This window comes from Rudaea sp. (genome assembly GCF_057139185.1).
This window is the reverse complement of sequence record NZ_DBNHDN010000006.1, coordinates 113,465-226,865: the sequence shown is the minus strand read 5'-3', so window position 1 is coordinate 226,865 and position 113,401 is coordinate 113,465. Positions and strand designations below refer to the sequence as shown.

The 113,401-nt window shown below is 65.2% G+C and carries 106 protein-coding genes, 2 tRNA genes and 2 pseudogenes (2 of these 110 cut by a window edge); 66 read left to right on the top strand and 44 right to left on the bottom strand.

All coding sequences use genetic code 11. From position 1 onward, the window contains the following. The 5 genes from AC16HO_RS02395 to AC16HO_RS02375 form a co-directional block, all read right to left on the bottom strand. Positions 1–1,110, bottom strand: the 5' portion of a protein-coding gene (locus AC16HO_RS02395) for a DUF3142 domain-containing protein (RefSeq protein WP_395642486.1). Its footprint begins 108 nt before the window's first position; only the first 1,110 of its 1,218 coding nucleotides appear in the window; the start codon lies at positions 1,108–1,110; its stop codon lies beyond the left edge, outside the window. A gap of 7 nt (positions 1,111–1,117) precedes the next feature. Continuing rightward, complete coding sequence (locus AC16HO_RS02390) at positions 1,118–1,720, bottom strand: response regulator transcription factor (protein WP_395642487.1); 603 nt, start codon at positions 1,718–1,720, stop codon at positions 1,118–1,120. A gap of 203 nt (positions 1,721–1,923) precedes the next feature. Next, positions 1,924–3,129 (bottom strand): sensor histidine kinase, encoded by a 1,206-nt coding sequence (locus tag AC16HO_RS02385; RefSeq protein ID WP_395642488.1) that lies wholly within the window; start codon positions 3,127–3,129, stop codon positions 1,924–1,926. Positions 3,130–3,218: 89 nt separating this feature from the next. Next, complete coding sequence (locus tag AC16HO_RS02380; protein WP_395642489.1) at positions 3,219–4,001, bottom strand: ABC transporter permease; 783 nt, start codon at positions 3,999–4,001, stop codon at positions 3,219–3,221. After that, positions 4,001–4,897 carry an ABC transporter ATP-binding protein gene (locus tag AC16HO_RS02375; RefSeq protein WP_395642490.1) on the bottom strand — a complete coding sequence of 299 codons (897 nt, stop codon included), beginning with the start codon at positions 4,895–4,897 and terminating at the stop codon, positions 4,001–4,003. The genes AC16HO_RS02380 and AC16HO_RS02375 overlap by 1 nt, the downstream gene beginning before the upstream one ends. A gap of 259 nt (positions 4,898–5,156) precedes the next feature. Between AC16HO_RS02375 and AC16HO_RS02370 the strand changes: the two genes are divergently transcribed. From AC16HO_RS02370 to AC16HO_RS02320, 11 genes are all read left to right on the top strand, one after another. Further along, positions 5,157–6,656 (top strand): aminotransferase class III-fold pyridoxal phosphate-dependent enzyme, encoded by a 1,500-nt coding sequence (locus AC16HO_RS02370; RefSeq protein WP_395642491.1) that lies wholly within the window; start codon positions 5,157–5,159, stop codon positions 6,654–6,656. Between the two features lie 174 nt (positions 6,657–6,830). Beyond that, positions 6,831–7,166 (top strand): PsiF family protein, encoded by a 336-nt coding sequence (locus AC16HO_RS02365; protein WP_395642639.1) that lies wholly within the window; start codon positions 6,831–6,833, stop codon positions 7,164–7,166. 422 nt (positions 7,167–7,588) lie between these two features. Then, on the top strand, positions 7,589–7,945 hold the full coding sequence (locus tag AC16HO_RS02360) for a high-potential iron-sulfur protein (RefSeq protein WP_395642492.1): 357 nt from the start codon (positions 7,589–7,591) through the stop codon (positions 7,943–7,945). Between the two features lie 126 nt (positions 7,946–8,071). Further along, entirely contained in the window at positions 8,072–10,078 is a 2,007-nt protein-coding gene (locus AC16HO_RS02355; RefSeq protein WP_395642493.1) for a heme lyase CcmF/NrfE family subunit, read from the top strand. After that, complete coding sequence (locus AC16HO_RS02350) at positions 10,075–10,617, top strand: DsbE family thiol:disulfide interchange protein (protein WP_395642494.1); 543 nt, start codon at positions 10,075–10,077, stop codon at positions 10,615–10,617. Before AC16HO_RS02355 ends, AC16HO_RS02350 begins: the two co-directional genes overlap by 4 nt. Beyond that, entirely contained in the window at positions 10,614–11,081 is a 468-nt protein-coding gene (locus tag AC16HO_RS02345) for a cytochrome c-type biogenesis protein (protein WP_395642495.1), read from the top strand. Before AC16HO_RS02350 ends, AC16HO_RS02345 begins: the two co-directional genes overlap by 4 nt. Further along, the gene (ccmI, locus tag AC16HO_RS02340; protein WP_395642496.1) at positions 11,078–12,316 is read left to right on the top strand and encodes a c-type cytochrome biogenesis protein CcmI; all 1,239 of its coding nucleotides are present in this window, start codon (positions 11,078–11,080) and stop codon (positions 12,314–12,316) included. The genes AC16HO_RS02345 and ccmI overlap by 4 nt, the downstream gene beginning before the upstream one ends. Positions 12,317–12,394: 78 nt before the next feature. Continuing rightward, positions 12,395–13,510, top strand: coding sequence for a homoserine O-acetyltransferase MetX (gene metX / locus AC16HO_RS02335; RefSeq protein ID WP_395642497.1), 1,116 nt, complete (start codon positions 12,395–12,397; stop codon positions 13,508–13,510). A gap of 134 nt (positions 13,511–13,644) precedes the next feature. Further along, a complete protein-coding gene (locus AC16HO_RS02330; protein ID WP_395642498.1) occupies positions 13,645–14,223 on the top strand; it encodes a cysteine dioxygenase family protein in 579 nt (192 codons plus the stop codon). A gap of 65 nt (positions 14,224–14,288) precedes the next feature. Beyond that, positions 14,289–14,375: transfer RNA gene (locus AC16HO_RS02325), tRNA-Leu, on the top strand. 63 nt (positions 14,376–14,438) lie between these two features. Then, positions 14,439–15,185, top strand: coding sequence for an N-acetylmuramoyl-L-alanine amidase (locus AC16HO_RS02320; protein WP_395642499.1), 747 nt, complete (start codon positions 14,439–14,441; stop codon positions 15,183–15,185). A gap of 36 nt (positions 15,186–15,221) precedes the next feature. On the opposite strand, the gene purT is transcribed toward AC16HO_RS02320, so the two are convergent. Further along, the gene (gene purT / locus AC16HO_RS02315) at positions 15,222–16,439 is read right to left on the bottom strand and encodes a formate-dependent phosphoribosylglycinamide formyltransferase (protein ID WP_395642500.1); all 1,218 of its coding nucleotides are present in this window, start codon (positions 16,437–16,439) and stop codon (positions 15,222–15,224) included. A 329-nt stretch (positions 16,440–16,768) separates the two neighbouring features. Here purT and AC16HO_RS02310 point away from each other — a divergent pair, with 329 nt between their 5' ends. The 14 genes from AC16HO_RS02310 to AC16HO_RS02245 all read left to right on the top strand — a co-directional run bounded on the left by AC16HO_RS02310 (position 16,769) and on the right by AC16HO_RS02245 (position 32,456). Further along, on the top strand, positions 16,769–17,212 hold the full coding sequence (locus AC16HO_RS02310; RefSeq protein WP_395642501.1) for a hypothetical protein: 444 nt from the start codon (positions 16,769–16,771) through the stop codon (positions 17,210–17,212). Positions 17,213–17,300: 88 nt separating this feature from the next. Next, a complete protein-coding gene (gene ypfJ / locus AC16HO_RS02305) occupies positions 17,301–18,215 on the top strand; it encodes a KPN_02809 family neutral zinc metallopeptidase (RefSeq protein WP_395642502.1) in 915 nt (304 codons plus the stop codon). Positions 18,216–18,331: 116 nt separating this feature from the next. After that, entirely contained in the window at positions 18,332–19,144 is an 813-nt protein-coding gene (locus tag AC16HO_RS02300; protein WP_395642503.1) for a mechanosensitive ion channel family protein, read from the top strand. Between the two features lie 63 nt (positions 19,145–19,207). After that, complete coding sequence (locus AC16HO_RS02295; RefSeq protein WP_395642504.1) at positions 19,208–20,437, top strand: alkaline phosphatase family protein; 1,230 nt, start codon at positions 19,208–19,210, stop codon at positions 20,435–20,437. Positions 20,438–20,742: 305 nt separating this feature from the next. Then, on the top strand, positions 20,743–21,801 hold the full coding sequence (locus tag AC16HO_RS02290; protein WP_395642505.1) for an N-acetylornithine carbamoyltransferase: 1,059 nt from the start codon (positions 20,743–20,745) through the stop codon (positions 21,799–21,801). A 60-nt stretch (positions 21,802–21,861) separates the two neighbouring features. After that, entirely contained in the window at positions 21,862–23,109 is a 1,248-nt protein-coding gene (locus tag AC16HO_RS02285; protein WP_395642506.1) for an argininosuccinate synthase, read from the top strand. Positions 23,110–23,113: 4 nt separating this feature from the next. Beyond that, positions 23,114–24,214 (top strand): acetylornithine deacetylase, encoded by a 1,101-nt coding sequence (locus AC16HO_RS02280; protein ID WP_395642507.1) that lies wholly within the window; start codon positions 23,114–23,116, stop codon positions 24,212–24,214. Between the two features lies 1 nt (position 24,215). After that, positions 24,216–25,568, top strand: coding sequence for an acetylglutamate kinase (locus AC16HO_RS02275; protein WP_395642508.1), 1,353 nt, complete (start codon positions 24,216–24,218; stop codon positions 25,566–25,568). After that, entirely contained in the window at positions 25,565–26,575 is a 1,011-nt protein-coding gene (gene argC / locus AC16HO_RS02270) for an N-acetyl-gamma-glutamyl-phosphate reductase (RefSeq protein WP_395642509.1), read from the top strand. Before AC16HO_RS02275 ends, argC begins: the two co-directional genes overlap by 4 nt. Before the next feature lie 63 nt (positions 26,576–26,638). After that, positions 26,639–27,976 (top strand): argininosuccinate lyase, encoded by a 1,338-nt coding sequence (gene argH, locus AC16HO_RS02265; RefSeq protein ID WP_395642510.1) that lies wholly within the window; start codon positions 26,639–26,641, stop codon positions 27,974–27,976. A 59-nt stretch (positions 27,977–28,035) separates the two neighbouring features. Then, the gene (gene proB, locus AC16HO_RS02260; protein ID WP_395642511.1) at positions 28,036–29,169 is read left to right on the top strand and encodes a glutamate 5-kinase; all 1,134 of its coding nucleotides are present in this window, start codon (positions 28,036–28,038) and stop codon (positions 29,167–29,169) included. Continuing rightward, the gene (locus tag AC16HO_RS02255) at positions 29,166–30,467 is read left to right on the top strand and encodes a glutamate-5-semialdehyde dehydrogenase (protein WP_395642512.1); all 1,302 of its coding nucleotides are present in this window, start codon (positions 29,166–29,168) and stop codon (positions 30,465–30,467) included. The genes proB and AC16HO_RS02255 overlap by 4 nt, the downstream gene beginning before the upstream one ends. A gap of 117 nt (positions 30,468–30,584) precedes the next feature. Next, positions 30,585–31,619 carry a PIG-L deacetylase family protein gene (locus AC16HO_RS02250; protein WP_395642513.1) on the top strand — a complete coding sequence of 345 codons (1,035 nt, stop codon included), beginning with the start codon at positions 30,585–30,587 and terminating at the stop codon, positions 31,617–31,619. A gap of 264 nt (positions 31,620–31,883) precedes the next feature. Continuing rightward, positions 31,884–32,456, top strand: a complete 573-nt coding sequence (locus AC16HO_RS02245) for a hypothetical protein (protein WP_395642514.1) — start codon at positions 31,884–31,886, stop codon at positions 32,454–32,456. Positions 32,457–32,583: 127 nt separating this feature from the next. On the opposite strand, the gene rnk is transcribed toward AC16HO_RS02245, so the two are convergent. The 3 genes from rnk to AC16HO_RS02230 all read right to left on the bottom strand — a co-directional run bounded on the left by rnk (position 32,584) and on the right by AC16HO_RS02230 (position 33,908). Next, positions 32,584–32,994, bottom strand: coding sequence for a nucleoside diphosphate kinase regulator (gene rnk, locus AC16HO_RS02240; protein ID WP_395642515.1), 411 nt, complete (start codon positions 32,992–32,994; stop codon positions 32,584–32,586). 93 nt (positions 32,995–33,087) lie between these two features. After that, positions 33,088–33,164: transfer RNA gene (locus AC16HO_RS02235), tRNA-Pro, on the bottom strand. Positions 33,165–33,278: 114 nt separating this feature from the next. After that, positions 33,279–33,908: a glycine zipper 2TM domain-containing protein gene (locus tag AC16HO_RS02230; protein ID WP_395642516.1), complete on the bottom strand. Its 630-nt coding sequence runs from the start codon at positions 33,906–33,908 to the stop codon at positions 33,279–33,281. 256 nt (positions 33,909–34,164) lie between these two features. Between AC16HO_RS02230 and cysS the strand changes: the two genes are divergently transcribed. Next, the gene (gene cysS / locus AC16HO_RS02225) at positions 34,165–35,619 is read left to right on the top strand and encodes a cysteine--tRNA ligase (protein WP_395642517.1); all 1,455 of its coding nucleotides are present in this window, start codon (positions 34,165–34,167) and stop codon (positions 35,617–35,619) included. A 10-nt stretch (positions 35,620–35,629) separates the two neighbouring features. After that, positions 35,630–36,085: a SufE family protein gene (locus AC16HO_RS02220; protein ID WP_395642518.1), complete on the top strand. Its 456-nt coding sequence runs from the start codon at positions 35,630–35,632 to the stop codon at positions 36,083–36,085. A 28-nt stretch (positions 36,086–36,113) separates the two neighbouring features. On the opposite strand, the gene AC16HO_RS02215 is transcribed toward AC16HO_RS02220, so the two are convergent. After that, the gene (locus tag AC16HO_RS02215; protein ID WP_395642519.1) at positions 36,114–36,680 is read right to left on the bottom strand and encodes a hypothetical protein; all 567 of its coding nucleotides are present in this window, start codon (positions 36,678–36,680) and stop codon (positions 36,114–36,116) included. Positions 36,681–36,776: 96 nt separating this feature from the next. Continuing rightward, a pseudogene (gene dksA, locus AC16HO_RS02210) lies at positions 36,777–37,178 on the bottom strand (RNA polymerase-binding protein DksA); the annotation flags it as partial. 61 nt (positions 37,179–37,239) lie between these two features. On the opposite strand from dksA, the gene AC16HO_RS02205 reads away from it, so the two are divergent. From AC16HO_RS02205 to AC16HO_RS02190, 4 genes are all read left to right on the top strand, one after another. After that, complete coding sequence (locus AC16HO_RS02205; RefSeq protein WP_395642521.1) at positions 37,240–37,740, top strand: hypothetical protein; 501 nt, start codon at positions 37,240–37,242, stop codon at positions 37,738–37,740. Beyond that, positions 37,740–37,976 (top strand): membrane protein insertion efficiency factor YidD, encoded by a 237-nt coding sequence (gene yidD / locus AC16HO_RS02200; RefSeq protein ID WP_395642522.1) that lies wholly within the window; start codon positions 37,740–37,742, stop codon positions 37,974–37,976. Before AC16HO_RS02205 ends, yidD begins: the two co-directional genes overlap by 1 nt. 16 nt (positions 37,977–37,992) lie before the next feature. Next, positions 37,993–39,327 (top strand): dihydroorotase, encoded by a 1,335-nt coding sequence (locus AC16HO_RS02195; RefSeq protein WP_395642523.1) that lies wholly within the window; start codon positions 37,993–37,995, stop codon positions 39,325–39,327. Between the two features lie 95 nt (positions 39,328–39,422). Further along, positions 39,423–40,226, top strand: a complete 804-nt coding sequence (locus AC16HO_RS02190) for a M23 family metallopeptidase (protein ID WP_484335275.1) — start codon at positions 39,423–39,425, stop codon at positions 40,224–40,226. A gap of 75 nt (positions 40,227–40,301) precedes the next feature. Here the strand turns inward: AC16HO_RS02190 and AC16HO_RS02185 are convergent, their stop codons facing one another. The 6 genes from AC16HO_RS02185 to efp form a co-directional block, all read right to left on the bottom strand. Next, entirely contained in the window at positions 40,302–41,126 is an 825-nt protein-coding gene (locus tag AC16HO_RS02185; protein ID WP_395642525.1) for an isoprenoid biosynthesis enzyme family protein, read from the bottom strand. Between the two features lie 6 nt (positions 41,127–41,132). Beyond that, positions 41,133–41,795 carry a phosphoglycolate phosphatase gene (gene gph, locus AC16HO_RS02180; protein ID WP_395642526.1) on the bottom strand — a complete coding sequence of 221 codons (663 nt, stop codon included), beginning with the start codon at positions 41,793–41,795 and terminating at the stop codon, positions 41,133–41,135. Between the two features lie 2 nt (positions 41,796–41,797). After that, the gene (gene ubiG, locus AC16HO_RS02175; protein WP_395642527.1) at positions 41,798–42,502 is read right to left on the bottom strand and encodes a bifunctional 2-polyprenyl-6-hydroxyphenol methylase/3-demethylubiquinol 3-O-methyltransferase UbiG; all 705 of its coding nucleotides are present in this window, start codon (positions 42,500–42,502) and stop codon (positions 41,798–41,800) included. A gap of 22 nt (positions 42,503–42,524) precedes the next feature. Further along, positions 42,525–42,779 carry a YciI family protein gene (locus AC16HO_RS02170; RefSeq protein WP_395642528.1) on the bottom strand — a complete coding sequence of 85 codons (255 nt, stop codon included), beginning with the start codon at positions 42,777–42,779 and terminating at the stop codon, positions 42,525–42,527. Position 42,780: 1 nt separating this feature from the next. Next, a complete protein-coding gene (locus AC16HO_RS02165) occupies positions 42,781–44,100 on the bottom strand; it encodes a TRZ/ATZ family hydrolase (protein WP_395642529.1) in 1,320 nt (439 codons plus the stop codon). Positions 44,101–44,258: 158 nt separating this feature from the next. Beyond that, positions 44,259–44,828 carry an elongation factor P gene (efp, locus tag AC16HO_RS02160; RefSeq protein ID WP_395642530.1) on the bottom strand — a complete coding sequence of 190 codons (570 nt, stop codon included), beginning with the start codon at positions 44,826–44,828 and terminating at the stop codon, positions 44,259–44,261. Between the two features lie 83 nt (positions 44,829–44,911). Between efp and epmB the strand changes: the two genes are divergently transcribed. Continuing rightward, the gene (gene epmB, locus AC16HO_RS02155; protein ID WP_395642531.1) at positions 44,912–45,934 is read left to right on the top strand and encodes an EF-P beta-lysylation protein EpmB; all 1,023 of its coding nucleotides are present in this window, start codon (positions 44,912–44,914) and stop codon (positions 45,932–45,934) included. A gap of 74 nt (positions 45,935–46,008) precedes the next feature. Then, positions 46,009–48,069 (top strand): EAL domain-containing protein, encoded by a 2,061-nt coding sequence (locus AC16HO_RS02150; protein WP_395642532.1) that lies wholly within the window; start codon positions 46,009–46,011, stop codon positions 48,067–48,069. Here AC16HO_RS02150 and htpX read toward each other — a convergent pair whose 3' ends face one another. After that, positions 48,070–48,951: a protease HtpX gene (gene htpX / locus AC16HO_RS02145; RefSeq protein ID WP_395642533.1), complete on the bottom strand. Its 882-nt coding sequence runs from the start codon at positions 48,949–48,951 to the stop codon at positions 48,070–48,072. It abuts the gene before it with no gap. Positions 48,952–49,060: 109 nt separating this feature from the next. Here htpX and gluQRS point away from each other — a divergent pair, with 109 nt between their 5' ends. The 4 genes from gluQRS (at position 49,061) to phbB (AC16HO_RS02125) (ending at position 52,281) form a co-directional block, all read left to right on the top strand. Next, the gene (gene gluQRS, locus AC16HO_RS02140) at positions 49,061–49,939 is read left to right on the top strand and encodes a tRNA glutamyl-Q(34) synthetase GluQRS (RefSeq protein ID WP_395642534.1); all 879 of its coding nucleotides are present in this window, start codon (positions 49,061–49,063) and stop codon (positions 49,937–49,939) included. Between the two features lie 68 nt (positions 49,940–50,007). Continuing rightward, a complete protein-coding gene (phbB, locus tag AC16HO_RS02135) occupies positions 50,008–50,748 on the top strand; it encodes an acetoacetyl-CoA reductase (RefSeq protein ID WP_395642535.1) in 741 nt (246 codons plus the stop codon). A 198-nt stretch (positions 50,749–50,946) separates the two neighbouring features. Next, complete coding sequence (phaR, locus tag AC16HO_RS02130) at positions 50,947–51,435, top strand: polyhydroxyalkanoate synthesis repressor PhaR (protein ID WP_395642536.1); 489 nt, start codon at positions 50,947–50,949, stop codon at positions 51,433–51,435. Between the two features lie 99 nt (positions 51,436–51,534). Further along, a complete protein-coding gene (gene phbB / locus AC16HO_RS02125) occupies positions 51,535–52,281 on the top strand; it encodes an acetoacetyl-CoA reductase (RefSeq protein WP_395642537.1) in 747 nt (248 codons plus the stop codon). A 118-nt stretch (positions 52,282–52,399) separates the two neighbouring features. On the opposite strand, the pseudogene AC16HO_RS02120 reads toward phbB (AC16HO_RS02125), so the two are convergent. Then, positions 52,400–53,266 (bottom strand): annotated as a pseudogene (locus tag AC16HO_RS02120) (transposase); the annotation flags it as partial. A 121-nt stretch (positions 53,267–53,387) separates the two neighbouring features. Here AC16HO_RS02120 and AC16HO_RS02115 point away from each other — a divergent pair. From AC16HO_RS02115 to AC16HO_RS02100, 4 genes are all read left to right on the top strand, one after another. Further along, positions 53,388–54,542 carry an SPFH domain-containing protein gene (locus tag AC16HO_RS02115; RefSeq protein ID WP_395642539.1) on the top strand — a complete coding sequence of 385 codons (1,155 nt, stop codon included), beginning with the start codon at positions 53,388–53,390 and terminating at the stop codon, positions 54,540–54,542. Positions 54,543–54,563: 21 nt separating this feature from the next. Continuing rightward, positions 54,564–55,871: a TFIIB-type zinc ribbon-containing protein gene (locus tag AC16HO_RS02110; protein ID WP_395642540.1), complete on the top strand. Its 1,308-nt coding sequence runs from the start codon at positions 54,564–54,566 to the stop codon at positions 55,869–55,871. Next, a complete protein-coding gene (locus tag AC16HO_RS02105) occupies positions 55,865–56,110 on the top strand; it encodes a hypothetical protein (protein WP_395642640.1) in 246 nt (81 codons plus the stop codon). Before AC16HO_RS02110 ends, AC16HO_RS02105 begins: the two co-directional genes overlap by 7 nt. A gap of 360 nt (positions 56,111–56,470) precedes the next feature. Beyond that, entirely contained in the window at positions 56,471–56,782 is a 312-nt protein-coding gene (locus AC16HO_RS02100; RefSeq protein ID WP_395642541.1) for a CHAT domain-containing protein, read from the top strand. A 340-nt stretch (positions 56,783–57,122) separates the two neighbouring features. On the opposite strand, the gene AC16HO_RS02095 is transcribed toward AC16HO_RS02100, so the two are convergent. The 4 genes from AC16HO_RS02095 to bamJ form a co-directional block, all read right to left on the bottom strand. Further along, positions 57,123–57,680: a DUF2058 domain-containing protein gene (locus tag AC16HO_RS02095; protein WP_395642542.1), complete on the bottom strand. Its 558-nt coding sequence runs from the start codon at positions 57,678–57,680 to the stop codon at positions 57,123–57,125. A 99-nt stretch (positions 57,681–57,779) separates the two neighbouring features. Further along, on the bottom strand, positions 57,780–58,001 hold the full coding sequence (locus AC16HO_RS02090) for a SlyX family protein (protein WP_395642543.1): 222 nt from the start codon (positions 57,999–58,001) through the stop codon (positions 57,780–57,782). Next, complete coding sequence (locus AC16HO_RS02085) at positions 57,998–59,350, bottom strand: UDP-glucose dehydrogenase family protein (protein WP_395642544.1); 1,353 nt, start codon at positions 59,348–59,350, stop codon at positions 57,998–58,000. The genes AC16HO_RS02090 and AC16HO_RS02085 overlap by 4 nt, the downstream gene beginning before the upstream one ends. Positions 59,351–59,451: 101 nt before the next feature. Next, positions 59,452–60,264: a BamJ family beta-barrel-assembly machinery protein gene (gene bamJ / locus AC16HO_RS02080; protein WP_395642545.1), complete on the bottom strand. Its 813-nt coding sequence runs from the start codon at positions 60,262–60,264 to the stop codon at positions 59,452–59,454. Positions 60,265–60,487: 223 nt separating this feature from the next. Between bamJ and AC16HO_RS02075 the strand changes: the two genes are divergently transcribed. The 5 genes from AC16HO_RS02075 to AC16HO_RS02055 all read left to right on the top strand — a co-directional run bounded on the left by AC16HO_RS02075 (position 60,488) and on the right by AC16HO_RS02055 (position 65,574). Further along, on the top strand, positions 60,488–62,431 hold the full coding sequence (locus AC16HO_RS02075; protein ID WP_395642546.1) for an ATP-binding cassette domain-containing protein: 1,944 nt from the start codon (positions 60,488–60,490) through the stop codon (positions 62,429–62,431). Positions 62,432–62,792: 361 nt separating this feature from the next. Then, positions 62,793–63,260: a hypothetical protein gene (locus AC16HO_RS02070; RefSeq protein ID WP_395642547.1), complete on the top strand. Its 468-nt coding sequence runs from the start codon at positions 62,793–62,795 to the stop codon at positions 63,258–63,260. A 16-nt stretch (positions 63,261–63,276) separates the two neighbouring features. Continuing rightward, a complete protein-coding gene (locus AC16HO_RS02065; protein ID WP_395642548.1) occupies positions 63,277–63,654 on the top strand; it encodes a GntR family transcriptional regulator in 378 nt (125 codons plus the stop codon). Continuing rightward, positions 63,647–64,525 carry an ABC transporter ATP-binding protein gene (locus AC16HO_RS02060; RefSeq protein WP_395642549.1) on the top strand — a complete coding sequence of 293 codons (879 nt, stop codon included), beginning with the start codon at positions 63,647–63,649 and terminating at the stop codon, positions 64,523–64,525. The genes AC16HO_RS02065 and AC16HO_RS02060 overlap by 8 nt, the downstream gene beginning before the upstream one ends. A 47-nt stretch (positions 64,526–64,572) precedes the next feature. After that, the gene (locus AC16HO_RS02055; protein WP_395642550.1) at positions 64,573–65,574 is read left to right on the top strand and encodes a hypothetical protein; all 1,002 of its coding nucleotides are present in this window, start codon (positions 64,573–64,575) and stop codon (positions 65,572–65,574) included. A 52-nt stretch (positions 65,575–65,626) separates the two neighbouring features. Here AC16HO_RS02055 and AC16HO_RS02050 read toward each other — a convergent pair whose 3' ends face one another. After that, a complete protein-coding gene (locus AC16HO_RS02050; protein WP_395642551.1) occupies positions 65,627–66,832 on the bottom strand; it encodes a hypothetical protein in 1,206 nt (401 codons plus the stop codon). A gap of 134 nt (positions 66,833–66,966) precedes the next feature. Then, positions 66,967–68,361, bottom strand: a complete 1,395-nt coding sequence (locus AC16HO_RS02045) for a class II fumarate hydratase (protein WP_395642552.1) — start codon at positions 68,359–68,361, stop codon at positions 66,967–66,969. A 143-nt stretch (positions 68,362–68,504) separates the two neighbouring features. On the opposite strand from AC16HO_RS02045, the gene purB reads away from it, so the two are divergent. Continuing rightward, on the top strand, positions 68,505–69,872 hold the full coding sequence (gene purB, locus AC16HO_RS02040; RefSeq protein ID WP_395642553.1) for an adenylosuccinate lyase: 1,368 nt from the start codon (positions 68,505–68,507) through the stop codon (positions 69,870–69,872). 57 nt (positions 69,873–69,929) lie between these two features. Here purB and gstA read toward each other — a convergent pair whose 3' ends face one another. Then, the gene (gstA, locus tag AC16HO_RS02035) at positions 69,930–70,553 is read right to left on the bottom strand and encodes a glutathione transferase GstA (protein WP_395642554.1); all 624 of its coding nucleotides are present in this window, start codon (positions 70,551–70,553) and stop codon (positions 69,930–69,932) included. A 167-nt stretch (positions 70,554–70,720) separates the two neighbouring features. On the opposite strand from gstA, the gene AC16HO_RS02030 reads away from it, so the two are divergent. From AC16HO_RS02030 to AC16HO_RS02020, 3 genes are read left to right on the top strand one after another with little or no spacing between them, the layout of a single operon-like run. Then, positions 70,721–71,116 carry a winged helix-turn-helix transcriptional regulator gene (locus tag AC16HO_RS02030; RefSeq protein ID WP_395642555.1) on the top strand — a complete coding sequence of 132 codons (396 nt, stop codon included), beginning with the start codon at positions 70,721–70,723 and terminating at the stop codon, positions 71,114–71,116. Then, positions 71,113–72,327: a JmjC domain-containing protein gene (locus AC16HO_RS02025; protein ID WP_395642556.1), complete on the top strand. Its 1,215-nt coding sequence runs from the start codon at positions 71,113–71,115 to the stop codon at positions 72,325–72,327. Before AC16HO_RS02030 ends, AC16HO_RS02025 begins: the two co-directional genes overlap by 4 nt. Beyond that, positions 72,324–72,869 (top strand): Smr/MutS family protein, encoded by a 546-nt coding sequence (locus tag AC16HO_RS02020; RefSeq protein ID WP_395642557.1) that lies wholly within the window; start codon positions 72,324–72,326, stop codon positions 72,867–72,869. The genes AC16HO_RS02025 and AC16HO_RS02020 overlap by 4 nt, the downstream gene beginning before the upstream one ends. Here the strand turns inward: AC16HO_RS02020 and AC16HO_RS02015 are convergent. The 9 genes from AC16HO_RS02015 to AC16HO_RS01975 form a co-directional block, all read right to left on the bottom strand. Further along, complete coding sequence (locus AC16HO_RS02015) at positions 72,862–73,083, bottom strand: hypothetical protein (protein WP_395642558.1); 222 nt, start codon at positions 73,081–73,083, stop codon at positions 72,862–72,864. The genes AC16HO_RS02020 and AC16HO_RS02015 overlap by 8 nt on opposite strands. Before the next feature lie 101 nt (positions 73,084–73,184). After that, complete coding sequence (gene truD / locus AC16HO_RS02010; RefSeq protein WP_395642559.1) at positions 73,185–74,198, bottom strand: tRNA pseudouridine(13) synthase TruD; 1,014 nt, start codon at positions 74,196–74,198, stop codon at positions 73,185–73,187. Positions 74,199–74,208: 10 nt separating this feature from the next. Beyond that, positions 74,209–74,682 carry a 2-C-methyl-D-erythritol 2,4-cyclodiphosphate synthase gene (ispF, locus tag AC16HO_RS02005; protein ID WP_395642560.1) on the bottom strand — a complete coding sequence of 158 codons (474 nt, stop codon included), beginning with the start codon at positions 74,680–74,682 and terminating at the stop codon, positions 74,209–74,211. After that, a complete protein-coding gene (ispD, locus tag AC16HO_RS02000) occupies positions 74,682–75,383 on the bottom strand; it encodes a 2-C-methyl-D-erythritol 4-phosphate cytidylyltransferase (protein ID WP_395642561.1) in 702 nt (233 codons plus the stop codon). The genes ispF and ispD overlap by 1 nt, the downstream gene beginning before the upstream one ends. Next, positions 75,370–75,696 (bottom strand): cell division protein FtsB, encoded by a 327-nt coding sequence (ftsB, locus tag AC16HO_RS01995; RefSeq protein ID WP_395642562.1) that lies wholly within the window; start codon positions 75,694–75,696, stop codon positions 75,370–75,372. Before ftsB ends, ispD begins: the two co-directional genes overlap by 14 nt. Positions 75,697–75,708: 12 nt before the next feature. Further along, entirely contained in the window at positions 75,709–77,013 is a 1,305-nt protein-coding gene (eno, locus tag AC16HO_RS01990; RefSeq protein WP_395642563.1) for a phosphopyruvate hydratase, read from the bottom strand. 33 nt (positions 77,014–77,046) lie between these two features. After that, positions 77,047–77,490 carry a hypothetical protein gene (locus AC16HO_RS01985; protein WP_395642564.1) on the bottom strand — a complete coding sequence of 148 codons (444 nt, stop codon included), beginning with the start codon at positions 77,488–77,490 and terminating at the stop codon, positions 77,047–77,049. A 1-nt stretch (position 77,491) separates the two neighbouring features. Then, the gene (gene kdsA, locus AC16HO_RS01980) at positions 77,492–78,310 is read right to left on the bottom strand and encodes a 3-deoxy-8-phosphooctulonate synthase (protein ID WP_395642565.1); all 819 of its coding nucleotides are present in this window, start codon (positions 78,308–78,310) and stop codon (positions 77,492–77,494) included. Positions 78,311–78,458: 148 nt separating this feature from the next. Beyond that, a complete protein-coding gene (locus AC16HO_RS01975; protein WP_395642566.1) occupies positions 78,459–80,123 on the bottom strand; it encodes a CTP synthase in 1,665 nt (554 codons plus the stop codon). Positions 80,124–80,316: 193 nt separating this feature from the next. Here AC16HO_RS01975 and wecB point away from each other — a divergent pair, with 193 nt between their 5' ends. The 7 genes from wecB (at position 80,317) to chrA (ending at position 89,532) form a co-directional block, all read left to right on the top strand. After that, positions 80,317–81,486 (top strand): non-hydrolyzing UDP-N-acetylglucosamine 2-epimerase, encoded by a 1,170-nt coding sequence (wecB, locus tag AC16HO_RS01970; RefSeq protein ID WP_395642567.1) that lies wholly within the window; start codon positions 80,317–80,319, stop codon positions 81,484–81,486. Between the two features lie 3 nt (positions 81,487–81,489). Then, positions 81,490–82,608, top strand: a complete 1,119-nt coding sequence (locus AC16HO_RS01965; RefSeq protein ID WP_395642568.1) for a hypothetical protein — start codon at positions 81,490–81,492, stop codon at positions 82,606–82,608. An 8-nt stretch (positions 82,609–82,616) separates the two neighbouring features. Next, positions 82,617–84,875 (top strand): glycosyltransferase, encoded by a 2,259-nt coding sequence (locus tag AC16HO_RS01960; RefSeq protein WP_395642569.1) that lies wholly within the window; start codon positions 82,617–82,619, stop codon positions 84,873–84,875. Continuing rightward, the gene (locus tag AC16HO_RS01955; protein WP_395642570.1) at positions 84,872–85,621 is read left to right on the top strand and encodes a class I SAM-dependent methyltransferase; all 750 of its coding nucleotides are present in this window, start codon (positions 84,872–84,874) and stop codon (positions 85,619–85,621) included. Before AC16HO_RS01960 ends, AC16HO_RS01955 begins: the two co-directional genes overlap by 4 nt. Positions 85,622–85,683: 62 nt before the next feature. Further along, positions 85,684–87,600: a DNA topoisomerase IV subunit B gene (parE, locus tag AC16HO_RS01950; RefSeq protein WP_395642571.1), complete on the top strand. Its 1,917-nt coding sequence runs from the start codon at positions 85,684–85,686 to the stop codon at positions 87,598–87,600. 19 nt (positions 87,601–87,619) lie between these two features. Continuing rightward, a complete protein-coding gene (locus tag AC16HO_RS01945) occupies positions 87,620–88,177 on the top strand; it encodes a HEPN domain-containing protein (protein WP_395642572.1) in 558 nt (185 codons plus the stop codon). A gap of 125 nt (positions 88,178–88,302) precedes the next feature. Next, a complete protein-coding gene (chrA, locus tag AC16HO_RS01940; RefSeq protein WP_395642573.1) occupies positions 88,303–89,532 on the top strand; it encodes a chromate efflux transporter in 1,230 nt (409 codons plus the stop codon). A 171-nt stretch (positions 89,533–89,703) separates the two neighbouring features. Here chrA and hutG read toward each other — a convergent pair whose 3' ends face one another. From hutG to AC16HO_RS01905, 7 genes are all read right to left on the bottom strand, one after another. Beyond that, on the bottom strand, positions 89,704–90,489 hold the full coding sequence (gene hutG, locus AC16HO_RS01935) for an N-formylglutamate deformylase (RefSeq protein WP_395642574.1): 786 nt from the start codon (positions 90,487–90,489) through the stop codon (positions 89,704–89,706). Between the two features lie 119 nt (positions 90,490–90,608). Next, positions 90,609–92,312: an O-linked N-acetylglucosamine transferase, SPINDLY family protein gene (locus AC16HO_RS01930; protein WP_395642575.1), complete on the bottom strand. Its 1,704-nt coding sequence runs from the start codon at positions 92,310–92,312 to the stop codon at positions 90,609–90,611. 11 nt (positions 92,313–92,323) lie between these two features. After that, complete coding sequence (locus tag AC16HO_RS01925; RefSeq protein WP_395642576.1) at positions 92,324–93,586, bottom strand: NAD(P)/FAD-dependent oxidoreductase; 1,263 nt, start codon at positions 93,584–93,586, stop codon at positions 92,324–92,326. A 61-nt stretch (positions 93,587–93,647) separates the two neighbouring features. Next, entirely contained in the window at positions 93,648–95,357 is a 1,710-nt protein-coding gene (locus tag AC16HO_RS01920) for an N-acyl-D-amino-acid deacylase family protein (RefSeq protein ID WP_395642577.1), read from the bottom strand. Positions 95,358–95,573: 216 nt separating this feature from the next. After that, positions 95,574–96,332, bottom strand: a complete 759-nt coding sequence (locus AC16HO_RS01915) for a pseudouridine synthase (protein ID WP_395642578.1) — start codon at positions 96,330–96,332, stop codon at positions 95,574–95,576. A gap of 49 nt (positions 96,333–96,381) precedes the next feature. Continuing rightward, complete coding sequence (locus AC16HO_RS01910) at positions 96,382–97,764, bottom strand: alpha-L-fucosidase (protein WP_395642579.1); 1,383 nt, start codon at positions 97,762–97,764, stop codon at positions 96,382–96,384. Next, complete coding sequence (locus AC16HO_RS01905; RefSeq protein WP_395642580.1) at positions 97,761–99,239, bottom strand: alpha-L-fucosidase; 1,479 nt, start codon at positions 99,237–99,239, stop codon at positions 97,761–97,763. The genes AC16HO_RS01910 and AC16HO_RS01905 overlap by 4 nt, the downstream gene beginning before the upstream one ends. 221 nt (positions 99,240–99,460) lie before the next feature. Between AC16HO_RS01905 and AC16HO_RS01900 the strand changes: the two genes are divergently transcribed. From AC16HO_RS01900 to AC16HO_RS01860, 9 genes are all read left to right on the top strand, one after another. Further along, entirely contained in the window at positions 99,461–100,186 is a 726-nt protein-coding gene (locus tag AC16HO_RS01900; protein WP_395642581.1) for a copper homeostasis protein CutC, read from the top strand. 64 nt (positions 100,187–100,250) lie between these two features. After that, positions 100,251–102,671 carry a GH92 family glycosyl hydrolase gene (locus AC16HO_RS01895; RefSeq protein WP_395642582.1) on the top strand — a complete coding sequence of 807 codons (2,421 nt, stop codon included), beginning with the start codon at positions 100,251–100,253 and terminating at the stop codon, positions 102,669–102,671. A gap of 31 nt (positions 102,672–102,702) precedes the next feature. Beyond that, positions 102,703–103,752: a LacI family DNA-binding transcriptional regulator gene (locus AC16HO_RS01890; RefSeq protein WP_395642583.1), complete on the top strand. Its 1,050-nt coding sequence runs from the start codon at positions 102,703–102,705 to the stop codon at positions 103,750–103,752. 215 nt (positions 103,753–103,967) lie between these two features. Beyond that, positions 103,968–106,508 carry a TonB-dependent receptor plug domain-containing protein gene (locus AC16HO_RS01885; RefSeq protein ID WP_395642584.1) on the top strand — a complete coding sequence of 847 codons (2,541 nt, stop codon included), beginning with the start codon at positions 103,968–103,970 and terminating at the stop codon, positions 106,506–106,508. A 45-nt stretch (positions 106,509–106,553) separates the two neighbouring features. Then, a complete protein-coding gene (locus AC16HO_RS01880) occupies positions 106,554–108,530 on the top strand; it encodes an NAD(P)-binding protein (protein ID WP_395642585.1) in 1,977 nt (658 codons plus the stop codon). Positions 108,531–108,576: 46 nt separating this feature from the next. Beyond that, positions 108,577–109,863: an L-fucose:H+ symporter permease gene (gene fucP / locus AC16HO_RS01875; RefSeq protein ID WP_395642586.1), complete on the top strand. Its 1,287-nt coding sequence runs from the start codon at positions 108,577–108,579 to the stop codon at positions 109,861–109,863. Between the two features lie 33 nt (positions 109,864–109,896). Next, positions 109,897–110,733 (top strand): aldo/keto reductase, encoded by an 837-nt coding sequence (locus AC16HO_RS01870; protein ID WP_395642587.1) that lies wholly within the window; start codon positions 109,897–109,899, stop codon positions 110,731–110,733. Positions 110,734–110,743: 10 nt separating this feature from the next. Beyond that, on the top strand, positions 110,744–111,733 hold the full coding sequence (locus AC16HO_RS01865; protein WP_395642588.1) for a carbohydrate kinase family protein: 990 nt from the start codon (positions 110,744–110,746) through the stop codon (positions 111,731–111,733). Positions 111,734–111,764: 31 nt separating this feature from the next. Continuing rightward, positions 111,765–112,067 (top strand): putative quinol monooxygenase, encoded by a 303-nt coding sequence (locus AC16HO_RS01860; protein WP_395642589.1) that lies wholly within the window; start codon positions 111,765–111,767, stop codon positions 112,065–112,067. A gap of 60 nt (positions 112,068–112,127) precedes the next feature. Here the strand turns inward: AC16HO_RS01860 and AC16HO_RS01855 are convergent, their stop codons facing one another. Together AC16HO_RS01855 and AC16HO_RS01850 are read right to left on the bottom strand one after the other, a co-directional pair. Next, positions 112,128–113,144, bottom strand: coding sequence for an Lnb N-terminal periplasmic domain-containing protein (locus tag AC16HO_RS01855; RefSeq protein ID WP_395642641.1), 1,017 nt, complete (start codon positions 113,142–113,144; stop codon positions 112,128–112,130). A gap of 19 nt (positions 113,145–113,163) precedes the next feature. Next, positions 113,164–113,401: the 3' end of an MlaA family lipoprotein gene (locus AC16HO_RS01850; protein WP_395642590.1), read on the bottom strand. The gene runs 638 nt beyond the window's last position; only the last 238 of its 876 coding nucleotides appear in the window; its start codon lies off the right edge, out of view — the gene reads right to left on this strand; the stop codon is at positions 113,164–113,166.

The following is a 113,401-nucleotide window of genomic DNA, read 5'->3' as shown; positions in this document are numbered from 1 at the left end:
CCAACCCGCAGCCGACTTCGCGATGCGGAATCCGGCCAGCGCATCCGCCGCAGTGCACGCGTTCGCGGCGATCTCGACCGATGCCGGCAGCGGCGCATCAAGCGTGCCACGATTGCCAAGCACGATGTCGGCGGCGCCATCGCTCGCCGTCTGCACGCGCACGCCGAAACCGGGTTTCAAGTCCGTGCCGGCGATCACCGCATGCAGTGTCGTGGTGCTCCACGCGCGGCGATCATCCTCACCCGGCAGGCGAAACCAGACGATGCCCGCCAGCAGCGGCGGACGTGCGCGTTCCAATTTGCGCAGCAACGTCGAGACCGTGCGCGGATCGACGCGCAGTTCGCGCGTACGCAGCGCCTCGATCGCACGCGGCATCTCGCCTTCAACCGCGACGGCAGTCCCCTCGTCGTCATAGCCGACGCGCAGCCCGTAGACCGGCAACGCCACCCGAAACGGCGCGGGCGCGATGCGAGCGTAGGCATCGATCCAGCGCTGCGCTTGCGCGGCGTCGAACAGACCCGTCTCCCCGGCACCCGCTCGCGGTGCGGCAATGGCGTGGACTTGCAGCACCGAGGCATCGACCCGACCGAGCACGCGCGTGAGCGCTGGTGCGCCGATCCAGGTCGGCAGCGCGGTGATCGACAGTGTCAAGCCGACCGGCAGGCGTGCGCGCAGCTGCGCGAGCAACTCGGCGTAAGCGTCGAGCTGCGCCGTCGCGCAGTCGTGATCGATTTCGACACCGGCGAGCGGCACGCCCGCAGCGCGCCACGCCGCGGCGGTTTCATCGATGCGATGCGCAACGATGTCAGCCGACGGTGGCGGCCGGCTGCCGTTGAGGCGCAGCACCGCGACCACCGGCTTGCCGCTGCGCGCAAGCAGGTCGAGGCGAGGCGAGGCATCGATCAGGTCGCCGCGCGTGGTCGATTCCGCGGCAAGCACGCGCCAGCCGCTGAAATCGCCGCGCATCGCAGCCAACGACGCGGCGATCGCCGGCGTCCATTGCCGTTGCCAGATGTAGGCCTGATGATCGAGTGGACGCGCCGGCCGCGGCGCGCACGCCGACGCTGCAATGGCAAGAACGGCAAGCGTCAGCCAGGCGGGAACGCGCATGCGTCGGTTACAGCCAGCCTTTCTGCCGCGCCAGCCGATAGGCCTCGATGCGGTTGCCGACGCCGAGCTTGCCGATCGCCTCGGAAAGATAATTGCGCACGGTGCCCTGCGAGAGATGCAGTTGCTCGGCGATGTCGCCGGCCGAGGCGCCCTCGCCAGCGAGGCGCAACACCTGGCGCTCGCGGTCGTTGAGCGGATCGGCCTCGCTCCAGGCTTCGAGCGCGAGCTGCGGGTCGATCGCGCGGCCGCCGCGATGCACGCGGCGCAGCGCGTCCGCCAACTGGTCGGCCGGCGCGTCCTTGAGCAGGTAGCCGCTGACACCAGCGTCGAGCGCGCGGCGCAGGAAGCCCGGCCGCGCAAACGTGGTGACGATGACGACCTTGCATTCGAGCCCGCGCTCGCGGATGCGCCGGGCGAGCTCGAGGCCGGTCAGGCGCGGCATCTCGATATCGGTGACGACGACGTCGGGTACGTCGCGCTGCACGAACTGCCACGCCTCCTCGCCATCCGCGGCGCTGCCGATCACGTCGAGATCGGATTCGAGCTTCAACAACGCGGACAAGGCGCCGCGCACCATGGCTTGGTCTTCGGCGAGCAGGACTCGGATCATTTCCGTCGAGGACTGAGGATGGAGGACAAGCATAGCTTTTCCCTTCTCCTGTCGGGAGACACTTCGGCAGGATTGCCGAAGTGCACGGCGAAGCCGCCCGGAGGGTGAGGGCCATGGATGGCCCGAATGCACGTGCCCGAAGAACGGATCAGGGAACGGCCTTGCGATGTACGGCGGCCGACGCAAGCCGTGGTGCGCTGCCCTCATCCGGCGCTTTGCGCCACCTTCTCCGGGTGGGAGAAGGAGAGTGTTTGTGCCTGCGGCAACGGCGCAGTCACCTTCACCACCGTACCCCGGCCTTGCTGCGAATCGATCTGCAGTTGCGCGCCGATCGCGGCGAGGCGTTCGCGCATGCCGGCAAGGCCGTTGCCCGGCACGATTGCGCCGCCGCGGCCGTTGTCTTCGACGCGCAGAATCACCTTGCCCGCAGTGGCTTCGAGCGCGATGCGCGCCGCGCTCGCGCGCGCATGGCGCTGGATGTTGGTCACCGCCTCGCGCACGCACATCGCGAGCGCGGTTTCCATTTCGACCGGCATGCCGGCGTCGGCGAGCGTGTAGTCGAGATGCACGCCGTCCGATTCGAGCAGCAGCTTGGCCGACGCGACCTCGGCCGCGACACCCGCGGCGCGGATGCCGGTGACTGCGCGCCGCACCTGTGCAAGCGCGTCTCGCGCGACGCGCTCGACGTCGAGCATTTCGCGCTTCGCCGCCGCCGCGTCGCGATCGAAGAGCTTGTTCGCAAGCTCCGATTTCAACGCGATCAGCGACAACGTGTGACCGAGCAGATCGTGCAGATCGCGTCCGATGCGTTCGCGCTCGGCGGTGGCGGCAAGGCGGCGGATTTCGTCGTGGCTCAAGCGCAATTGCACCTGGCGACGCTCGGCAATATCGCGCATCAAGGCGCCGCCAACCACGCCGAACATCATCAACGCGAGCGACACCACGAGCACGAGCGGCCACTGAAGCAACCACAGCGCGTCAACGACGAACACGAGCCACACCACCATGGCCAAGGCGATCCGCTGCCGCATCGTGCCGTAATGGACGAGTACGACCCCGGCGTAGACCAGCGATGTCACGCCACCACTGTGGTTGTACGGCATCGCGGCCACGCCAACCGCGACGAGCGCGACGCCGAACAGCCGCACCCAGCGCACCGGCCGGTTGAAGGCAAGAAAAGTCAGCACGCCGGTGGCAACGAAGCCGGCGAGCGTGACGGGCCAGTATTCTCGCGCAAGCGGGTTGAACGTGGCGTCGAGGAAATACCAGAGCAGCCAGATGAAGTTGATCAGCCATTCGCCGCCCGGAACGTCCTCCGGATGATGGCGCACGGTGATCGAATCGGGTGCCGGCGCGAGCCATCGCCATGGCGAAGATGAGATGCGCGAAGCGTTGCGGGTATTTGCCATGTTTCGATCGAATCCGTCGCCGGGGAATCAGGAATCGCCTTCAGCGAAAACCGTCATTCCCGCGCCGGCGGCAATGACGTCAGGAGCGTCTACGCGATGCGCGCCAGCCAGCGCCGCGCAATCGCAAAGCACACGGCGGTGAAGGCGACGAGAAACGCGACATGCGCGGGCAGCGATCCCGCATACTCGCGCCCGATCGCCGCCAGCGCAAGCTGGGCGAGATGATACGGCGGCCAGAGTACCGCGATGTCGCGGACGAATTGCGGCAGCATGCCGAGCGGCATCCACAGCCCGGACAGGAACGCCATCGGCAGATAGATGAAGTTGACGATCGCCGGCGACGCCGACGCATTGGCGCGGCTGCCGATCAGCAAGCCGAGCGCGCAGAATGGCAGCACGCCGAGCATCGCGATCAGGCCGAGCGCGAGCCATTGCACGGGATCGAGGCGCACGCCGCCGAGCGTCGCCGCCATCGCCGCGAGCATTGCGTAGATGATGAGCGCAAAGGCCATCGCCATGAGCATCTTCGCGGCGAGATAGGCGCCCGGCGGCATCGGCGCGACGCGCTTCAGCGCCAGCCAGCCGCGCTCGCGCTCGATCGCGACCTGCACGCCGAAGCCGAACAACCCCGGCGCCATCACCCCGAACACGCTGTAGGTGGCGAACAGGTAATGCGCCGCGGCGCTGCTGCCACGATTGAGCAAGACACCGAACAGCAGATAGAACAACGGCGGAAACAGCAGCGAGGGAATCGCGAACGCGGGCGTGCGCAGCACGCGCAGGAATTCGTATTTGGCCTCGAGCGCGTAGGCGCGCCAGGCGTGGAACGGGGCAGGATCCGATACGGACGATGCGGCAAGGGTCGTGTCCATCATGCGGCCTCCCGGGTGATTTCGACAAACGCTTCGGCAAGTCCCGCGCGGCGCACTTCGAGTTCGCGCAATTGCGCATCCTCGTAGAGCAGCTGGCGCACCACGATCTCGGCCGCATCGGTGACGATTTCGACGCGCTCGCCGTCCCGGGCGACGCTGCGCACCTCGGGCCAGCGCGCGATCGCGGCATCGGCAAGCGTGGTGACGCAGCGGATACGCCGCGAAGCGACGCGCGCGCGGATCTCGGCCACCGTGCCCTGAGCGATGATGCGGCCTTTGGCGAGCACGACGACGCGATCGGCCAGCGCCTCGACTTCCTCGAGATAATGCGTGGTCAGCACCACGGCGCAGCCTGCGGCGACGAGCTGGCGAATCGCACGCCACATGGTTTCGCGCGCATCGATGTCGAGACCGGTGGTCGGCTCGTCGAGAAACAGCAGTTCCACACGCCCGCAAATCGCGAGCGCGAACTGGACGCGGCGCTGCTGGCCACCGGAAAGCTTGGCGTAGCGGCGGTCGAGCAGATCCTCCACGCCGGCCAGGGCGACGATGTCGGCGACCGTGCGCGGCCGCGCATGGTAGTTGCGGAACAGGTCGATCAGTTCGGCGACGGTCAGCGTTTCCGGCAGCGCGGTGGCCTGCAGCATCGCGCCGATGCGGCGACGCGCGGCCAGCGCGCTTGGCGCAGCGCCGAACAGCTCGGCGCTGCCGCCATCGGCCTGCAACAGGCCGACGAGCAGGGAAACTGCCGTGGTCTTGCCAGCGCCGTTCGGCCCGAGCAGGGCGAGCACCTCGCCGCGATGCACCTCGAGGTCGACGCCGGCCAGCGCCTGCGTCTGCGCGTAGCGTTTTGCCACCCGGGAAAGTCGGGCGACGGGGTGGGCTCCGCTGTTCATGCCTGGCTCCTTCTGCGATGCGCAGATTCTCCGCGCTACCGCGCCGCAACGGACAGTCAGGGACATCAGCAATGCGGGGTGACGAACGTCATGTCGCTGGTTGCCGATTGGCCCCATCAAACCGCCTCCGGACTGGCTCTCGGCCATGCCAAATGTCGGTCCTATCATGCACCCGACGATCAGCGATTGTTTGCTGGCAACCTCTTGGCGCCGCACGTTGGCGCTGTTCGCATTCCCGGAGTCCCATAAGGAGAACGTCATGTCATCCATCGCCAAACTCAACGAACTGCGCAGCTTCGGCGGCGCGATCCGCACGCGCGGCCTGGACGACGCGACCGTCGAGCGCTTCGCGCGCGAGGACGCGGACCTGCGCGCGGCGATCAACGAAGCGCATGCGCTGTTCGGCACTCTCAAGACCAGCTTCGTCGACCTGCTCAAGCTCGATGAGACCGAGCAGGCCGTGCGCGTGCAGGCCGACTACGTCAATTTCTACGCCGCCGACGCGGTCAATCCCTACGTCGCTCTCGCCGCGCGCGGACCGTGGATCGTGACGCTCAAGGGCGCGGTGATCTACGACGTCGGCGGTTACGGCATGCTCGGCCTGGGTCACACCCCGCAAGCCGTGCTCGACGCGCTGGCCAGGCCGCAGGCAATGGCCAACATCATGACGCCGAATCTGTCGCAGTTGCGCTTCGCCAATGCGATCAGGCAGGAGATCGGCCATGCGCGCGGCGGCAGTGCGCCGTATTCGAAGTTCCTCTGCCTGAATTCGGGATCGGAAGCGGTCGGCCTCGCTCTGCGCATCGCCGACGTCAACGCCAAGCTCGCCACCGACGCGGGCGGCAAGCATGCCGGCAGGACGATCAAGCGCCTTGCGGTCAAGGGCGCGTTCCACGGCCGCACCGACCGCCCGGCGATCTATTCGGATTCCTCGCGCAAGGCCTATGCGCAGAACCTCGCCAGCTTCCGCGACGAAAAAAGCCTGATCACGGTCGAGCCGTACAACGTCGACCAGTTGCGCGCCGCGTTCGCCGACGCCGAGAAGAACGGCTGGTTCATCGAGGCGATGCTGCTCGAGCCGGTGATGGGCGAAGGCGATCCGGGCCGCGCAGTGACGCCGGAGTTCTATGCCGCCGCACGCGAGCTGACGCGCGCGCACGGCACGCTGTTCATGGTCGACTCGATCCAGGCCGGACTGCGCGCGCACGGCGTGCTCTCGGTCGTCGACTATCCCGGTTTCGAGAAGCTCGACGCGCCGGACATGGAGACTTACTCGAAGGCGCTCAGCGCCGGCCAGTATCCGCTGTCGGTGCTCGCCGTGAACGAACGCGCCGCCGCGCTGTACAAAACCGGCATCTACGGCAACACCATGACCACCAACCCGCGCGCGCTCGACGTCGCTTGCGTCGTGCTCGCCTCGATCACGCCGGAACTGCGCGCCAACGTGCGCGCACGCGGCGCCGAGTTCATCGACAAGCTGCAGAAGCTGCAGAAGGAGCTGCCGGGGCTGATCACCAAGGTGCAGGGCACGGGCCTGCTGTTCTCGTGCGAACTCGCGCCGCAGTTCAAGTGCTATGGCGCGGACAGCACCGAGGAGTGGCTGCGCGAACACGGCGTCGGCGTGATCCACGGCGGCACCAATTCGCTCCGCTTCACCCCGCATTTCGCGGTGTCGAGCGCCGAGGCCGATCTCGTCATCGCGGGTGTGCGCCAGGCGTTGCTGCAGGGTCCGCGGCAGAGCGTGGACGCGGCGGCGTAGGAATTCTATTCGCGGGCGCGCAACTTGCGCGCCCTACGCTGCGGCGGGATGAATTCCGACAAAGTGTTGCGCGACACCCCCTGTTTCCCCCGCACTCAAGCGGCGTAGACTAGCGCCCGATCCGGCATGACGCCGGCCACGCCACAGGAGACAGCCATGAAAACCGCAACAGCCATGTTCGCCGCTTTCGCTTTCGCCGCCGTCCTCGCTTCCGCTTCCGCCTTCGCCGCGGACAAGCAACTGACCCCGCAGCAGGAACGCATGAAATCCTGCAACGCCGACGCGAAGGCGAAGACGCTCAAGGGCGACGAACGCAAGGCGTTCATGAGCTCGTGCCTCAAGGGCGACTCGACCGCTGCTGCCGCGCCTGCCAAACCGATGACGCAGCAGGAGAAGATGAAGGCCTGCAACGCCGACCCGAAGGCCAAGGAACTTCACGGCGATGCGCGCAAGACGTTCATGAGCAGTTGCCTCAAGGGCGATGCCGCGGCAGCCGCGCCGGCGCACTGAAGCTCGCAGCATCGTCGGTGATGATGGCGAAAGACGAAACCGGCTTCCTCGACCGCATCTTCCAGAAAACGGAAAACCGGGCATACCGCCCGGCTTTTCCTGTTGGCGGCCACAGCGAAACTAGAGATCGCACGCAGCGAAGCCCTGCCCGGTGAATCCGTTCCCGAATTGATTCGACGACAGGCTTCCCCAGCCGCCAATCGCAATCCGTGTCCCGCACAAAATTCCGCCCGTCCCCGCCCTTCGAACTACCGCGGCGGATGGCCGCACCGGGCCTGCGGCGACTACATAATGATCTGCGTTGGGCGTACACTGCACGACGATTCGATTCGGGCGGTCGCCGCGTGGCTTGCCACACTGCCGCCGCTGGAAAGACACTGAACGGATCCCGCCAGCATCTTCACTGCCAGCAAAGGTGAATCATGAAAAAGACTGATCAATCGAATGTTTCCACGACGGACCAGGGTCGCCGCCGCTTCTTCGTCGGTGCCGGCACCGCCATCGGCGCGGCCGCGCTCGCGAGCGTGCTCCCGCGCCAGGCGCGCGCCGCCGACCTGCCGCACCTCGCGCCGACCGATGCCACCGCGCAGACGCTGGGCTATGTCGAGGACGCGACCAAGGCCGACAAGGCCAAGTTCCCGACCTACGTCGCGGGCAACGACTGCGCCAATTGCAACTTCTTCCAGGGCGGCACCGCTGCCTGGGGCGGCTGCCAGTTGTTCCCGGGCAAAGCCGTCGCCGCGAAGGGCTGGTGCTCGGCGCACGCGAAGAAAGCCTGATCCGGCCACTCGCGTCATCCGCACAGCGGCCCTCTCCGCAACGCGGAGAGGGCCGTTTGCTTTCTCGCATCCGCGCCGGGTCTCGCGTAATCTGGCGCCCCGTAATCGTTCGACGCTTTCTTTCGCATGCTCCCCGAACTCGGTCAATTCGCGCTGATCCTCGCGCTCCTGCTCGCGCTTGCGCAATGCGTGCTGCCGTTGCTCGGCGCGTGGCGCGGCGATGCGGCGTTGATCGCGACGGCGCGGCCGGTGGCCGCCGGCCAGTTCGTCTTCGTCGCGTTTGCGTTCGGCATATTGACGTACGCATTCCTCGCGCAGGATTTCTCGGTCAGGTACGTAGCCCAGAATTCCAACCTCGCCCTACCCTGGTACTACCGCTTCTCGGCGGTGTGGGGGGCGCACGAAGGCTCGCTGCTGCTCTGGGTGCTGATCCTCAACGTGTGGACGCTTGCCGTTGCCGCGTTCAGCCGGCGTCTGCCCGACGTGCTGATCGCACGCGTGCTCGGGGTGCTCGGCTTCGTAGCCGTGGGATTCCTCGCGTTCACGATCTTCACCTCGAATCCGTTCGCACGCCATATCCCGGGCCTGGTCGACGGCGCCGACCTGAATCCGATCCTGCAAGATCCCGGCCTGATCATGCATCCGCCGATGCTGTACATGGGCTACGTCGGATTTTCCGTGGCGTTCGCGTTCGCGATCGCCGCACTGCTCGGTGGTGAGTTGGATGTTGCCTGGGTGCGCTGGGCGCGGCCGTGGACCAACGTCGCCTGGGCGTTTCTCACGCTCGGCATCACGTTGGGCTCGTGGTGGGCGTACTACGTGCTCGGCTGGGGCGGCTGGTGGTTCTGGGATCCGGTCGAGAATGCCTCGTTCATGCCGTGGCTGGTCGGCACCGCGCTGATTCATTCGCAGGCAGTGACCGAGAAGCGCGGCTCGTTCCGCGCCTGGACGCTGCTGCTGTCGATCTTCGCATTCTCGCTGTCGCTGCTCGGCACGTTTCTCGTGCGCTCGGGCGTGCTCACCAGCGTGCACGCATTCGCGAGCGATCCGCGGCGTGGCCTGTTCATCCTTGCCTTCCTCACTCTCATCGTCGGCGGCTCGCTTTCGATCTACGCGCTGCGCGCACCGAAGGTCGCCGGCGGCAGACCGTTCCAGATGCTGTCGCGTGAAACGCTGCTGCTGATCAACAACCTGCTGTTCGCCTGCGCCGCGGCGATGGTGCTGCTCGGCACGCTTTACCCGCTGATCGGCGACGCGCTCGGCGTGGGCCGCATCTCGGTCGGACCACCCTACTTCGGTTTCATGTTCGCGCTGCTGATGCTGCCGGTCGTGCTGCTGATTCCATTCGGGCCGTTCTTCCGCTGGGCCGCGGGCGACTGGCGCGCAACGTTGCGCGCGCTCGCGCCCGCGTTCGCGCTCGCGGCGGCCTGCACGCTGGCCGCCTGGCTGTTCGCCGGCGCACTGCCGCTGCGCGGCATCGCCGGTGTCGCTGCCAGCCTCTGGGTCGGCGTCGGTATCGCCTTGTACGTGCTCAAGCGCTGGCGCGAGGCACCGCGCGGGCGCCGCTACACGCCCGAGATGCTCGGCATGATCGCCGCCCATTTCGGCGTTGCGATCTTCCTCGCCGGCGTGCTCGTCACCGAGGCGACGAGCGTGGAATCCGACGTGCGCCTCGCCCCGGGCGAGACGAAGCAGATCGCCGGGCTCGACTTCAGGTTCAACGGCGTCGCCCCCGCACAAGGCCCGAATTTCCGCGCCGAGCAGGGCGCGATCGACGTGTCGCGCGACGGCCGGCACATCGCCACGCTCAACCCGCAGAAGCGCCAGTACGCGGGCACCACGCCGGTGCAGACCAAGGCCGACATCCGCCCCGGCCTGTTCCGCGACATCTACGTCGCGCTCGGCGAATCACTGGACGACAAGGGCGCCTGGGCGGTACGCATCTATGTCAAACCGTTCGTGCGCTGGATCTGGGTCGGCGGGCTGTTGATGATGCTCGGCGGCTTCGTCGCGGCGGCGGACAAGCGCTTTCGCGTCATCGCCGCAACCCGCAACACCGGACTCGGGACACGGGAACAGCCGATTCTACGAGTATCGAGGCCCGCGTCCCGGGCCACGGTTCCCGCCCCATGAGCCGCCTGCTGCCCCTGCTCGCGTTCTTCGCCCTCGTCGGCCTGCTCGGTTTCGGCATCTGGTGGAACAAGCACCACGAGATGAACGAAGTACCCTCACCGCTGATCGGCAAGCCGGCACCCGAGTTCACGCTTCCACTTTTATACGACTCCGCGCAATCGCTCTCGAAGCGCGACCTGCTCGGCAAGCCGTACCTGATCAACGTGTTCGGCAGCTGGTGCGTGACCTGCCACGAAGAGCATCCGGTGCTGATGGCCGAAGCGAAGAAGCTCGGCGTGCCGCTGATCGGCATGGCGTGGAAGGACCCGCCCGCGGATTCCCGGCGCTGGCTGGAGAAATTCGGCAACCCGTACGACCAGGTCGTCAGCGACGCCGACGGCCGCATGGGCATCGAGTTCGGCGTCTACGGCGCGCCGGAAACCTTCCTCGTCGACGCGCAGGGCGTGATCCGCTACAAGCGCATCGGCATGCTGACACCCGAGTTGATCGCGAGCGAGCTGAAGCCGCAACTCGCCAAAGTACGGCAGGCAACGCCATGAACCGCTGGCTGTGCCCGCTCGCCGCGGCCCTGCTCAGCCTCGGCCTTGTCGCCGCGACTGCTTACGCGATCGACCCGCTGCCGTTCAAGGACCGCGCCGAGGAAGTGCGCTTCCAGCAACTCACCCGGCAGTTGCGTTGTCTGGTCTGCCAGAATCAGGACCTCGCCGATTCCGACGCGGACCTCGCCCGGGATCTGCGCAAGCAGGTGTTCGACCTGATGCGCGAGGGTAAAACCGACGCCGAGATCAAGCAATTCCTCGTCGCGCGCTACAACGATTTCGTGCTCTACGACCCGCCGCTGAAGCCGGGCACCTGGCTGCTCTGGTTCACGCCGTTCGCACTCGTCGCCATCGGCGCGCTCGCCCTGCTGCGCATCCTGCGCCGTCGCGCACGCGCGGCGGTCGGCGAGTCAGTGCTGCGTCAGGCCGGGCCGATGCAGAACAGCGAGGAAGAGGACTGGTGAGCATCGCATTTCTTCTGTCTGCCGCGCTGATGCTGATCGCGACGCTCGCCTTCGTGCTAGTGCCGCTGCTGCGCGGTGGCGCAGCGACCAATGCGACGAGCGAGATGCGGCGCAGGCTGCAGGCGCTGCAAACCGCGCGCGCCGAGGGCGTGCTCAGCGAAGCCGAATACACAGCGAAGCAGGCCGCGCTGGCTGCGCCCGAGGCGGCTTCGCCGCTGCCGGATCGCACGCGCAGCCGCACCGCATTCCGTTGCGCGTTCGCGGTCGCCCTGCTGCTGCCGGCCGCGGCCATCCTGCTGTATCGCCAGTTCGGCGCGCCGCAGGCCCTCGATCCGGCCAATCTCGTCGCGCGCGCGGGCGGCGACGGCGAAGGGCACGGCGACATCGACGCAGCGATCGCCCAGCTTGCGGCAAAGATGCAGCAGGACCCCGGCAACGCCGAGGGCTGGACTTTGCTCGGCCGCGCGTACCAGTCCACGCGCCGGTTCGCCGAAGCGGCAGGCGCCCTCAAGCACGCACACGAGCTCGCGCCGGACGATGCCGACCTCGCCATCGACTACGCCGAGGCACTCGTGTTTGCGGGCAAGGACCGGCGCATCCAGGGCGAAGCATTGGCGCTGATCGAACAGGCGGTCAAGGCGCATCCGGAAAACCAGAAAGGCCTGTGGCTCGCCGGCATCGCCGACTCGCAGGCGGGCAACTACGCCGCCGCGGTGGAAAAATGGAACCGGTTGCTGCCGCTGCTGCCGCCCGACTCCAACGTGGCGGCGTCGGTGCGCGAGCAGATCGCGCATGCGCAGGCGCTGCGCGACGGCAAGCCGGTGCCGACGCCAGCGGGCAAGGTCGCAACGACAACATCCGCGACCGATTCCGGCAGCGATGACGCCGGCCCACGCATCGCGATCAAGGTCGCGCTCGATCCGAAGCTCAAGGACCGGATCGCGCCTTCGGACACGCTGTTCGTCTTCGCCAAGGCCGCGAGCGGGCCGCCGATGCCGCTCGCGATCGCCCGGCTGACGGCCGCGCAATTGCCGGCCAGCGTCACCCTGACCGACGCGATGGGCATGTTGCCGAACATGAAAATTTCCACATTTCCACAAATTATCGTCGGCGCGCGCATCTCCAAATCCGGTCAGGCGATCGCGCAAAGCGGCGATTTGCAGGCCCTTTCGGCACCGATGGCGAATTCTCGGCACGGGCCGGTCGAGCTGACCATCGATCAAGTCGTTCCCTGAGACCCGCGCCGCCCTTGGCGCGCCGCCGCCGTTGCCGCTAAGCTCCCGCCTCATCGGCCACCTCGAAAGCCACGCCGCATGCCGGATGCACGCCAATACTTCCCCTTACCCTCGCCGTTCTCGATGCGTCGCGGCGGCACCCTGGTCGGCGCGCAGCTCGCCTACGAAACCTGGGGTACCCTCGACGCCGCTCGCGAGAACGCGATCCTGATCCTCACCGGTCTTTCGCCCGGCGCGCACGCGGCATCGAATGCAACCGATCCGTCTCCTGGCTGGTGGGAAGAAATGATCGGCCCCGGCAAGCACATCGACACCCGTCGCTGGTTCGTGATCTGCGTCAATTCGCTCGGCAGCTGCAAGGGCTCGACCGGGCCCGCGTCGACGAACCCGCAAACGGGAAAGGCCTACAAGCTCGACTTCCCCGACCTGACCCTCGAGGACGTCGGCAATGCCGCGTTCGAGTTCGTGCGCGGCCTCGGCATCGGCAAGCTCGCATGCCTGATCGGCAATTCGATGGGCGGAATGAGCGCACTAGGCTATCTGGTCGAGCACCCCGGCAGCGTGCGCGCGCACATCAGCATCTCGACCGCGCCGCAAGCACAGCCGTTCGCGATCGCGATCCGCTCGCTGCAGCGCGAGGCGATCCGCCTCGACCCCAATTTCAACCAGGGCGAGTACGACGACGCGCATTACCCCGAAACCGGCATGTCGATCGCGCGCAAGCTCGGCGTGATCACCTACCGCTCGGCGATGGAATGGGTCGGCCGCTTCGCGCGCATCCGCCTGGACCACGACCGCCAGGACGACGACCCGTTCGGCGTCGAGTTCCAGGTCGAGTCCTATCTCGATGGCCACGCCAAGCGTTTCGTGCGCAGCTTCGATCCAAACTGCTACCTGTACCTTTCCCGGGCCAGCGACTGGTTCGATCTCGGTGAGCACGCGCCGGGCGCCAACGGCCACGGCGACGTGGCCGCGGCGCTGAGGAAGGTCGACGTCGAGCGCGCGCTCGTGATCGGCGTGTCCACCGACATCCTGTTTCCGCTCTCGCAACAAGAGGAGATCGCGAACGGTCTGCGCACGACCGGTGCACGCGTCGATTTCGTCGCGCTCGACTCGGCGCAGGGCCACGACGCATTTCTGGTCGATATTCCGCGTTTCGGCGCGGCGATCGCGGCATTTCTCGCGAAGCTGTAGCGAACCCGCGCTCGCCACGGGAAGTCTCTGTTGCCATGAAAGGATCGAATCGAAGCACTTTCGATCCGGCTTCGCGCATCGCCTTCGGCATTGAAGTACAATGGCATATCGTTATTGCCATTTCTGCATATCCCATGCTTGCGCTCGATTTCCCCGGCTCCCAGCATCTGGTCGATCGTCTCGACCGCGCCGTCGACCACGACCGCGAAGCCGATATCGCCAACGCGTTGCGCAACACGCTGTGCGAGCTGATCCGCGACCCGGCGGTCAAGCTGCCGCAATGCGTTTTCGCCGAAGTGAAAGACCACTACGCGCGCCGCGAACTGTACCGCAGCGAGGAATTCGGCTACGCCGTGATCGCGATGACCTGGGGCCCCGGCCAGGGCACGCTCGTGCACGACCACGCCGGCATGTGGTGCGTCGAGGGCGTGTGGCACGGCTCGCTCGAAATCACGCCGTACGAACTCGTCGAGCAGCACGGCGAGCGCTACCGTTTCGAATCGCGCGGCACGATGAATGTCGGCCCCGGCTCGGCCGGCAGCCTGATTCCGCCGCACGAATACCACACGATCCGCAATCCGAGCGCCGATTCGCTCGCCGTCACCCTGCACATTTACCGCGGGCCGATGACCCAGTGTTCGGTGTTCCGCCCGCTCGACAGCGAGTGGTACAGCCGCGACCGCCGCGTGCTCAGCCTCGACGCCATGCATTGAGGCGCAGGCCGGGCGGGCATGGTCAGCCAGCCATGATTTGACTTATACTGCGCGCCCTCATCGATGCCGGTGTGGCGGAATTGGTAGACGCGACGGACTCAAAATCCGTTTCTGGCAACAGAGTGTGGGTTCGATTCCCTCCACCGGCACCACGTATTCAGTCAGGCGGCCGACGGCCGCCTTCGTTTTGTCCCTGGCCCGCTCTTCGCTCCCTCATGCGTTCCATCCCCGCGAACGTATTCCGCCTGGTAGCCGCGATCATTTGCGCGCTGGTCCTCGCCGCCTGTGCGACGGCGCCGAAGCACAACCCGCTCGCCACCTGGGTACCCTCGCCGAACTACAACGCGCGCAAGGCGATGCTGATCGTCGTCCACTACACCGAGCAGCACTCGGTGCAGGCGAGCCTGGATACGCTGCGCAGCGAGAACAGCCAGGGCCCGGTCAGCGCGCACTACCTGATCGGCGCCGACGGGCACATCTACCAGCTCGTCGCCGACGAGGCGCGCGCCTGGCACGCCGGCCCGGGACGCTGGGGCACGATCACCGACCCGAACTCGGCCTCGATCGGCATCGAACTCGACAACGATGGCGTCTCGCCGTTCGCCACGGCGCAAATCAATAGCCTGCTCACGCTGCTCGCCGACCTGACCGAACGTCTGAGCATTCCGCGCACGCAGGTCATCGGCCACGAAGACCTGGCACCGACGCGCAAGACCGATCCGGGTCCGCGGTTTCCGTGGGAACGCCTTGCCGAGGCCGGTTACGGCCGCTGGCCGCATGGCGAACTCGTCGCACCGCCGCCAAGCTTCGACGCCTGGGCTGCGCTCGCCCGAATCGGCTACGCGCTCGACGACCGCGCCGCGGCGCTGCATGCCTTCCACGACCACTTCCGCGGCGGCGAAGGCGAGGCACTCGACGACACCGACGCGCGCATCCTGTATGCGCTGACAAAAGGTGACTGACGTTGTCGCATCGGGTTTCGCTGCGCTCGACCCAGTCTACGCCTGCCGCGGCTTGACCTTGCCGGCGGCGAGTTTCGCGTTGCGCCGCGCGGTTTCGACATCCTCGGCAAACGCAAGCGCGACGCCCATGCGCCGCTTGACAAAACTTTCGGGCTTGCCGAACAGGCGCAGATCGCTGTTCGGCACGGCCAGCGCCTCGGCGACGCCGTCGAACGCGAGCGCCTTGCCTTCGACGCCGCCGTAGACCACAGCCGATGCGCCAGGCGATTTGAGTTGCGTGCTTACTGGCAGCCCCAGAATCGCGCGCGCGTGCAATTCGAATTCGCTCTGCCATTGGCTGATCATCGTGACCATGCCGGTGTCGTGCGGGCGCGGGCTGACTTCGCTGAACCATACTTCGTCGCCCTTGACGAACAGCTCGACGCCGAACACGCCCAGCCCACCGAGATCATCGGCCACTTTTTTCGCGACCTCCTGCGCACGCGCGAGCGCGCGCGACGACATCGCGTGCGGCTGCCAGCTCTCTACGCAGTCGCCGGCATCCTGCACATGCCCGATCGGCGCGCAAAACCGTGTTTCGATTTCACCCGATGCGTTGCGCGCACGCACGGTGAGCAGGGTGATCTCGTAGTCGAAGTCGATGAAGCCCTCGACGATGATGCGACCGTGATTGACGCGACCGCCGGCGATCGCATGGTCCCACGCCTTCTTTACGTCGGCCGGCCCGTCGATCTTGCTTTGCCCCTTGCCCGACGAGCTCATCACTGGCTTGACGATGCAGGGATAGCCGATACCTCCGTCGATGGCATTGCGCAATTCGGCCAACGAATCGCAGAACTGGTACGGACTCGTCGGCAGCCCCAGCGCTTCCGCGGCAAGGCGGCGGATACCTTCGCGATCCATGGTCAGGCGCGCGGCGCGCGCGGTCGGGATCACGCGCACGGCGCCGGCCGCTTCGAGTTGCTCTAGCACTGGCGTCGCGATCGCCTCGATCTCGGGCACGACGATGTCGGGTTTCTCCACCTCGATCAGCGCGCGCAGCTGTGCCGGATCGTCCATCGCGATCGTGCGCGCGTGGTGCGCGACCTGCTGGCCCGGCGCATTCGCGTAGCGATCGACCGCGATCGTCTCGACCCCAAGCCGCTGCAATGCGATCAGCACTTCCTTGCCGAGCTCACCCGCACCGAGCAGCATGACGCGCACGGCGGCGCGGGACAGCGGCGTGCCGAGGATGGCGGAGTCGGATCGCGGCATTGCGTTTTCCCGGAGGCGGCAAAATGGCGCGGCATTATCGCGCATCGCGCCTGACGCGCGCGCAAAGCGATTTCACCCGCGCAACGAATTTATCAACGATTTGTCCTTTCCGCCCGGGCACGCGGCGCATACGTGCCGGAAGGCACGTCCGGCATGACTTCCGGCATAGCCGCAACCGTTTTCCACTTTTGTGCATCGTATACAAATATGACTTCCTGCAGATGCGCGCCAGCTGCGCCTGCGGAATCATCGGCACGCGCTGTGCACTGCGTGTCGCGACAGCGTTCGCCGGATCAGCCCACTTGCATTTCAACACCATCGGAGGAGCCATGCCCACCCATCGCTCGCAACATCATGTGCCACTCGTCGCCACGCTTGCCGCTGCGCTCGCCGGCACGCTGTTCGCCTGCGTCACACAAGCCGCTGCGGCCGATGCTCGCGGCCAATGGATCGGTCGCACGCTGGTCGAGGGGCAGCGCGATGCGGACAAGACGACGCTGTCGCTTGGCGCGATCGACGAAGAGAGCACCACGCTCGAACTCGACACGGGCAGAACCTGCAAGCTGCGCGAGGGCACCTATTCGGATCGCGGCGCCGATGCATGGTCGCTGCACTTCAAGCCGACGAGCGGCAGCGGTCTTTGTGATCGGCTGTCGCGGGGCGAGTTCACGTTGCGCGCAGCCGGCCCGCGCAAGCTCGCATTCGAAGCGCGCTATCCCGACGGCAAGGGCGGACAGAACAAGCGCAACGGCGTGTTGGTGCGCTATCCGTAGATGCGGATCGTCGATCCGGCCAACTCTTGCGGCAACGATGCGCGACGAGTAACGTTCGCGCATCCGCAGCAAACGCAGGGAGATTGGTATGGACTGGCAGAAAGGGCGCGAAAGCGACAACGTCGTCGAGGATGACGGCAGCGGCGGTGGCGGCGGCTTCGGCGGTGGTGGCGGAGGGCTCGGCTTCGGCGGCTTCCACATCGGCATCGGCGGCATCATCCTGATCGTCGTCGTCAGCCTGCTGTTCGGCAAGAATCCGCTAGACATTCTCTCCTTGCTCAGCGGCGGCGGTTCGATGCTCGATTCGGGCAGCCAGCAGGTCGCGCCACCGCCACGCAGCCAGGTTGCCGGCAGCAGCGATCCGCAGGTCCACTTCGTCAAATCGGTGCTCGGCAGCACCGAGGACGTCTGGGGCCAGTATTTCCAGGCCAGCGGCCAGCGTTATCCGCAGCCCAAGCTCGTGCTCTATCACGGCCGCACGCAGACCGCCTGCGGCGTCGGCCAGGAGGCGATGGGGCCGTTCTACTGCCCGGGGGACCAGCAGGTGTATCTCGATCTGAATTTCTTCCAGGAAATGGATACGCGCTTTCATGCGCAGGGTGATTTCGCGCGGGCCTACGTGATCGCGCACGAAGTCGGCCACCACGTGCAGAACCTGATCGGCATCATGAACAAGGTTGAGCAGGCGCGGCGCCAGGGCCAGCCGATGGATGGCGCCAGCGGCCTGTCGGTACGCCAGGAATTGCAGGCGGACTGTTTCGCCGGCGTCTGGGCGAACCGCTCGCAGGCGCAGCTCAACTGGCTGCAAGCCGGCGACATCGACGCCGCGCTCAACGCCGCGTCCGCGGTCGGTGATGATACGTTGCAGAAACAGGCGCGCGGCTACGCCGTGCCGGACTCATTCACCCACGGTTCGTCCGCGCAACGCCAACGCTGGTTCAAGGCCGGCTTCGCCTCGGGCGACATCAACAGCTGCAACACGTTCAACGCGCAGACGCTGTAGCCCAGGCGATCCGCGGCGGGCTCGACGCGCCCGCCCAACCTTCGTCGCGCACCATGATCGCGGCTTGCGCAACGCAAGCCGCGCGCCCGCACCGATCTCGACCAGGAGCTGCACCGATGAGCCTCGATCCCGCGCAGTTGCAATCCCTCGTTTCCGCCTACGTCGTCCCGCTCGCCTGGAAGCTTCTCGGCGCGATCGTGCTGTGGATCGTCGGCCGCTGGGCGATCGCCCTGATCGGTGCGGGGCTCGGCCGCGTACTCGACCGGCGCCAGCTCGACCCGACCCTGACCCGCTACACGGTGTCCGTGGCGGCCGGCCTCCTCACCGTGCTGCTCGCCATCGCCGTGCTTTCCGTGCTCGGCGTGGAAACGGCGTCGTTCGCGGCCCTGCTTGCCGCGGCCGGCGTCGCGATCGGCATGGCCTGGTCCGGATTGCTCGCCAATTTCGCCGCGGGCGTGTTCCTGATCACCCTGCGTCCGTTCAAGGTCGGCGACGCGATCAGCGCCGGCGGCGTCACCGGCACCGTGCGCGAGATCGGCCTGTTCGGCACGACCCTTGACATGGGCGACAACGTCAAGGCCGTCGTCGGCAACAACAAGATTTTCTCCGACAACATCATCAACTACTCGGCCAACGCCTATCGCCGCGTCGACCTGACCGCGCTGCTCGCCACCGGCGTCGATGTCGACGATGCGAAGGCGCGCCTGCGCGCGGCGGTGACCCAGGTGAAGAACGTGCTCGCTACGCCCGCACCGGACATCGAGATCCTCGAGCACACCACGCTCGGCACCGTACTGACCGTGCGCCCGTATGCGAGCAACGACAACTACTGGCAGGTCTACTTCGATACCAACAAGGCCATCGCCCAGGTCGCCAAGGCCGCCGGCTGGCCCGCGCCTGAAGCGCGCCAGGCCGTGCGCCAGCTCTGACCGCCACACAATTTGCGTGGTGCCGGGTTACCATTCGTCGTCCAGGAACGAATTCCCGAAGTCATGAAATCCTCCCTGCGCGCAATCGTTGCGCTGTGCGTCCTTTTTCTCGTCGCCTGCGCCGCGCCGGCGCCCAAACCGATCGCCCAAGCGCCGCTGATCCTGATTTCGATCGACGGCTTTCGTGCCGACTTTTTCGATCGCGGCCTGACGCCGAACCTGAAGACGCTGGCCGCCGACGGTGTGCACGCACGGGCAATGCGGCCGGCATTCCCGACACTGACCTTTCCCAATCACTACACCCTCGTCACCGGGCTCTATCCGGATCATCACGGCATCGTCAACAACCGTTTCACCGATCCGGTCAGCGGCGAGAAGTTCGTCTACAAGGATGCAACCACCACCTCGGATCCGGCCTGGTGGGGCGGCGAGCCGATCTGGGTCGGAGCCGAACGACAGGGCAAACATGCCGCGACGATGTTCTGGCCCGGTTCGAATGTCGCCATCGACGGCGTGCGCCCCGAGCTTTGGCGGGAATACGACGGCAAGGTCAGCCCCGATGCGCGCGTCGACCAGGTGCTGACCTGGCTCGACCTGCCCGTCGCGCGACGCCCGGACCTTGTCACCCTGTATTTCGATGCAGTCGACCATGCCGGCCACGATCACGGCCCGGATTCGCCCGAGGTCGACGCCGCGCTCACCGCCACCGATCGTGCCATCGGCCGCCTTCTCGACGGCCTCAAGCAGCGCGGCATGCTGGACACGACGAATATCATCGTGGTTTCCGATCACGGCCAGATCGCCACGAAAAAAGGTGCCTACATCATCCTCGACGATATCGTCGATGTGCACGACCTCGATGTCCAGCAAATGGGCCTGCTCGCCATGTTTGCCGCAAAGCCGGGGCATGAAGCCGCCATGGAGAAAGCCTTGCTCGCCCCGCACGAGCATATGCGCTGCTGGAAGAAGGACGAGATCCCCGCGCGCCTGCACTATGGCAGCAACCCGCGCATACCCCCGCTGGTGTGCCTTGCCGATCCGGGCTGGCTGATCTGGACGCGCGAGTTCGTCAACCGCCCCGGCTTCTTCGTCTCCAAGGGCGAGCACGGCTACGACAACGCCGACCCGCACATGCGCGCACTGTTCATCGCCCACGGACCGGCGTTCAAGCGCGGACTGGTCGTGCCGGAGTTCGACAACGTCGACGTGTACCCGCTGCTGGCGAAACTGCTTGGCATCAAGCCCGCGCCGAACGACGGCAATCCGGCGACGTCCAACCAGATGTTGCGTTGAAACCGGCCATCTACACCATCCGATTTCGAAGGCAGACCCCGAGATTCCTGTTGCGCCGCGGCATTTTTTTATGCATGATTGGCCATCCAACAACGTTTCCAATCGATGAACCAGCCCATCGCCACCGTCGAGTTCCTGTCCAGCGCCTACATGGCCGCGGGCATGACCTCGCGCGCGCGTCGACCGACCACGACCAACACGGCCGGGTAAGCTGTCGCACGATATTCATGTGATTCGACGATAAAACCCGGCCCCGCGCCGGGTTTTTGCTTTTGGAGTTTCTCAACGAAGGTGGTATTGACCGAATGGCTATCCGACATTTTCTGAGCACGCAGGACTGGAGCCGCACCGAACTCGATGCGCTGCTCGCGCGCGCCGCGCAGTTCAAGCGGAACAAGCTTGGCGACGATCTCAAGGGCAAATCGATCGCCCTGTTGTTCTTCAATCCGTCGATGCGCACGCGCACGAGTTTTGAACTGGGTGCGTTCCAGCTCGGCGGCCATGCCGTCGTGCTGCAACCGGGCAAGGATGCGTGGCCGATCGAATTCGAGCTCGGCACGGTGATGGACGGCGAGACCGAAGAACATATCGCCGAGGTCGCGCGCGTGCTCTCGCGCTACGTCGACCTGATCGCGGTGCGCGCGTTCCCGAAATTCAAGGACTGGGCGGTCGACCGTCAGGACCATGTCATCCACTCGTTCGCGAAATACGCGGCCGTGCCCGTGATCAACATGGAAACGATCACGCATCCCATGCAGGAGCTTGCGCACATCCTCGCGTTGCAGCAGCACTTCGGCACGACCGTCCCCGGATCGAGTCCGGCGCAGGCTCTGCGCGGCAAGAAATACGTGCTGACCTGGACCTACCATCCGAAGCCACTCAACACCGCCGTCGCCAACTCGGCGCTGCAGATCGCGACGCGCTACGGCATGGACGTGACCCTGCTCTGCCCGACGCCCGAATACGCACTCGACCGGCGCTATCTCGACTTCGCCAAACAGAACGTCGCCGAGAACGGCGGCAGCTTTGCGATTTCGCATGATGTCGATGCGGCCTACCGTGGCGCGGACATCGTCTATGCGAAGAGCTGGGGCGCGCTGCCCTACTTCGGCAACTGGGAAGCGGAAAGACCCATCCGCGAGGCGCACAAGCACTTCATGGTCGACGAGCGCAAGATGGCACTGACCAATAACGGGGTGTTCAGCCACTGCCTGCCCCTGCGCCGCAACGTCAAGGCCACCGACGCGGTGATGGATTCGCCCGCCTGCATCGCCATCGACGAGGCGGAGAACCGGCTGCACGTGCAGAAGGCAGTGATGGCCGCACTGGCTCGGGACCCGGGGCTCGGGACTCGGGACTCGTAAGAGCCACCAAATCCACCGCGCCCAACGAATTTCGTTCTTTCATCTGGAAGATTCCGCATCATGTCAAACCAAACTGCTTCTGCGAGTCCCGAGTCCCGAGCCCCGAATCCCGGCTCCAGGGACATCGTCCTCGCCTTCTCCGGCGGCCTCGACACGAGCTTCTGCGTTCCCTATCTGCAAGAGCGCGGCTATCGCGTGCATACCGTGTTCGCCGACACCGGCGGCGTGGATGCCGAAGAACGCGCCTTCATCGAGAATCGCGCCAAGGAACTCGGCGTCGCCAGTCACGTCACCGTCGACGGCGGTCAGGCGATCTGGAACGGTTTCGTCAAGCCGTTCGTCTGGGCCGGCCAGGGCTATCAAGGCCAGTATCCGCTGCTCGTGTCCGACCGCTATTTGATTGTCGAAGCGGCTCTGAAGCGCTGCGACGAGCTCGGCACCAAATACATCGCCCACGGCTGCACCGGCATGGGCAACGATCAGGTGCGCTTCGACCTGACGATCAAGGCGCTCGGCGATTACGTCATCGTCGCGCCGATCCGCGAGATCCAGAAAGAGCACACGCACACGCGCGCCTACGAGCAGGACTACCTCGAACAGCGCGGCTTCGGCGTACGCGCCAAGCAGAAGAGCTACACGATCAACGAGAACCTGCTCGGCGTGACCATGTCGGGCGGCGAGATCGACAAGTGGGAAGCGCCCGGCGAAGGTGCGCGTGGCTGGAACGCCGCGCGCGCGGAATGGCCCGCAACACCGCTGCGCGCGACACTCGGCTTCATCAACGGCGAGGCGGTATCGCTCGATGGCGAGAGACTGCCCGGACATGAAATTCTCGCCCGGCTCAATAGCGACTTCGCCAGGTACGGCGTCGGCCGCGGCCTGTACACGGGCGACACGACGATCGGCCTCAAGGGCCGCATCATCTTCGAAGCGCCGGGCCTGACCGCGCTGCTGACCGCACACCGCGCACTCGAAGAAGCGGTACTGTCGAAATTGCAGAATCGCTTCAAACCCGAGATCGCGCGCGCGTGGGTCGAACTCGTCTACGAAGGCTTTTTCCACGACCCGCTCAAGAGCGACCTCGAAGCCTTTCTCGCCTCCTCGCAGGCCAAGGTCAACGGTGAGGTCGTGCTCGAAACGTATGGTGGCAGCGTCGGCGCCGTGGCGATCACATCACCGCATATCCTCAACGCCAAGGGCGCGACCTACGCGCAGTCGGCCGACTGGGGCGTCGAGGAAGCCGAAGGATTCATCCGCCTGTACGGCATGAGTTCGACGCTGTGGGCCGAAGTGAACCGGAACTCGTGAGTCGATGAGCGAACTGCTCGCCACCACTCTTGACCACCTGCGCGCGCTCGTCGCGTTCGACACGCGCAACCCGCCGCGCGACATCGGCACGGGCGGCATTTTCGACCATCTGCGCGCGCACCTGCCGGGCTTTGACTGCACCGTCACCGATCACGGTGCGGGCGCGGTCAGCCTGTTCGCCACGCGTGGCAGGCCGAAGGTGTTGTTCAACGTGCATCTGGACACCGTGCCCGATTCGCCACACTGGTCGGCGAGTCCATTCGAACTGCGCTTGAGCGACACCCATGCGATCGGCCTTGGCGCCTGCGACATCAAGGGCGCCGCAGCGGCATTGCTGACCGCAGCCGCGCGGACCGACGGCGATGCGGCCTTCCTGTTCACGACCGACGAGGAAGCGAACGACGCGCGCTGCGTCGCCGCGTTTCTTGCGCACAAGCCGCCGTTCGATGTCGTCGTCGTCGCCGAGCCGACGCGCGGCGAAGCGGTACTCGCGCACCGCGGCATCAGTTCGGTGTTGATGACGTTCCAGGGCCGCGCCGGCCACGCCTCGGGCGGCAATGCGGCGGCCGACAGCGCGCTGCACCAGACGATTCGTTGGGGCGCCCAGGCGCTCGACTACGTCGAAGCGCAGTCGCACCAGCGCTTCGGCGGCCTGACCGGACTGCGCTTCAACATCGGCCGCATCGACGGCGGCATCAAGGCCAACATGATCGCGCCGAGCGCCGAAGTGCGCTTCGGTTTCCGCCCGCTGCCGTCGATGGACGTCGATGCGCTGCTCGCAACCTTCCGCGGTGGTTTCGACGCGCAGCCCGCGGCATTCCAGGAAACCTTCCGCGGACCGCCGCTGCCGGCAGGCGACATCGCCGAAGCCGAAGCACGTCGCCTCAAGGCGCGCGATTTCGCCGATGAAGTCGGCTTGACCATCGGCAACGCCGTCGACTTCTGGACCGAAGCCTCGCTTTTCTCGCAGGCCGGCTACACCGCCATCGTCTGCGGCCCGGGCGACATCGCCCAGGCGCACAGCGCGGACGAATTCGTGGAATTGTCCCAATTGCAGCAGATTGCACAAAGCTACATTTCCATCCTGAAATCGCAGGCCCGTTGACATGGATACCAACACGCAAACCCGCCAGACCATCGTGCGCCTGCTTTCGAGCATGGGCAGCGCGAAGGAGATCGATCAGTACCTGCGCCGCTTCTCGCAGGTCGACGCGAAGAAATTCGCCGTGGTCAAGGTCGGCGGCGCGGTGCTGCGCGACGATCTCGACAACCTCGTCTCCTCGCTCGCCTTCCTGCAGCAGGTCGGCCTGACCCCGATCGTGATCCACGGCGCCGGGCCGCAGCTCGATGCCGAGATGACTGCCGCCGGCATCGTCAAGGAGACCGCGGACGGCCTGCGTGTCACCTCACCCGCGGCGCTCGCGATCGTGCGCCGCGTGTCGCAGGGCGAAAACCTGAAGCTCGTCGAAGCACTGCAGAAAGTCGATGCGCGCGCGACTTCGATCATCGGTGGCGTGTTCGAAGCGGGCTTCCTCAATCCCAACAAATACGGCCTCGTCGGCAAGGTCGATCGCGTCAACCTCGCCGCGATCGAGGCCAGCCTCAATGCCGGATCGATCCCGGTGATCGCGAGCCTCGGCGAAACCGTCGCGGGTCAGATTCTCAACATCAACGCCGACTTCGCCGCCAACGAACTGATCAAGGTGCTGCAGCCTTACAAGATCGTGTTCCTCACCGGTACCGGCGGCCTGCTCGACGACGCCGGCAATGTGATCGATTCGATCAACCTCGCCACCGAATACGAGCACCTCAGTGCACAATCCTGGATCAATGGCGGCATGCGCGTGAAGATCGAACAGATCAAGGACCTGCTCGACAAACTGCCACTGACTTCGTCCGTGTCGATCACCAAGCCCGCGGAACTCGCCAAAGAGCTGTTCACGCACAAGGGCTCGGGCACTTACATCCGCCGCGGCGAGAAAGTGCTGCGCGTGACGGCGTGGGGCCAGCTCGATCTCGCGCGCATGCGCAAGCTGATCGAATCGAGTTTCGCGCCGCGCACGCTTGCGCCGGACTATTTCGAGAAGACCCGGCTGCTGCGCGCCTACGTCAGCGAGAACTACCGCACCGCGGTGATCCTGATCGAGGCCGGCAGGCACATCTATCTCGACAAGTTTGCCGTACTCGACGAAGCACAGGGCGAAGGCCTCGGCCGCGCGGTATGGCAGGTGATGCGCGAAGAGACGCCGTCGCTGTTCTGGCGCTCGCGCCACGGCAACGTCGTCAACCACTTCTATTACTCGGAATCCGACGGCTGCTGCAAACTTCCCGGCTTCAAGGCATTCTGGTACGGCATCGACGACTTCGACGAGATCGCGGCCTGCGTCGACTACTGCCGCATGAAGGCTCCAACCTTGATCGAGCCGGCTGCGGCAGAAACGAGCAAGGAAGCGGCATGAGCGCATCGAACAGAAAGACCATCGGCATCGTCGGTGCGCGCGGCCACACCGGCGCCGAGCTGATCAAGCTGATTGCGCGCCATCCACAGCTCGAACTTGCCTTCGTATCCTCGCGCGAACTCGCCGGAAAGCGACTTGCCGATCACAGCGCCGACTATCACGGCGAGCTGCGCTACGAAAACCTGTCACATGAAGACGTTGCCGCCAGGCATGCGGATGCCGTCGTTCTGGCCTTGCCGAACGGCAAGGCCGAAGCGGTGGTCAAGGCGATCGACGAGGCCCGGTCCGGGTCGACATCAGCCGATCCGGTCATCGTCGATCTCAGCGCCGACTATCGCTTCGACAGCACCTGGTACTACGGTCTTCCCGAACTCACCCGCGATCAATATCGCGGCCAGCGCCGGATCAGCAATCCCGGTTGCTACGCGAGCGCGATGCAGCTCGCGATCGCCCCGCTCAGGGATCTGCTCGCCGGACCGCCGGTCTGCTTCGGCGTCTCCGGCTATTCAGGCGCGGGCACGACGCCGTCGGAAAAAAACGATCCGGAGAAGCTGCGCGACAACCTGATGCCCTACGCGCTCACCGACCACATGCACGAGCGCGAGGTGACGAGGCACCTCGGCATTCCGGTCGAGTTCATGCCGCATGTCGCGCCGCATTTCCGCGGTATCACGATGACGGTGAACCTGTGGCTGACGCAGCCGTTGACGCGCGAAGCGATCAAGACGCGGTATGTGCAAAAATACAAGGACGAAGCGCTGCTCGAAGTGATCGACGATGCGCCCTGGGTCAGCCGTATCGCGAACCAACACGGCGTGCAGATCGGCGGCTTCACCCTAGCGCCGGGCGGCAAGCGCGTAGTCGTCGTCGCCACGCTGGACAACCTGCTCAAGGGCGCGGCGACGCAGGCGATGCAGAACCTCAACCTCGCGCTCGGCTACCCGGAACTGGAAGGCATTTCGTTGGGAGAACGGGATTCGGGACTCGGGGCTCGGGACTTCGGTTAGGAGCCGCCTCTCTCATCGCCCTATTGCACTCATCCACGCCAACTTCTTTGCGGAATGCCGTTCATGTCGAAATCTTCTTCGAGTTCCGAGTCCCGTGCCCCGGATCCCGGCTTGCTTTGGCAAAAGCCCGGCGTCGAAACCGACGCGCGGATCATGCGTTTCCTCGCCGGCGACGACGTGGTGCTCGACCGCGAGTTTTTCCTGCACGACATCGAAGCCAGCCGCGCGCACGTCGAAGGCCTGGCACGGATCGGCGTCGTCACGTCGGGCGAAAGTGACGCGATCGCGCGCGAACTCGACCGGCTCGCGGAAGATTTCAGCAGCGGCGCTTTCGTGCTCGACGCGCAGTACGAAGACGGCCATTCCGCAATCGAAGCGAGGCTGACCGCACGCCTCGGCGAGGCCGGACGCAAGGTGCATGCCGGGCGCAGCCGCAACGACCAGATTCTCGTCGCCACCAGACTGTGGCTCAAGGCCAGGTTGTCCGCGCTGCATGCGTTGTGCATCGACGTCGCCAAGGTCTGCCTCGAGCGCGCTGTGGCAGACGTGCTGCCGATGCCGGGCTACACGCATCTGCAGCGTGCCGTCGTTTCCTCGACCGCGATGTGGTATGCCGGCTATGCCGAAAGTTTCATCGACAATGCGCAACGCGCCCTCGACACGCGCGCGTGGATCGATACCAACCCGCTCGGCACCGCTGCCGGCTACGGCGTCAACCTCGCGCTCGACCGCGAACACACGACGCGGGCACTCGGCTTCGCGCGCATGCAGGTGTCGCCGATCTACGCGCAACTCTCGCGTGGCAAGTTCGAGATGGCCGCGCTCGATGCACTCGGCACCGTCCTGCTCGACCTGCGCCGCCTCGCCTGGGACCTGTCGCTGTTCACCACAGCCGAATTCGGCTTCGTCCACCTGCCGTCGGAGTACACGACCGGCTCGTCGATCATGCCGAACAAGCGCAACCCCGACGTCGTCGAGTTGATGCGCGCGAGCTATGCCAGCGTTGCCGCCGGCCGCACCGAAATCGAGCAGCTTCTGTCGCTGCCCTCGGGCTACCAGCGCGACCTGCAATTCTCCAAGGGCGGCCTCTGTCACGGCTTCACGCGCGGCATGGCCGCGCTGGAACTGTTGCCCGACCTGCTCGCGCGCATGCAATGGAACGCAGCGGCGATGCGCGCGGCGATCGACCCGGCGATGTACGCCACCGACGTCGCCATCGAAGCGGCGGTCGCCGGCGTGCCGTTCCGCGACGCCTACAAACAGGCCGCCGCGGCGGCGGACGAAGCCGGCCGGGGACGCACTCCCGAGCAAAGCCTCGCCGCGCGCACCTCACCGGGCGCAGCCGCGGATCTGTGTTTGGACGAATTGCGCGTGCGCTGGGAGAAACTGAAAAATACCTGATGGAACCGTCATCCCGGTTTTCGCCGGAATGACGAGCAAAGACGAGCGTGGAGAAACGAGTGTCGCAAGGTTTCGCACAACAGCCATTGCCGGCCTGGCGCCGTGCCGTACTCAAGGTCGGCAGCAACCTGCTGACCGCGGGCGGCCAAGAACTGTCGCCGCGGCATGCGCGCGGACTCGCCGATTTCGTCCTCGCCTCGCGCGCACAGCGGCGTGAGGTCGTGATTGTCTCCTCGGGTGCCGTCGCGGCCGGGCGCGCGCGTGCGCGCGAGGACGCGGGCGGACTCGTCGCGCGCCAGGCGCTCGCCGCGCTCGGACAGACGCGCATGGTCGCGCTCTGGCAGGAACTGCTCGGCACTGTGCCCGTGGCGCAAGTACTGCTCGCGCATGACGACCTGCGCAACCGCCGCCGCTACCTCAACGCGCGCAACACGCTGCTCGAATTGCTGCGCCTCGCTGCCGTGCCGGTGATCAACGAGAACGACACGGTCGCGGTCGAGGAATTGAAACTCGGCGATAACGACAACCTCGCCGCGATCGTCGCCGCCCTGGTCGATGCCGACCTGCTGCTGATCGCAAGCGATGTCGACGGACTCTATGACGCGCATCCACTGCTCGATCCGGGTGCGACGCCGGTCGAAGCGGTCGCTGCGGTGACGCCGGAGGTACTGGCGATGGCCGGTGCCGCCGGCAGCGCGCACGGCACCGGCGGCATGATCACCAAGCTGCAGGCCGCGACCAAGGCGGCGAACGCGGGCATCCCGACCGTGCTGTTCAACGGCACGCGTACGGAAACCGTCGCGCTGCTCGGCGCGGACGCATTCCGCGGCACGCGTTTCGCCGCGGCCAGCTCGCGGCTCGCAGCTCGCAAATATTGGCTGCGTCACGCGCCCGGCGCCGACGGCCGCATCCATATCGACGCCGGCGCGGCCCGCGCGCTGGCGGCGGGCAAGTCGCTGTTGCCGGGCGGCATCATCGGCGTCAACGGTGAGTTCGCGCGCGGCGACATCGTCGAGATCGCCTGCGAGGCGACGACGGTCGCGCGCGGGCTGGTTCAGTACAATGCTGGCGAGGTGCGGCGACTCGCCGGAAAACAGTCGCGCGAGATCGAGGCGATCCTCGGATTCAGCTACGGCGACGAGATCCTGCATCGCAACGACCTGGTGGTTTTGAACGAGGGAGCGAGCGCATGAATGCCGCGGCCGAAATGCGCGATGGGCAAGCATCGGCAGATATCCGCACACTGGCGCTGGCCGCACGCGCGGCCGGTACAGTCGCCGCCGCTTTATCCACGGCGGCGAAGCGCGATGTGCTGCATGCCATGGCCGCGGCGCTGGCCGCGCAATCGAGCGACATTCTCGCGGCGAATGCGCGCGATGTGGCGGCGGCACAGGCCAAGGGCCTGGCGGCAGCGATGATCGATCGCCTGCGCCTCGACGAGTCGCGCCTCGACAGCGTCGTCCGCGCGGTGAACGAAATCGCCTGCCTGCCCGATCCGGTCGGCCAGGTCACGCGCCGCGAACAACGCCCGAATGGACTGACCATCGAGCGCGTGCGCATTCCACTCGGCCTGATCGCGATGATCTACGAATCGCGCCCCAACGTGACCGCCGATGCCGCGGCGCTGTGTTTCCATGCCGGCAACGCCGTGCTGCTGCGCGGCGGCTCCGAGGCGATCCACAGCAATCGCGCGATCGCGGCGGCGCTGCATTCGGCCCTGCGCGCGCACGGCCTGCCCGAGGCCACCGTCACCCTGGTCGAGGACCTGAGCCGCGAGACGGTGATGAAGTTGCTGCAGTTGACCGACATCGTCGATCTCGCCATCCCGCGCGGTGGCGTCGGCCTGATCCGCTTCGTCGCCGAACACGCCCGCGTGCCGGTGATCAAGCATTACCAGGGCGTGTGCCATCTCTACGTCGACGCGAGCGCCGATACCAACCTCGCCCTGCGCCTGGCGATCGACGGCAAGACGACGCGACCCTCTGCCTGCAACGCGCTGGAAACGCTGCTTGTGCACAAGGACATCGCAGCCGAATTCCTGCCGCGCGTCGCCCGGGAATTGCGCGCACGCAATGTCGAACTGCGCGGCGACGACACCAGCCGCGCCCTGTTCGCCGACATGAACGCTGCAAGCGAGGACGACTACGCTGCCGAATTCCTCGACCTGATCCTCGCCGTGCGCGTGGTCGACGATCTCGACACGGCGATTGCGCATATCCACCGCTACGGCTCCGACCACACCGAAGTGATCGCGACACGCGATGCGATGGCGGCAGACAAGTTCGTGCACGCGTTGCGCTCGGCCGTCGTTCTCGTCAACGCGTCGTCGCGCTTCTCCGACGGCGGCGAACTCGGTCTCGGCGCCGAGATCGGCATCTCGACCACGCGCCTGCACGCTTACGGCCCGATGGGTGCCGAATCGCTGACGATCGAGCGCTACGTCGTGCGTGGCGACGGCCAGGTGCGGCATGCCGGATCCGCGAATCCATGAAAGCAGCTTTTTGCCACGGATGGCACGGATGAGCACGGATAGAGTAATCGGATCGGTTCCTGTCCTGATCCGTGGAGGTCCGGGCAATCCACGGCCAGATCTCTTTTCGGTTTTTGCATGAGCCAGCCGCTGCAACTTGCCGCCGCCGATCGAGTGTTGGTGATCGCACCGCACCCGGACGACGAATCGATTGCCTGCGGCGGGCTGCTGCTCGCAGCACGCGACGCAGGCGCGGCAGCGCATGTGGTCACGCTCACCGACGGCGACAACAACCCCTGGCCGCAGCGCTGGATCGAGAAGCGTTGGCGCATCGATGCGGTCGCGCGCGCGCGCTGGGGCGCGCGCCGTCGCGAGGAGGCGCAGGCCGCGCTGGATCTGCTCGGCGTCGCCACACAGGCGCGTATTTTTTTCGGCCTTCCCGACGCTGCGCTCACTGCGATCCTGATGCGCGATGCCAACCGGCTGGTCGGCCCGTTGCGCGCGCAGATCGCCGCATTCGCGCCGACCCAGGTCGCGTTCCCGGGACTTGCCGATCGCCACCCCGACCACAGTGCCACGCATATCGCGGCGCGTCTCGCCCTGCTGGCGGAGGATCGCCGCGCGCAGCAACTGACGTATTGCGTCCACGGCGACGCACAGGCACCCGGCACGCACGTCGTCGAGCTCGGCGAGCCGCAGCGCGCCATCAAGCACGCCGCGATCGCCAGCCACCGCACGCAGATGGCGCTGAGCGGCAAGCGCTTCCTCGCCTACGCAACGCCGCACGAGGCTTACGCCGGCGCTGTCGTCGCGTCGCGTGACGAGCACCCGCTGCGTGCCAGCCTGCGCACCGACGGCGCTGTCACATTGCGTGTCGCCAGGCAGAATCTGCACGGCAACGATCGCGTTTCGATCCTGCTCGGCGGCGCACAGGGCACGGCACGCGTCTGCCATTTCCGCCTTGCGCCGTCGCAGCGCGCAGAAGTGATCGATGCTCACGACGACCGTGCCATCACCACGATCGAGTGGCGAGGCGAAGCTGCCGGCTGGACTGCCGAACTGCGCCTGCCCGTCGCCCGCGATCCGGCTATCGGCTTCGCCAGGCTGGCGAGGGCGCAGCGCGGGCTCGTCATCTTCGATCGCTACGGCTGGCAGCCGATCGAACGGGGCTGACGATTCCCGGCGCAGTGCGTTCGTTTAGCGCGCGTTTTGCCGAAGGACCCTGCCGAACACGCGTCGCGCGTGACCGAAAGTCGGCAATTTCTTACGCAAATTTAGGTAAAAATTAACGCTATGGAGCGCTAACTGAACGTAGCTCGGAAACTTCCTGAACGGCATTCTGGGCGACGATTGACAGCGCAAAAGCGCCTGTCATTCTCCGCACCGCGCGATGCGGAAATACACCCGCGCGCATTTCATCAATCAACGGAGACGGCAATGAAAACGTTGTTGGGTTCGGTGGCAATCGGTATCGGAGCGCTGCTGTGCCAGGGCGTCTACGCGCAGGATTCGGCGGGGCATACCGCACTGTGCAAGGACGGTACGTATTTCGACGGCGCAACGCACAAAGGGGCGTGCAGGGGCCATAAAGGCGTGAAGGAGTGGTTGGACAAGACCGCCGCCAAGAGCGACACCAAGGCCGATGCGAAGAGCGCGGATGCGACCGCCACCGAAGACAAGGCGACGAAGAAGCATCATCGCAAGAAGGATGCGGACACGGCAGCGAGCAGCGCAGCAGCCGCTCCTGCGGCAGCGGCACCCGCGGCTGCGACGGCAGCTTCCGCAGCCAAGGACGAGTCGCATGCGAAGCACACGCCGCCGACTCCGGCCAAAGACATCGTGGCCAAGCCCGGTGGCGGCCCCGGCCTGGTCTGGGTCAATGCCGAATCGAAGGTCTACCATTGCCAGGGCGACGAGTGGTACGGCAAGACCAAGCAGGGCTCGTACATGAGCGTTGCCGACGCGGAAAAGGCCGGCGCGCATGCGGCGCACGGCAAGGCTTGCCAGTAAGCGTCTGCAACATCGTTTCGCGGTGATGCAAAAAGGAAAACGCCCGGCTCGCCCGGGCGTTTTTCGTTCAACCTGGTCCCGATCGGATCGGCGACGCCGCATCCGCACCGGGCAGGACGGACGGATCCTAGCGATGGAATTCGCCCATCGCCTCCGGCTGACGCAGAATTTCGAGCACCTTGAGGTTGAGCGTGCGTCCGCCCGGAACCTGCCAGGCGATGGATTGGCCGACGGACAGCCCGAGCAGTGCGCTGCCTACCGGCGCCAAAACAGATACCGACCCGGGGGTGCCCGCGGCGTGTGGGTAGACCAGGACGAGTTCATAGGTGACATTGGTCGCCTCGTCGAGGCAGCGCACGACGGAATTCATCGTCACCACGTTCGGTGGAACCTCGGTCGGCTCGACAACCCTGGCGCGATCCAGTTCCCGACGCAACGCATCCAAGCCGGGGAGACCGGCGTACTTGCCCGAATCCAGAAGATCGTTCAGGCGCCCCAGGTCGAGGCTGGAGACGGTGATAGATGGGGCGCTGGTCATGTATTTCTCCTCGGCAGCGACAGAAACAAGGCATTGGAAGCAAGGACAAAATGAAAAAAGCCACCGCTGGCGGTGGCTTTTTGATTCTATCAGTGGTCGGGGTGAGAGGATTCGAACCTCCGACTTCTACCTCCCGAAAGTAGCGCTCTACCAGGCTGAGCTACACCCCGACTCGGATGTCTCGCCGTCCGTACGGGATAGCGCGTTGAATGCGCTGCGACAGCGAGCCGCGCATGATAATGGCCACCAGCCCGGCTTGCAACCTCTCATCGCCGAAACGGGGCCTATTCGACCGGAACCACGGTGACTTTCACACGCATGCGATCGCCCGGGTCGAATGGCAGTCGCGCCATGTAGATTTCGCCCTTGTAGCGATACTCGACGTCGTAGCCGACGATGCGCCGTTCCGGCTGCGATGAACCGCGGATCGGACGCGTGTCGCGACAGTCGCGCAACGATGCGCTGACCGCGTCACGCTCGGCGTCGGCCTGTCGGGCATTGATCTGCTGATCCTGTGCGGCAGCAGCGATGCGGTTGCCGGCGACCCCGCCCGCAACCGCGCCGGCGGCGGTCGCGGCCTTGTTGCCGTCGCCGCGACCGAAGGCGTGGCCGATAACGCCGCCAATCAGCGCACCGATGACCGTGCCTGCCACGCGGTTGTCGGCCAGCTCATCGTGTGCGGGTGGAGGAGGCGCAGTATCGGTGCATTCGGGCCGGGAAGACCCAGCCTCCCCGTCCTGCGCCGCGGCTTCAGGCATGGCTTCGTAGACGGGATCCACGCGCAGTACATCGGCCCAACCGTAACGGGTCGACTCCGCCGCAATCGGCGGCGGATGCGTGACGGCGTGATCCTGCGCGCGGCAGAAATCCGCAGCCAGCAGCATGCTCGCGATGAGAATGCCGGATAGCTTCATGATTGTGACGACTCCAAACGGCGCGGCCCGACACTCGCGCCCGCGATGGCGAACCCGCGCAACCACAGCGGGAGAGCGGCACCGGTTCCCCCCGATGTTCGCGCGCGCTGCGTTGAACTGGTCGACATTACAGCATGAGCAGGCTGAATGCGGACTAAGGAAAAACGATGGAAATTCCGCTGCGAAACAGCGCCAGGCCAAGGGCTTAGCAGAATTTTCGAACTTGAATGCGAGGCCGTTGCGCTACAATCCGAGGATGAAACTGCGTCTGCACAATTCCCTGACCCGCCGCGTCGAAGATTTCGTTCCGCTCGATCCGCAACGCGTGACCATGTACGTCTGCGGACCGACCGTCTACAACTACGTGCACATCGGCAACGCGCGCCCCTACGTCGTGTTCGGCCTGCTCGCACGCCTGCTGCGCCGGCTGTATCCGAAACTTGTCTACGCGCGCAACATCACCGACGTCGACGACAAGATCAACACGGCCGCAGCGGCCGCCGGCGTACCGATCGCGACGATCACCGACCGTTACGCCGCCGATTTCCGTGCCGACATGGCCAAACTCGGCGTCGATGCACCCGACGTGGAACCGCATGCGACAGCGCATATCCCGCAGATCATCGCAATGATCGAGCGCCTGATCGCGGGCGGCCACGCCTATGCGGCCGAGGGCCACGCGCTGTTCGACGTCGCCTCGTTTGCCGACTACGGCAAACTCTCGGGCCGATCGACTGACGAGATGATCGCCGGCGCGCGCGTCGAAGTCGCGCCGTACAAAAAAAACCCGGCCGACTTCGTGCTGTGGAAACCCTCGACACCCGATCTGCCTGGCTGGGACAGCCCCTGGGGCCGCGGCCGCCCGGGTTGGCACATCGAATGCTCGGCGATGAGCGAGGCGCATCTCGGCGAGACCATCGACATCCACGCGGGCGGCAACGACCTGCTGTTCCCGCACCACGAAAACGAGGTCGCGCAATCGACCTGCGCGCACAGCGGCAGGATCTTCGCGCGCTATTGGTTGCACAACGGCATGCTCAGCCTCGAAGGCCGCAAGATGTCGAAGTCGCTCGGCAATACCTACAAGCTGCACGAGCTGCTCGAACAATACCCGGTCGAGCTGCTGCGCTACATGCTGATGAAGGCGCACTACCGCCAGCCGCTGGACTGGTCGGCCGCGGCGCTGGAACAGGCGCGGCGCACGCTCGACGGCTTGTACACGACCCTGCGCGACCTCGCAGACGTGCCCGCAAACCCGGCCGGCGACTTGCCGGAGGAGTTTCTTGCCGCACTCTGCGACGACCTCAACACACCGGAGGCGCTGGCCGTGCTGTCGCGTCTCGCCGATGCGACACGTAAGGCCGCTGATCCGCAGGCACAGGCCGAAGCGAAGTCAGCGCTACTCGGCGCGGGCGCGTTTCTTGGCCTGTTGCAGGTCGATCCGGAAGCCTGGTTCCGGGGCGCAACGACATCCTTTGCTCCGCAAGCCTTGCAAGTAGCGTTTTCTTTGGTCGGCGCGGAACTGAGGGAACTCGAAGGCGATGAATTGATCAACGGATTGGTCGAGGAACGTCAGCAAGCAAAACTACGCAAAGATTTCAAAAAAGCAGACGAACTTCGCGCAGCGCTCGCAAATCTCGGCATCGTCGTCGAAGATACACCGCAAGGCCCGCGCTGGAAGCGCGCGAGCGCCGCCCCGGTGGCCGCCTGAGGCCGCCACGATGACAGCCCAACCGCACATCCGCCTCCCCGCCGAGGCCAGCGCGCAGGCCGCGCAGGACGCGATCGTCGAGGAGTTCGCCTTCTTCGGCGACTGGACCGAGCGCTACCAGTATCTGATCGACCTCGGCCGCAAGCTGCCGTCGTTCCCCGACACGCTGAAAACCGAGGAACACAAGGTGCAAGGCTGCCAGTCGCAGGTCTGGCTTGTCGCCAAGGGCGACGGGCAGCGCATGGAGTTCGAGGCAATCAGCGACTCGGCCATCGTTTCCGGCCTGGTCGCGCTGTTGCTGCGCGTCTACTCGGGCCGCCCGGCACAGGAAATCCTCGACACCGAGCCGCGCTACATCGAAGCGATCGGCCTCGCCAGACATCTCTCGCCGACGCGCAGCAATGGCCTCGCCGCGATGCTGCAGACGATCAAGCACTACGCCCAATCGGCGCTGGCGGCGGCCTGAGCCTGCCCGGCGACGCGCCGAACGCGCATCAACGCAAACGTGCGAACAACAGCGCGATGTAGACCAGGAATGTCAGCAAACTGGTCACACTCATCGCCTTGTGGAACCAGTCGCGCTTCGTGATCGCGGCGGCGACCGCGATCGATATCCAGCCCAGGTGAAAGGCCACGTCGACCCGGTCGTCGGGCAGATGGCCTTCGAGAAAAATCGGCTTCGCCAGGCTGATGAGCAGGGTGACGACGAACAGCGAGAAGAATATCCGCTGATGAGCGAAGTAGTGCTTGCGCAGATCGATCGCCTCCTCGCCGAAAAAGTCCGGCAACACGAGCGCAGCGAGCAGATACAGGGAGGTGGTCTGCGTGACCACGAGCGCAAACAGCGGAAAGGTCCAGGTCCGCACCTCGCGCAGTTCGAAAAACGCCCACCATACCTGCACATCGACCAGGAAAAGAAATACCGCGAAAGCAAATGTCGGCCAATACGGAATGACACGCGCGCGCGACAGCACCATCCCGCGAACACCCTTGAGTATCTGGGTGATGGCGAGACCGAGGATGATCGAGGTCAGAACGGAGAGGTAGTTGAACGCATCCATCGCCATTCGCTCACCGATGAGGAGCGCTCAACCCTCTCGCCGTCGTGCAGCCGACGGCGATGCGAATGTCCAAGAAACGGATGGTCGAGGAAATCCTCAATCGCCCATCTGCTTCTGGCGATGCTCCCAACGTTCCTGCGCATCAAGCGACAAGGTCGCGATCGGACGCGCTTCGAGACGCTCGATGCCGATCTCCTCGTCGGTCTCCTCGCAGTAGCCGTAGCGGCCTTCCTCGATGCGCTTGAGCGCCTTGTCGATCTTGCCGATCAGCTTGCGGTAGCGGTCGCGCGTGCGCAGTTCGAGCGAATTCTCGGTCTCGCGCGTGGCACGCTCGGCCTCGTCGCCGACATCGCGTACTTCGTCGCGCAGGTTGTCGATGGTCTGCTTGGATTCCTCGACGAGATCCTCGCGCCATTTCTGCAGCTTCGCACGGAAATAGGCGAGATGGCGCGGGCCCATGTACTCCTCTTTGGCCGAGGGGCGATAGTTCGCGGGCAGATCAATGTTGACGGTGTTGGGGAGCGCGTAACGTCCGTCTTCGCGCGTGACGGTATCTGGGATGGGTGCTACTGCGGACATTTTGCCTTTCGTGGACGTTGCTTGTTTCTGGGGTGCCGGCTTTTTCACGGCCGCCGGCCTGGATGAATGCGACGGCTCCGGCTTGAGCGTACGTGCGGGTTTCGCGACGGCCTTCTTCGGTGCCGGTTTCTTCGCTGCGACGAGTTTCCTGGCCGGACGTTGCGGCTTGACGACAGCTTTGGAACGCACGGCCTTGGCGGCAGCCTTTTTCGCGGGTGCGGCCTTCCTGGCAGCCGGTTTCTTCACCGCCTTCGCCGGCTTTTTGGCCGAAACTTTCTTCGGCGCCGGCTTTTTCGCAGCGCCGGCCTTGGCCGTTCCCGATTTTTTCTTGGCGGGACTTGCTGGTTTACGCTTCGATGTCGCCATAATCCTTTCCCGTTGTCGCTCGGCGGTCGCGTGTTATAGCCCAATCGCCCGCGCACGGCAACCATTACCCATGCTGCGCCGTGCCTTGATCCGGGCGGCGATCGAAGAACCCTGATGGCCCGACTGTTGCTGACCCTGATCGCCCTGTACCAGCGCTTGCTCAGTCCGCTGCTGGGTTCGCGCTGCCGGTTTCACCCCAATTGCTCCGAATACGCACGCGTTGCGGTCGCGCGCTTCGGCGCGGCGCGCGGCGGTGTGCTCGCAATCTGGCGCATCCTGCGCTGCCAGCCGTTCAGCGACGGCGGTATCGACGAGGTGCCGCAAACCTTTACACTTCGTCGCAGCCGCTGAACGGGATCTTTGCGCCATGAATGATGTCCTGATCGTCAACGCCGATATCGTCAACGATGGCCGCCGCTTTGCCGGCGACGTGCGCGTTCGCGGTGGACGCATCGAAGCGATCGACAGTCGGCTCGCCGCGCAGGCGAACGAGCGCGTGTTCGATGCGCGCGGGCGCCTGCTCCTGCCCGGCATGATCGACGACCAGGTGCATTTCCGCGAACCGGGCCTCGAGCACAAAGGCGATTTCTTCACCGAGTCGCGCGCCGCGGTCGCCGGCGGCGTCACCAGCTTCATGGAGATGCCCAACTCGAAGCCGACGACGACGAATCGCGAAGCACTCGAAGACAAATACGCCCGTGCGTCGAAGAAATCGCTGGCCAACCACGCGTTCTATCTCGGCGCCACCAACGACAACCTCGCCGAAATCCAGCGCCTCGACCCGAAAACGGCCTGCGGCATCAAGATTTTCATGGGCGCCTCGACCGGCAACATGCTGGTCGACAACCCGGCGACGCTCGATGCGATCTTCCGCGACGCGCCGACCCTGATCGCGACGCATTGCGAGGACACGCCGATGATCGACGCCAATCTCGCCGCCGCGCGAGCAAAATACGGCGACGCGATCCCGATCGGCGAACATCCGTTCATCCGTTCGCGCGAGGCGTGCATCAAGTCGACGCGGCTGGCGATGGAACTCGCGCGCCGCCACGATTCACGCCTGCATGTGCTGCACGTCACCACCGCCGAAGAACTCGAATTGTTTGCGCCCGGCCCGGCCGACGGCAAGCGCATCACCGCCGAGACCTGCGTGCATTTCCTCCAGTTCAGCAACGCGGACTACGCGACCAAGGGCAACCTGATCAAGTGCAACCCGGCGGTCAAGCTGCCGTCCGATCGTGCGGCAATCATCAAGGCGATCAACGACGGCCGCATCGACATCCTCGCCACCGACCACGCGCCGCACACCTGGGACGAAAAGCAGCAGAGCTACGAGAAGGCGCCGTCCGGGCTGCCGCTCGTGCAATCGGTGCTGCAATGCGCGCTCGAGCGCTGGTTCGATGGCCAGATTCCGCTCGAGTTGATCGTGGAAAAGACCGCACATGCGCCGGCGCGGCTGTACAACGTGCACGGGCGCGGCTACATCCGCGAAGGGTATTGGGCCGACCTCGTTATGATCGATGCGCAAATGCCGCACACCGTGACGCGCGAAGAAACCCTGTCGAAATGCGGCTGGTCGCCGTTCGAAGGCACCACGTTCCGTTCGACCGTAGCCGCAACCTGGGTCAACGGTCATCTCGCCTGGCACGATGGCAAGCTCGATGACGCGCAGCTGGGCAAGCGCCTGGAGTTCGAACGATGAGTATTTTGTCATTCCGGCGGAAGCCGGAATCCAGTGTCTTTGCTTGTTGGCGCGGGAAGACAAGGCGATGGATTCCGGCTTCCGCCGGAATGACGATGTTGTTCCTCGTTTCGCAATCGCATGCCGCCGACCGTGAATTGCAATTGCCGGAACAGTTGCAGCAAGGCCAGCTTGTCGTCGGCCACGCGCCGAAGGGAGCCAAGATCGAATTCGCCGGACGTCGCGTGCTCGTCGGCGACGATGGCGTGTTCGTCTTCGGCCTCGGTCGCGATGCGCCGGCAGCGGAGAAACTGCACATCCGCTACTCGAATGGCAAGGCCAGCGACATCGTGCTCAAGGTCACCAGGCGCGAGTACGAAACCGAACGCGTCAACGGCCTGCCCCAGCACACGGTGACGCCCAATCCGGAGCTGCTCAAACGCATCGAGCGCGAACGCGCCCGTGTCGCGGAGACGCGCCACCGCAACGATGCACGCGAGGATTTCGAGCAGGGCTTCCTCGACCCGGTCGAAAACGCGCGCGTCAGCGGCCTGTGGGGCCGCCAGCGCATCGACAACGGCAAACCGATGGCGCCGCACTTCGGCCTCGACTTCGCCGTGCCGAACGGCACGCCGATCCACGCGACCGCGCCGGGCATCGTCACCCTCGCCGAAATGGGCATGGTCCTGAACGGCGGCATCGTCGTGCTCGACCACGGCCACGGCGTGACCACGACCACGATCCACATGAGTCGCATCGACGTGAAGCCCGGGCAGAAGGTGAAACAAGGCGATATCGTCGGCCTCGCCGGCGCCACCGGGCGCGCCACCGGCCCGCACGTGCACTGGGCGGCGAACTGGTTCGACGTAGCTGTCGACCCTGCCCTGCTGCCCAAGGCCGGCACCATCACCGGGCAATAAGTCTCCCGATGCGCAAAGCCGGCGTCGGCAAGGCAGCCGTTCCGGTGGAGTGTTCGGGTAAGTCGAACCGGTGCGCTACCTTCGCGCCTCGCGCCACGACCACCACAGCGCCTTCCAGTGCGCCTCGCCGGGTTGCCGCACGAGCCCGTGCAGCGGATCGTCGGCGCGTTGCGCACGTCGCATCAGCGCAAGCTCGAGTCGCGCGCGCACGCGGCGCACATACGACGCGCGCGCGGCGTCGTTCAGCGCAGCCTGCGCCGAATCCTCCAGCCGGCCAAGAAAATCGCGCACGAGACCGGCGCGCTTCGGCGTGGATTCCGCCAGCGCCGCGCGTGTCATTTCGTGGCGCGCCAGCAGGTCGAGCGGAACCGGCAGGCGTTCGGGCGCATCGGCCAGATGGCGCAGCGCGAGCAGCAGATGCGAAATCGTCCACAGCTTCGCCGTTGTCGCCGCATCCGCGACAGGCGTACCGAACAGCGCAACTTCGATGCCTGCAACGGGCAGGTACAACGCCGCATGGTCGGACAGCAGCGATTCCAGGTCGGAAGCAACCCCGGCCTGGCGCACGGCAAGCGCGCCGTCGCACAACGCCGTCCAGTCCGCTGCCGCGACCTTCGCGGTCTGCGGATCGGCGAACAACACGGCGCTGAGCGGATGCCGCGACGATCCCGACGCGGCCGCGAGCAATTCCTGCCGCCACCACTGGATCTTCACTTCGGCGACATGGTCCTCGCGCAGGCCGAACGCGGCCTGCTCCAGCTCGTGGACCAGGCTGCCGAACGCGGCCGAGCGCAGGCGCGCATCGGGGGGGAGGAACAGCGCAACGATGGCTTGCTCGGGATTCGCCGCCAGCCATTTCTCCTCGAAGCTGGCGAAGGCGCCGGATTGCGCGTCCGACATCGCCGATCAATCCAGACCGAGCGCGGGAATCAGATCCTGCGGCCGAGCGACGACGATGTCCGCGCCCCATTCGCGCGGGTCCTCGCCGTCGAGATAGCCCCAGCCCGCAGCAACGGTGCGCATGCCGGCGGCGCGGCCGGCCTCGATGTCGCGCGCGTCATCGCCGACGTAGACGCTGTGCGCTGCATCGACGTTGGCCAACAGTGCCGCATGCAGCAACGGCTCGGGATCGGGCTTGCGTTTGGCCAGCGTGTCGCCGCCGACGAGGGCCGCGCTGCGCGCCGCGAGGCCAAGCTCCGCCACCACGCGGCGCGCGAGGTGCTCCGGTTTGTTGGTGACGATGCCCCAGGGCAACGGCCGCGCATCGAAATTCGCGAGCACCGCGTCGATGCCGTCGAAGGTGCGCGTGTGCTTTGCGATCTGTTCCGCGTACAAGTCGAGATAGCGCGGCAGCAAGGTTTCCATGCGCGCCTCGGCAATGCCGGGAAACCCCGCGCGCAGCATCGCGCGACCGCCCTTGGACACGACCATGCCGACCTTGTCCATCGCGATCGTCGGCTCGCCGAGTTCGGCGCGCAGCCGGTGCATCGCGTCGATCAGGTCGGGCGCGGAATCGATCAGCGTGCCGTCGAGGTCGAAGAAAACCGCGCAGATGGATTTGCCGTTCAAGCTCACGCGGGCTTCATCGCGCAGGCAAGATAGTTGACCTGCGTGTTGTTCACGATCCACGCACGCCGCGACAGCGGGTTGTAGGCCAGACCGCTGACATCTTCGAGCTCGAGCCCGGCATCGCGCAGCGCCGCGGCCATTTCCGCCGGGCGGATGAACTGGGCGTAGTGATGCGTGCCGCGCGGCAGCAGGTTCAACGCGTACTCGGCGCCGACGATCGCCACGCCGAACGCGAGCGGCGTGCGGTTGAGCGTGGACAGGAACAGGCGCCCGCCCGGCTTGAGCAGCATTGCGCAGGCCGCAATCACGCTGCCCGGGTCGGGTACGTGTTCGAGCATTTCCATGCAGGTGATCGCATCGAACGCTGCGGGCAACCCCTGCGCGAGCGACTCGACGCTGACTTCGCGGTAGTCGACCTGCAGATTCGATTCGTGCAGATGCAGGCGCGCCACATCGAGCACGCGCGGCGCAAGGTCGATGCCGGTCACCTGCGCGCCGGCCGCTGCCAGCGCCTCGCTGAGCAGACCGCCGCCGCAACCGACGTCGAGCACGCGCGCGCCATTGAGCGCGACACGCTTGGCGACGTAGTTGAGGCGCACCGGATTGAGGTCGTGCAGCGGGCGCGACTCGCCTTGCGGGTCCCACCAGCTCGCGGCGAGCTTGTCGAACTTGCCGGTTTCGGCGGGATTGACGTTGGTTGAATTCATGACTTGTCGGTTCCGGAAAGAATCAACGCGCCTGCCATTCTCTCACGCTGACTTCCCAGCCGCCGCTCGTATACGCCGGATCACGCGCCACGATCGCCTGCGCCTCGGCCGTGTCGACGGCACGCAGCAGGTAGGCGCCGCCGCTTTTGTCGCCAAACCCGCCAGACATCTGGTTGCGTCCTTGCGCGCGCAGATCCTCGAGAAACTGGTGATGCCGAGGCACCACGGCGGGATCGAAGCCGGCGCGACGCATCAGGGTGACCAGATACAAGTTCATGCTATTGCGCAAACGCGATGCGCTCGTGCCACTCGCGCGCCTTGGCGCGCAGCGCAGCGATATCCATGCCGATCAGCGCGCGGTTGTCGAGCTTGCGACGACCGGCGATCCACACGTCGCTGACCTGCTGGCGTCCGGTCGCGTAGACGAGTTGCGAGGCGACGTGATAGATCGGCTGCGTCTCGATCGCGTCGAGGCGCACGGCGGCGAGGTCGGCCTGCTTGCCGGGCACGATCGAACCGATACGCTCGCCCAGACCCAGCGCGCGCGCACCATTGAGCGTCGCCGCTTGCAGCGCGAAGGCCGCATCGAATGCACTCGCATCGTTGGCCACCGCCTTGGCGAGTATTGCCGCGGTGCGCATCTCGCCGAACATGTCGAGGTCGTTGTTGCTCGCCGCGCCGTCGGTGCCGATCGCGAGGTTGACGCCGGCGCGGCGCAATTTCTCCGCCGGGCAGAAGCCGCTGGCGAGCTTGAGGTTCGATTCGGGACAATGCGCGACCGACGCACCGGCTTCGGCCATCTGTACGATTTCGGCATCGGTCAGCTGGGTCATGTGAATCGCGATCAGGTGATCGTTGACCAGGCCGAGCGTGTGCATGCGCGCGATCGGGCGCATGCCGTGGTCGCGGCGCGAATCTTCGACTTCCTGCGCGGTTTCGTGCAGATGCAGATGCACCGGGATGTCGAGCTGATCGCTCATCAGGCGGATGCGTTCGAAGGTTTCGTTCGCGACCGTATATGGCGCATGCGGTGCCAGCGTGGTCGTCACGAGTGACTCGCCGCGCAGTTCGTCGTGCACGGCGAGATTCTTGTCGAAGTATTCGTCGCGGCTCTTCGCCCACGCGGTCGGAAATTCGATGAACGGCAGGCCGACGACCGCGCGGAATCCGTGCTTGAGGTACGTCGCCGCCTGCGCGTCGGGGAAAAGGTAATTCTCGTTGCAGCAGGTGGTACCGCCGCGCAGCATCTCGGCGATCGCCAGTTCGATGCCGTCGCGCACGAACTCCGGACCCATCACCCGCCCTTCCGCCGGCCAGATGTGCTCGTTGAGCCAGGTCATCAGCGGCAGGTCGTCGGCGAGGCCGCGCATCAGCACCATCGGATTGTGCGCGTGCGCGTTGACGAGGCCGGGGATCAGCGCGTGTTCATTCAATTCGATGCGCGCGGCGTTCGGATATTTTCCGCGCGCGGCTTCGATCGGCAGCACCTCGGTGATCATGTCGCCCGCAAGCGCGACGGCGTGATGGTCGAGCACGACGCCGTGCGGCTCGACGGGGATGACCCAGCGCGCTTCGAGGATTTGGTCGACGGGTTTCATGCCGGATTCTCAAAAAGAATAAGCATTTAACACGGATTTACACGGATGAGAGCCGATCAGAACGGATCAAGCCAAAAGATATCAATTGATCTCTCCGTGTTGATCAGCTCTTTATCCGCTTTTATCCGCGTCAAGATGCTTTTTCTGGTGACGACAGATCAACCCTTGACGCGACCGACGTACTCGCCCGTGCGCGTATCGACGCGGATCACCTCGCCGTTCGGCACGAACAGCGGCACGCGCACGGTCGCGCCCGTTTCGAGCTTGGCCGGCTTGCCGCCGGAGCCCGCGGTGTCGCCCTTGACGCCCGGATCGGTTTCGGTGATCTGCAGTTCGACGAAGTTCGGCGGCGACACGGTCAGCGGCGCGCCATTCCACAGCGTGACGATGCAGGTCTCGTTGCCCTTGAGCCACTTCTCGGCGTCGACCATCGCCGACTTGTCGGCGGCGATCTGCTCGTGCGTGTCCGGGTGCATGAAGTGCCAGAACTCGCCGTCGCTGTAGAGATACTCCATGTCCTGGTCGAGCACGTCGGCCGGCTCCAGCGAATCGGTCGACTTCATCGTCAATTCGACGACGCGGCCGGTCTTGATGTTGCGGTACTTCACGCGCGTGAACGCCTGGCCCTTGCCCGGCTTCACGTACTCGGTGTCGACAATCGAGCACGGATAGCCGTCAACGATGATCTTCATGCCATTCTTGACGTCGTTCATGCCATAGCTGGCCATAGGTTCGCTCCTTTGCGCCGCGACCCACGCGGGCCCGCAGCTTGTTAGAATTCGGGGTTGGATCGGATTTCGCGGAGGGCGATATGATAACCGGGAACGCCGCTGCTGCGCACACGCGCGCAGAGCCGGCAACCGCCGACTGGCGCCGGTTGTGGCGCGAAGCAGTCACCGATCCGGGGGAGTTGCTGGCGCTGCTCGACCTCGATCACCTCGCAGCAACCGTGCTCCCCCGCCTCGACACCGGCTTTGCCCTGCGCGTGCCGCGCGGCTTCGTCGCGCGCATGCGTCGCGGCGATGCCACCGACCCGCTGCTGCTGCAGGTGCTGCCGCAGGCGGCGGAACTGGAAGATGCGCCGGGGTTCGGCCTCGACGCGGTCGGCGACCTCGCCGCGCGCGCGGCCCGCGGCGTGCTGCACAAGTACCATGGCCGCGCGCTACTGGTCGCGACCGGCTCCTGCGCAGTGAACTGCCGCTACTGTTTCCGCCGCCATTTCCCCTACGCCGAGGAAACCGCCGCGGCGAACGGCTGGCGCGAAGCCGTCGAACACCTCGCCGGTGATGCGACGATCGAGGAAGTGATCCTGTCCGGCGGCGATCCGCTCTCGCTGTCGACGGCAAAACTGGCCGAACTGGGCGATGCGCTGGCCGCGATCCCACATATCCGCCGCCTGCGCATCCATACACGCCTGCCGGTGGCGCTGCCCGAGCGCATCGACACTGAATTCGGCGCCTGGCTGCGCAGCCTGCCGTGGCCGGTCGCCATCGTGCTGCACGCCAACCACGCGAACGAAATCGACGCCGGCGTCGTCGCCGCCTGCGCGCGCCTGCGCGAAGCCGGTGCGACCCTGCTCAACCAGAGCGTGCTGTTGCGCGCGATCAACGACTCCGTCGACGCGCTGACCGACCTGTCCGGACGGCTGTTCGAGTGCGGCGTGCTGCCCTATTACCTGCACCAGCTCGACCGCGTCGCCGGCACGGCGCATTTCGCCATCGACGACGATGCGGCGCGTGCGCTGATCGACATTTTGCGTGTGCGGCTGCCGGGCTATCTCGTGCCCAGACTTGTGCGCGAGGTCGCACACGAAGCGCACAAGCTCCCCTTGTGATGCTGGCGCGCGCGGAGCGGATCGAGTAAAACGCCAATTTCGCCAATACTGCGGACGCGAGCCTCGTCGCCCCAATGAGCAAACCCACCGACTTGATAAAGCTGCTGCTCGCCGAAAGTTCAGTCGAGGACGCCGAGCGCCTGACCAGCATCCTGCGCAACGCGGGGATTGCGGTGCGCGCGACGCAAGCACGCGATGTGGATGAACTCGAGGTACAACTGCAAACACAGACGCCCGATCTCATCCTGTCCGGGTCCGCGATCGATCTCGGCGAAGTCGTCGCCGCGGCCAACCGCGGTGGCAAGGACATCGCCGTGGTGGCGATCCTGGAAAGCATCAGTGGCGAGAGCATCACCGAGGCGTTTCGCGGCGGAGTCGTGGCGGCAGCGGCACGAGATTTCGGCGATCTCCTCGTTGCCGTGATCCAGCGCGAATTCGACAATCTCAACCAGCGCCGCAATGTGCGCCGCCTCGAGGCGAGCCTGGCGGAATCCGAACGCCGCTGCGATTCGCTGCTTGAGTCCGCGCGCGACCCAATAGCCTATGTGCACGAGGGCGCGCACGTGCGCGCGAACCAGGCTTGGCTCGAAGCTTTCGGCTACGCGAATTTCGAGGAACTGCAGGGCGCGTCAATCCTCGACCTCATCGCGCCCGAGGCAACGAGTGATTTCAAGGTGCTGCTCAAGGACCTGTCGCGCGGCGAGAAGCCACCGCCGAACCTGCCGATCAAAGTGCGGCGCGCCGATGGCGCCACGTTCGACACGATAATGGAATTCGCACCGGCAAGCGTCGCCGGCGAGCCCTGCCAGCAGATCGTGCTGCGCCAGCCGCAGGCCAACCCCGAACTGGCCCGCCAGATCGATGCACTGCGCACGAAGGACCTCGTCACCGACCTCTACAACCGCCAGCACGGTCTCACCGAGCTCGACCGCATGGTCGCGGCTGCGGCGGCTGGCGCGCCGAATCAAGTCCTGCTGCTGCTCGAAGCGGACAATTTCCGCCAGCACCTCGATGCAATCGGTCTCGGCAACACCGATCTGCTGCTTGGCGACATGGCCAACCTGCTGCGCCGGAACCTCGAGTCGATCGAACACGTCGCCTTCCGCTTCGGCGACCAGACTTTCGGCGTGCTCAGCACCGCCCTGCCGATCGAGGCGGCTGCCGAGCTGGCGCAACGGCTGTGCAACGCGTTTTCCGAGCATGATTTCGACATCGGCAAGCAGAATGTCAGCCTGTTCGTCAGTATTTCCGGCGTGCTCATCGGCGAGAAGAACGCGAATGCGCAGGCAGTGCTGAATCAGGCGGGAGCGGGCCTGCGCGAGTTGCAGCAACGCGGTGGCAACCAGGTCACGATCTACGATCCGGGCTTGCGTGACGCGGCCATGCTCGCCGAGGCGCAGCAGTTGCGCGAGCGTGTCGAAGACGCGGTCACGCACAACCGTTTCTCGCTCTACAGCCAGCCGATCATCAACCTGCATGGCGTCGAGGGCGAGTTCTACGAGATCCTGGCCCGCCTCGTCGACGACAAGGGCGAGGTGATGCCGACGGTCTTCCTCCCGGTGGCCGAAGATGCCGGCGTGATGCCGGCAATCGACCGCATCGTCATCGCAAGCGCGATCACGACGCTGGCCGAACGCGAGAAAGCCGGCCGGCACACCACGTTCTTCGTCAAGCTCACCGCTCCGTCGATGGCCGACGAGACCTTGTTGCCATGGATCGCACAGCAGCTGAAAAGCGCGCGCGTGCGCGGCGACGCGCTCGTGTTCGAGGTGCCGGAGAGCAAGGTCGTCACCCAACTCAAGGTCGCTCGCACTTTCGTCAACGGCCTGAGCCAGTTGCATTGCGGTTTCGCCCTCGAACAGTTCGGCGCCGGCGTCAACTCATTCCAGTTGCTCAAGCACATCGACGCCAGCTATCTGAAGATCGATCGCAGCTACATGCAGGACCTGCCGAAGGACAAGGAGCATCAGGAATTCATCCGCCAGTTCTGCCACCAGGCGCACCAAGCCGGCAAGATCGTCATCGCCGAGCATGTCGAGAACGCGGCCAGCATGTCGATCCTGTTCACCTGCGGGGTGAACTTCGTCCAGGGCAACTATCTCAACGAACCGGAAAAAATCCTGAGCGCCGCGTAGTCACGCCTTCTGCAGTGCCGCGATGCGCTCGGCGATCGGCGGGTGGCTCATGAACAGGCGCGCCATGCCGCCGCCACCGGTGATGCCGAACGCGACGAGCGCCTTGGGCAACCCGGCATCCTCGTGACCAGCGGACAGCGTGCGCAGCGCCGAGATCATGTTCGCGCGGCCCCCGAGTTGCGCGCCGCCCGCATCGGCGCGGAATTCGCGCCAGCGCGAGAACCACATGACGATCATCGTCGCAAGCACGCCGAGCACCATCTGCAGCACCAGCGTGATGACGAAATAGCCGATGCCGGAACCACCCTCGCGGTCGCGATTGCCCGAGATCGCATTGTCGATCACGCTGCCGAGCACGCGTGCGAGGAACATGACGAAGGTGTTGACCACACCCTGGATCAGCGCGAGCGTGACCATGTCGCCGTTGGCGACGTGGCTGATCTCGTGGCCGAGCACGGCCGAGACTTCGTCGCGGTTCATGCTTTGCAGGAGGCCGGTGGACACGGCGACGAGCGCGTGGTTCCTGCTCGCACCGGTGGCGAAGGCGTTCATCTCCGGCGCGTCGTAGACGGCGATCTCGGGCATGCCGATGCCCGCATTCTTCGCGTGCTGCGCGACCGTACCGAACAACCACTGTTCGTTCGCGTTGCGCGGCTGCGCGATCACCTGCGCGCCGACCGACATCTTCGCCATCGTCTTCGACAACAGCAGCGAGATCAGCGAACCGCCGACGCCGAACAAGGCGCAAAACACGAGCATGCCGGCGAGGTTGATGCCGGTATGGGTGTACGCCCAGCGGTCGAGGCCGAAGATCGAGGCGACGACGCTCAAAACGAGCATGATCGCTAGGTTGGTCAGCAAGAACAGAACGATGCGAAGCATAGGATCCCTGCACGGATTGAAAGGTCCGCAAGCGCGGACAGGAAAAGTTTTTGGGTAGACTGACGACATTTTCAAGCCAACACTGCCACCGGCACGCCACCCATTCAGCATGAACTATCGCGGCCGTTTCGCTCCTTCGCCGACCGGTCCGCTGCACTTCGGCTCGCTGGTCGCCGCCGTCGGCAGCTGGCTGAGGGCAAGGTCGCAGCGCGGCGCGTGGCTCATCCGCATGGAAGACCTCGATCCGCAGCGCGAGGTTCCCGGTGCCGCCGACGACATCCTGGCCACGCTGGTCGCGTTCGGCATGCCCTCGGACGAGCCCGTCGTCTGGCAAAGCCGGCGCTCGCAGGCCTACGCCGCGTCTTTCGCGCAGTTGGGCGAGCACGTGTTCCCTTGCCGCTGCAGCCGCAGCGACCTGGCTGCCAGCAATGGCGTGCATCGTGGCGCCTGCGTCGCAACGGCCGACCCCGCGCGCGCGCCGGCCTGGCGCCTGCGCGTGGACGACCGCAGCGTCGGTTTCGACGATCTGCTCCAGGGCGGGTTCGCGCAGAATCTGTTGCGCGATGTCGGCGACTTCGTCGTGCGCCGCGTGGAAGGCGGCTATGCGTACCAGTTCGCCGTCGTCGTCGACGATGCCGAGGCGGGCATTACCGAGATCGTGCGCGGCGCCGACTTGCTCGATTCGACGCCAAGGCAGATCCGCCTGCAGCAACTGCTCGGCCTGCCGACGCCGCGCTACCTGCACCTGCCGCTCGTCCTCGACCGCACCGGTGCAAAACTGTCGAAGTCCGAAGGCGCGCCGCCGGTGGACCGGCACGACCCGATGCCGGCCCTGCGCGCGGCGCTGGCTTTCCTCGGCCTGCCCAACGCAGCACGCGTGGCGGCGACCAGCCCGGACGCGCTGCTGGCGCACGCCGTGCCGCATTTCGATATCGACGCATTGCGCAAGAAGCTCGATGGTTTTCCCGCCTTTGACTGCAATGCTTAGCGTGTACAATCCAGGAAAAGATTCCGTCGGCTGATGCCCAGCCGTCGCACAACCGGGAGGGAGCAGTCATGACGTCACGCGTAGCACTCGTTACAGGCGGCACCGGTGGCATCGGTACGGCCATCGTCAAGCGTCTTGCGGCGATGGGGCACAAGGTAGCCACCAACTATCGCGACGAAGCCAAGGCCAAGGCCTGGGCCGACAAACTCAAATCCGAGGGCGTCGACGTGCTGCTGGTCAAGGGCGACGTTTCCGACACCGCCTCCGCCGAAGCGATGGTCAAGGAGGTCGAATCCAAACTCGGTCCGGTCGATATTTTGGTCAACAACGCCGGCATCACGCGCGACACGACCTTCCACAAGATGAGCGCGATGCAGTGGCAGGAGGTGATCAACACCAACCTCAACTCGGTGTTCAACGTCACCCGCCCGGTCATCGACGGCATGCGCAACCGCAAGTGGGGGCGCATCATCCAGATCAGCTCGATCAACGGTCAGAAAGGCCAGTACGGCCAGGCCAACTACGCCGCGGCCAAGGCCGGCATGCATGGCTTCACGATCTCGCTCGCGCAGGAGAATGCGAAGTTCGGCATCACCGTCAACACCGTCTCGCCCGGCTATGTCGCGACGGAAATGGTCATGGCCGTGCCCGAGGATGTGCGCAACAAGATCGCTGCGCAGATTCCCGTCGGCCGCCTCGGCGAGCCCGAGGAAATCGCCTACGCGATCGAGTTCTTCGTCAAGGACGAAGCCCGGTGGATCACCGGCGCCAACCTCGCCATCAACGGCGGGCAATACATGGGCTGGTAAGCGCCCTGCCCTGCCTGCGCGATGCATTGAAGCGCGTCGCGCAGGGTGCCTGCCAGGTGAGACAGGGATGTCGAGCGGGCGGCGGTTCGAAGGTGGATCGCGAGGGCGTGCCTGCTTGGGACTTCTGCACTCCTTGCATCGCGATTGCTGCACAGCAATGCACTGGTGCGGCGCATCACAATCTGCTACTTTTGCGGCATGGCACAAACCCGCATCATCAAGAAGTACCCGAATCGCCGTCTCTACGACACGGAAATCTCGAGTTACATCACGCTCGAGGAGGTCCGCCAGCTCGTACTCGACGGCGACGATTTCGAAGTCCGCGACGCCAAGACCGGCGAGGACCTGACCCGCACCGTACTGCTGCAGATCATCGCCGAGCACGAGGGTCATGGCCAGCCGATGTTCACCACGCAACTGCTTTCGCAGGTGATTCGTTTCTACGGCGATTCGATGCAGGGCTTCATGGGCAGCTACCTGGAGAAGAGCCTGCAGATCTTTCTCGACCAGCAGGGCAAGTTCCGCAGCCAGCTCAACAATATCCTCGGGCAGACGCCATGGTCGATGCTCAACGACATGACCGAGCGCAATCTCGATCTGTGGAAGTCGGTGCAGGACAACTTCCTCAAGTCCGCTGCCGCACAGGCGCACCAGGCGGGCGCGGCAAAGAAGGACGGCAAACCCTGATCCCGCGCAGCGCAGGAATCGATCCCGCTGCGCAACATTTGTTGCGCAGCACGAACACCAACCCATCCTTGCGATGGGATTTTTTTTGATGAGGCAGGAATGAAGAAACGCATTGCACTGGTGACCGGCGGCATCGGCGGACTCGGCACTGAAATCTGCAAGCATCTGGCGAATGCGGGTTGCATCGCGGTCGCCGCTGACCTTGGCAGCCGGCCCGAACGCCTGGCCGAATTTCAGGGCGAGATCCAGGGCTACGCCGACAGGATTTTCTTCGAGCCGTTCAACGTCGCCGATTTCGATGCATGCGCCGCGCTGATCAAACAGGTCGAGGCGACGCACGGTCCCGTCGACATCCTCGTCAACGCCGCCGGCATCACCCGCGACACCACGTTGCGCAAGATGTCGCCGCAGCAATGGGTCGACGTGCTCAAGATCAATCTCGATGGCGTGTTCAACATGTGCCGCAACGTCGTCGATGGCATGAGCGAGCGTGGCTTCGGCCGCATCGTCAACATCTCCTCGGTCAACGGCCAGACCGGCCAGTTCGGCCAGACCAACTATTCCGCAGCCAAGGCCGGCATGCACGGCTTCACCATGGCGCTGGCGCGCGAAGTGGCGCGCAAGAACGTGACCGTCAACAGCGTTTCACCCGGCTACTGCAACACCGCCATGGTGCGCGCGATCCCCGAGAACGTGCGCAGCCAGATCGTCGCGAGCATCCCGGTCGGTCGCCTCGGCGAGCCATCGGAAATCGCCCGCGTCGTCGCCTTCCTTGCGGCCGACGAATCCGGTTTCATCACCGGTGCGAACATCCCGGTGAATGGCGGTTATTTCATCGATTTTTAGTTGCTCGACGCCAACTATATGTTCACAAAGAGATTTCTACGAAATCTCCAATCAAGATTTCCTGGTAGCTACCCATCTGGCTACCCACTTGCGCCTACCTTCGGCAGGCCTGGTTCGCAGCGGCATTCATCGCCGTGCCCCTGCCCCGCCCAGCAGCGGTGACCTGCGCGCGCAGGGTTGCGTTCGGCGTGAACACGCCGTGCAACCGCGTCAGGTGCGCGCGCGGCGGCGGCACCAGTGCGGCCAGTCACGCGAGGAGCTCCACCGGATCGAGCATCACGTGCGTGGCGCCGTCGCGCCACGGCGTCTTGAGGGCATAGCGCACTTGTCCGCTGGCGGTCAGCGCGATGCGCTTTTCCGACACCGCCGGGCGCGTGATGGTGCGGCACAGGCGTTCGAGCTTGGCGCTTTCGTGTTCATTTGCCGATACGCCTGCGTGCAGCGAGAAGCCGCCGATCTTGCCCGACTCGGAGGTGAAGCCATCCACGTCGCCCGGCAGGGTTTGCAGCGTCGTCACCTTGCGCCCGGTCTGCGCGCCGGTGGCGACGCGGTACGTGACCGAACTCATGCGCAGCGCGTCCATGCCTTCGTCGCTGGCTGCCGCGTCCGTCAGGAACGGCACGTCGTCTTCGCTTTCCAGATACCCCTGCTTCGCCAGGTGGCGGCACACGCCATCGAGAAACAGCATGTGCAAGTGCAGGTTGAAGTTGAGCGCACTGCCGAAACGCTGGATCAGCGTCACCGTGCCGCACTGGGCGGTGTGGCGCGCAACCCCCGCCTCGTCCGCCAGCGACGCGCCGATCGCGCGCTGCACGATGGCCAGCACCGGGCCGATGCTGTGCGGGTTGCCGGCGAACAGGAAGCGCAGCGGATACGGGACGCTCAGCACCCATTGCCGCACCGGGCGCGCACCGAACACGTCGTCCACCAGATGCCCCGCCATGCGCCGCGCGCCGCAACTGGGGCAGAAGCCGCGCTTCTTGCAGCCCGATCCGGGCCTGCCATCCCTGGCGGCCATCGTACGCTGTGGTCTTCCTGTCGGTGTTGGTGTACTTTTCCGTTACATCTTTTGGCGGTTACGCCCAGTCACGAATCTTGGAGGCGTCATGGGTCTTGTTCAGGCTGCGATCGGTTCGCTCGGCGGTGCTCTCGCCGATCAGTGGAAAGACTTCTACACGGTTCCGGACGGCTTGCCGCCAACGGCTGCGCTGTTCGCCGCGGTCCCGCACGGCACCAATGCCGGGCGCGGCGCCAACACGAAGGGCTCGTCGAACATCATCACCAACGGCTCGAAGATCGTCGTGCCGGAAGGCTATGGCCTGCTGCTGTTCCAGGATGGCGCGATCACCGGCCTCGCCGCACAGGCGGGTGGCTATGAATGGCGCTCGGACGACATCAACTCGAAGTCGATCTTCTCCGGTGGCGGCCTCGTCGATTCGCTGATCAAGCAATCCTGGGAGCGCTTCAAGTTCGGCGGCCAGCCCGGTTCGCAACAGGCCGCGTTCTTCGTCTCGCTCAAGGAATTGCCGGACAACCGCTTCGGCACGCAATCCGAAATCTACTGGGACGACAAGTTCCTCAACACGCAGGTGGGTGCGGTGACACGTGGCACTTACACGATGAAGATCGTCGATCCGATCCTGTTCGTGAAGAACTTCGTGCCGGCCACGTACTTGCAGCCGGGCCGGGTTTTCGATTTCACGGACATGGACAACCCGGCGGCGGACCAGCTTTTCAACGAGGTGGTCGGCTCGCTCGCGCCGGCTTTCAGCCTTTACTCCAACGACCCGGCCAAGGGCAATCGCATCACCAAGCTGCAGCAGGATTCGATTGGCTTCGCGCAGAGCCTGTCCGATGCGGTCGAAAAAGCCTACCAGTGGAAATCCGATCGCGGCCTGGCCATCGTCAAGACCGCCATCATCTCGATCGAATACGACGCGACCACCAAGGAGTTGCTCAAGACCGTGCAGCGTGCCGATGCCCTGATGGGCGCGCGCGGCAATTCCAACTTGCAGGCCAGTGTTGCGGCGGGCATGCAGGCCGCGGGTGAAAATGGCGGTGCCGCGGGCATGATGGGTATCGGCATGGCGTCAGGCATGATGGGCGGCATGGCCGGATTGCAACAGCCGGTCGCCGCGCCGGCGGCGCCAGCGGCCGACGATCCGGTCGCCAAACTGACCAAGGCCAAGCAGATGCTCGATGCCGGACTCATCACCCAGGCCGATTACGACGCGCTCAAGGCCAAGGCGCTGGGACTGTAATCGGCAAAGCGTAGTCCGACCATGGCGAACGCGAACCCACCCCCTCCGGCGCCGCCCAGCGGCCCGGGGTCACCGCGCGACGTGCCGCCAGCGCCGGGCAGCTTTCCGATCGACCCGGCGACCCTGCCGCCGCCGATCCGCGACGAGTTGACAGCGCCGGATCCGACCGCGATCGACACCGCTTCCAAGGAACTCAAGGACGGCGCCAACCGCTGCCCGAAATGCGGTTCGACCGACATCCGGCAAAAGCCGGGCACCGATCTGCTGATTTGCCTGTATTGCCGCAATGAATGGTCCGGCGCCCGCGTCGAAGACGAATTCGGGCTCGGTGAAGGCATCGACAAATTGCAGGGAACGGTCATCGCGTCCGGCGCGCGGGACATCCAGGCCGACGCGGCGGCCCTGGTCAGCTTCAAGTGCCCCGGCTGCGGCGCCGAGGTCACCGTCAACACGCAAAACGCGATGACCGCGCGCTGCCATTGGTGCCGGCATGTGCTGGGCGTGAACGAGCAGGTGCCCAATGGCGCGGTGCCGGACGCGGTGCTGTCGTTCCACATCAAGAAGGACGATGCGGTTGCGCGCATCCGCCAGTTCGTCGGCAAGCGGCAATTGTTCGCGCTCAAGGAATTCAAGGAGCAATTCACGCCGGAAAATGTCGTTGGCGTGTATCTGCCCTACATGATCGTCGACAGCAACGCGAGCGCCGACGTCGCCGGCCAAGGTGAAATCGAGACGCGGCGTTACGAGCGCGGCAGCGACAACAACAAGACCACCTACTACGACGCCGATGTGTATCGCGTGAGCCGCCACGTGGATTTCACGGTGGACGACCTGCCGCTGGAATCATCCAGCGAACGCGGCAACCTCGACACGCGCGTCAACACCAACAACATCATCAATGCAATCCTGCCGTTCGACACCAAGAACGCGGTGAAGTGGAACGCGTCGTACCTTGCCGGCTTCAATTCGGAGAAGCGCGACCAGAACGTGGAGGCCCTGCGCCCGCGCCTGGAGGACGAACTGCTGTCACTTGCCCGCGCCGAAGTCGAGGCCTCGGCCAAGCGCTACGATCGCGGCGTGCGCTGGGAACAGGAACACCTCGACGTGCACGGCACGCGCTGGGTGTCGATGTACCTGCCGGTGTGGCTGTACTCCTACCACCAGCCGGGCAGCCATGGCGGCCTGCTGCACTACATCGCGGTGAACGGCCGCACCGGCAAGACCATGGGCAGCGTGCCGGTGCAGCATTGGAAGCTCCTCCTCGCCGCCCTCACGGCCGGTACCTTCCTCGAAGGCATCGCACTCTGGATCGCGGGACATTCATCATGAGCGACGGCGGACTTGGCATCTTGCTGCTCGGACCAGCCGGCGCGACCGGCTTGTACTGGATGCTTTACCGTTATTACCGCAACACCGACAAGTCCTACGACTTCGAACACGAAACCAAGGTCGACGCCAAACCCGTCAGCGGCGACGATGCAAAAGTCGGCACGGTCACGGGCACGCGCGAGCGCCACATCGACGGCAACAACGTGCAAGCCTATCGAAATCGCGTGCGAAGGGTGTAGCCGCACGAATTCCTTCCCATCTGGCACTGCCTAAAGCGCATCCGAGAGCCGCACGCAAGCGTCTCGCGCACGGTGCGTGGCCGGGATGACGCGGGTACAGGAAATTCAACCGCCCTTTTCGCGCAGTCTGCGGGATGGCCGGGGGACCGGGGGCGGCGCAAGCCTGCGCTGCGGCGCCTGACGCGCCGGGCGGGTGGCGTTTTCGCCTTTGCGCACCTCTCGCACCCGCGGTTTTCGCGGCGTTTTCCCGCGCGCGGGCGGGCAGCCTGCTGCTGGTCGGCGACATGACTCCCGATCCGGCGATGACGGGGGCGTGCGGAGACGCGCTGCACGCACTTCCGGGTGCCCGGCGCGAATTGGATGCGTTACGAGCGCTGTGGGCGCAGACAGGCGCGAGCGACCCCGGCTGGCTGGGTCGGCAGCGCGGCAAACAAGGCGGCCGTCCGAGCGGCGATGCCGCGGAGCACGACCATCCACTTCGCCACTCATGCATTCAGCGGCGACGACAGTTGCTCACAAAACCTGCTGGCCGCGCGCGGCATCCGACTCTCCACATCGGCGGCACCGAAGAACACGCCAGCTCTCTCGGGGCTGCTGCTCGCGGCGAACGGACAAGGTGCGCCCGAGTCGAATGGCAGTTTCCTGCCTTTGGCCCGTTTACACAAAATCTAGGACACCCTCCCTTCAAGAATTTGCTGCAGATTGCCCTTCTGAGTGCGTGACAAATTGGGGCTCGAAGATGCGACCTCCAAAGAATCAGCTGGCCGTCTGAAGCAAGAGCACTTGGCGTTAGCGAGCGATTGCGCTACGACGAACAATGTAAGTCGCGCCGGCTAGTAATTTGCGCTGTCGATACCGACCGTTGAGCGGGCAGCTCGCGTGTTACAGCGTAATTTCTGAAATCTCTTGAACCGACATGAAACACTAAATTAGTTATTTCATCGATTTCTGATCATGCTGCGCAAGTGCCTGAATCGGTAGCCTGCACAACCGGCCGGATGCGCCAGCCTTCCTACCAGACCAGATCCGCCGGCACATCGTCCTCGGTCGGCGCATCCGGATCGCACAGCAACACCAGCGCCTGAGGATTGATTTCTTGCGCCTGCAGCGCGATGCCGCGCTCGACGAGCAGGTAACGGCCCGCCAACTGCACGATCGCAAGATCGCCCTGGTTGAGCTTGGCGAACTGTTCGGCAGTGCAATACACACGACGGATCTTGTTGCCGTGCGGGAAATGCCGCGGCGTGTCGGCATCGGCTGAATTGAGCGCCTTGCCGTTGAGCAGGGCTGCCAATTTCTGCTTGCGCTCGCGATTCTCGCGCGCCTGGCGCTCGGCGTCGCGCTGCGCCTGATCACGCTCGTCCTTTTCCTGTTTCGCACGCAACGCGTACGCATGGGCGAGGTTGGGCTCCTGCAGCGCAGAAGCAGGCTTCTTCCGCTGCGACACCTGCGGCCGCGCCGCCTTCACCGGCTGAGGTTTTTTGTGCTGCTCCTTCGCAGGCTTCGCCTCGGCCTTGAACTTCGCGGCAAGGCCCGACTTCAGCAATTGGTCGCGCAGGGATTCGGACATAAAACGGATTTGAGCATGCGTCGTCGAAGCTCGGATTTTATTTGAAAAATGCGGCCAAGAATGGCCGCTTCTCGATCTCGGCGTTCGCGGGTGAACGCACTAATAATGTGGCGGTGGCGGTTCGTCGCGCGCATCCTGCCCCGCCGTCTGCATGCCGCTCAACGTGTCGCGCAGCCGCACCAGCTCGCGGCGCAGATCGAGCAACAGGCGATCCTGCTCGGCCATCGTGGCATCGAGGCTCTGCACGGTGCCATCGAGAAACGTCAGGCGCACTTCGAGATCGGTGAGACGCTGTTCGATCGACGCCGCCGCCCCGCTCATGCGCCCGCTCCGCGCGACGCAATGCTCCTGCCGCGACCGATGCCGTAGTAGGCGATGCCGGCCGCTTCGACTGCCGCCGGTTCGTAGATGTTGCGCCCGTCGAAAATCGCCGGCGACTTGAGACAGGCCTTGATGCGGGCGAAATCCGGGCTCCAGAACGCCTTCCACTCGGTCACGATCACGAGCACATCGGCGCCGTTCAGCGCGGCGTCGGCATCCTCGCACAGCACCAGATCGGCACGCTCGCCGTAGAGACGCCCCGCTTCCTCGCGCGCCTCGGGGTCGTAAGCACGCACGGTCGCGCCAGCGGCCCAAAGCTGCTCAAGCAGGCGCCGGCTCGAGGCCTCGCGCATGTCGTCGGTGTTCGGCTTGAACGCGAGCCCCCAGACGGCGACGGTCTTGCCATTGGGCGCACCGCCGAAATGACGCTCGATCAATTCGTAGAGTTTTTCCTTCTGCGCATCGTTCACTGCCTCGACCGTGCCGAGCAGGCGTGCTTCGTAGCCGTGGCTGCGTGCGGTGCGCTCGAGCGCGCGTACGTCCTTGGGGAAACACGAGCCGCCATAACCCGCGCCGGGATAGATGAACGAGTAGCCGATGCGCGGATCCGAGCCGATGCCGTGGCGCACGAGTTCGATGTCGGCGCCGACGCGCTCGGCGATGTTCGCCATCTCGTTCATGAAGCTGATCTTGGTTGCGAGCATTGCGTTGGCCGCGTACTTGGTCAACTCGGCCGAGCGCACGTCCATGAGCACGATGCGCTCGTGGTTGCGGTTGAACGGCGCGTACAGGATTTTCATCTGCTCGATCGCGCGCGCGCTGTTCGAGCCGATGACGATGCGGTCCGGGCGCATGCAGTCCTTGACCGCATCGCCTTCCTTGAGAAATTCGGGATTGGAGACGACATCGAAGGCGACGTCGGCACCGCGCGCTTCCAGTTCGGCCGCAATCGCGTCGCGCACGCGGTCCGCGGTGCCGACCGGCACGGTGGATTTGTTCACGACCACGGTTGGCCGATCCAGGTGCCGGCCGATCGTGCGCGCCACCGCAAGCACGTGCGAAAGGTCGGCACTGCCGTCTTCGTCCGGCGGCGTGCCGACGGCGATGAAGACGACCGAACCGTGCCCGATCGCCGCCGCCGCATCGGTAGTGAAGCGCAGGCGCTTCTTCGCGCGATTCGCGGCGACGAGATCCTCGAGACCAGGCTCGAATATCGGGATCTCGCCGGCATCGAGACGTGCGACCTTGGCCGCATCGATGTCCACGCAGACGACGTCGTTGCCGACGTCGGCCATGCACGCGCCGGTAACGAGGCCGACGTAACCGGTGCCGAAAATGCTGATCTTCATCTGATGGATTGTAGCGGGTAGGTGGGTTGCGCGCGATCACGCGCAGGCATGAAAAAGGCGCGGATCGCTCCGCGCCTTTTCGACTGATTTGCAGCGCGAATTTACTGCTTCGCAGCGGCGGGCTTGTCCACCGGCTGCGGCGTCTTCGCTTCACCGGCCGCTGCGGGCGGCTCGATGCCGACCAGGGTGACGTCGAAGATCAGCGTCGCGTTCGGACCGATCGGGCCGGGGCCATTCTCGCCATAGGCGAGCTTGGACGGCACGAAGAACTTGTACTTCGAGCCGACCGACATGAGCTGTACGCCCTCGGTCCACCCCGGGATCACGCCGTTGAGCGGGAACGTCGCGGAACCGCCGTGCTTGTCGGATGCGTCGAATTCCTCGCCATTGATCTTGGTGCCCCGGTACTCCACCTTGACTGTGTCGGTCGCCTTCGGCTTCGCACCGGTGCCTTCCTTGATCACTTCGTACTGCAGGCCCGAGGCCGTGGTCTTCACGCCGGCCTTGGTCTTGTTCTTGGCCAGGAAGGCGTCACCGTCGGCTTGATTCTTCTTCGCTTCCTCGGCGCGCTTGGCCATCGCCGCGGCCTGATGCTTCTGCATGAATTCCTGGTTGACCTGGTTGAGCTCGTCCGGGGTCAGCTTCGGCTTGACGCCCTTGAGGCTGTCCTGCAGCGCGGCCACGAGTGCGGCCTGGTCGACTTCGTCCTTGATCTGGGCGAGATTCTCGCCGACCTTGGTGCCGACCAGATAGCCGTATTTTTCCTTCTCGGTCTTGAACTTCGCATTGATCGCCTTGTTCGCGGCCGGGGCGGCGGCTCCCGCGGCCGGAGCCTGCGCAAAAGCGGCGCCGGCGACGGTCATCGCGCCGGCAACGGCGGTGGCGATCAGGGTTTTGCGCAAAAACTGGGTCATGTGTGCTCCTGGCAACTCGAAATCTTTCGGTAAACGATCCACGAAGGATCCGGACATGGCTCCCGCACGAAACGGGGGCGTGAAAAAGCGGTGTATTGTGCGGCCCACACCCCGCGAAGGCAAATGAACCGGGCTGTTCGACTCGGGCAGCCGGCTCTGGTTCCGCTACGACGCAGCCCCGTTCAGGTTCGAGTCGCCTGCCGGCTTCAGGTAAAATGCGCGCATGCTGCGTTTCGACGATCTCGCGCTGCGGCGCGGCCCCTTGCTCCTGTTCCAATCCATGACCCTGCAACTGCACGCCGGCTGGCGTGTGGGCATCAGCGGGCGCAACGGCGCGGGCAAATCGAGCCTGCTGGCGCTGGTTGCCGGCGACCTGCAACCCGACGCCGGGCATTTCGAGCGACCGAAGAACTGGACGCTGGCCTGGGTCAAACAGGAGGTCGAAGCGCTGGACGTGACCGCACTCGACTACGTGCTCGACGGCGACGCCGAGTTCCGCCAGATCGAACGCGACCTCGCCGTCGCCGAAGCCGAACACGACGGCATGCGTCTGGCCCACCTTCACGAACGCCTGCTCGCGATCGACGGCTACGCCGCGCATGCGCGCGCGGGAGCGCTGCTGCACGGCCTCGGCTTCGCCGCCGGCGCCGAGACGCGCAACGTGCGCGATTTCTCCGGCGGCTGGCGCATGCGCCTGAACCTCGCCCAGGCGCTGATGTGCCGCTCCGACCTGCTCCTGCTCGACGAGCCGACCAACCACCTCGACCTCGACGCGGTGATCTGGCTCGAAGGCTGGCTGAAAAAGTATACCGGCACCCTGCTCGTGATCTCGCATGACCGCGAATTCCTCGACGCGGTCGCAACGCACATGCTCAGCATCGCCGAGCAGCGCGTGGAACTGTTCAGCGGCAACCTCACCGGCTACGAGCGCAAGCGCAGCGAGCGCCTGGCGCAACAGCAATCGATGCTGGAAAAGCAGCAGCGCGAACGCGCGCATCTGCAAAGTTTCGTCGACCGTTTCCGCGCGAAGGCGTCGAAGGCGCGTCAGGCGCAAAGTCGCATCAAGGCGCTGGAGCGCATGGTCGACATCGCGCCCGTGCGCGCGGCCTCGACCATCCGCTTCGAATTCCGCCAGCCCGCGGCGATGCCCGACCCGCTGCTGCGCCTGGACGAGGCTGCGGCAGGCTACGGCGAACGCCGCGTGCTCGACCGGATCAAATTCAACCTCGTACCCGGCGATCGCGTCGCCCTGCTCGGCGCGAACGGCGCGGGCAAATCGACTTTGATCAAGCTGCTCGCGGGGCAGCTCGCGCCGATGGCCGGCGAGTTGATCGCCGCGCGCGACCTTGCGATCGGCTACTTCGCCCAGCATCAACTCGAGCAACTGCATGCGAAGTCGACCGCGGTCGAGCATCTGCTCGAACTCGACCCCGCGCTCGGCGAGCGCGGAGCGCGCGACTTCCTCGGTGGCTTCGGCTTCGCAGGCGATCGCGCCCTGGAACCGGTTGCGCCGTTCTCCGGCGGCGAGAAGGCACGCCTGTGCCTCGCCCTGACCGTGTATCAGAAGCCGAACCTGCTGCTGCTCGACGAACCGACCAACCACCTCGACCTCGACATGCGCGAAGCGCTGACCGAAGCGCTCAACGACTACGAAGGCGCACTCGTCCTCGTCTCCCACGACCGCGCGCTGATCCGTACCTGCTGCACCACCCTGCTCCACGTCGGCGGCGGCCGCGTCGCCGACTACGACGGCGATCTCGACGACTACGCGCGCATCGTGATGCGGGCGAACACGGAGGACGCCGCCAGCGCGGATACTCCGGCGTCATCGGGCAAGAGCAAGAAGGAGCAACGCCGCGAGCGCGCCGATGCGCGGACAAAAGCCGCGCCCACTCAGGATTCGGCCGCCGACAGCCGCGAACGTGCCGCCTTGCAGCGGTCGCTGCGCAAGAAACTCGTCGACCTGGAAAAGCGCATGGCCGCACTGGAAGCGGACAAGCGCGCCCTCGACACCAAGCTGGCAGACCCCGCCTTCTATGCCAGCGCCTCGACCGCGCAGATGCTCGAAATGAGCCAGCAATCGAACACCCTCACCGCCGACATCGGCGCGACGGAAGAGGCCTGGCTGGCTGCGCAACAGGAATTGGAACAGGCCGAAGCGGCCTGATTCGCCTGATTCATCGGCTGCCGCTTTTTTTGCTCGGCATTTCCGTAAAGTCGGGACCAGCGCGCAGAGAAACCAAGGCTGGCTGTGAGCGAAGCGGGCCTTCCTGCGCGCTACCGTTCCAACTGCCCAAACCAAGTCGCTGGATTTCCGCCGAGAACACGCGGGAATGGCGAACCGGGGTCCTCTCCGCGCCGAAATATCGGCTGAAAATTAACTCAGCTCAGGGTTCCTCGAGGCGCGGGGCCACCAAACGACGCACCCGCGAAGTTTTTTTCAATTTCCAGTTGACATCTCGTGATTTAGTGTTATAGTTACATACAACACCACTTCATCGACTCACAAAGTCACTACGGAGATGATCATGAACACGTCCACCCCAGTCATCCGACTCGGCTTGCTCGCGCTGACGGGTGCGGTCATTCTCGGCGCCGCCGCCCTGCATTCGAGTCCCCTGCCGACCCCCGCTCCGCACGCTGCTTCGGCACTTCCGATCGTGATGCTCGACACCGTGACGGTCCGGCCCGATCCAGCGCAAACCACGCTCACCGTGGCCCTGCCGGTCCTGCCCACCGTTCATGTCCGTGCCAGCGAAGAGGAGATCATCGCCGCTCGCATCGATCCCAGCGACCGCATCCAGATCCTGGCGCCGATCGTCGTGCAGCCGGGCGCCGAGGAAGTGGCCGCCGCAATGCACGCCACCGCGATTACCCAGGTAGGCGACGAGGAAGAACACGGCTTCCTCGTGCGCGCGGTCGCCGAGCCGCACCGCCTGCGCCTGGACATGCCCTACTATTCGTTCGGCAAGGTTTTGACCCACAGCAGCAAGTGAGAGCACGGCCATCGCCATGAGCGTTACCTGGAACGACAATGCCCCGATTTATCGCCAGCTGCGCGACCGAGTCGTGGCCATGATCCTCGACGGCGTACTCAAGCACGGCGACGCATTGCCGTCGGTCCGCCAGGTCGCGGCGGACTTCCAACTCAACCCGATCACCGTGTCGAAGGCGTATCAGGAACTGGTCGACGACAACCTCGTCGAAAAGCGCCGCGGCCTCGGCATGTACGTGGCCGAAGGCGCACGCGAAGCCCTGCTGCGCAGCGAGCGCGAACGCTTCCTGCGTGAAGAATGGCCGGCGTTGCGCGATCGTCTCGCCCGCCTCGGCCTCGACCTTTCCACTCTCATCGATACCGCGAAGAACACGAACGGCACCTCGCATGAATGACGCCAGCGCCACCACGACCCACATCGTCCGCGCACGCGGCCTGACCAAACGCTACGGCGCTGCGGTCGCGCTCGACCACGTCGATTTCGACATCGCCGCCGGCCGCATCGTCGGGCTGATCGGTCCGAACGGCGCCGGCAAGACGACCGCGCTCAAGGCGATCCTCGGCCTCACCGAATTCGAGGGCGAGCTTTCCGTACTCGGCCTCGATCCACGCACGCAGCGCACCGAACTGATGCAGCAAGTCTGCTTCATTGCCGACGTTGCCGTGCTGCCACGCTGGCTGCGCGTGTCCGAGGCGGTCGATTTCGTCGCCGGGATACATCCGCGTTTCTCGCGCGACAAATGCCAGGCCTTCCTCGCGCGCACGAAGCTGAAGCCGGCGATGCGCGTGCGCGAGCTGTCCAAGGGCATGATCGTGCAGCTGCACCTCGCCCTGGTCATGGCGATCGACGCGCGCCTGCTCGTGCTCGACGAACCAACACTGGGCCTGGACATCCTCTATCGCAAGGAGTTCTACCAGAGCCTGCTCAACGACTATTTCGACGAGGAAAAAACCATCCTCGTGACGACGCACCAGGTCGAGGAGATCGAACACATCCTCACTGACCTGATCTTCATCAAGGACGGCAAGCTGATCGTCAACGCGAGCATGGACGAGATCGGCGAGCGCTACGCCGAAGTCATGGTCGCGCCGGAAAAGGTCGAAGCCGCACGCGCGCTCAAACCGCTCAACGAACGCGGCATCTTCGGCAAGAGTGTGTTCCTGTTCGATGGTGTGCCGCAGGCGCAGCTCGCACAACTCGGCGAATTGCACAAACCAAGCGTCGCGGACCTGTTCGTGGCGACGATGAAGGGGACCTACGCATGAACGCACCATCCGCTATCAGGCCCACCACCTCGACAAAACCAAATCCGATGCAAACCCTCCTCTGGCTGCTCAAGCGCGAATATTGGGAACATCGCGGCGGATTTTTCTGGGCACCGTTGATTGCGGGCGGCGTGGTGATCGCGATCCTGCTGCTCAGCATGATCGTCGCCGAGGCCACGGCCGCGCGCCATGGCGTCAACATCGGCAATCTCAACCTCGACCGGATCTCGGCGAACATGACGCCCGACCAGGTCGCGACCTTCAACTCCGGGCTGGCCGCCGGCCTGATGGGCATGTCGATCCCGATCATGGCAACGCTGTTTTTCGTCGTGTTCTTCTATCTGCTCGGCGCACTCTATGACGATCGCCGCGACCGCAGCGTGCTGTTCTGGAAGTCGCTGCCGATATCCGACCTCGACACGGTGCTGTCCAAGGTCGTCGCGGCAGTGCTGATCGCGCCGGCCTTCGCCATCGCCGCGTTGATCGCGATGCACATCGTCACGCTGATCCTGATCAGCGTCTATGCCGGCATCCACGGCGTCAATCCACTGCCGCTGCTGTGGAATCCGGCACCATTGATAACGATGTGGATCAAGCTCGTCTGCCTGATTCCGGTCAACGCACTGTGGGCGCTGCCGACCGCCGGCTGGCTGCTGCTCTGCTCCGCTTTCGCGCGCTCCAAGCCGTTCCTCTGGGCCGTGGCGGTTCCGGTCGCACTCGGTGCGGTCCTCGGCTTCACCCAGTTGCTGCAGCAGTTCTCGATCCCGAGCGCCTGGTACTGGAAGTACATCGTCGGCCGCATCCTGTTCGGCATCGTGCCGGGCGGCTGGCTGGGCGTCGGCGGCAACGGCACACTGCGCGCAATCACCGGCGGCGGCGACACCAATATCGAACTCGACAAGTTCGACCTGGTCAATTCGGTGTTGAGCTGGGGCCACATCTTCGACGCGATCGGCTCGATCGACCTGTGGATCGGCGTCGCCGCCGGCGCCGGTCTGGTCGTCGCGGCGATCTGGTTCCGCCGCCGCCGCGTCGAGACCTCGGTCTGACGAAAAATTGCGGTGCATCGAGCGCCGCGCAGCCCGGCCCGGATACCGCGATTCAGAGCTTTTCGCTGACGATGCGGTAGGCGTCGCCGCTCTTGATCACGCCCGATTGGTTGAGGTCGATCTCTCCTTCCAGCCAATAACGGTCAAAGCCAAGCTCGGTACGACGGAATACGACCGCATGATTGCGATAGACGTAGAACAGGTCCCCATAGCGCAGATCGACGGGAGCCATGCGCGCGGTGATGATCTTCGCATCGTTGAAATGACGCTCCATGTCGGCACGCACCTTCGCCGCCGGGATGTGTGCGGTGAACATCTTCGGTTCGCTGTGCATCGCGCGCAGGCTGGGATTGGCGACATCGCGCAGCGGCTCGTCGACGCGGTAGCGATTGGCGTCGGTCTTCATCAGTTCGGCACGTTCGAGGTTGATCTCGCCATCGACCCAGAACAACTGCACGCGGGAACGCTCCCTGCGCACTACCGCACGCACCGGACCACGGATGAAAATTTCATCGCCCTTGCGCAGCAACCCAGGACGGATGTCGCCGGAGGCTGGTTGGCCTAGATTGAACTGGTTCTCGAAGGCGTGCTTGATCGCAGCGATGTCCGCGGCAGTCATGGCCGGCCTGGTCGCCGCGACGGTTGGCGGCGGCGAAATCGATGCGACTTCAACCGCCGGCGCCGAAGCGTTGCCGAGCGCGGATGGCGCCGGCATTGCCGCCGCCCCAGCCGGCGGCTTCGCCTGAGGTGCCGCAGCGGTAGCAGCGGGCGCAAGTCTCGCAATCGCCACCTGGGCCGGCTCCGCTTTTGCCGCTGCTTCCGTCACTTTTCCGGTCGATGGCGCGACCGGCACCGCGGGCGCGGTTTCTACGCGCGGCGCCAGCTTGGGTACAGGGGCCGCCTCAGCGACTTTCTCGACCGGCTTCGGGGCAGTTGCGACGGGTTCGGACTTCGCCGGCTTTTCGCCGTCGACGATGCGCACGAGCACATTCTCGAAGAACGCATCGCTGGTTTTCACCTGCACGCCCGGCGCAACGGAGCGAATCTTGTTGGCCACCTTCGTCTGCCAGTACGGCGGTGTTGTCACGACAACTGTCTTGCCGCTCGCGGCCGCCTGGCGGGCAATCTCGGCGAGCTTGGCGTCGGCCGCCCCCGACTCGAAATCCTTGCCGTCAATCGCCAAATCCTGCGCATATGAAGCGCCCGTCGCGAGCGCGCACACCACACCGAAAACGGAAAACCGCCTGGACCACGACATCGTTTTGTTCCCCTGTAGAAAAATGCGGCAGCAAAAGGCTGCCGAAACGCAGGCGTTTTGATACGTTCGCGCCCGCTTCAGCGCAAGGGGTCAAAGTCAAATCTGTGACACGTCTCAACAAACCACGCCACATCTCACCCGCCGGCGGAGCCCTCGCGTACTCCGCCGCGCGTCAACGCGGCCGGATCGAGCAGCTTTTCCAATTCAGATTTTGCCAGCCCTGTCGTTTCCAGCGCGACATCGAGGATAGGCCGGCCCTCCTTGTACGCGCGCTTCGCCGCCGCCGCGCCCGCCTCGTAACCGATCACCGGGTTGAGCGCAGTGACCAGGATCGGATTGCGTGCGAGCGCGTCGCCGACGCGGTCGCGGCGCACCTTGAACCCGGCGATCGCGCGATCGGCGAGCAGGCGCGATGCGTTGCCGAGAATTTCTATACTTTGCAGCAAATTGTACGAAATCACCGGCAGCATCACGTTGAGCTGGAAATTGCCGCTCGCGCCGGCCACGGCGATCGTCGCGTCGTTTCCGATCACCTGGGCCGCGACCATGGCCACCGCCTCGGGGATCACGGGATTGACCTTGCCCGGCATGATCGACGAGCCCGGCTGCAAGGCCGGCAGTTCGATTTCGCCGATGCCGGCGAGCGGCCCCGAGTTCATCCAGCGCAGGTCGTTCGCGATCTTCATCAACGACACGGCCAGCGTCTTGAGCTGGCCGGACAGTTCGACCGCGGCATCCTGCGAGGACAATCCCTCGAAATAGTTGCGCGTCGGGATGAAGCGGACGCCGGTAGCACGGCTCAGTTCGCTGCAGATGCCCGGGCCGAGTTTCGCATCGGCATTGATGCCGGTGCCGACCGCCGTACCGCCCTGCGCCAGCGCACGCACGCGCGCGAGCGTGCCCTCGATGCGTTCGATGTTCGAGGTGATCTGCGCCGACCAACCCGAGAGTTCCTGGCCGAAGGTCACCGGCATCGCGTCCATCAGGTGCGTGCGACCGGTCTTGACGGTCTCGTTCAACTCCTTCACGCGACGATCGATCGCCTTGCGCAGATGCTTGAGCGCCGGCAGCAGTCTTTCGCGCACGGACAAGGCCGCGCTGACATGGATCGCGGTCGGGATCACGTCGTTCGACGACTGGCCGTTGTTGACGTCGTCGTTCGGATGAATTTTCAGCTTGGGCGTGGATGCCAGATGTGCAATCACCTCGTTCGCGTTCATGTTCGAGGAAGTCGCCGAGCCGGTCTGGAAAACGTCGATCGGGAACTGCGCGTCGAACTCGCCCGTGGCTACACGCTCGGCCGCCTTGCGTATCGCCTTCGCCTTCGCCTTCGGCAGATGCCCCAGGTCGCAATTGACCCGCGCTGCCGCCGCCTTGATCAGACCCAGCGCACGGATGAACTCACGCGGCATGCGCAGGCCGGAAACCGGGAAATTGTCGACCGCGCGCTGCGTCTGTGCGCCCCACAGCGCCGCGGCGGGCACCTTGAGTTCGCCCATGCTGTCGTGTTCGATGCGGAAGTCGGACATGGCATTTCTCCTTGCCTCTGGTGAATGCTGCGAGTTTGCGTTGCTTGCGGACAAAATCAAGACAAAACGAGTCATTTCGGCCTTTTGCCGAAATGACGGGTTGGCTGTTGGTATCATTTGCGCCCCCAAACCCTGCCTGCCCCATGACCCACTCCACCCTCACCGCCCTGTCGCCGCTCGATGGCCGCTATGCCGCCAAGGTCGAGGCCCTGCGCCCGATCTTCAGCGAGTACGGCCTGATGCATCGCCGCGTGCTCGTTGAAGTACGCTGGCTCGAGGCGCTGGCCGACGAGCGCGCGATCGCCGAAGTCGCGCCATTCTCCGCGGATGCGCGCGCTAAATTGCAGGCGATCGTGGATGCCTTCACGGCGATCGACGGCGAGCGTGTCAAGGACATCGAGCGCACGACCAACCACGACGTCAAGGCGATCGAGTATTTCATCAAGCAGCGCTTCGGCGACGATGCCGAGCTGATTCGCGCCAAGGAGTTCGTCCACTTCGCCTGCACCAGCGAGGACATCAACAACCTCGCCTACGCGCTGATTCTGCGCGACGCCCGCGACGGCGTGCTGCTGCCCGCGCTCGACAGCGTGATCGCCACGCTGCGCGAATCGGCGCATGCGAATGCCGCGCTGCCGATGCTGTCGCGCACGCACGGCCAGACCGCCACGCCGACCACGCTCGGCAAGGAACTCGCCAACGTGATCGCGCGCCTCGAGCGCCAGCGCAAGCAGCTGGCGAACGTGGAAATCCTCGGCAAGATCAATGGCGCGGTCGGCAACTACAACGCGCACGTCATTGCCTACCCCGAGGTCGATTGGCCGGCGCTGGCGCGGCGCTTCGTCGAATCGCTCGGCCTCGTGTTCAACCCCTACACGACGCAGATCGAGCCGCACGATTTCATCGCCGAACTGTGCGACGCGGTGCGCCGCGCGAACGTGATCCTGATCGATCTGTGCCGCGATATCTGGTCCTACATCTCGCTGGGCTATTTCAAGCAGGCGCTCAAGGCCGGCGAAGTCGGTTCATCGACGATGCCGCACAAGGTCAACCCGATCGACTTCGAGAATGCCGAAGGCAATCTCGGCGTCGCCAACGCGCTGCTCGTTCATTTCGCCGAGAAGCTGCCGATCTCGCGCTGGCAGCGCGACCTCACCGACTCGACCGTGCTGCGCACGCTCGGTACCGCGTTCGGCCACACCCAGATCGCGCTCGATTCGCTCGCGCGCGGCTTGAACAAACTCAGCGTCAATCGCGAACGCATCGCTGCCGATCTCGAGGCGAGCTGGGAAGTGCTCGCCGAAGCCGTGCAGACCGTGATGCGCCGGCATGGCCTGCCCGAACCCTACGAACAGCTCAAGGCGCTCACGCGCGGCCAGGGCATCACGCGCGAATCGATGCGCGCGTTCATCGCCGACCTTGCCCTGCCTGATGCAGACAAGCAACGCCTGCTGGCATTGACGCCCGCGACATACATCGGCACAGCCGAATCGCTGGCGAAAAATATCTGATCCTTCACCATCGCAAAGCGGCCGGAGCGACGTAGTCGCCATCCGGCCGCGATCAGATCAGGCCGCGGCCTTGTGCTTGATCAGTCCTTCCTGCGCCATCGCCGCCTGCACGGCGGGACGCGCGGCGACGCGCTCCTGGAATGCCGCGAGCGCGTGCAGGTCGGACAAGTCGACCTTGGCTCCCTTCGCCCAACGCGTCACCACAAACAGATACGCATCGGCCGCGGTGAACGCATCGCCAAGCAGCCATGTCTGCTTGGCCAGGATGCCGTCGAGCAGTTCGTAGCGCTTGTGCATGTAGGCCTTGCGCTCGGCGCGCGTTTCTTCCGGCGTCTCGGCGTGGAACAGCGGCGAATAGGTCTTGTGGATTTCGGAATTGATGTAGCCGAGCATCTCCTGCAGGCGCGCGCGCGCGAAGGTGCCGTTCGCCGGCACGACCGCGTTGCCGGGCTTGAGGTCGCCGAGATACTGCACAATGGCCGGGCCTTCGGTCAGCACTTCGCCGTTGTCGAGTTCGAGCGCCGGCACGTAACCTTTCGGATTGATTGCGAGAAAGTCACGGCCGGTTTCGGTTTGCTTGGTCCTGGTGTCGACCTTTTCCAGATTGATCGGCAGGCCGATCTCGTGCGCGACGATGTGCGGGGACAGCGAGCAGACGCCGGGGGAGTAATAAAGTTTCATGCGGTATTCCTCTTGATTGAAAACGATTCGTACCGGGTCGCGCGGCCGTCGCGATCCCGATGCGGTATCGTATCCATATCTGGTTACTGATAGATATCATATAACTCAAGGTAACTGCTAAAATGTGGTAACTGCCGAGTAACCTGTGAATCCGCGAGTAACCGAACATGGGCCTGCCACTGCGCAAAAGCAAAGTCTGTCCTCCGCCTGCCTGTCCGCTGACCAAGAGCATGCATTTGCTGCGCGGCGCCTGGGCGACGAACGTGATCTGGCATCTGTCCGGCGGACCGCGCCGTTTCGGCGAACTGCGCCATGACATTCCGGCAATTTCCGCGCGCGTGCTGTCCGCGCGTCTGCGCGAGCTGGAGACGCGCGGCCTCGTCTTGCGCCATCTGCTGAACACGTCGCCGCCATCGGCCGAATACACGCTGACCAGCCTCGGCCGCGAGTTGATGCCGGCGATCAAGGCGTTGATCGCGATCGGACACAAGCTGCCCGAGGTCGATCGTCGCCAGGCCAAAGTCGCACGAAGTGCGTCGACTGCCGGACACTTGCCTGCATGAAGGCGCGCGCGAAAAGATCCGACGCGACGCCGGCCATCGAAGTCCGCGCCACCCCGCGTCATCCGCTCGGCATGCCGCCGCGCGAGTTCCTGCGCGATTACTGGCAGAAACGGCCGCTGTTGGTCCGCGGCATGTTTCCGGGCGGCGTCGAAGCCGTGGCGCCGGACGACTTGGCCGGCCTCGCCTGCGAGGAAGCCGCGCTTTCGCGCATCGTGCTGCGCAACGAAAAGCGCGATCAATGGACACTGCGCAACGGCCCGTTCCGCGAGCGCGATTTCGCCCGTTTGCCGAAAACGCACTGGACCCTGCTCGTGCAGGACGTGGACAAATGGGACATGGACGTGGCTGCGCTGCTGACCCGCTTTGCCTTCATCCCCGGCTGGCGCATCGACGATGTGATGGTGAGTTACGCCACCGACGGCGGCGGCGTCGGCGAGCATGTCGACCAGTACGACGTGTTCCTCGTGCAAGGCGCGGGCTACCGGCACTGGAGCATCGACGCACAGCGGCGCGCATTCGCACCCGCCGCGTTCCGCGACGACAGCGAGCTGAAACTGCTGCGCGAATTCTCGCCCACGCACGAATGGCTGCTCGATCCGGGCGATACACTGTACCTGCCGCCCGGCGTCGCCCACGACGGCATCGCGCTCGGCGAATGCACGACCTACTCGATCGGCATGCGCGCGCCGTCGCGTGCGGAGCTGCTGTTCGATTTCGCCGAATTTCTCGCCGAGCCGCTGACCGAGGACGACCGCTATGTCGATCCCGACCTCGCTCCCGCGCACGACGGCGGCGAAATCGACGACGCGGCACTCGTGCGCGTGCGCAAGGCATTGCCGCATTTTGCCAATGTGGAAAAATCCGTGTTGGCGCACTGGTTCGGCCGCTTCATCACGCGCTATCGCAGTGCACAGATCGCCGCTATGCCGGGGCGCGGGATCGGCGCGGCCGAGTTGCAGCGACGATTGCCGAAGTGCGTCGTCCTGCGCAATCCGTTCAGCCGCTTTGCCTGGCGTCGCGACGGACGCGGGGCCGAACTGTTCGTGGCCGGCGAGGCACTGCGCTGCCCGACGGCGCTGGCCCGGCTGCTCGTCGCCGGGCGCGAAATCGACGGCGGTGCACTGACCGGACTGACGGCCAACGCGCAGGCTCTGGCAACGCTCAAGGCCCTGCTGGATGGCGGGCATCTGCAACTGACCCGTCCGCGATGACCAGGCGGGCCGCGCCGACGGTCAACAGCGACGACCACGACCTGTTCGTGCAGTCGATCGGCAGCGTGCGCCCGATTCGCCATCGTGTCGCCGAAAATGACCGGCCGCGACCACCGCCCGAGCCGACGCAGTCGCGGCTCGACGAGGCGCGCGTGGCGGGTGAATTGATCGCCTCGGACATCGACCCGGCGCTGATCGAAGTCGGCGAGGAATTGAGCTATCTCAAGGACGGCCACTCGCCACTGCTGCTGCGCAAGCTCAAGCGCGGCCAGTTCAGCGTCGCCGACGAGATCGATCTGCACCAGATGACCCAGGCCGTGGCGCGCGAAGCGATCGCGCAATTCCTCGCCGAGAGTCGGCGCGAACGCCACCTCTGCGTGAAGATCATCCACGGCAAGGGATTGCGCTCGCGCAACGAGGGGCCAGTGCTCAAACGCCTGGTCGATGGCCTCCTGCGCCGCCGTGCGGACGTGCTCGCTTTCGCCTCGGCGAAAGCGAATCAGGGCGGCACGGGCGCGGTGATCGTGCTGCTGGCTAGTTGACCTGACTCGAGTCCAGATTCTTCGGCTTCTGTGGATAGTTGATCCACACCACCTTCGCGCCCTTGGTCTCCGCCCACTGATTGACGGCGACCACTTTGCCCATGTCGACGTTGGAATCATAACCAGCATTTGCGCGCTGGGCGCCGCCCATCGACGCGCATCCGTCCAAAACCAGCGACATACCCGCAACAAAAAACAGGATCGAACGTTTCATGGCAACCTCCGAAGGAACCTGCCAAATACGGCCAGCGACCGCTGACCGCTGAGTTCACTATAGGCGAACGCGCAAGATTCGCATGTGCCAAAAGTGCTTGCTTACCCCCAAGCGCAGATTTCGCGCAGCAGCGTGGTGGCATAGGCACCGGCCGGCAGCGAAAAAGCCAATTCCAGGTCGCGATCCGTGAGCCAGTTCACCGAAAGATCCATCGGTCGCAAGGCCAGCGCGCGGCGCTCCTGGTTGAGACCGTTCGCTTCGAGCCCGGCGGCCAGTTGCGCATGCCGGGCGACGACGCCGACTTCGATTTGCGCAACCTCCTCTGCACTGCGCAACTCGCCCTTGCCCCAGAGCGGGCCGGTCGGGCCGATATCGCCGTCGGCGAAGCGGCGAAGCAACGCCTCGCCGAGTGGCTCGGGGCCGAAAATGCTGTGCGTGCCCGTGAGCATCCACACCTCGCCCGCCAGCGGCGTGCGCCAGCTGCCGGCCTCGATGCGCGCGGCGAGCACCGCGTTGAACAGATGCGATCGTGCGGCGGACAGCAACAGGCTGCGCTCGTGGCGCTGCACCCTTCGGCCTTCGAACATCCGCAACGCACGCTCGACGTTGGCGCCGTCGTGGCCGAAGCGCTGTTCGCCGAAATAGTTCGGCACGCCCTCCTTGGCGATGGCGGCGATACGTGTTTCAGCGGCGCCACGATCGCCACTGACGGCGCGCAGCACGATGCGAAAACGGTTGCCCTTGAGAGCGCCGCGCTTGAGCTTGCGGCTGTGGCGCGCGGCTTCGAGCACGCGAAATTCCGCGTGCCGCAGCGCCTGCCAGTCCGGTTCGACGCGCTTGCCCGGAAGGTGCAGCGAGAACGTCTGTCGCGTGACCGCGTGCCTGTCTTTCAATCCGGCGTAGCTCACGGCATCGGGCGCGATGTCCGCATATTTCGCCAGCTCACGCGCGACGAAATCGGTATTCGCACCGCGCTTCTCCACGCGCAGGAAGACGTGTTCACCGGCACCGTCGGCGCCGAAGCCGAGGTTTTCGTCGACGCGGAAATCTTCCGGCGTCGCGCGTAGCGTGGCGGTAAGCGGCGGTCCGCCGTAGGCGTAGGGAAGTTCGCTCACGATTCGCCCTTCAGCGCGGCACGAGCAGGACGACCGCCAACGCGGCAATGCCCTCGCCGCGCCCGGTGAAGCCGAGCTTTTCGCTGGTCGTGGCCTTGATGCCGATCTGGCCCGCGCCGGCGCCGAGATCGGCCGCGAGGTGCTCGCGCATCGCCTGCGCATGCGGCGCCACCTTAGGCCGTTCGCAAACGATGATGATGTCGGCGTTGCCCAGCGCATGGCCATGTTCGCGCATCAGCTCGGCACAGCGGCGCAGGAACGCGCGGCTGTCGGCGCCGCGCCAGCGCTCCTCCGACGGCGGGAAATGCGTGCCGATGTCGCCGAGCGCGAGCGCACCGAGAATCGCATCGCACAGCGCGTGGATCACCACGTCGCCGTCCGAGTGCGCAACGACGCCTTGCGTGTGCGCGATGCGCACGCCGCCGAGGACGACATGATCGCCCGGACCGAATGCGTGGACGTCGAGGCCTTGACCGATGCGCATCAACCCTCCCTCCCGAGCAGGAATTCCGCCAGCATCATGTCTGCCGGCGTGGTCACCTTGATGTTGCTTTCCGCACCTTCGACGAGCAGCGGCTTGAATCCGGCGCACTCCATCGCCATCGCCTCGTCGGTGACGGCGACGCCGGCCGCGCGCGCCGACTCAAGTGCGGCGACGAGTTCGCCGCGACGGAACAGCTGCGGCGTCAGCGCACGCCAGCGCGCCTCGCGCGGCTCGGTCGCCAGGGAAAAACCGGCCGCATCCGCACGCTTGAGCGTATCGCGCAGCGGTGTGGCGAGCAAGGCGCCGCCCGCAGCGACGCCGAGATCGATCAGGCGCGCTATGTCGTCGCCGCGCACGCATGGACGCGCAGCATCGTGAACGAGTACAAAATTATCATTTTCCACTTTTCCATCCAGAGCATGCAGGCCGGCGAGCACGGAATCGGCACGCTCGCCGCCACCGGTGCAGGTGAGCACCGGTTTGCCGTGCAGCGAGGCAAGGCCGGGCCAGTGCGGATCGCCTGCCGTCAATGCAATCATCAACCCCGCGATGCGCGGATGCGCGGCAAGCCGTTCCAGCGTGCGCAGCAGCAACGGCCTACCCACGAGCGGCAGGTATTGTTTCGGCATTCCGCCGCCGAAGCGCGTGCCGCGGCCCGCCGCAGGCACCACGCACCAGAGCGCGGCGTCAGTGCTGGGCATCGTCCTTCTTGTCTTTCCCGGCCTTGGCTTCGCCGGGCGCGGGATCGACTACCTGATAGAAGATTTCGTCGGGCTTGATCAGGCCGAGTTCCGAACGCGCACGTTCTTCGACCGCATCCTTGCCGCGGCGCAGATCGTCGACATCGGCCTGCAACTGGTCGTTGCGCTGCTTGAGCTTCGCATTCTCGGTCTTCTGCTCGGCGATCTGCGCCTGCAGGCGGGCGATCTCGCGGAAACCCCATTCGCCGGCCCACAGCTTCACGCCGAGGGCCAGCAGCAATGCGAGCAGGATCAATGCAACCCAACGCAGCACGCGGTGCGTCCGTCAGACGAGGCCGGGCAGGTTCGGAAACGCCTGGCGCCCGGCGTATTTCGCCGTCGCGCCGAGCGCACCCTCGATGCGCAGCAACTGGTTGTACTTGGCGACGCGATCGGAGCGGCACAGCGAGCCGGTCTTGATCTGCGTCGCCGTGGTCGCCACCGCGATGTCGGCGATAGTGACGTCTTCCGTCTCGCCCGAGCGATGCGAAACGATCGAAGCGTAGTTCGCCTTGTGCGCCATCGCGATCGCCTCGAGCGTTTCGCTCAGCGTGCCGATCTGGTTGACCTTGATCAGGATCGCGTTGGCGATGCCCTTGTCGATGCCTTCGCGGAAGATCGCCGGATTGGTCACGAACAGGTCGTCGCCGACCAGCTGCACCTTCTTGCCGAGCCTGTCGGTCAGCGCCTTCCAACCGTCCCAGTCGCCTTCAGCCATGCCGTCCTCGATCGTGATGATCGGGTACTTCGCGCACCAGCCGGCGTAGAACTCGACCAGTTCGCCCGCGGTGAATTTCCTGCCCTCGCCTTCGAGGTGATAGGCACCGTCCTTGTAAAACTCCGAGCTGGCCACGTCGAGGCCGAGATAGACATCCTTGCCGGCCGCGTAGCCGGTCTTGCCGATGGCCTCGAGGATCGTCTCGATCGCCTGTTCGTTCGATTTCAGGTCCGGCGCGAAGCCGCCTTCGTCGCCGACCGCCGTATTGAGACCCTTGCCCTTGAGCACGCTTTTGAGCGCGTGGAAAATTTCCGTGCCCGCGCGCAGCGCCTCGGAGAAATTCGGCAGGCCGACCGGCAGCACCATGAATTCCTGCATGTCGACGTTGTTGTCCGCGTGCGCGCCGCCGTTGACGATGTTCATCATCGGCACCGGCAGATGCAGCGGCGCGCCGGCGGCGAGTGCGGTGTTGATGTACTGCCACAGCGGTTGCTTCTTCGACGCCGCGGCCGCATGCGCGTTGGCGAGCGACACGCCGAGCAGCGCATTCGCGCCAAGCTTGCCCTTGTTATTCGTGCCGTCGAGCGCGATCAGCTTCGCATCGAGGCCTTTCTGGTCGTTCGCATCGAAGCCCTTGAGCGCCGCGGCGATCGTCGTGTTGACGTTGGCGACGGCGTTCTTCACCCCCTTGCCGAGATAGCGCGCCTTGTCGCCGTCGCGCAGTTCGACCGCCTCGCGCGAACCGGTAGAAGCACCACTCGGGACTGCGGCACGGCCGAACGAGCCGTCGGCGAGCGTGACTTCCGCTTCGAGCGTGGGATTACCACGCGAGTCGAGGATTTCGCGGGCGAGGATTTTTGTGATGGCTGACATGGGAGCGGATGACCTCAGAGTATTGTTTGACTGTTATTTCGATGGGCGCCACGAAATGTTTTCAATCTCGGTACCCTTCAGTTTTCTTAGGAGTGCGCTTGTACGCTTCACATCGGAACCCGGTCCAACGATCTCCAGACAATAAACCGGGTGCTGCTTGTTTCGACGCATGATTTCTGCCGCGAACTCGTCGTCGGAGAAAGATGTGCTATCCAAGAAAATTTTTGCACCATCGCTCGTTGCTTTGACGGTTCCCTTTCGACACTGCTGCTTTGCGTACTGATCAGTAGCGCGTACGAATTGCTCGGGGGTGAACGTCGCCACTGGCGTCGCGTTTTTAATGTCTTCAGTCGTCAATTGCTGATCGGAGACGCTAGCCTGATCAGTTGCGTACACGACTGAACCGCTCATCAGCACGACAGTCGCAAAAATTCGAACGCCAAGACTTACTCCGTGGATTGGCATCAAGGCATTCATGTTATGCAGGACACCTTTTCGCAACGCGGTCCAGTTCCGTAAGTATTTCAAGTAACCCTTCCATCTTCCCCAACGGCCACGCATTCGGCCCATCGCTAAGCGCCTTGTCGGGATCGGGATGGGTTTCCATGAACACGCCGGCCACGCCCACCGCGACCGCCGCGCGCGCGAGCACCGGCACGAATTCGCGCTGGCCGCCGGATTTGCCGCCGAGGCCGCCGGGCAACTGCACCGAGTGGGTCGCATCGAACACCACCGGGCAGCCGGTGTCGCGCATCACGGCGAGGCTGCGCGGGTCGGAGACGAGGTTGTTGTAGCCGAAACTCACGCCGCGCTCGCAGACGAGGATATCTTCGTTGCCGACCGCCTTGGCCTTGTCGACGACGTTCTGCATGTCCCACGGTGCGAGGAACTGGCCTTTCTTGATATTGACCGGCCGGCCGGCACGCGCGACGTTCTGGATGAAGTCGGTCTGCCGGCACAGGAACGCCGGCGTCTGCAGCACGTCGACGACGGCGGCGACCTCGTGCATCGGCGTGTATTCGTGCACGTCGGTGAGCACGGGCACGCCCACTTGGCTCTTCACTTCGGCGAGGATGCGCAGGCCTTCTTCCATGCCGGGGCCACGGAAGCTCGTGCTCGAGGTGCGGTTGGCCTTGTCGAAGCTCGACTTGAAGATGAAGGGAATGCCGAGCCGGCCGGTGATTTCCTTGAGCGTGCCGGCCGTGTCGATCTGCAATTGCCGTGACTCGACCACGCAGGGACCAGCGATCAGGAACAGCGGCTTGTCGGCACCGACTTCGAATCCACACAATTTCATTGCTTGCCACTCTTGCTTGAACCCCTCTCCCGACGGGAGAGGGGTCGGGGCGAGGGTCCGCATGCGGATGACGGTTCGCCGGAACCCCGAACCCTGATCCGCCCTTCGGGCACCCTCTCCCGACGGGAGAGGGAAAATACAAAACCCGTCACGCCGCGGCTCCCGCCAACTTCGGCGCTTCGCGCACCGCCTTCTGCTCGCGCGCGGCACGGATGAAGCCGTAAAACAGCGGATGCCCGTCGCGCGGCGTCGAAGTGAATTCGGGATGCGCCTGACATGCGACGAACCAAGGATGCTGCTGCGGCGACAGTTCGATCATCTCGACCAGTTCCTCGTCCATCGACACGCCGGAAATCACCAGGCCGAGGTCGGCGAAATTCTGCCGGTAGTTGTTGTTGAATTCGTAGCGGTGGCGGTGACGCTCGCGGATCACGTCCTGGCCGTACATCTCGCGCGCGAGCGTACCGGGCTTGAGCCGCGATTCCTGTGCGCCGAGGCGCATCGTACCGCCGAGATCGGACTCCTCGCTGCGCTGCTCGACACCACCGCTCGCAGTGGTCCACTCGGTGATCAGCGCGATCACCGGGTCCGCCGCGAGGCGATCATTCTCGCTCGAATTCGCCGCGGGCAGATTCGCTATATGGCGTGCGAAATCGACCACCGCCGCGTGCATGCCGTAGCAGATGCCGAAGTACGGGATCTTGTTCTCGCGGGCAAACTGCGCCGCGGCGACCTTGCCCTCGAAACCACGCTTGCCGAAGCCGCCCGGCACGAGGATGCCGTCGACGTCGCGCAGCATCTCGGCGCCCCGTGCCTCGATCTCCTCGGACTCGACCCAGCGCAGGTTGACCTGCGTCGACTGCTTGAGGCCGCCGTGGCGCAGCGCCTCGCCGAGCGATTTGTACGCGTCCTTGTGTTCGACGTACTTGCCGATGATGGCGATGTCGACCTGATGCTTGGGATGCTTGACCTCCTCGACCACCTTGTCCCACTCGGCAAGGTTGGCCGGCTTCGCGTCGAGCTTCAGATGCGCGACGGCGAGATCGTCGAGACCCTGCTTGTGCAGCCAGGCGGGAATCGCGTAGATCGTGTCGAGGTCGATCGCGCTGATGACGGCTTTTTCCGGCACGTTGGTGAACAGCGCGATCTTGCGCCGCTCGCTGTCGGGCAGCGGTTCTTCGCAGCGGCACAGCAGCACGTCGGGCTGGATGCCGAGTGCGCGCAGTTCCTTGACCGAGTGCTGCGTCGGTTTGGTCTTGATCTCGCCGGCGGCCTTGATGTACGGCACCAGGGTCAGGTGCATGAACATGACCTTGTCGGCGCCGTGCTCGATGCGGATCTGGCGGATCGCCTCGAGGAACGGCTGCGACTCGATGTCGCCGACCGTGCCGCCGATCTCGACCAGGGCAACGTCGAAACCGCGCGTCGCCTCGAAGATCGAATGCTTGATCTCGTCGGTGATGTGCGGAATCACCTGCACGGTCGCACCAAGATAGTCGCCGCGGCGCTCCTTGCGGATCACGGCCTCGTAGATCTTGCCCGTGGTGATCGAATTCTTGCCGGTCAGGCGCGTGCGCACGAAGCGCTCGTAGTGGCCGAGGTCGAGGTCGGTCTCCGCGCCATCGTCGGTGACGTAGACCTCGCCGTGCTGGAACGGGCTCATCGTGCCCGGATCGACGTTGATGTACGGGTCGAGCTTCATCATCGTCACGCGCAGGCCGCGCGCTTCGAGGATGGCGGCGAGCGAAGCCGACGCAATGCCCTTGCCTAGCGAGGACACCACGCCGCCGGTTACGAAAATCAGGGGAGTCATGACGCAGCAGTTTCCGGTGCTGGTAAAGCGGTAGTTTACTCCGCTTCGCCGGGTCGGGCGAGGCTGTGCGCCGGCGCGGGAGTCGATCCGCGCGAAAACAAATCACCTAACCCGCGAGAACGGCTACGTTTTTCGTCGCATTTCGGTGTAATAATATGTAATCAATTTGTGCAGAATGCCTTCAGGGGGCCGAGTGGGCGTTTTCAAACAGATTCGCCAGCCGCGAATCGCGCTGGTCGCGGGCACGCGCCCGGAATGCCTGAAGCTGGCCAGCGTGGCCAAGGCGTTGCGCGCGCACGACGGCAGCGCATCCCTGCTGATCAACAGCGGCCAGCATCGCGCGATGGTCGAGCGCACGCTGGCCCAGCACGGCCTCGCCGCCGACGTCGCCGCAGCGCAGTGCGAAAGCGGATCGTTGTCGGCCACCTTGCAACGCCTGCGCACGACGATCCGCGGCTGCCTGCGCGAAACCGCGGCGACACTGGTCGTCGCCCAGGGTGATACCAGCACCGCCTACGCGACCGCGCTTGCTGCGCGCGATCTGGGCCTGCCGCTTGCCCACGTCGAAGCGGGCCTGCGCACCAGCCATCCGTTGCGCCCGTTTCCGGAGGAACATTTCCGCCGCCGCATCGCGCGCCTGGCCGACCTGCACTTCGCACCGACCGCAAGCGCCGAACGCAACCTGCGCGGTGAAGGCATCGCACCGGCACGCATCTTCCGCGTCGGCCAGACCTCGATCGACCTGTTGCGCGAAACCGTGCAGTGGCCTTGCGCGGAATCCGAACTGCCCAGCGCACCCGCGACGCCGCACCTGATCGTGCTGACCCTGCACCGGCGCGAGAACTACGGTCGCGGCCTCGACGTGGTCTGCGCGGCGGTCCTCGACCTGCTCGCCGCGCGACCCGATGTCGGCGTGCTTTGTCCCGTGCATCCGAATCCCGCCGTCGGCGCACGCATCCGCCAGCACCTGGCCGCGCATCCGCGCATCGTGCTGACCGAACCGCTCGACTTCCGCCCGTTCATCAGCCTGCTTGCGCGCGCCACGCTCGCGATCACCGACTCGGGCGGCATCCAGGAGGAGGCGCCCTATCTCGGCACGCCGATCCTGATCGCGCGCGAGAACACCGAGCGGCCGGAAAGCCTCGCGCTGGGCAACGCCAGCCTCGTCGCCGTCGATGCGGTCAGCATCGCCGCCGCCGCGCGGCATCTGCTCGACGCACCGCGGCCAACTGCCTTGGCATTCGACGCGTCGGCACCGTACGGCGATGGCCGTGCCGGCATGCGCATCGCCGAGCACCTCGTCGCCTGTCATCGAGGCGCCATCATGGACGAAGTTGCCGCCCCACTTTCGCTTTGCATCTGACGAATGAATCAGCAATCGACTTCCACCTCGCCCGCCGCGGGCGAGGTTGCGCTTCACGCCGAAGCCGCGAACGCCGCCGCCATGCGCCTGCGCGACTGGCTGCTGCGCGGCAGCGCGCAACTGCGCGAAGGCGACCAGGCCGGCGGCGTTGCCGGCACGATTGGCGCCGACGGCAAGCCACTCTACGTCTATGCCGAAATCACCGGCTATTACCTGAGCTGGCTCGCCGACATCAGCGGCGGTGAGGACGATGCGCAGGTGCGCGAGCGGGCACGACTCGCGCTGGGCTGGGCAGCACGCCATTTCTCGGCCGCCGGACAGATGCCGCAGACGCGCGTTCACCTCACCGCTGGCGAGCCCGACTGGCGCAACGATGCCGCGTTCTTCTTCGACCTCGCCATGCTGTTGCGCGGCGTCGACGCGATCGCCGAAGCCGGCATCGTCACGCACACCGACGCGGTGCGCGGCACGCTGCACGAACAACTGTCGCAGTTCGTGCGCGACGACACGTTGCTGCCCGCGATCCAGTTGCGCGGCACACAGCCGCTGCCGCCGCGCTGGTCGACGCGGGGCGGCCCGTTCCTGGTCAAGGCTTCCTCGCGCGTCGCCCTGAGCGGAAATCACGCCCAACTGCCGCAGGGGCTCGCTCTCGCCTGTGCACGCGAAAGCGGGCGCTGGGCGATGCAGGCTGCCGACATCGAGCTCGGCATGCTGCACCCGACCCTGTATTTCGCCGAGGGTCTGCTGCTCTCGCGCCCGGATCGCGCCGACGCCGTCGCGCAACTGCTGCACCGCTGCCTTGCCGCCGCTCGCGCCGACGGCGCACTGCCCGAAACGGCCGGCGAAACGGACGGCAAGGTTCGCAACGACATCCTCGCCCAGGCACTGCGCGTCGGCCTGCTGCTGCGCCAGCTCGGCGCGGCGCAGGCGCCCGGCGAGTCCGAACTCGACCGGCTCGCCGCAATCCTGCTGGCGCGCGTCGAGACGCGCGACTCGCTGCCGTTCAACGCCGACGCCGCGGCGCAGGCCAATGTCTGGGGCACGATGTTCGCCGAGCAGGCGCTGCGCTGGTACGCCAATCGCCCGGGCACGGCGCGACCCAGCGCCGCGGCGCTCGTTTGAGCGCGTCCATGAGTGATGCACCCCGCCGCATCTCGCCGCTGGCGCGCGTACTGTTCCTGCTGCGCTTCCTGCCGCTGTACGCTGCCATGGGCCTGGCCGACTGGCTCGCGCCGAAATTGCCGCGACGCTGGCCGCAGCCGCGCCGCGAGCGCGCCACCACGCCCGGCATCAGCGTGATCGTGCCCGAGCGCGGCACACCAAGCACGCTCGCGATCACGCTCGACGCACTCGCCGCGGCCTGTGCGAAACTCGACGAGCCCGTGCAGGTGATCATCGTCGTCAACGGCGCCAACCCGGCTGCGTACTCCGCGATCATCCGCGATCGCGAAGCTCACGAAGCGGCCGTCCCTGGCCGCATGTCTCGAATACACTGGGAATGGCAGTTCCACGAGCAGCCGCTGGGCTACGATGGCGCGATCGCCGCGGGTTTGGCCAAGGCGCGGCATCCCTGGACCTATCTGCTCAACAGCGACATGCGCCTCGGGCCACAGGCACTCGCCGAACTGCTGCCATATCGCCAGCGGCAGGTGTTCGCGATCACTTCGCAGATCTTCTTCGAGGACCCTGGTCGGCGGCGCGAGGAAACGGGCTGGTCGGACTTCCATGCACATCACGACAAACCGATCGTCTACGAGCGCACGCCGGAGCCGGGCACGCTCGCGCGCGGCAACCTCTATCCCGGCGGCGGCTCCTCGCTGTGCCGTACCGCGCAGTTGCGCCGCTACGTCGCCGACGCGCACGAATACCATCCGTTCTACTGGGAAGACGCCGATTTCGGTCTGCGTGCCTGGAACGAGGGCTGGGAAGTGCTGTTCTGCCCGACCTCGCAGGCCTGGCACGGACATCGCGGCACGGTGAACCGTTTTTACAAGCAAGAAGAAATCGAGCGCGTGATCGCGCGCAACGCGCAGTGGTTCGACATGCGCCACGCGTGGACACCGGTGACGCCGATCGAGCACATCCGCCGTATCGCCGCGCGCGCGCCCGAACACTGGCCCGAATTCGCCGGTTTGGCACGCGCATGGCGAACGTTCCGCGTGCGCCTGCGCGCGCGGCGCACGCGCGCGCTCGGCCTGCGCTACGACCGCATCACCCAGGACAGCTACCATGGTCCGCACCCGAGTTACGCAATGCGGCCACGCGTGTTGCTGGTGACGCCATTCGCGCTGTTCCCGCCCGCGCACGGCGGTGCGCGGCGCATCGCGGAACTCGTCACGCGGCTCGCCGATCGCGTCGATTTCTTTCTGCTCGGCGACGAGCGCTCGTTGTACTCGCTCGCTTCCGAACCCTGGCTCAGGCAGGTGCGCGCGACGCACCTGATCGAAGGCCGTGGCGACCGCCCGACCGATGCGCCGATGACGCTGGCCGAGCGCATGCAGCGTCACGCCTGGCCGGAACTGCGACAGAAGCTCGACCGCATGATCGCGTTGTACGATCCCGATGTCGTGCAGGTGGAATTCATGGAACTGGCCCTGGTTGCCGACCAGCGCCCCGCCCACCACGCCGGCCGCGCACGCTGGTTGCTCGCGCTGCACGACGTCTATCTGAACGGCGACGGCGGTGACAACGATGCCGCGCAGATCACGGCACTGCAACGATTCGACGCGGTCAGCGCCTGCTCGAACGAAGACATCGCCCTGCTACCAAACGCGCACGCACACCTGATCGGCAACGGCGCGATCGATCGTCGCGCCGGCGCCCTGCCATCGCCGCAAACGCCGCCGCGCCTGCTGTTCATGGGGCCATTCCGCTACACGCAGAACCGCGAGGGCATCCTCGCCTTCCTCGACCAGGCGTGGCCCGCGCTGAGATGCCAATTCCCCGACCTGCGCCTGAGCATCCTCGGCGGCGCCGAATCGAAGGCGGTTGCGGACACCGACGCACGCCTCACCCAGGACGGCGTCGATCTCGTCTCCACCTTCGTCGATCCAGCGTCCTACCTCGCCGAGTGCACGCTGAGCATCAACCCGCAGTACGACATCCGCGGCTCGTCGATCAAGCTGATCGAGTCGCTGCTCGCGCGCCGCGTCTGCGTGAGCACGGCGGCCGGCGCACGCGGCTTCGCGCGCGAGGGACTGCAGGGCCTCGTCACCGCCGCCGATGTCGCCGGCATGGCCGCACCGATCGCGGCGCTGCTCGCCGACGCCGAACATCGGCGCCGCATCGAGAAAGCCGACGACGCCAGGCTCGACACGCACACCTGGGACGCGGTCGCGGCCCGGCAGCTCGCGCTGTACCGCAGTCTGCAGAGCGAACCACGCGCGTGACCTGGTCCTACGACTTCATCGCCGATGTCTACGCGACCGACATGGGCCAGAGCATGCCGTTCGACGACATCGATTGGTATCGCGCGCTGTGCCTGCGCGAGGGCGGCCGCGCGCTGGAACTCGGCTGCGGCACCGGGCGCATCCTGATCGAACTGCTGCGCGCAGGCGTCGACGTGGTTGGCGCGGACCGCTCGCTGCCGATGCTTGCGCGCCTGCGCCGCGATGCGCAGGCGCGCGATTTGTCGCCGCGCGTCACCCAAATGGACATCACCGCTCCCGCGCTGCGTGATTCATTCCGCGTGATCCTGATGCCGTATTCGCTGATCACCTACCTCGTCGATCCCCAAGTCGCGCAGCGCTGCATCCATACCCTGGCCGCGCTGCTCGAACCCGGCGGCTGCCTCGTGCTCGACGCCTTCGTGCCGCAGCCGGTGACCAGCTTCGCCGAATTCCGCCGCGACTACCGGCGCGAACACGATGGCGGTTTCCTCGAACGCCACAAGCGCATCACGGCAAACGTCGACGGCAGCAACCGCATCGAGCGCCGCTACAGCGTGCTCGACGCGAACGATGCACTCGTTTCCCGGTTCGCAACCGATGAGACGATACGCCCATATCGTGCGACCGATCTCGCCGAATACGGCGTATCGGCAGATTTGATGGTCGAGTCGTTCCATTGGGACTACGGCTTGCGCAGACAAGCGCAAGGCGCACGTTTCGCAACCGTCGTGCTGCGCCACGTCTGAGACTTGATCGACAACGAAACAACCGCCACTATGCGCGCGGTTTGTCGTCACGGAAGTTTTGAATGAGCAGCAGATACAACGCGGCGGACATTGAAGTCCTTTCCGGCCTCGATCCGGTCAAGCGCCGGCCGGGCATGTACACCGACACCTCGCGGCCGAACCATCTCGCCCAGGAAGTCATCGACAACTCGGTCGACGAGGCGGTCAACGGCCACGCGTCGACGATCGAGGTGACCGTGCATGCCGACGGTTCGGTCGAAGTCGGCGACGACGGCCGCGGCATGCCGGTCGACATCCATCCCGACGAAGGCCGGCCCGGCGTCGAGGTGATCCTGACCAAGCTGCATGCGGGCGGCAAGTTCTCCGGCAAGAACTACAAGTTCTCCGGCGGCCTGCACGGCGTCGGCGTGTCGGTGGTCAATGCGCTCTCGCAGCGCGTCGAGGTCGCGATCCGCCGCGACGGCCAGGTGTATCGCATGAATTTCAAGGACGGCGATCGCGCGAGCAATCTTTCCGTCGTCGGCAGCGTGCCGAAGAAGCAGACCGGCACGACGCTGCGTTTCTGGCCCGATCCGAAGTACTTCGATTCGCCGAAGATCAGCCTGCCGAAATTGAAGCACGTGCTGCGCGCCAAAGCCGTGCTCTGCGCCGGCCTCACCGTGCGCTTCAGCGACGAAGCGAGCGGCGAAAAAGAAGAATGGCACTACGAAGACGGCCTGTCCGACTATCTGAAGTCGATGCTCGGCGCGAACGACTACCTGCCGCCGGATCTCTACCAGGCCTCGCTCAAGCGCGACAAGCACGAGGTCGATTTCGCCCTGGCCTGGCTGCCCGAGGGCGAGCTGACCCAGGAAAGCTACGTCAACCTGATCCCGACCGCGCAGGGCGGCACCCACGTCAACGGCCTGCGCACCGGCCTCACCGACGCGCTGCGCGAGTTCTGCGACATCCGCAACCTGCTGCCGCGCGGCGTCAAGCTTGCGCCCGAGGACGTGTGGGACCGGCTCTGCTTCGTGCTCTCGCTGAAGATGGAGGAACCGCAGTTCTCCGGCCAGACCAAGGAGCGCCTGTCCTCGCGCGACGCCGCGGGCTACGTCGAGAACGCCGCGCACGACGGCTTCTCGCTGTACTTGAACCAGCACACCGACATCGGCGAGAAGATCGCCCAACTCGCGATCGAACGCGCCGCGCTGCGGCTCAAGGCCGAAAAGCAGATCGTGCGCAAGAAGATCACCCAGGGACCTGCCCTGCCCGGCAAGCTCGCCGACTGCGCCTCGAGCGACCTGTCGCGCACCGAGCTGTTCCTCGTCGAAGGCGACTCCGCCGGCGGCAGCGCCAAGCAGGCACGCGACAAGGACTTCCAGGCGATCCTGCCGCTGCGCGGAAAAATCCTCAACACCTGGGAGGTCGATTCCGGCCAGGTGCTCGCCTCCGAGGAAGTGCACAACCTCGCCATCGCGATCGGCTGCGATCCGGGCAAGGACGACATCTCCGGCCTGCGCTACGGCAAGGTCGTCATCCTCGCCGATGCCGACTCCGACGGCCTGCACATCGCCACGCTCCTGTCCGCGCTGTTCGTCAAGCACTTCCCCCAACTCGTGCGCGAAGGCCACGTGTTCGTCGCGATGCCGCCGCTGTTCCGCGTCGACGTCGGCAAGCAGGTGTTCTACTGCCTCGACGAAGCCGAGCGCGACGCGATGCTGGACAAGATCCAGCGCGAGAAGATCAAGGGCGCGGTCAACGTCACCCGCTTCAAGGGCCTGGGCGAGATGAATCCGTCGCAGCTGCGCGAATCGACGATCGACCCCGACACGCGCCGCCTCGTGCAGCTCACCGTCGGCCTTGCCGTCGACGGCAGCGCCATCGAGGGCGACGATGGCACGGCCAAGATCATGGACATGCTGCTGGCGAAGAAGCGCGCGGCGGATCGGAAGGAGTGGTTGGAGACGAAGGGTGACCTTGCCTCGCTGGAAGTCTAACTAGCGCCCGATTTTGCAGATGAGTTCGCAAGCTCTCCAAGCATTCAAGCACGCAATTCAGGACTCCACTGATCTCCTGAGACACTTTGACGCTCTTAACACCAAGCCACCGCCTTCGGATATAGAAGTTCTCAAGCGCGCTAGCTTGGTTATGGCGCTTGCAGCACTCGAAACTTATTTTGAAGATCGAATTGTCGAGGCAATCGATTCAATATGCGCCAAAGACAAGGCAAATGATGCCCTATCAAGCTTCTATCGCAATTCGTTAGAAATTGACCTGAAGTCATTTCATAGCCCGAGTGCAGACAGAGTTCGTCAGCTCTTCCAAAAGTATCTTTCACTCGATGTTTCAGACGCTTGGACCTGGAATAATTGCGATCCAACCAAGGCCAAAGCAGAGCTGAATCTTTTGGTCAAAAAGCGTGGGGATATCGCACATCGCTCCCTCCGCCCAACCACTGGCGAACCTCGGCCCAAACAACATGCAGTGACTCGAGATGGTCTTCGAAAGCACATTCACTTCATTGCTCAAATTGCCGATACGACTGACGCTTTTTTAGCACGTAGGCTGGGCTGACAAGCCCAGCGCTTCCACAGAAACTTGGCTGGGCTTCGCACCCCAACCTACGCATGTCGAGATGCCAATGCCACTTCGAGTCGGCGTAGCAGACCGCGCGAACCGGACTGATTAAGATCGACCACATGGCGTTCGCGAACGACAGTCGGCCCGGCTCTGCGCGCGAGGTGTTCGCGGCGTTTCTCAAACTCGGCCTGACCTCGTTCGGCGGCCCGATCGCGCACCTCGGCTACTTCCGCGACGAGTTCGTGCTGCGCCGGCGCTGGATCGACGAAACGGGCTACGCCGACATCGTGGCGTTGTGCCAGTTTCTGCCGGGACCCGCGTCGAGTCAGGTCGGCTTCGTTCTGGGGCTGCGCCGCGCCGGCGGACTCGCAGGCGGCATTGCAGCATGGCTCGGATTCACGCTGCCGTCCGCCGTCATCCTGCTTGCTTTCGCCCTCGCCTCCGGCACGCTCTCGGGCGCGTTGGCGACGGGGTGCCTGCACGGCCTGAAGCTCGTCGCGGTAGTGGTCGTCGCGCAGGCACTGTTCGGCATGGCGCGCAGCCTGACGCCGGATATCGTGCGCGCAATCATCACGGCCTCGGCAGCATCGATCGTCCTGCTGTCGGGCAATGCATTCGGACAAATCGCCGCGATCGGCATGGGCGCCGCGCTCGGTTCGTGGCTATGCCGAGGAAACGGCGCATCGCAAACGTCGTACACGGGAAAGTTTCCCATCACTCGACGCGCAGGAGCATTCGCGCTGATCGTTTTCGCAGCTCTGCTCACCTTGCCGCCACTGGTCGCCGCAGTTGCCCACAATCCGGAACTGGCGTTGTTCGACGCGTTCTATCGTTCGGGCGCACTGGTATTCGGCGGCGGCCATGTCGTGCTGCCGCTGCTGCAGGCGCAAGTCGTGTCGCCGGGCTGGGTGTCCGATGCGGCGTTCCTCAACGGCTACGGCGCAGCGCAGGCCGTTCCCGGACCGCTGTTCGCCTTCGCTGCCTATCTCGGCGCATTGGCAACGCCCATGCACAACGCCCCGCTCGGCGCCATGATCGCGCTGATCGGCCTGTTCCTGCCCGGCCTGCTGCTCGTTTACGGCGCGCTGCCGTTCTGGAACGCCCTTCGTGCCCGACCGCTCGCCCAGTCGGCGATGCGCGGCGCGAATGCAGCCGTCGTCGGCATCCTCGCCGTGGCTTTCGTTGATCCGGTATGCACGACGGCGATCCTGCGTTGGTACGACGCGGTGCCTGCTCTAGCCGGCTTCCTCCTGCTCGTGCGCTGGAAGCTGCCGCCGTGGATCGTCGTAGTCTTGCTGGCCGCGACGGGTGCGGCAACGTCGCTGTTGCTCGGAACGGCGGTGAAATGACCGCTCGCCGTGATTGCCCTGCGTGTCCTATTCGGCCAGGACGGTCTCGATCAAGCGGCGGATCAGCGCCTGCGTCGGCGCTGCGAGCGAGTAGCCCGGATGAAGCCGCGCAAGCGGCGCAATCCGGGGCTTTGAACAGGCGATCCCGGATTCCGCTGCGCTGCATCCGGGCTACGGCATCGCACGAGTCGCCTCGAGCAGCTGCCGGATCAGTGCCCGCGTCGGCTCGGCGAGATTATCGCGATACTCGAACGAGTCCTCATCCATGTAGTTGAGCTGCGCGAGTTCGAGCTGCACGGCCTGCACGCCGTTGCCGGGATCGGCGTAGTGGCGCGTGATGTAGCCGCCCTTGAAGCGGCCGTTGACGATAAAAGTATATTTTTTCTGCGCGGCGAGCACGGCTTCGAGACGCTGTTGCAAGGCCGGCGTGCAGCTCGCGCCGCCCGCGGTGCCGAGGTTGAAATCCGGCAGCCGGCCGTCGAACAGGAACGGCACGAGCGAACGGATCGAATGCCCTTCCCAGAGCACGGCGCGGCCGTGCGCGGCCTTGATGCGTGCGATCTCCTCGATCAATGCCGCGTGGTACGGCCGCCAGTAGCGCTCGACGCGCTGCGCGACTTCCTCGGGTGACGGCTCCTGCCCGCGCAGATACACCGGCTCGCCCGAGAACTGCACGATCGGGCAGAGGCCCGTCGTGTTCTGCCCGGGGTACAGCGAGACGTCGTCGGGCGGACGGTTGAGATCGACAACGTAGCGCGAATACTTCGGCACCAGCATCGACGCACCCAGCTCGCGCGCGAACGCGTACAGGCGCGAGACGTGCCAGTCGGTATCGGGCACGCGCCGCGCTGCGGGCACGAGGCGCGCGGCGATGTCGTCGGGCAAGGCGGTGCCGTCGTGCGGCAGCGAGATCAGCAGCGGTGCGGTGCCGCGGTGGAGGGTGCAGGTTTCGGTCATGGCGAACTCCGGGGCCGTCATTCCGGCGAAGGTAGGAATCCGTATTTTCATTTCGTGCTTTTTAGGTCAAGAGCAAGAACTGGATTCCTGCCTTCGCGGGAACGACGAGCGAACGACAATCATACCGCGCACCAGTGTCGCCATGCTCCACGCAGCGCACCGCTCAACTCGCGCGCATGCCGATCGACATCGCACAGCCGCTCGCGCACGCGGTCGCGCAGGCCCGCGCGCAACGCGTATCTGCGCGCGGCGTCGTTCGCCAGGTCCAGCGCGCGGCGAACGTAGCCATCGGCATCGTCCGCGATCCATTCTTCCAGTCCCAGCGACGTCAGCAGGCTCGCGCCCTGCCGGCTCACCATCGTCTCGCCGCCCAGCGTCACCACGGGCACACCCATCCACAGTGCGTCGAGGCTGGTCGCACAGCCGGAGAACGGGAACGTGTCGAGCGCGATGTCAACGTCGGCGTACGCGGCCAGCGCCTGCGCGTGCGAACCGTAGCCGAGCAGTTCCAGACGTCCTGCCACGACGCCGTGTTTGGCGCAACGCGCGAGGAAATGCGCACGCTCGTCGGCAAGGTCGAACGCCCGCGCCTTGAGGCGCAGAACGCTGCCCGGCGCACCGGCAAGGATGCGCGACCATGCGGCGAGCACCTCGTCGTTGATCTTGTTGACGCGGTTGAAACTGGCGAAGCGCAGCGGCGCGGTGGCGTGCGGCACGACTGGCGGCGCATCGGCCGGCGGCGACCAGCACAGGCGCCCCGAGGGCAACGCCAGCACGCGTTCGCTGTAACGATGAGCGAATCGTGGCGGGCTGAGCATCGCATCGCTGACCAGCACGTCGACCGCCTCGGTGCCCGTGCTGTGGAAGTAGTCGAGCCACGTCGCCTGTACCGGCGCCGGTCGCCACGCGAACGCGCGCAGGCGGTTGCCGGGGCTATGTCCGCCCAATTCGACAAGCACGTCGATGCGGTCGGCGCGGATGCGCTCGCACAGCGCCGCGTCGTCGAGCTCGTCGACGCGATGCCACTCGTCCGCGGCGGCACGGAAACGCGCGCTGACCGCATCGTCGATGCCGCCGGTGTCGTAGAGCACATGCTTCGCTTCGGCGCGATCGAATTTTTCTAGTACGCCAAGGAAGAAGTCGGCGACAAGGCCGGAGAAGAATCGCGGCGACAGCCAGCCGATGCGCAACGGTCGACCAGGATCGGCCTGCGCCATCCAAGCCGGCCAGCGCGCCGCGACCTGCGGCATGTGGCGCGCAGCCCAGGCGCGATGCGCGTCGGCGATCGCATCGGCAGACTGCGCCGGATCGTGTTGCATCGCGATCAGCAGCGCACTGCCGGCGATCGCATCGCCCGGCACGGTGTCGAGGATGCGGCGGTATTCAGCGACGGCTGCCGCCGCTTCTCCACGTTCGGCGAGAACGCTCGCGCGCAGCATGCGCGTGGGTCGATGCCAGGGCACCTGCCGCAGCAGCGTATCGGCAGCGGCAAGCGCGGCGGCCGGGCGGCCCTGCTGTTCGTGCCACCCGGCGATGCCGTAGGCACGTTCGATATCGTGCCGCACACACACCTCGGCATCGCTCGGCAACTCGTGCCGCAACTGCGAAAGCACGATGAACGCAGGCAACGCCTGACCGTATTGGCCGAGCCGCATCGCGGTATCGAGTGCGAGTTTTCGCTCGGATGCCAGCGCGGGCAACGGCGCGCGCAGGCGCTGGGCGATACCGGCGAACTGCTGCGCGACGGCTGCAGCGGAAAGCCATTCGAGCAGCGCGTGTGCCGGCGTCGGGCGCGGTGTGCCGGGCGACGTTGCGACGCTCATGTCTGCCAGGTCTACAATCCGAAGCGTGCGGGCGAGAACGTCGCCGCATCGAGGGCGGTGTCGCCGCCGGCGTACAACTGCGCGACGAGTTCGCCGGTCGCGGCCGACATGGTCACGCCGAGCATGCTGTGCCCGGTCGCGAGCATCAGGTTCCGCCATTGCGAGGTGCGGCCGATGATCGGCAAATCGTCGTACGTCATCGGCCGCCAGCCGTACCATTCCTCGACCACGACCGGTCCTTCGGGCTCGACCAGGTATTCCGCCGCGCCGCGCCTGAGCGCGTCGAGGCGCGCGCGGTTGAGGCGCGTGTCGTAGCCGGCGAATTCCATCGTGCTGCCGAGGCGGTAGCCGGAATCCCAGCTCGTCACGCACACGCTGCGTTCCCGCAACGTCAGCGGGATGCGCGGCGCGCACGCGGGCCGCGTGTAGGTGATGGAATAGCCCTTGCCGGGCTGGATCGGTAGGCGCAGGCCCAACTGGCGCGCGAGCCAGGGCGACCATGCGCCGAGCGCGAACACGACCTCGTCCGCGGCGAATTCGCCTCGATCGGTCAGCACCGCATCGATGCGATCGGCCGCGTTGCGGAAACCGGTGATCGTGGTCGATTCGTGCACCTCGCCGCCGAGCGCCTTGACCACGCGCGCGAGTTCTGCGGCGTAGCGGTCGGGGCGCAGGCGCGCGTCGTACGGATTCCAGTAGCCGCCGACGATACTGTCGTTGAGCGCCGGCTCCATCGCGCGGCAGCGTTTCGCGTCGATGCGCTGCATGACGATGCCGCAATCGGCCAGCGTCTGCGGCAGACCGCTCGCGGCATCGAACGCGGCTTCGTCGCGGTGCACGTAGAGCGTGCCGCTTTCCTCGAATTCGCATTGCAGGTTTTCCGCGCGCACGAGCTCGCCGAGCAGCTTGCGCGACCGCAGCAGCAACGGGCCCTTGGCGAGCGCGAGGCGGTGGTAGTCGCTCTGGTTGCAGCGCCGCGCGAATTGCAGCATCCAGCCGAACAGTTCGAAATCGAGCCGCGGCGCCACGCGGAACGGCGCGTCGGCAGCCAGCGTCCACTTCAGCGCCTTGGCGATCATGCCCGGCTGCGACAGTGGCGGCGCATGGCTGGGCGTGATCGTGCCGCAGTTGCCGTGCGAGGAACCGCTGGCCAGTGTGTTCTGCTCGAGGATCGTCACGCCGCGACCCGACTTGAGCAAGTAGTAGGCGCAGGCGAGGCCGATGATGCCGCCGCCGAGAATCAGAACGTCGTGCTTCCTGGAATCAGATGCCATGTCGGGATGATTGCCTTGCATTTGCCGCCATTCCCGCGACAGCGCGAATGACGAGAAAAAATTACTTCGCTTCGGTCTTCCACCCTGCCCAGCCCGGTCCACGCACGAATATGCCCGGCTTCGCACCGGTATGCTCACCGTCCCTGAGCACCTGCACGCCGTTGACGAACACGTCGCGCACGCCGGTCGCGTATTGCTGCGGCTTGTCGAAGGTGGCGTGATCGGCGATCGTCGCCGGATCGAAGATCACGATGTCGGCGTAGTCGCCGGCCTTCAGCTCGCCGCGATCGCGCAGCTTCATGTTCTTCGCCGGCAGTGAGCTCAGACGCCGGATCGCATCGGACAAGCCGGCAACCTTTTCCTCACGCACGTACTTGCCGAGCACACGCGCGAAGTTGCCGTAGGCGCGCGGATGCGGCTGCGACTTGAGGAAATCACCCTCGGGCGCTTCCGAGCCCTCGTCCGAACCGAATGCCATCCACGGCAACGCAACGGCCTGGCGGACGTTGTCCTCGGACATGAGGAAATACACCGTGCCGACACGACTGCCGTCCTCGATCACGAGATCGATCGCGGTTTCTGCAGGCGTCTTGCCGCGCATCTTCGCCACTTCGGCCAGCGTCTTGCCGGTCAGCGGCTTCAGCCGCGGATTCTTGAACGCGACGAGCAGGACGTTTTCGGGCTTGCCCGCGGCGAGCAGCAGGTTTTCCCACTTGTCGGTCGGCGTGTTCATCTCGCGAATCACGCGTTGGCGCGTCTTCGCGTCTTTCAGCCGCCTGATCCACTCGTCGAGGCCGCCCTCCTGCACCCACGGCGGCATTGCGGCGTCGAGTCCGGTCGCACCTGCGGTGTAGGTGTACATGTTCGCGGAGATATCCAGGCCGTGCCGACGCGCGTGCTCGATCATCGCGATCGCCTGCGCCTGCTTGGGCCAGTTGTCGCGACCCGCAGCCTTGAAGTGATAGACCTCGCCGTGCACGCCGGCCGCGCTCGCGATGCGGATCAACTCGTCGAGACTCTCGAGTAGACGCGGCCCTTCGCTGCGCATGTGCGAGATGTAGCCGCCGCCGGATTCGCCCGCGGCCTTGGTGATCGCGATCAGCTCGTCGGTCTTCGCGTAGAACGCCGGCGCGTAGATCAGCGAGGAGCCGACGCCGAGCGCACCTTCGCGCATCGCCGTGCGCGTCAGTTCCTGCATGTTGGCGAGTTCCTGCGCGTTCGGCGCGCGATCGGCGTAGCCGACTTCGTGAATGCGCAACGTAGTCGCGCCGACGAACGAGGCGATGTTCGGCGTTATGCCGTGCGCGACGAGCGCCTGCATGCCTTCGCCGAAGCCGCTCCAGGTAACCGGGTGCTTGAGGTCGCCCTGCAGTTTCTCCGCTTCTTCGCGCATCTTCGGCGTCAGCGGTCCGAGCGACTCGCCTTCGCCGAACACTTCGAGCGTCACGCCCTGCTTGATGTCCGACATCGAGCGGCCGTCGTGGAACAACGCGTCGCCGGCCCACGACAGCATGTTGATGAACCCGGGCGCGACGGCGAGGCCGCGCGCATCGACCTCGCGTACCGCATGCGCCCCGGCCAGATCGCCGATCGCGGCGATGCGCTGGCCGCGCACGCCGACATCGGCCTGGCGCGGCGGCCCGCCGCTGCCGTCGTAGACCGTGCCGTGACGGACGATCAGGTCGTAGTCGAACTGCGGCGGTTTCGTCGGCGCCTGGCAGCCGCCGAGAAGAAAAAACAGAACAAGTCCCGCAATGCTGGATCGCAACATGGATTCCCCCCGAACGAAAATCGACAGAGCACCACACATCCCTGCTCATCCCAACGATGAGGCCAAGCCGGGGCGATGTCCAGTAGCCCCCGTGGTCCGCCACCGGAACCCGCATGGTGGGCGCCGCAACGCCGCGCCCCGGGCCCGCGCCAGCAGTTTCTGCACCTCGATCCCCCATCGCGTCGGTGCGGCGCCGAAGCCCTGGCCGGCGAGTGCTCACCAGTCCGTGCGCTGCGGCAGCAGACCGCGCAACTCCTGCTCGGTCAGGTTGCGCCACTGGCCAAGCTTGAGCGCGCCGAGCTTGACGTTGACGATGCGCACGCGGCGCAACTGGGTCACGCGGTAGCCGAACGCCTCGCTCATCAGGCGGATCTGCCGGTTCAGCCCTTGCGTCAACACGATGCGGAAACCGAACTTGGCGATGCGCGCAGTCTTGCACGGTTTGGTCATCTGCCCGTGAACACGCACGCCGCGCGCCATGCCGGCGAGGAATTCCGGCGTCACCGCCTTGTTCACGCCGACGAGATACTCCTTCTCGTGGTTGTTCTCCGCACGCAGGATCTCATTGACGATATCGCCGTTGCTGGTGAGCAGGATCAGGCCTTCGGAATCCTTGTCGAGGCGGCCGATCGGGAAGATGCGCTCGGCGTGGTCGACGAAGTCGACGATATTGCCCCTGACCTCGCGTTCGGTCGTGCAGGTGATGCCGACCGGCTTGTTCAGCGCGATGTAGACATGCCTGCGCCCGCGCGCACCGCTGCGCCGCTGCAGCAGCGGCTGGCCGTCGATCAGCACCTCGTCGCCTTCCGCGACCTGGCTGCCGACGCCGCCGGGCTTGCCGTTGAGGGTCACGCGTTTTTCCGCGATCAGCCGATCCGCTTCGCGCCGCGAGCAGTAGCCGGTCTCGGCGATGTGTTTGTTCAGGCGTTTCGACTGCGCCTGATCCTGCGCAGCAGTGTTGTCCGTGGCGGTCATGCAGTAGGCGCGGGCGGGTTCGACATCCGCCGCCGAGTATACCAAGCGCTCAATCTGCGCCGGCCGGGTACGCGCTGATGCGCAGCGGCAACGGCGGCGCGATCGCATCGAGAACGGTCACGCGCAGCTTGCGCAGCGGCTGCGGCGCGACGCGCTCGAGCTTGCAGGCCCCGATCGTCGAACCTTGCGCGAGTTCCTGCCAATGGCCGTCGGCGGCCGCACCATGCAAGGCGTAATTCGATACGCGCTGGCCGCGCTCGATGTCTTCGCCAAGGCGCACGACGCCGATGCGCGCGACCGTGCCGAGGTCGACTTCGGCGACCGCGCCGCGCTCGCCGGTTTTTCTCCATGCCGAGGCTTTTCCGGCGGCGAGATCGCGCGCGAACAGTGCGTTGCGCGCCGCGCGCCATTCGCGCAGGCGCGCAACATCGTTCGCATGGAACCGGCCCTCGCGCGTCGGCGGCACGTTGAGCAACAGCTTGGAATTGTGCCCGACCGAGTGGAACCAGATTTCGTTCAAGGTTTCCACGCTCTTGAGCTTGTCGTCCTCGGCCGCGTGATGGAACCAGCCCGGGCGGATCGACACATCGGCCTCGGCCGGGCGCCAGACGCGGCCGCCCGCGTCGCCGTGCAGCAGCGCGTCGCTCACCTCGGGGCTGTCCGCGCCGGGATACGGCACGCGTGCGGGATTCACCATCGCCCAGTTCGGATAGCCGGCCATGCCGTTCTCGTTGCCGCACCAGCGCACGTCGGGACCGGCGTCGGAATACATCACCGCGTTCGGCTGCAACCTGCGCACGAGCGCGTGGATGCGCGGCCAGTCGTAGGTCTGGTGCCTGCCGTTCGGGCCTTCGCCGTTGGCGCCGTCGAACCACAATTCGTGGATGTCGCCGTAGCGCGTCAGCAGCTCGCTCAACTGCTCGTGGTAGAAATCGTCGTAGCGCGCGCTGCCGTAAACCGGCGAATTGCGGTCCCACGGCGAGCAGTACAGGCCGACGCGCAGGTTCTCGGCGCGACAGGCATCGGCGAACTCGCGCACGACATCGCCCTTGCCGCCGCGCCACGGGCTGCTCGCGACCGAGTGCTTCGTCGTCTTGGTGGGAAACAGGCAGAAGCCGTCGTGGTGCTTCGCGGTCAGGATCATCGCGCGCGCGCCGGCATCGCGCGCGCTGCGCGCCCACTGGCGTGCGTCGAGCGCGGTCGGGTTGAAGATCGCCGGATTTTCGTTGCCCAGCCCCCACTCACGATCGGTAAACGTGTTGACTCCGAAATGAACGAACATCGCCAATTCGTCGCGCTGCCACAGCAGTTGCTGCGGCGTCGGCCGCGGCAAGGTGTTTGCCGCATCGGCGCAGGCTGCGCGATGCGGCAGCGCACCCGCACCGAGCGCAGCGGCGCCGGCAGCGATGAAGCGGCGGCGAGACAGGCTCATTGCGAACCTTCGCTGCTTGGGTGCAACTCGATCGCTTGGAAATCCAGCCCCAGATCCTCGGCGGCGTAGGCCGGATCGGCGAGACGAATCGACACGGGCATCGCGTTCGCCGCCGGAATGCGAAACATGCCGACACCAGCCTTGTCGCCCAAATGCGCTCCACCGACCTCGCGCGCCTCATCGCCGACGGCGATGCGATAGCGTCGGTCGCCGCGCGCCTTGACCCCGTCGATATGCAGGGTCAGCACCCGCGCACGCGGCGAGGAAATCGCCGCCGCCAGCACCACCGTCGTCGGATACTGCGTCGTGTAGCCGTTGCCGAAGCCGAAGCTCGTGCCCGCGGACCAATCGCTGCGCGCGATCCGGATCGATCCGTCCGCGGCAACGGCGATGACTTTTCCGGGCAGGTTCGGATGTCCGACATCGAGCGCACCCGGATGCGCGCGCAGCCACGCACCGATGCCGTGCAGCACCTGTGCCTCGAACGGCACGATGGCGCCGTCGCCCATCGGCCCGATGTTGAGCAGGTAGTTGCCGCCGTGCGCGCGCGCCTCGACCAAGCCGTGCACAAGCTCGCGCACCTTGGCGTCGACGTCGTCGCGCTTCTGCCAGCTGCGATAGCCCCAGGTCTCGTGATAGATCGACGCCGGCACTTCGAACGGCGGCTGCAGGCCCGGCGGAGGCACTTCGTTGTCGCCGAGGGTGACGAAGTCACCGACGTTGTTCCAGATGCGTCCGTTGATCGCCGCGCGCGGTTGCAGCTCGCGCACGATCGCCGCGAATTTGCGGCTCTGCTCGGGTGTCGGCGCGGACATGTCGAACCAGACCTCCGCGATGGGACCGTAGTTGGTCATCAGTTCGCGCAGCTGCTGCTCGATCAACGGCTCCATCGACGCCGGGATCGGGTTGTTGTTGTCGGAATCGAACGCGTGCCCCGCATGCCAGTCGACCAGCGAGAAATACACGCCGAAGCCGAGGCCGATCCTGCGACACGCCGTCGACAGCAACTTGAGCGGATCCTTGCCGAACGGCGTGCGCCGGACGATGTTGTAGTCGGTCGACTTCGTGTCGAACATGGCGAAGCCGTCGTGGTGCTTGCTGGTGATGAGGATGTAGCGCGCGCCGGCGTCCTTGGCCAGCGCACAGATCGCATCGGCATCGAACTTCGCCGCGGTGAAGCGCGCGGCAACCTTGGCGTAGTCCGCGCGCGAGATGTTCGCGAAACTCTGGATCTGCTCGGAATAGCCCCGGGTCACCGGCTTGCCCTGCCAGACGCCGCCGAGCTCAGAATACAGGCCCCAGTGGATGAACATGCCGAAGCCGAGCTGGCGCCAGGCTTCGATGCTCGGCGCGAGTGCAGGCACGCCGTGCGCGGCAACGACCGCCGGCAACGGTGGCGCGGTCTCCGCAGCGACGGCCGGCACGAACAATGCCGCGAGCGACGGAATGAAAGCCAGCAACAACTTCAGGTACACGGCGCTTCCTAGGATGGGCGTTTCGGCATGTGCATCGATACGGCGTTGTCGTCGCGACTTGATGGTGCGCTGCAATGTTTACCTGCAACGCGAAAGTGATAGAGTCCATCATGTGTTTGGATCGATCCAAACACAAGAATGCCCGAATTCCCGGCAAGATGCACGCCGCACAACGGCATGCACACGTTCAGCTTGTCGTTTTGCCTTGCGCCTGATCGCCTATGCCCCTGCTCGAAATCGCCGCCGCCTCGATCGCCTCCGCCCTTGCCGCGCAGGAAGGTGGCGCCGACCGTATCGAACTCTGCGCCAACCTGCGCGAGGGCGGCACGACACCGTCGCACGGCACGCTTGTCGAGGCGCGCAAGCGGCTGCGTATCCCGATCCACGTACTGGTGCGTCCGCGCGGCGGCGATTTTCTCTACAGCGAGCTCGAGGCCGAAGCCATGCTCGGCGACATCGAAGATTGCGTGCGCAGCGGCGCGGATGGCGTCGTCATCGGCGCGCTCGACGCGGACGGCAATGTCGATGTCGCGCTGTGCCGACGCCTCGTCGCGGCCGCCGGCACGCTCGACATTACCTTCCATCGCGCCTTCGACACGGCGCGCGATCCGGCCGCGGCACTCGAGGACATCATCGCGCTCGGCTGCGCGCGCGTGCTCACGTCGGGCGCGGCGGCGAGCGCGGCGCAGGGTGCCGATGCGATCGCGAACCATGTGCGCCGGGCGAGAGGCCGCATCGCAATCCTGGCCGGCGGCGGCGTCAGAGCCGACAACGTGCGCGAACTGGTCGCGCGCACGGGCGTGGTCGAGTGCCATTCCTCGGCCGGTACGACACGCCGCTCGGGCATGCGCCTGCGTCGCGAAGACCTTCCCGGACTGGAGCCGGATTTCGTGCAGACCGACGTTGCGCGCGTGCGCGCAATCGTTGCGGCGTTGCGTGAGGCCTGACCCCGCCATGGTGACGGAAGCGAAGGCAACCGAGCCGACCGAAAGCGAAAAGGAACGTTTCGTGATGTCAAACCAGATACCAGCCGCCATCCTGCTCGCCGTCATGTCGTGCGCGGGCGCCGTCGCCGCGGAAGCGGACCCGATCGCCACGGTCAACACCTTCATCGGCACCCAGGACGAGGGCAACACGTTCCCGGGCGCGTCGGCACCGTTCGGCATGATCCAGGTCAGTCCGATCGGTTCGCACTACGCCGGCTGGCAATACACCGACAAGAAGATCCGCGGCTTCGGCCACTTTTTCCTTTCGGGCGCGGGCTGCTTCGAGCAGGGTGGCCTCATCTCGATCCTGCCGGTGACCGGCACGATCGGCGCCGGTGCCGGCTTCGCCTTCGACACGAGCAAACCGGAGACCTTCGACCAGTCGCACTACGCCGCCGCCTACGAACACCAGGGCGAGATCGGCAGGCCCGGCTACTACAAGGTGCGCCTGACGGACTACGGCGGCATCAATGTGGAAACCAGCGCGCTGACCCGCGTCGGTGCTGAGCGCTACACGTTCGCCGGCGACGCGCAGGCGCAGATTCTCGTCAACCTCGGCCAGGCCACAGTTCGCCACCGCATCATCCACAGCGAGCTCAAGGTCGTCGGCGACCGCGCCGTCGAGGGCTCGCTCGAAGCGATCGGCTTTTGCGGCGGCAGCGCGTACACGACCTGGTTCCGGCTCGAATTCGACCGCCCATTCCGCGCGCACGGTACCTGGGGCAAGCTCAAGGCGATACCCGGCACGAACGAAACCAGCGCCGCCGAAGCCCCGAACGGCGCCTGGTTCACGTTCGACACCAAGGACTCGCGCAACGTGACGATCCTGAGTGCGGTCTCGCACGTCGATGCCGAAGGCGCGCGCAACAACCTGCGCGCGGAAGGCTACGGCGGGGGCAGGCCGCTCGCGTTCGACGAAGTGAAGCAACGCGCACAGGACGCCTGGCGCAAGGAGCTCGCCAGCGTGCGCGTGCGCGGCGGCACGCCGGAAGACCGCGTCGTGTTCACCACCTCGCTCTATCACAGCCTGCTGCAGCCGCTCACCGGCAGCGACGCCGACGGCCGCTACCGCGGCTGGGATGACGCGATCCACACTGCAGACGGCTGGACCTACTACGAATACTTCTCGCTCTGGGACACCTACCGTGCGCAGAACCAGTTGCTCGCGATCCTGCGTCCGCAGCGTGCGCGCGACATCGCCCGAACGGTGGTGACGATCGCCGAACAGGGTGGCTGGCTGCCACGCTGGGGCTATGCGAACTACGAGACGAACACGATGACCGGCGACCCGGTCACGCCGTTCCTCGCCGATCTGTGGAAGTACGGCGCGCTGCAGGACGAGGAAGCCAAGCGTGCCTACGCTGCGCTCAAACAGAACGCCGACGGTGTACCGCCGCGTTCGTGGCGCGAGGAAGGTCGCGCCGGCAACCCCAACTACATCGCCCACGGCTTCGTCGAGTACGAGAAAACCTCGTCGAAAAAGAAGTCGATGGATGTCGACCAGGAGCACGCGGCCTCGGCGACGTTCGAGTACGCGCAGGCCGATTGCGCGCTCGCCCTGATGGCGCGCGGCCTCGGCGAGAACGCCGATGCACGGCGCTGGGCGGCGCGCAGCGGCAACTGGAAGAACCTGTGGGATGCCTCGGTCGTGGACAACGAGCACGGCGGCTTCAAGGGTTTCCCGCGGCCGAAAACGATCGATGGCAACTGGTACTCGCCAAAGGACAAGCCGTATCTGCCGTCGAGCGAGGACGGTTTCCACGAGGGCACCGCCTGGCAGTATCAGTGGCTCGAACAGCAGGATGTGCCATCACTGGTCAAGGCGATGGGCGGTGCCGAACAGACGCATAAACGTCTGGACGTCTTCTTCGCGCTGGACAAGCTGCTCGCCGATCCGCTGCATGCGGCGCGCAAGGAATGGGTGATGGGCGCCTACGACTACTACAATCAGTTCCGCTACAACCCGAACAACGAACCCGATCTGCACAGCCCGTGGATGTACACGCTGACCGGTGCGCCATGGAAGACCGCGGTCGTGCTGCGCGCCGCGCAGACCCTGTTCACCGACGGACCGAACGGCGTCACCGGCAACGACGACCTCGGCACGATGTCGGCCTGGTACCTGTTCAGCGCGCTCGGCCTCTATCCGGGCATGCCGGGCACCGGCCAACTGCTGCTGCACGCGCCGCGCTTCGAGCACGTCGAGATCGACCTCGCCGGCGGCAAGGCGCTCGTGGTCGACGCACCCGGCGCCGACGGACGCAAGCTGCAATACATCGAAGCGGCACAGATCGACGGCCGTAGCCAGTCGAAAGTCTTTACCGACTGGGACACGCTGCGCCACGGCGCGACGATCCGCTACGCGCTGGCCGACAAGGCACCGGCCTGGGGCACGCATGTCGCCGACCTGCCGCCGGCGGCCTGCCCGAATACGCCGGTCCGTTGATGCGAATACGCGCCGATCAGGGGGAAGGAACATGAAGAAGGCCGCAACCGGATCCGCGTCCACGCAGCGTGCGCCGACGGTCTGCGACATCGCCGCCGGCGCGGGCGTGTCGCGCGCGACGGTGTCGCTCGTGCTGCGCGAAAGCCCGCTCGTGCATGCGGACACACGCGCGCGCGTGCAGGCCGAGCTGAAGAAGCAGAATTACGTCTACAACCGCGGCGCGGCGAACCTGCGTCGGCGCACCTCGAATGCGATCGCGCTCGTGATCAACGACCTGGCAAACCCGTTCTTCGCCGAGTTCGCCACCGGCGTCGACGAGGCACTCGGCGAGCGCGGCTACGTCACCCTGCTCGGCAACACCGGCGAATCCCCGCAACGCCAGCAGGCCGTGCTTGCCTCATTGATGGAGCACACCCCGGCCGGACTGATCCTCTCCCCGGCGGAGCACAGCGATGCGGCGCAATTGCGCAGCGTGCTCGGCCCGCACCTTCCGGTGCTCGTGTTCAACCGCAAGATCGAAGGCGGCAACTGGGATTTCCTCGCCCTCGACAACCAGCACGGCGCCGAACTCGCCACCGCGCACCTGATCGAACGCGGACACCGCCGCATCGCATTCTACGGCGGCCACGCGGATTCCAGTTCGTGCCGGCAGCGCCGTGCCGGTTTCGAGAAGGCGATGCGCGCGGCCGGTCTGCATGCGCGCAAGGAGTGGATGATCGAGACCAAGCCGAGCCGCATCGATTCCGCGGCGAGCACGCCGGCGCTGTTCCAGGGCAAGCACCATCCGACCGCGGCGGTCTGCTACAACGATGCGGTCGCGCTGGGACTGATGCTAGGCCTGGTTGCGCGCAGCTTGCGTCCGGGGCGCGACTTCGCCCTGACCGGATTCGACGACATTCCCGAAGCCGCGCTCGCCTCGCCGCCGCTGACCACGATCGCCACACAACCGCGTGAGCGCGGACGGCAGGCGGCGGAGTTGCTGCTCGCCCAGCTCGGCGCGGCACACACCCGATTCCGCCAGACTACTGCGTCCGCGCAATTGCAGGTGCGCGCGAGCACTCCTCCGCCGACATGTACATGAAAGAAAGCCGCACGCTACCGCAAAGCAGCATGCATTCGATACAAAACTATGCTATTTTTTTGCAAGAGTATTTAGATCGATCTAATTTCCGCGGTATACGAACTTCCCGAGCAGCATCGCCGCAAATGGGGCGAGTCAAAGCTCGTTTTTTATCGAGTGAATTTAGATCGTTCTAAATCACGCCCATTCATTAAATCAGATCTGAGGGGATCGAGATGAAACAGCCATCACGCACGCAAATCCACAATTCGCTATCCGTCGCAACCATTGTTGCCATCGCGTCAACCGCCACAGTGGCGCCGGTCGGCACCTTCGCACAGGAAACGGAACCCAAGAGCATGGAAACCATCCTCGTCACCGGTTCGCGCAACAGCACGCGCACGGTGGAGAACAGTTCCACACCGATCGACCTTATTAGCGCGAAGGACCTCGTCGCCACGGGCAAGGGCGATCTGTTGCAAGCACTGCTGACCAAGCTGCCGTCACTGAGCCTGCAGACTTATGGCAGTGGGTTGGACAATCAGGTCCGCGGCGCGATGCTGCGCAATCTTTCTCCGGGCTACACACTGGTTCTGATCAACGGAAAACGCCGCAACGTTAGTCCCTACACCAGCGACACCAGCTTTCCCGGTCAAAACTATACCGATATCGCGCTGATCCCGATGAGCGCGGTCGACCATGTCGAAGTGCTGCGCGATGGAGCCTCTGCTATCTACGGTTCCGACGCCATCACCGGCGTGGTCAACATCATACTTAAGTCTTCTCGCAGCGGTAGCAACGTGTCGGCCGAAGGCGGCACAAGCTTCGCCGGCGACGGCGTTCGCGGCAAATACGGGGCGAGCATCGGTCTGCCTCTTGGCCAAAATGGGTTTATCGATCTCTCTGCAGACATAACCAACCAGCAGGAAGCGAGCCGCACCAGACCCTATCGGGATACCTACCTGGTGTACCCGGCGATCAACTCCAGCGGCACCCTAGTCAAGCTCTGCACCTACAACAGCCTGTGCCCCGGCACCACCGCCAACCCGGCCGAAGTCAACCGCGGCAACGTCAAGGACTACGCCTACAGCACCCCGCAATACGATCTGAAGTCCGCTGCATACAACCTTGAATATGCTCTCAGCGATTCGGCGAGGCTGTATTCGTTCGCGACTTATAGCGAGCGCCGGATGAGCACGCGCCAGAATACGCGAACGCCCTACACGACTTGGACTAGCAACGCCGGCTTGTACACAGTTTATCCGAACGGATTCACGCCTAGGGCGGTCGGCAAGGAAAAGGACTACACCACCGTACTCGGCCTGAAGGGCATGTCCGGCAGTTGGGATTGGGACTTGAGCGCCACCAATAACCGTGACACGTACAACGTATACACAAAGAACTCAGCCAACTACTCGCTCACCTATCCCGGCGCGCCTACCGACGTCTATTCGGGCAAACTGGCTTACACCCAGACCGTACTCAATCTCGACCTGCGCCGCGGCTTCGATGTCGCCGCACTCCATTCGCCATTGGATTTCAGCGCCGGGCTGGAGTACCAGAACGAAGGCTACACCCGCGGTGCGGGAGAATATGCCTCCTGGTATGGCAGCGCCATCACTGCCTATTCAGGATATTTGCCAGCAGATGCCGTTCATGGTACGCGCCACAGTCTGGCGGCTTACGTCGGCGCATCGGCCAACATCACCGAACGCTGGTACCTAGATATCGCCGGCCGCTTCGAAGACCATTCCGACTTTGGCAACGTCTCCACCGGCCGGTTGACCACGCGTTTTGACTTCACCGACACGTTCGCGATCCGTGCCACCGTCAGCAATGGCTTTCACGCCCCATCGCTGGCTGCGGAGAACTTCCAACTCACTTCCGATACGCCAACCTACCGACAGATCAATGCCCGCGTCTCCTCGCCCGTGGCCCTTGCGTTGGGTGCGGTCCCACTCAAACCGGAGAAATCCACGAACTACAGTTTGGGGTTCACATACTCGCCGGCGGACAATGTGCATCTGGCAATCGATGGCTACCAGATCGACATCCACGACCAATTGGGTATGTCTACCTACGTCGGCTACGACCCTACCAACCCGACCCGGGTGGTGGACTTCTACGGCAACGTCCTGAATGCCAACCAACTGGCGACCATCAATGCCCTGCTGAACAACGCCGGCTACACGGTCCCCGCCGGCAAGGGGCTGTTCGTCAGTTACCTGCGCACCATCGGCTCCACCCAGACTCGCGGCATCGAATTCACCGCGGACGGAACCATCGACAGTGACATCGGCAAGTGGACGTGGGACTACGCCCTCAATAGTGTCAAGACCGACATCACCCAAGCCGAGGGGATTCCACCGATTCTCGCCACTCTGCCGTACGTCGCGTTGCTTAACGAAGCGACCCAGTACAACCTGCGCTACCGGTCGCCTAAATACACCCAAGTCGCCGGGCTCGCCTGGACGCGCGACCAGGTAAACCTTGGGATTCGCTTTATTCAGTACGGGCCGATCAAGCGCCTCGGCAACAATTATCACTACACAATCTCACCCAAACTGATCACCTCCTTGTCCGGTGGGTACGACTTCGGCAATGGCCTCAGCGTGACCGCAGGCGTCGATAACGTCTTCGACAAAAAGCCCAGCAAGATTCCGGCTGCGGCCATCAGCGCCAGCAACCAGGCAACCTACCAATGGATGTACGACCCGCTGGATTCCATCAGCGCGCTGGGTGGTTACTACTATGCGCGCATCAATTACCGCTTCTGATTTCAGGAGACTCACATGACCGAGAAGAGGTACGAGAAGCTGGGCATGCTCGACAACATCGAGCGTCGCGATTTCGTCAATGGCATGCTCAACAGTTCGCTGGCGTTTGCCGCTTCCGGCCTAGTCCCAAATGTGTTGGCCGCCGCTGCGGGAATACCGTCGACGTCGCCGACTACGAACGCGGCCGCGGCGCCGAGCGGCCTATATCCGCCCGCACTGACCGGTATGCGTGGCAGCAGCTTCCCAGCGTACCAGGTCGGTCATGCCATGCGCGACGGTACTTTGCACATCAATGAGGAGCAGATCCAAGACGCCGGCGAGGAATACGACCTCGTCGTTGTCGGCGGCGGCATAAGTGGGCTGTCCTCGGCTCTGTATTACGCACGCGACAGTGGCGGTCAGGCGCGCACGCTGGTACTGGACAACCATGACGACTTCGGCGGCCACGCCAAGCGCAACGAGTTCGACTTCGGCGGCCGCACCGTGATCTCCAACGCCGGCACCTTTAGTATCTCGCCCGGCAGCGAGAACGCACGCAGCTTCATGCAGTCGATAGGTATCGATGATATCGCCCGGCTCAATCGTGACAACCAAGACACTTTTTTCTACCAGCGCCTCGGCATGGGACAGTCGGTTTACTACGACCAGGCTACTTTCAGCAAGGACTTGTTGATGGGCGATCCTGCGCCGTGGATCGAATTCGTCCCGTTGCACGACCCGAATACCCCGCCCGACCAAACGAAACGATGGTCCGAGTTCCTTGCACGCGCACCGATGAACGAGCGGGCGCGCAAGGACGTGTACCGGCTGTACACCGCGAAGACCGACTATCTGCCCGATATGACGCCTGCCGAGCGCGTGAAGAGGTTGCGCAGGATCACCTACCGCGACTTCCTGCTGGACATTGCCAAGGTCGACCCGATGGCCGTCGCCTACCTGCGTGACCGCACCTTCGGCAGCGCGCGCGGGCTGTCCGGGATGTCGGCGATTGCGGCGCGCCGACGCGGCATGCCGGGTTTTCTCGGCATGGATCTCGGCCCTGACAATCCGCTGCCACCGAGCGCATCGAGTCCACCGGCGGCGACGACCCACAAGCCCATTGCCAACTACCATTTTCCTGACGGCAACGCGACCATCGCCCGCCTGATCGTCCGCCAACTGATCCCCGAGGCGTTGCCCGGCAAGACACTCGAAGACTCGATCCTGCAACGTGCCGATTATTCGCGCTTGGACTTGCCCACCAACCGTAATCGCATCCGTCTGAGCAGCACCGCGGTTCAGGTCGCCAACACACCCAACGGCGTCAGCGTACTCTATTCCCGCGACGGCAAAATTCATCGCGTGCGCGCCCGCCACTGCGTGCTGGCGTGCTGGCACCACATCATCCCCTACATCTGCCAAGAATTGCCGAGCTGGCAGAAGGAAGCGCTGCGCTATCAGGTGCATGCGGTAAACCTTTGGGTCAACGTCTGGCTGCGCAACTGGCGTGCGTTTCACAAGGCCGGCGCCTGCTTCATCAACGCCCCCAGCGGCTACTACTCTCAGATCCTGCTGGAATGCCCGGTGGACATCGGCGGCTACAAGCGTTCGACCTCACCCGACGAACCGACCGTACTGACAATGCTGCGCGTGTTCGAGACACCGGGGCTCCCGGTCAAGGACCAATACCGCATCGCCCGCAACGAGATGTACGGCACCGACTTCGAGACCTACGAACTCCACGTGCGCGACCAGCTTTCGCGTATGCTCGGCCCATACGGCTTCGACGCTCGCCGCGACATCGCCGGCATCACCATCAACCGCTGGGGACATGGTTATTCGTACATGTATTCCTCGGTATTCGACGAGTTCATCGACCGCGGTGAGCAGCCGCCGCACGAGCGCGCGCGAATGCCCTGCGGCAACATCGCCATCGCCAACTGCGATGCCGCCGCGCGCGACACTACGCCCGACGCCATCGACCAGGCGCGTCGGGCGGTCAGCGAGCTGCGGATGAACCTACGCAACAGCGTCAATTTCTGAAGCGGGCAACCAAGAGCAGTTTGTTCGTAACTGGGAGGAAAATCGAATGCACTACAGCGAAAACTCCACGGTTCCAGCCAATGCCGAAATGCGCACCGCGCTGCTGCCGCTGGTGCTGATCATCAGCTTGTTCTTTTTCTGGGGCGCGGCGGCCAGCCTCAACGACATCCTGATCAAGCAGTTTAAGAAGGCCTTCGAGCTTTCCGACCTGCAGGCGGGGCTGGTGCAGAGCGCGTTCTATCTCGGCTATTTCCTGTTCGCGATGCCAGCGGCCATATTCATGCGCCGCTACAGCTACAAGGCAGCCGTGGTCCTCGGCCTGCTGCTGTTCGCGGCTGGCGCCTTCTTGTTCTATCCTGCGGCTGCAATCCATACCTATGGCTTGTTCCTGTTGGCGCTGTTCGTGATCGCCAGCGGCTTGGCGTTTCTCGAGACTTCGGCCAATTCGCTGGTGATCGTGCTCGGCCCGGCGGAAGGCGCAGCACGGCGCCTGAACTTGGCGCAGGCGTTCAATCCGCTCGGCGCAATGACCGGCGTGATGATCGGCTCGCACTTCATCTTTTCCGGAATCGAGCATCGCGCGCAGGACCTCGCGGCGATGGTGCCGGCCGCGCGCACAGCATATTTCGTCGCCGAATCGCACGCCGTGCAGCTGCCGTATCTGGTGATCGGCATGGTAGTGGCGTTATGGGCGACACTGGTAGCGCGGACGACATTCCCAACCCCGCACGAAGAAGGCGGCCGGCACGAGGCCGGCACAGGGGCACAATTGAAGGAACTGTTGCGCAATCGCAACTTCGTGTTCGCGGTGGTGGCACAGTTGTTCTACGTCGGCGCGCAAGTCGGCGTCTGGAGCTACCTGATCCGCTATTTCCAGGACGTGGTGCCCGGCACGCCGGAAAAGACCGCAGCTGGGTTTCTGACGCTTTCGCTAGCGCTGTTCATGGGCGGACGCTTCGCCGGCTCCGCGTTGCTGCGTAAGCTGTCGCCGACGCGCCTGTTGGCCGCTTTCGCGCTGATCGATCTACTGCTCTGCCTCGTCGCAATCGCCTTTCCCGGCATGATCGGCCTTTACGCGCTGGTTGGCGTCAGCATCTTCATGTCGATCATGTTCCCGACGATCTTCGTGCTCGGCCTCGAGGGCATGGACGACGACCATCGCAAGCTCGGTTCCTCGATGCTGGTTATGGCCATCATCGGTGGCGCATTGCTGCCGGCGCTGATGGGCGCTGTCTCGGATGCGGCCGGGATCCACTGGGCCTTCGCGGTACCCGCACTCGGCTTCGTCGTCATTCTCGCCTTCGCGCTACGTGCCCGGCATGTACTGCGCTGACTCTTCATTCGTCTGGATTTTTCAGGAGACTCCATGTCATCGATTCCATCCGTTCCGCTCAACGACGGCCAGCGTATCCCGCAACTCGGGCTGGGCATGTGGCAGGTTGCGGACGCCGACGTGCCGCGTGTGCTCGGCACCGCATTCGAACTGGGCTATCGCCACATCGACGGCGCCGCCGCCTACGGCAACGAGGAGGGCCTCGGCCGCGCGATCCACGCCTCCGGCCTGCCGCGCTCCGAGTTGTTCGTCACCACGAAGCTGCGCAATCCCGACCAAGGCCGCGAGCGGGCGCTGAAGGCGCTCGATGCCAGCCTCGCCAAGCTTGGACTGGATTACGTCGATCTCTACTTGATCCATTGGCCGTGCCCGCGCCACGACCGCTTCGTCGAAAGCTGGGAGGCGTTGATGAAGGCGCGGGAGGCCGGCAAAGTGCGCTCGATCGGCGTATCCAACTTCCGCGCACAGGATATCGAGCGCGTTGTCGCCGCCACTGGCGTGGTGCCGGTGGTTAACCAGATCGAACTGCATCCGATGTTGCAGCAAGTTGAACTGAGTGCTTACAACAAGACGCACGGCATCGTCACCGAGGCTTGGAGCCCGCTGGCGCATGGCGGCGCGCTGCTCGCCGACCAGGCATTGCAGACGATCGCCGCCAAGCATGGCAAGACCACTGCGCAGATCACCCTGCGCTGGCACATCCAGGCGGGTCGGGTGATCTTCCCGAAGTCGGCCACGCCGGCGCGTATCGACGAAAACGCAGCGATCTTCGACTTCGCGCTCGACGCCGACGACATCGCCGGGATCGACGCACTCGACAACGGCACGCGACTGGGGCCGGATCCCGCCGACTACGAGGACATGGGCTGAGCGCGGACCGATGGGTATACACAGAAGAATCGTCTGCTTCGGCGAGGCGCTGATCGACATGCTGGCGCAACCGCCCGCTACGCCGGATGCGCCGCGCGCATTTCTGCAGTTTGCCGGCGGCGCGCCAGCAAACGTCTCGGTCGCGGTGGCGCGGCTCGGCGGCGACAGTCATTTCGTCGGCATGCTCGGCAACGACATGTTCGGTGATTTCCTACTGCAGAGCCTACGCGAGGCGGGTGTCACCACCGACGGCGTAGTGCGTACTGACAAGGCGCGTACCGCGCTGGCCTTCGTCGCGCTGGATGCGCGCGGCGAGCGCAGCTTCAGTTTCTACCGACCTCCGTCGGCGGACATGCTGTTCCGCGCCGCGCACTTCGACCGGCTCAGGTTCGAGGATATCCGCCTGTTCCATGTCTGCTCCGTCTGCATGACCGAAGAGCAGATCGCACGGACCACATTCGAGGGCATGCGCCGCGCGCGCGCGGCGGGAGCGCTGGTCAGCTTCGACATGAACCTGCGGCCAATGCTGTGGCCGCGAGATGAGGATCCGGCATCGCGCTTGTGGCAGGCATTGGCACTGGCCGATATGGTCAAGCTCTCGCGCGAGGAGTTCGATTGGCTCTGCGACGCCGCCCACGCCGACGGCGCGGCGGTGATCGAACGCCTGTGGCAGGGCAACGCGCAGTTGCTTCTGGTCACCGACGGCGACCATCCGCTGCGCTGGCATACGCGCGAAGACAGCGGCGAAGTGCCGGCGTTCCGAGTACAGATGCAGGACAGCACCGCGGCAGGCGACGCCTTCGTCGGCGGATTGCTGTACCAGCTTGCGCGGCTGCCCGACGGCACGGCGCTGAGTACGTTCTGCCGCGACCGTGCGGCACTGGAGCAAAGCGTGCGGTTTGCCGCCGCCGCCGGTGCGCTCGCAGTGACGCGCAAAGGCGCCTTCGCCGCGATGCCGACGCGGGACGACGTGCTAGCCCTGATCGAAGCACAGTCGTGACGCATCGAAATTCAACGACAAGGAAAATACGATGACCGACAGCACGCCCGTTGTTCTGTACGCCACCTTCACCGCCACGGCTGGCAACGCCGCCGCCGTCACGGCCCTTTTGAAGGATTACGCCGTGGCCGTCCGCAGAGAGGCCGGCAACGTGCTGTTCGAGGCCTCGTGCAAGGCGGACGAACCCGAGTCCTTCTTCGTATACGAGGAATATGCTGACGAAGCCGCCTTCCAGGCGCATCTAAGCGCGCCATACGGCGCTTCTTTCAACGCTGCGCTTGCCCCACTCATCGTGGAACACCAGTCCAAGCTGACGTTCCTGTTACGGGTATGAGATGGACCCAACGCCAGGACAACCTCGTCAACGACCTCGCGTGGAAAGACTAGAACGGCCTTAGCGTGGCAACTCGGGAATCCCGCGGCGAATTTCGGCGCTGAAATTTCCGCTTCGGTCCGCCTGCCGCGCGCGCGCGTCGATGCTGCCGAGCTCGCGCAGCTGCTCGAGCGGATAGCGCGTGTCCAGCCCGCCGCGCGCATAGACGTATTCGTCGATGTGGCCGGAGAACAGCAGACGCCAGTCCAGCGGCAGGTTGCCGACGATGCTGCGCATCATGTGGTAGATCAGCGTCGTGCAGTTCGTCGTCACCGTGTTGTAGAAGCGCGGCGTCGCAGCGAGCGTGTTGCCTTCGGCGACATAGGCGTGGAACAGCGCCAGCATCGCCGGCTTCGGCATGTTGACGCGGAACAGGCGTACGTCCTCACCGCGCACGTTGCTGCGCAGGCGCACGATGTCGCGCTCATCTGCCGCGATGAGAACGAGTTCGAATTCCTTGAAGAAGCCGCCAATAGCGGAAAATTTCTCGCCGCGTTCGCGCCGGATCTCGGCCGAGAAAACGATGTGCGCGCCGTCGGCAAAACCGAACGAAACCAGCGTGTGCGCGATCGACGGCCCCATCCAGTACGACAGGATCAGGTCGACCGATTCGAGCTTCTTCAGGTCGTACCGGCGCGTTTCCCAATGCGGTGTGTATTCGCGCTCGCTGCGCCAGTCGAAGTCGCGCACGTCGTCGAGCGTGACGGTGTCGCCGGCAACGGCGCCGGTGACGCCATGCGCGACGTCGTCGGCCCATTGCCGATCATTCGATGGTGCGATCGTCTGCCACCGCCACAGCAGTCCCGCGAACAGCGCAACAAAGCCGATCGTCGCGAGCAGCGCCCTGCCCTGCCGGGCGAGCACGAGCAGTGCGGCACACAGCACAGCCCAGACCAGGACGCCCGCGGCACGCAGCGCAAGCCCGCCCGGCAACTGGTACCACAGCGCCGCCGCGCCCCAGCAAGCAGGAATCGCGAGCACGAGCACGGCCAGCGCGCTCAGCGTCCAGACCACCACGCGACGCCCGCGCATCGCCATCACGTCGCGCGCTCTGCCGTCATTGTCCGGCCGCCTTGCCCGGCACGCGCGGCTGCGGCGCGCGGCGCAGACCTTCGTCCTCGATCAGACGCCTGCGCACGTAGAGAAAACGCACCGCTTCGTACTCGAAGGCGGAGCCGGTTTCGTAGTAGCGGAAATCGATGTTCGCGCGCTGATCGATCGCATTGACGGTGCCCAATGCCCAGGAGCGCCCGCTGCTGTCATACAGGCCGCCGATGTCCACCGCCCAGGCCGCG

Coding starts and splice junctions, on each gene's coding strand:
- AC16HO_RS02390 (WP_395642487.1), bottom strand. CDS start 1,720: ATGATCCGAGTCCTGCTCGCCGAAGACCAAGCCATGGTGCGCGGCGCC.
- AC16HO_RS02385 (WP_395642488.1), bottom strand. CDS start 3,129: ATGGCAAATACCCGCAACGCTTCGCGCATCTCATCTTCGCCATGGCGA.
- AC16HO_RS02380 (WP_395642489.1), bottom strand. CDS start 4,001: ATGGACACGACCCTTGCCGCATCGTCCGTATCGGATCCTGCCCCGTTC.
- AC16HO_RS02375 (WP_395642490.1), bottom strand. CDS start 4,897: ATGAACAGCGGAGCCCACCCCGTCGCCCGACTTTCCCGGGTGGCAAAA.
- AC16HO_RS02370 (WP_395642491.1), top strand. CDS start 5,157: ATGTCATCCATCGCCAAACTCAACGAACTGCGCAGCTTCGGCGGCGCG.
- AC16HO_RS02365 (WP_395642639.1), top strand. CDS start 6,831: ATGTTCGCCGCTTTCGCTTTCGCCGCCGTCCTCGCTTCCGCTTCCGCC.
- AC16HO_RS02360 (WP_395642492.1), top strand. CDS start 7,589: ATGAAAAAGACTGATCAATCGAATGTTTCCACGACGGACCAGGGTCGC.
- AC16HO_RS02355 (WP_395642493.1), top strand. CDS start 8,072: ATGCTCCCCGAACTCGGTCAATTCGCGCTGATCCTCGCGCTCCTGCTC.
- AC16HO_RS02350 (WP_395642494.1), top strand. CDS start 10,075: ATGAGCCGCCTGCTGCCCCTGCTCGCGTTCTTCGCCCTCGTCGGCCTG.
- AC16HO_RS02345 (WP_395642495.1), top strand. CDS start 10,614: ATGAACCGCTGGCTGTGCCCGCTCGCCGCGGCCCTGCTCAGCCTCGGC.
- metX (WP_395642497.1), top strand. CDS start 12,395: ATGCCGGATGCACGCCAATACTTCCCCTTACCCTCGCCGTTCTCGATG.
- AC16HO_RS02330 (WP_395642498.1), top strand. CDS start 13,645: ATGCTTGCGCTCGATTTCCCCGGCTCCCAGCATCTGGTCGATCGTCTC.
- AC16HO_RS02320 (WP_395642499.1), top strand. CDS start 14,439: ATGCGTTCCATCCCCGCGAACGTATTCCGCCTGGTAGCCGCGATCATT.
- purT (WP_395642500.1), bottom strand. CDS start 16,439: ATGCCGCGATCCGACTCCGCCATCCTCGGCACGCCGCTGTCCCGCGCC.
- AC16HO_RS02310 (WP_395642501.1), top strand. CDS start 16,769: ATGCCCACCCATCGCTCGCAACATCATGTGCCACTCGTCGCCACGCTT.
- ypfJ (WP_395642502.1), top strand. CDS start 17,301: ATGGACTGGCAGAAAGGGCGCGAAAGCGACAACGTCGTCGAGGATGAC.
- AC16HO_RS02300 (WP_395642503.1), top strand. CDS start 18,332: ATGAGCCTCGATCCCGCGCAGTTGCAATCCCTCGTTTCCGCCTACGTC.
- AC16HO_RS02295 (WP_395642504.1), top strand. CDS start 19,208: ATGAAATCCTCCCTGCGCGCAATCGTTGCGCTGTGCGTCCTTTTTCTC.
- AC16HO_RS02290 (WP_395642505.1), top strand. CDS start 20,743: ATGGCTATCCGACATTTTCTGAGCACGCAGGACTGGAGCCGCACCGAA.
- AC16HO_RS02285 (WP_395642506.1), top strand. CDS start 21,862: ATGTCAAACCAAACTGCTTCTGCGAGTCCCGAGTCCCGAGCCCCGAAT.
- AC16HO_RS02280 (WP_395642507.1), top strand. CDS start 23,114: ATGAGCGAACTGCTCGCCACCACTCTTGACCACCTGCGCGCGCTCGTC.
- AC16HO_RS02275 (WP_395642508.1), top strand. CDS start 24,216: ATGGATACCAACACGCAAACCCGCCAGACCATCGTGCGCCTGCTTTCG.
- argC (WP_395642509.1), top strand. CDS start 25,565: ATGAGCGCATCGAACAGAAAGACCATCGGCATCGTCGGTGCGCGCGGC.
- argH (WP_395642510.1), top strand. CDS start 26,639: ATGTCGAAATCTTCTTCGAGTTCCGAGTCCCGTGCCCCGGATCCCGGC.
- AC16HO_RS02255 (WP_395642512.1), top strand. CDS start 29,166: ATGAATGCCGCGGCCGAAATGCGCGATGGGCAAGCATCGGCAGATATC.
- AC16HO_RS02250 (WP_395642513.1), top strand. CDS start 30,585: ATGAGCCAGCCGCTGCAACTTGCCGCCGCCGATCGAGTGTTGGTGATC.
- AC16HO_RS02245 (WP_395642514.1), top strand. CDS start 31,884: ATGAAAACGTTGTTGGGTTCGGTGGCAATCGGTATCGGAGCGCTGCTG.
- rnk (WP_395642515.1), bottom strand. CDS start 32,994: ATGACCAGCGCCCCATCTATCACCGTCTCCAGCCTCGACCTGGGGCGC.
- AC16HO_RS02230 (WP_395642516.1), bottom strand. CDS start 33,908: ATGAAGCTATCCGGCATTCTCATCGCGAGCATGCTGCTGGCTGCGGAT.
- cysS (WP_395642517.1), top strand. CDS start 34,165: ATGAAACTGCGTCTGCACAATTCCCTGACCCGCCGCGTCGAAGATTTC.
- AC16HO_RS02220 (WP_395642518.1), top strand. CDS start 35,630: ATGACAGCCCAACCGCACATCCGCCTCCCCGCCGAGGCCAGCGCGCAG.
- AC16HO_RS02215 (WP_395642519.1), bottom strand. CDS start 36,680: ATGGATGCGTTCAACTACCTCTCCGTTCTGACCTCGATCATCCTCGGT.
- AC16HO_RS02205 (WP_395642521.1), top strand. CDS start 37,240: ATGGGTGCTACTGCGGACATTTTGCCTTTCGTGGACGTTGCTTGTTTC.
- yidD (WP_395642522.1), top strand. CDS start 37,740: ATGGCCCGACTGTTGCTGACCCTGATCGCCCTGTACCAGCGCTTGCTC.
- AC16HO_RS02195 (WP_395642523.1), top strand. CDS start 37,993: ATGAATGATGTCCTGATCGTCAACGCCGATATCGTCAACGATGGCCGC.
- AC16HO_RS02190 (WP_484335275.1), top strand. CDS start 39,423: ATGTTGTTCCTCGTTTCGCAATCGCATGCCGCCGACCGTGAATTGCAA.
- AC16HO_RS02185 (WP_395642525.1), bottom strand. CDS start 41,126: ATGTCGGACGCGCAATCCGGCGCCTTCGCCAGCTTCGAGGAGAAATGG.
- ubiG (WP_395642527.1), bottom strand. CDS start 42,502: ATGAATTCAACCAACGTCAATCCCGCCGAAACCGGCAAGTTCGACAAG.
- AC16HO_RS02170 (WP_395642528.1), bottom strand. CDS start 42,779: ATGAACTTGTATCTGGTCACCCTGATGCGTCGCGCCGGCTTCGATCCC.
- AC16HO_RS02165 (WP_395642529.1), bottom strand. CDS start 44,100: ATGAAACCCGTCGACCAAATCCTCGAAGCGCGCTGGGTCATCCCCGTC.
- efp (WP_395642530.1), bottom strand. CDS start 44,828: ATGGCCAGCTATGGCATGAACGACGTCAAGAATGGCATGAAGATCATC.
- epmB (WP_395642531.1), top strand. CDS start 44,912: ATGATAACCGGGAACGCCGCTGCTGCGCACACGCGCGCAGAGCCGGCA.
- AC16HO_RS02150 (WP_395642532.1), top strand. CDS start 46,009: ATGAGCAAACCCACCGACTTGATAAAGCTGCTGCTCGCCGAAAGTTCA.
- htpX (WP_395642533.1), bottom strand. CDS start 48,951: ATGCTTCGCATCGTTCTGTTCTTGCTGACCAACCTAGCGATCATGCTC.
- gluQRS (WP_395642534.1), top strand. CDS start 49,061: ATGAACTATCGCGGCCGTTTCGCTCCTTCGCCGACCGGTCCGCTGCAC.
- phbB (WP_395642535.1), top strand. CDS start 50,008: ATGACGTCACGCGTAGCACTCGTTACAGGCGGCACCGGTGGCATCGGT.
- phaR (WP_395642536.1), top strand. CDS start 50,947: ATGGCACAAACCCGCATCATCAAGAAGTACCCGAATCGCCGTCTCTAC.
- phbB (WP_395642537.1), top strand. CDS start 51,535: ATGAAGAAACGCATTGCACTGGTGACCGGCGGCATCGGCGGACTCGGC.
- AC16HO_RS02115 (WP_395642539.1), top strand. CDS start 53,388: ATGGGTCTTGTTCAGGCTGCGATCGGTTCGCTCGGCGGTGCTCTCGCC.
- AC16HO_RS02110 (WP_395642540.1), top strand. CDS start 54,564: ATGGCGAACGCGAACCCACCCCCTCCGGCGCCGCCCAGCGGCCCGGGG.
- AC16HO_RS02100 (WP_395642541.1), top strand. CDS start 56,471: ATGCGTTACGAGCGCTGTGGGCGCAGACAGGCGCGAGCGACCCCGGCT.
- AC16HO_RS02095 (WP_395642542.1), bottom strand. CDS start 57,680: ATGTCCGAATCCCTGCGCGACCAATTGCTGAAGTCGGGCCTTGCCGCG.
- AC16HO_RS02090 (WP_395642543.1), bottom strand. CDS start 58,001: ATGAGCGGGGCGGCGGCGTCGATCGAACAGCGTCTCACCGATCTCGAA.
- AC16HO_RS02085 (WP_395642544.1), bottom strand. CDS start 59,350: ATGAAGATCAGCATTTTCGGCACCGGTTACGTCGGCCTCGTTACCGGC.
- bamJ (WP_395642545.1), bottom strand. CDS start 60,264: ATGACCCAGTTTTTGCGCAAAACCCTGATCGCCACCGCCGTTGCCGGC.
- AC16HO_RS02075 (WP_395642546.1), top strand. CDS start 60,488: ATGCTGCGTTTCGACGATCTCGCGCTGCGGCGCGGCCCCTTGCTCCTG.
- AC16HO_RS02070 (WP_395642547.1), top strand. CDS start 62,793: ATGAACACGTCCACCCCAGTCATCCGACTCGGCTTGCTCGCGCTGACG.
- AC16HO_RS02065 (WP_395642548.1), top strand. CDS start 63,277: ATGAGCGTTACCTGGAACGACAATGCCCCGATTTATCGCCAGCTGCGC.
- AC16HO_RS02060 (WP_395642549.1), top strand. CDS start 63,647: ATGAATGACGCCAGCGCCACCACGACCCACATCGTCCGCGCACGCGGC.
- AC16HO_RS02055 (WP_395642550.1), top strand. CDS start 64,573: ATGCAAACCCTCCTCTGGCTGCTCAAGCGCGAATATTGGGAACATCGC.
- AC16HO_RS02050 (WP_395642551.1), bottom strand. CDS start 66,832: ATGTCGTGGTCCAGGCGGTTTTCCGTTTTCGGTGTGGTGTGCGCGCTC.
- AC16HO_RS02045 (WP_395642552.1), bottom strand. CDS start 68,361: ATGTCCGACTTCCGCATCGAACACGACAGCATGGGCGAACTCAAGGTG.
- purB (WP_395642553.1), top strand. CDS start 68,505: ATGACCCACTCCACCCTCACCGCCCTGTCGCCGCTCGATGGCCGCTAT.
- gstA (WP_395642554.1), bottom strand. CDS start 70,553: ATGAAACTTTATTACTCCCCCGGCGTCTGCTCGCTGTCCCCGCACATC.
- AC16HO_RS02030 (WP_395642555.1), top strand. CDS start 70,721: ATGGGCCTGCCACTGCGCAAAAGCAAAGTCTGTCCTCCGCCTGCCTGT.
- AC16HO_RS02025 (WP_395642556.1), top strand. CDS start 71,113: ATGAAGGCGCGCGCGAAAAGATCCGACGCGACGCCGGCCATCGAAGTC.
- AC16HO_RS02020 (WP_395642557.1), top strand. CDS start 72,324: ATGACCAGGCGGGCCGCGCCGACGGTCAACAGCGACGACCACGACCTG.
- AC16HO_RS02015 (WP_395642558.1), bottom strand. CDS start 73,083: ATGAAACGTTCGATCCTGTTTTTTGTTGCGGGTATGTCGCTGGTTTTG.
- ispF (WP_395642560.1), bottom strand. CDS start 74,682: ATGCGCATCGGTCAAGGCCTCGACGTCCACGCATTCGGTCCGGGCGAT.
- ispD (WP_395642561.1), bottom strand. CDS start 75,383: ATGCCCAGCACTGACGCCGCGCTCTGGTGCGTGGTGCCTGCGGCGGGC.
- eno (WP_395642563.1), bottom strand. CDS start 77,013: ATGTCAGCCATCACAAAAATCCTCGCCCGCGAAATCCTCGACTCGCGT.
- AC16HO_RS01985 (WP_395642564.1), bottom strand. CDS start 77,490: ATGAATGCCTTGATGCCAATCCACGGAGTAAGTCTTGGCGTTCGAATT.
- kdsA (WP_395642565.1), bottom strand. CDS start 78,310: ATGAAATTGTGTGGATTCGAAGTCGGTGCCGACAAGCCGCTGTTCCTG.
- AC16HO_RS01975 (WP_395642566.1), bottom strand. CDS start 80,123: ATGACTCCCCTGATTTTCGTAACCGGCGGCGTGGTGTCCTCGCTAGGC.
- AC16HO_RS01965 (WP_395642568.1), top strand. CDS start 81,490: ATGAATCAGCAATCGACTTCCACCTCGCCCGCCGCGGGCGAGGTTGCG.
- AC16HO_RS01960 (WP_395642569.1), top strand. CDS start 82,617: ATGAGTGATGCACCCCGCCGCATCTCGCCGCTGGCGCGCGTACTGTTC.
- parE (WP_395642571.1), top strand. CDS start 85,684: ATGAGCAGCAGATACAACGCGGCGGACATTGAAGTCCTTTCCGGCCTC.
- AC16HO_RS01945 (WP_395642572.1), top strand. CDS start 87,620: ATGAGTTCGCAAGCTCTCCAAGCATTCAAGCACGCAATTCAGGACTCC.
- chrA (WP_395642573.1), top strand. CDS start 88,303: ATGGCGTTCGCGAACGACAGTCGGCCCGGCTCTGCGCGCGAGGTGTTC.
- hutG (WP_395642574.1), bottom strand. CDS start 90,489: ATGACCGAAACCTGCACCCTCCACCGCGGCACCGCACCGCTGCTGATC.
- AC16HO_RS01930 (WP_395642575.1), bottom strand. CDS start 92,312: ATGAGCGTCGCAACGTCGCCCGGCACACCGCGCCCGACGCCGGCACAC.
- AC16HO_RS01925 (WP_395642576.1), bottom strand. CDS start 93,586: ATGGCATCTGATTCCAGGAAGCACGACGTTCTGATTCTCGGCGGCGGC.
- AC16HO_RS01920 (WP_395642577.1), bottom strand. CDS start 95,357: ATGTTGCGATCCAGCATTGCGGGACTTGTTCTGTTTTTTCTTCTCGGC.
- AC16HO_RS01915 (WP_395642578.1), bottom strand. CDS start 96,332: ATGACCGCCACGGACAACACTGCTGCGCAGGATCAGGCGCAGTCGAAA.
- AC16HO_RS01910 (WP_395642579.1), bottom strand. CDS start 97,764: ATGAGCCTGTCTCGCCGCCGCTTCATCGCTGCCGGCGCCGCTGCGCTC.
- AC16HO_RS01900 (WP_395642581.1), top strand. CDS start 99,461: ATGCCCCTGCTCGAAATCGCCGCCGCCTCGATCGCCTCCGCCCTTGCC.
- AC16HO_RS01895 (WP_395642582.1), top strand. CDS start 100,251: ATGTCAAACCAGATACCAGCCGCCATCCTGCTCGCCGTCATGTCGTGC.
- AC16HO_RS01890 (WP_395642583.1), top strand. CDS start 102,703: ATGAAGAAGGCCGCAACCGGATCCGCGTCCACGCAGCGTGCGCCGACG.
- AC16HO_RS01885 (WP_395642584.1), top strand. CDS start 103,968: ATGAAACAGCCATCACGCACGCAAATCCACAATTCGCTATCCGTCGCA.
- AC16HO_RS01880 (WP_395642585.1), top strand. CDS start 106,554: ATGCTCGACAACATCGAGCGTCGCGATTTCGTCAATGGCATGCTCAAC.
- fucP (WP_395642586.1), top strand. CDS start 108,577: ATGCACTACAGCGAAAACTCCACGGTTCCAGCCAATGCCGAAATGCGC.
- AC16HO_RS01870 (WP_395642587.1), top strand. CDS start 109,897: ATGTCATCGATTCCATCCGTTCCGCTCAACGACGGCCAGCGTATCCCG.
- AC16HO_RS01865 (WP_395642588.1), top strand. CDS start 110,744: ATGGGTATACACAGAAGAATCGTCTGCTTCGGCGAGGCGCTGATCGAC.
- AC16HO_RS01860 (WP_395642589.1), top strand. CDS start 111,765: ATGACCGACAGCACGCCCGTTGTTCTGTACGCCACCTTCACCGCCACG.
- AC16HO_RS01855 (WP_395642641.1), bottom strand. CDS start 113,144: ATGGCGATGCGCGGGCGTCGCGTGGTGGTCTGGACGCTGAGCGCGCTG.